100 protein-coding genes and 3 tRNA genes (2 of these 103 cut by a window edge) are annotated in these 114415 nt (G+C 64.9%); 57 read left to right on the plus strand and 46 right to left on the minus strand.

What is annotated here, in order from left to right; translation table 11 throughout:
- From bcsA to N6H05_RS16370, 4 genes are all read right to left on the minus strand, one after another.
- On the minus strand, positions 1–3931 hold the 5' portion of the coding sequence (bcsA, locus tag N6H05_RS16355; RefSeq protein WP_284110585.1) for a UDP-forming cellulose synthase catalytic subunit. The gene continues 446 nt to the left of window position 1, outside the view; the window shows 3931 of its 4377 coding nt (coding positions 1–3931); the start codon lies at positions 3929–3931; the stop codon falls past the left edge of the window.
- Positions 3928–4647, minus strand: a complete 720-nt coding sequence (locus N6H05_RS16360) for a ParA family protein (protein WP_284110587.1) — start codon at positions 4645–4647, stop codon at positions 3928–3930. The genes bcsA and N6H05_RS16360 overlap by 4 nt, the downstream gene beginning before the upstream one ends.
- On the minus strand, positions 4647–4997 hold the full coding sequence (locus N6H05_RS16365; protein ID WP_284110588.1) for a PIN domain-containing protein: 351 nt from the start codon (positions 4995–4997) through the stop codon (positions 4647–4649). Before N6H05_RS16365 ends, N6H05_RS16360 begins: the two co-directional genes overlap by 1 nt.
- 192 nt (positions 4998–5189) lie before the next feature.
- Positions 5190–6362, minus strand: a complete 1173-nt coding sequence (locus N6H05_RS16370; RefSeq protein ID WP_284110590.1) for an FAS1-like dehydratase domain-containing protein — start codon at positions 6360–6362, stop codon at positions 5190–5192.
- A gap of 295 nt (positions 6363–6657) precedes the next feature.
- Between N6H05_RS16370 and N6H05_RS16375 the strand changes: the two genes are divergently transcribed.
- Positions 6658–8238 (plus strand): ABC-F family ATP-binding cassette domain-containing protein, encoded by a 1581-nt coding sequence (locus tag N6H05_RS16375; RefSeq protein WP_284110592.1) that lies wholly within the window; start codon positions 6658–6660, stop codon positions 8236–8238.
- Here N6H05_RS16375 and nagE read toward each other — a convergent pair.
- The 4 genes from nagE to N6H05_RS16395 all read right to left on the minus strand — a co-directional run bounded on the left by nagE (position 8235) and on the right by N6H05_RS16395 (position 17439).
- Positions 8235–9911, minus strand: a complete 1677-nt coding sequence (gene nagE / locus N6H05_RS16380; RefSeq protein ID WP_284110594.1) for an N-acetylglucosamine-specific PTS transporter subunit IIBC — start codon at positions 9909–9911, stop codon at positions 8235–8237. The two genes, N6H05_RS16375 and nagE, sit on opposite strands and share 4 nt — an antisense overlap.
- Positions 9908–12376 carry a phosphoenolpyruvate--protein phosphotransferase gene (gene ptsP / locus N6H05_RS16385; protein ID WP_284110596.1) on the minus strand — a complete coding sequence of 823 codons (2469 nt, stop codon included), beginning with the start codon at positions 12374–12376 and terminating at the stop codon, positions 9908–9910. The genes nagE and ptsP overlap by 4 nt, the downstream gene beginning before the upstream one ends.
- Positions 12373–14649, minus strand: a complete 2277-nt coding sequence (locus N6H05_RS16390) for a beta-N-acetylhexosaminidase (protein ID WP_284110598.1) — start codon at positions 14647–14649, stop codon at positions 12373–12375. Before N6H05_RS16390 ends, ptsP begins: the two co-directional genes overlap by 4 nt.
- 129 nt (positions 14650–14778) lie before the next feature.
- Positions 14779–17439 (minus strand): TonB-dependent receptor, encoded by a 2661-nt coding sequence (locus N6H05_RS16395; RefSeq protein WP_284110600.1) that lies wholly within the window; start codon positions 17437–17439, stop codon positions 14779–14781.
- A gap of 200 nt (positions 17440–17639) precedes the next feature.
- Here N6H05_RS16395 and N6H05_RS16400 point away from each other — a divergent pair, with 200 nt between their 5' ends.
- Genes N6H05_RS16400 through nagA form a run of 3 tightly spaced genes read left to right on the plus strand, consistent with a single transcriptional unit; the run spans position 17640 to position 20568 of the window.
- Positions 17640–18383: a GntR family transcriptional regulator gene (locus N6H05_RS16400; protein ID WP_010339098.1), complete on the plus strand. Its 744-nt coding sequence runs from the start codon at positions 17640–17642 to the stop codon at positions 18381–18383.
- Positions 18384–18391: 8 nt separating this feature from the next.
- Positions 18392–19435, plus strand: coding sequence for an SIS domain-containing protein (locus tag N6H05_RS16405; RefSeq protein WP_284110603.1), 1044 nt, complete (start codon positions 18392–18394; stop codon positions 19433–19435).
- The gene (nagA, locus tag N6H05_RS16410) at positions 19435–20568 is read left to right on the plus strand and encodes an N-acetylglucosamine-6-phosphate deacetylase (protein ID WP_284110605.1); all 1134 of its coding nucleotides are present in this window, start codon (positions 19435–19437) and stop codon (positions 20566–20568) included. Before N6H05_RS16405 ends, nagA begins: the two co-directional genes overlap by 1 nt.
- Here the strand turns inward: nagA and N6H05_RS16415 are convergent.
- On the minus strand, positions 20562–21065 hold the full coding sequence (locus N6H05_RS16415; RefSeq protein WP_284110606.1) for a nuclear transport factor 2 family protein: 504 nt from the start codon (positions 21063–21065) through the stop codon (positions 20562–20564). The two genes, nagA and N6H05_RS16415, sit on opposite strands and share 7 nt — an antisense overlap.
- Entirely contained in the window at positions 21062–21871 is an 810-nt protein-coding gene (locus tag N6H05_RS16420; RefSeq protein ID WP_284110608.1) for an SDR family NAD(P)-dependent oxidoreductase, read from the minus strand. Before N6H05_RS16420 ends, N6H05_RS16415 begins: the two co-directional genes overlap by 4 nt.
- Before the next feature lie 189 nt (positions 21872–22060).
- Between N6H05_RS16420 and N6H05_RS16425 the strand changes: the two genes are divergently transcribed.
- Positions 22061–22375 (plus strand): hypothetical protein, encoded by a 315-nt coding sequence (locus N6H05_RS16425; protein ID WP_284110610.1) that lies wholly within the window; start codon positions 22061–22063, stop codon positions 22373–22375.
- Positions 22376–22413: 38 nt separating this feature from the next.
- Here the strand turns inward: N6H05_RS16425 and N6H05_RS16430 are convergent, their stop codons facing one another.
- Genes N6H05_RS16430 through N6H05_RS16440 form a run of 3 tightly spaced genes read right to left on the minus strand, consistent with a single transcriptional unit; the run spans position 22414 to position 24479 of the window.
- Entirely contained in the window at positions 22414–23004 is a 591-nt protein-coding gene (locus tag N6H05_RS16430; RefSeq protein WP_284110612.1) for a TetR/AcrR family transcriptional regulator, read from the minus strand.
- A gap of 12 nt (positions 23005–23016) precedes the next feature.
- Positions 23017–23265 (minus strand): hypothetical protein, encoded by a 249-nt coding sequence (locus N6H05_RS16435; protein ID WP_004212448.1) that lies wholly within the window; start codon positions 23263–23265, stop codon positions 23017–23019.
- 41 nt (positions 23266–23306) lie between these two features.
- Entirely contained in the window at positions 23307–24479 is a 1173-nt protein-coding gene (locus N6H05_RS16440; RefSeq protein ID WP_284110614.1) for an FAS1-like dehydratase domain-containing protein, read from the minus strand.
- A 148-nt stretch (positions 24480–24627) separates the two neighbouring features.
- Between N6H05_RS16440 and N6H05_RS16445 the strand changes: the two genes are divergently transcribed.
- The 4 genes from N6H05_RS16445 to N6H05_RS16460 all read left to right on the plus strand — a co-directional run bounded on the left by N6H05_RS16445 (position 24628) and on the right by N6H05_RS16460 (position 27689).
- On the plus strand, positions 24628–25197 hold the full coding sequence (locus N6H05_RS16445; RefSeq protein ID WP_284110616.1) for a TetR/AcrR family transcriptional regulator: 570 nt from the start codon (positions 24628–24630) through the stop codon (positions 25195–25197).
- 108 nt (positions 25198–25305) lie between these two features.
- Positions 25306–26061, plus strand: coding sequence for an SDR family oxidoreductase (locus N6H05_RS16450; protein ID WP_284110617.1), 756 nt, complete (start codon positions 25306–25308; stop codon positions 26059–26061).
- Positions 26058–26831: an SDR family NAD(P)-dependent oxidoreductase gene (locus N6H05_RS16455; protein WP_284110618.1), complete on the plus strand. Its 774-nt coding sequence runs from the start codon at positions 26058–26060 to the stop codon at positions 26829–26831. The genes N6H05_RS16450 and N6H05_RS16455 overlap by 4 nt, the downstream gene beginning before the upstream one ends.
- Positions 26832–26849: 18 nt before the next feature.
- Positions 26850–27689 carry a TauD/TfdA dioxygenase family protein gene (locus tag N6H05_RS16460; protein ID WP_284110620.1) on the plus strand — a complete coding sequence of 280 codons (840 nt, stop codon included), beginning with the start codon at positions 26850–26852 and terminating at the stop codon, positions 27687–27689.
- A gap of 4 nt (positions 27690–27693) precedes the next feature.
- On the opposite strand, the gene N6H05_RS16465 is transcribed toward N6H05_RS16460, so the two are convergent.
- From N6H05_RS16465 to N6H05_RS16475, 3 genes are all read right to left on the minus strand, one after another.
- Positions 27694–28689: an AraC family transcriptional regulator gene (locus N6H05_RS16465; protein ID WP_284110622.1), complete on the minus strand. Its 996-nt coding sequence runs from the start codon at positions 28687–28689 to the stop codon at positions 27694–27696.
- A gap of 85 nt (positions 28690–28774) precedes the next feature.
- Positions 28775–29743, minus strand: a complete 969-nt coding sequence (locus N6H05_RS16470) for a magnesium and cobalt transport protein CorA (RefSeq protein WP_284110624.1) — start codon at positions 29741–29743, stop codon at positions 28775–28777.
- A gap of 63 nt (positions 29744–29806) precedes the next feature.
- Positions 29807–32248 carry a hypothetical protein gene (locus N6H05_RS16475; protein WP_284110625.1) on the minus strand — a complete coding sequence of 814 codons (2442 nt, stop codon included), beginning with the start codon at positions 32246–32248 and terminating at the stop codon, positions 29807–29809.
- Positions 32249–32408: 160 nt separating this feature from the next.
- Here N6H05_RS16475 and N6H05_RS16480 point away from each other — a divergent pair, with 160 nt between their 5' ends.
- A complete protein-coding gene (locus tag N6H05_RS16480) occupies positions 32409–32786 on the plus strand; it encodes a winged helix-turn-helix domain-containing protein (RefSeq protein ID WP_284110626.1) in 378 nt (125 codons plus the stop codon).
- Here the strand turns inward: N6H05_RS16480 and N6H05_RS16485 are convergent.
- Together N6H05_RS16485 and N6H05_RS16490 are read right to left on the minus strand one after the other, a co-directional pair.
- Positions 32781–33767 carry a cytochrome-c peroxidase gene (locus tag N6H05_RS16485; RefSeq protein WP_284110628.1) on the minus strand — a complete coding sequence of 329 codons (987 nt, stop codon included), beginning with the start codon at positions 33765–33767 and terminating at the stop codon, positions 32781–32783. The genes N6H05_RS16480 and N6H05_RS16485 overlap by 6 nt on opposite strands.
- Positions 33764–34291 carry a hypothetical protein gene (locus N6H05_RS16490; protein ID WP_284110630.1) on the minus strand — a complete coding sequence of 176 codons (528 nt, stop codon included), beginning with the start codon at positions 34289–34291 and terminating at the stop codon, positions 33764–33766. The genes N6H05_RS16485 and N6H05_RS16490 overlap by 4 nt, the downstream gene beginning before the upstream one ends.
- A gap of 75 nt (positions 34292–34366) precedes the next feature.
- On the opposite strand from N6H05_RS16490, the gene N6H05_RS16495 reads away from it, so the two are divergent.
- The 18 genes from N6H05_RS16495 (at position 34367) to N6H05_RS16580 (ending at position 54234) form a co-directional block, all read left to right on the plus strand.
- Complete coding sequence (locus tag N6H05_RS16495; RefSeq protein WP_284110632.1) at positions 34367–36514, plus strand: TonB-dependent receptor plug domain-containing protein; 2148 nt, start codon at positions 34367–34369, stop codon at positions 36512–36514.
- A 92-nt stretch (positions 36515–36606) separates the two neighbouring features.
- Positions 36607–36843 (plus strand): hypothetical protein, encoded by a 237-nt coding sequence (locus N6H05_RS16500; protein WP_284110634.1) that lies wholly within the window; start codon positions 36607–36609, stop codon positions 36841–36843.
- Positions 36844–37129: 286 nt separating this feature from the next.
- On the plus strand, positions 37130–38521 hold the full coding sequence (locus tag N6H05_RS16505; protein WP_284110635.1) for a sugar transferase: 1392 nt from the start codon (positions 37130–37132) through the stop codon (positions 38519–38521).
- Positions 38522–38688: 167 nt separating this feature from the next.
- Positions 38689–38898, plus strand: a complete 210-nt coding sequence (locus N6H05_RS16510; RefSeq protein WP_284110636.1) for a hypothetical protein — start codon at positions 38689–38691, stop codon at positions 38896–38898.
- Between the two features lie 261 nt (positions 38899–39159).
- Positions 39160–40317, plus strand: a complete 1158-nt coding sequence (locus N6H05_RS16515; protein WP_284110638.1) for a hypothetical protein — start codon at positions 39160–39162, stop codon at positions 40315–40317.
- Between the two features lie 19 nt (positions 40318–40336).
- Positions 40337–41146: a polysaccharide biosynthesis/export family protein gene (locus N6H05_RS16520; protein ID WP_284110639.1), complete on the plus strand. Its 810-nt coding sequence runs from the start codon at positions 40337–40339 to the stop codon at positions 41144–41146.
- A 5-nt stretch (positions 41147–41151) separates the two neighbouring features.
- Complete coding sequence (locus N6H05_RS16525) at positions 41152–42564, plus strand: AAA family ATPase (RefSeq protein WP_284114252.1); 1413 nt, start codon at positions 41152–41154, stop codon at positions 42562–42564.
- Positions 42561–43916, plus strand: coding sequence for a GNVR domain-containing protein (locus N6H05_RS16530; protein ID WP_284110640.1), 1356 nt, complete (start codon positions 42561–42563; stop codon positions 43914–43916). Before N6H05_RS16525 ends, N6H05_RS16530 begins: the two co-directional genes overlap by 4 nt.
- Positions 43913–44818: a P-loop NTPase family protein gene (locus N6H05_RS16535; RefSeq protein ID WP_284110641.1), complete on the plus strand. Its 906-nt coding sequence runs from the start codon at positions 43913–43915 to the stop codon at positions 44816–44818. Before N6H05_RS16530 ends, N6H05_RS16535 begins: the two co-directional genes overlap by 4 nt.
- Positions 44815–45621, plus strand: a complete 807-nt coding sequence (locus N6H05_RS16540; RefSeq protein ID WP_284110642.1) for a WecB/TagA/CpsF family glycosyltransferase — start codon at positions 44815–44817, stop codon at positions 45619–45621. Before N6H05_RS16535 ends, N6H05_RS16540 begins: the two co-directional genes overlap by 4 nt.
- Complete coding sequence (locus N6H05_RS16545; RefSeq protein ID WP_284110643.1) at positions 45614–46888, plus strand: polysaccharide biosynthesis protein; 1275 nt, start codon at positions 45614–45616, stop codon at positions 46886–46888. Before N6H05_RS16540 ends, N6H05_RS16545 begins: the two co-directional genes overlap by 8 nt.
- 3 nt (positions 46889–46891) lie before the next feature.
- On the plus strand, positions 46892–48274 hold the full coding sequence (locus tag N6H05_RS16550; protein WP_284110645.1) for an O-antigen ligase family protein: 1383 nt from the start codon (positions 46892–46894) through the stop codon (positions 48272–48274).
- Entirely contained in the window at positions 48267–49196 is a 930-nt protein-coding gene (locus tag N6H05_RS16555; protein ID WP_284110646.1) for a glycosyltransferase family 2 protein, read from the plus strand. Before N6H05_RS16550 ends, N6H05_RS16555 begins: the two co-directional genes overlap by 8 nt.
- Entirely contained in the window at positions 49193–50134 is a 942-nt protein-coding gene (locus N6H05_RS16560; RefSeq protein ID WP_284110647.1) for a glycosyltransferase family 2 protein, read from the plus strand. Before N6H05_RS16555 ends, N6H05_RS16560 begins: the two co-directional genes overlap by 4 nt.
- Complete coding sequence (locus N6H05_RS16565) at positions 50134–51099, plus strand: glycosyltransferase family 2 protein (protein WP_004212417.1); 966 nt, start codon at positions 50134–50136, stop codon at positions 51097–51099. The genes N6H05_RS16560 and N6H05_RS16565 overlap by 1 nt, the downstream gene beginning before the upstream one ends.
- Positions 51096–52217 (plus strand): endo-1,4-beta-xylanase, encoded by a 1122-nt coding sequence (locus tag N6H05_RS16570; protein WP_284110649.1) that lies wholly within the window; start codon positions 51096–51098, stop codon positions 52215–52217. The genes N6H05_RS16565 and N6H05_RS16570 overlap by 4 nt, the downstream gene beginning before the upstream one ends.
- On the plus strand, positions 52214–53299 hold the full coding sequence (locus N6H05_RS16575; RefSeq protein WP_284110651.1) for an acyltransferase family protein: 1086 nt from the start codon (positions 52214–52216) through the stop codon (positions 53297–53299). Before N6H05_RS16570 ends, N6H05_RS16575 begins: the two co-directional genes overlap by 4 nt.
- Positions 53299–54234 carry a glycosyltransferase family 2 protein gene (locus N6H05_RS16580; RefSeq protein ID WP_284110652.1) on the plus strand — a complete coding sequence of 312 codons (936 nt, stop codon included), beginning with the start codon at positions 53299–53301 and terminating at the stop codon, positions 54232–54234. Before N6H05_RS16575 ends, N6H05_RS16580 begins: the two co-directional genes overlap by 1 nt.
- On the opposite strand, the gene N6H05_RS16585 is transcribed toward N6H05_RS16580, so the two are convergent.
- The 4 genes from N6H05_RS16585 to epsC all read right to left on the minus strand — a co-directional run bounded on the left by N6H05_RS16585 (position 54219) and on the right by epsC (position 58448).
- The gene (locus tag N6H05_RS16585) at positions 54219–55586 is read right to left on the minus strand and encodes a family 16 glycosylhydrolase (RefSeq protein WP_502958938.1); all 1368 of its coding nucleotides are present in this window, start codon (positions 55584–55586) and stop codon (positions 54219–54221) included. The two genes, N6H05_RS16580 and N6H05_RS16585, sit on opposite strands and share 16 nt — an antisense overlap.
- A 138-nt stretch (positions 55587–55724) precedes the next feature.
- Entirely contained in the window at positions 55725–57068 is a 1344-nt protein-coding gene (locus N6H05_RS16590; protein WP_284110653.1) for a UDP-glucose dehydrogenase family protein, read from the minus strand.
- Between the two features lie 316 nt (positions 57069–57384).
- A complete protein-coding gene (locus tag N6H05_RS16595; RefSeq protein ID WP_284110655.1) occupies positions 57385–57732 on the minus strand; it encodes a DUF2794 domain-containing protein in 348 nt (115 codons plus the stop codon).
- Positions 57732–58448 (minus strand): serine O-acetyltransferase EpsC, encoded by a 717-nt coding sequence (epsC, locus tag N6H05_RS16600; RefSeq protein ID WP_010339066.1) that lies wholly within the window; start codon positions 58446–58448, stop codon positions 57732–57734. The genes N6H05_RS16595 and epsC overlap by 1 nt, the downstream gene beginning before the upstream one ends.
- Before the next feature lie 187 nt (positions 58449–58635).
- On the opposite strand from epsC, the gene N6H05_RS16605 reads away from it, so the two are divergent.
- Together N6H05_RS16605 and N6H05_RS16610 are read left to right on the plus strand one after the other, a co-directional pair.
- Positions 58636–59409, plus strand: a complete 774-nt coding sequence (locus tag N6H05_RS16605; protein ID WP_004212403.1) for a sulfite exporter TauE/SafE family protein — start codon at positions 58636–58638, stop codon at positions 59407–59409.
- A gap of 39 nt (positions 59410–59448) precedes the next feature.
- Positions 59449–60378 carry a hydrogen peroxide-inducible genes activator gene (locus N6H05_RS16610; protein WP_004212401.1) on the plus strand — a complete coding sequence of 310 codons (930 nt, stop codon included), beginning with the start codon at positions 59449–59451 and terminating at the stop codon, positions 60376–60378.
- A gap of 4 nt (positions 60379–60382) precedes the next feature.
- Here N6H05_RS16610 and N6H05_RS16615 read toward each other — a convergent pair whose 3' ends face one another.
- The 3 genes from N6H05_RS16615 to pgsA are packed head-to-tail and all read right to left on the minus strand — an operon-like array spanning position 60383 to position 61652.
- The gene (locus N6H05_RS16615) at positions 60383–60826 is read right to left on the minus strand and encodes a molybdenum cofactor biosynthesis protein MoaE (protein ID WP_284110657.1); all 444 of its coding nucleotides are present in this window, start codon (positions 60824–60826) and stop codon (positions 60383–60385) included.
- Positions 60823–61083, minus strand: a complete 261-nt coding sequence (moaD, locus tag N6H05_RS16620) for a molybdopterin converting factor subunit 1 (RefSeq protein ID WP_284110658.1) — start codon at positions 61081–61083, stop codon at positions 60823–60825. The genes N6H05_RS16615 and moaD overlap by 4 nt, the downstream gene beginning before the upstream one ends.
- 5 nt (positions 61084–61088) lie before the next feature.
- A complete protein-coding gene (gene pgsA, locus N6H05_RS16625; protein WP_004212395.1) occupies positions 61089–61652 on the minus strand; it encodes a CDP-diacylglycerol--glycerol-3-phosphate 3-phosphatidyltransferase in 564 nt (187 codons plus the stop codon).
- Positions 61653–61783: 131 nt separating this feature from the next.
- Between pgsA and N6H05_RS16630 the strand changes: the two genes are divergently transcribed.
- Entirely contained in the window at positions 61784–63103 is a 1320-nt protein-coding gene (locus tag N6H05_RS16630) for an MFS transporter (RefSeq protein ID WP_284110659.1), read from the plus strand.
- Here the strand turns inward: N6H05_RS16630 and N6H05_RS16635 are convergent.
- The gene (locus N6H05_RS16635; RefSeq protein WP_004212393.1) at positions 63100–63309 is read right to left on the minus strand and encodes a hypothetical protein; all 210 of its coding nucleotides are present in this window, start codon (positions 63307–63309) and stop codon (positions 63100–63102) included. The two genes, N6H05_RS16630 and N6H05_RS16635, sit on opposite strands and share 4 nt — an antisense overlap.
- A 107-nt stretch (positions 63310–63416) precedes the next feature.
- Here N6H05_RS16635 and N6H05_RS16640 point away from each other — a divergent pair, with 107 nt between their 5' ends.
- Both N6H05_RS16640 and N6H05_RS16645 read left to right on the plus strand, forming a co-directional pair.
- A complete protein-coding gene (locus N6H05_RS16640; RefSeq protein WP_284110660.1) occupies positions 63417–65492 on the plus strand; it encodes a transglycosylase domain-containing protein in 2076 nt (691 codons plus the stop codon).
- A 170-nt stretch (positions 65493–65662) separates the two neighbouring features.
- Complete coding sequence (locus N6H05_RS16645; protein ID WP_284110661.1) at positions 65663–67381, plus strand: ATP-binding protein; 1719 nt, start codon at positions 65663–65665, stop codon at positions 67379–67381.
- On the opposite strand, the gene N6H05_RS16650 is transcribed toward N6H05_RS16645, so the two are convergent.
- The 3 genes from N6H05_RS16650 to N6H05_RS16660 all read right to left on the minus strand — a co-directional run bounded on the left by N6H05_RS16650 (position 67378) and on the right by N6H05_RS16660 (position 70089).
- A complete protein-coding gene (locus N6H05_RS16650; protein WP_284110662.1) occupies positions 67378–68550 on the minus strand; it encodes a BaiN/RdsA family NAD(P)/FAD-dependent oxidoreductase in 1173 nt (390 codons plus the stop codon). The genes N6H05_RS16645 and N6H05_RS16650 overlap by 4 nt on opposite strands.
- The gene (locus N6H05_RS16655; RefSeq protein ID WP_284114254.1) at positions 68550–69005 is read right to left on the minus strand and encodes a YaiI/YqxD family protein; all 456 of its coding nucleotides are present in this window, start codon (positions 69003–69005) and stop codon (positions 68550–68552) included. Before N6H05_RS16655 ends, N6H05_RS16650 begins: the two co-directional genes overlap by 1 nt.
- 97 nt (positions 69006–69102) lie before the next feature.
- Positions 69103–70089: an aldo/keto reductase gene (locus tag N6H05_RS16660; protein ID WP_284110663.1), complete on the minus strand. Its 987-nt coding sequence runs from the start codon at positions 70087–70089 to the stop codon at positions 69103–69105.
- 99 nt (positions 70090–70188) lie between these two features.
- Here N6H05_RS16660 and N6H05_RS16665 point away from each other — a divergent pair, with 99 nt between their 5' ends.
- The 11 genes from N6H05_RS16665 (at position 70189) to N6H05_RS16715 (ending at position 80124) form a co-directional block, all read left to right on the plus strand.
- Positions 70189–71085 carry a LysR family transcriptional regulator gene (locus N6H05_RS16665; RefSeq protein WP_004212385.1) on the plus strand — a complete coding sequence of 299 codons (897 nt, stop codon included), beginning with the start codon at positions 70189–70191 and terminating at the stop codon, positions 71083–71085.
- A gap of 51 nt (positions 71086–71136) precedes the next feature.
- Complete coding sequence (locus N6H05_RS16670) at positions 71137–71559, plus strand: iron-sulfur cluster assembly scaffold protein (protein WP_284110665.1); 423 nt, start codon at positions 71137–71139, stop codon at positions 71557–71559.
- Positions 71559–73361: a cation:proton antiporter domain-containing protein gene (locus tag N6H05_RS16675; protein ID WP_284110666.1), complete on the plus strand. Its 1803-nt coding sequence runs from the start codon at positions 71559–71561 to the stop codon at positions 73359–73361. The genes N6H05_RS16670 and N6H05_RS16675 overlap by 1 nt, the downstream gene beginning before the upstream one ends.
- On the plus strand, positions 73358–73687 hold the full coding sequence (locus N6H05_RS16680; protein ID WP_284110668.1) for a DUF423 domain-containing protein: 330 nt from the start codon (positions 73358–73360) through the stop codon (positions 73685–73687). Before N6H05_RS16675 ends, N6H05_RS16680 begins: the two co-directional genes overlap by 4 nt.
- Before the next feature lie 44 nt (positions 73688–73731).
- Complete coding sequence (locus N6H05_RS16685) at positions 73732–74199, plus strand: Fur family transcriptional regulator (protein WP_284110670.1); 468 nt, start codon at positions 73732–73734, stop codon at positions 74197–74199.
- Between the two features lie 10 nt (positions 74200–74209).
- A complete protein-coding gene (pnuC, locus tag N6H05_RS16690; RefSeq protein WP_284110671.1) occupies positions 74210–74779 on the plus strand; it encodes a nicotinamide riboside transporter PnuC in 570 nt (189 codons plus the stop codon).
- Positions 74776–75798 (plus strand): AAA family ATPase, encoded by a 1023-nt coding sequence (locus N6H05_RS16695; RefSeq protein ID WP_284110672.1) that lies wholly within the window; start codon positions 74776–74778, stop codon positions 75796–75798. Before pnuC ends, N6H05_RS16695 begins: the two co-directional genes overlap by 4 nt.
- 10 nt (positions 75799–75808) lie before the next feature.
- Positions 75809–77728, plus strand: coding sequence for a 1-deoxy-D-xylulose-5-phosphate synthase (gene dxs / locus N6H05_RS16700; protein WP_284110673.1), 1920 nt, complete (start codon positions 75809–75811; stop codon positions 77726–77728).
- 72 nt (positions 77729–77800) lie between these two features.
- Complete coding sequence (locus N6H05_RS16705) at positions 77801–79288, plus strand: DUF4403 family protein (protein WP_284110674.1); 1488 nt, start codon at positions 77801–77803, stop codon at positions 79286–79288.
- 64 nt (positions 79289–79352) lie between these two features.
- Positions 79353–79808, plus strand: coding sequence for an SRPBCC family protein (locus N6H05_RS16710; RefSeq protein ID WP_284110675.1), 456 nt, complete (start codon positions 79353–79355; stop codon positions 79806–79808).
- Positions 79795–80124 (plus strand): ArsR/SmtB family transcription factor, encoded by a 330-nt coding sequence (locus N6H05_RS16715; RefSeq protein ID WP_284110676.1) that lies wholly within the window; start codon positions 79795–79797, stop codon positions 80122–80124. Before N6H05_RS16710 ends, N6H05_RS16715 begins: the two co-directional genes overlap by 14 nt.
- Position 80125: 1 nt before the next feature.
- Here the strand turns inward: N6H05_RS16715 and N6H05_RS16720 are convergent, their stop codons facing one another.
- From N6H05_RS16720 to gpmA, 8 genes are all read right to left on the minus strand, one after another.
- Positions 80126–80560: a DUF3035 domain-containing protein gene (locus N6H05_RS16720; RefSeq protein WP_284110677.1), complete on the minus strand. Its 435-nt coding sequence runs from the start codon at positions 80558–80560 to the stop codon at positions 80126–80128.
- Positions 80560–81072: a signal peptidase II gene (lspA, locus tag N6H05_RS16725; RefSeq protein WP_284110678.1), complete on the minus strand. Its 513-nt coding sequence runs from the start codon at positions 81070–81072 to the stop codon at positions 80560–80562. The genes N6H05_RS16720 and lspA overlap by 1 nt, the downstream gene beginning before the upstream one ends.
- Entirely contained in the window at positions 81069–83984 is a 2916-nt protein-coding gene (gene ileS, locus N6H05_RS16730) for an isoleucine--tRNA ligase (RefSeq protein WP_284110680.1), read from the minus strand. The genes lspA and ileS overlap by 4 nt, the downstream gene beginning before the upstream one ends.
- A gap of 151 nt (positions 83985–84135) precedes the next feature.
- A complete protein-coding gene (locus N6H05_RS16735) occupies positions 84136–85062 on the minus strand; it encodes a bifunctional riboflavin kinase/FAD synthetase (RefSeq protein ID WP_284110681.1) in 927 nt (308 codons plus the stop codon).
- 137 nt (positions 85063–85199) lie between these two features.
- Entirely contained in the window at positions 85200–85691 is a 492-nt protein-coding gene (locus N6H05_RS16740) for a dihydrofolate reductase (protein WP_284110683.1), read from the minus strand.
- Positions 85692–85815: 124 nt separating this feature from the next.
- A complete protein-coding gene (locus N6H05_RS16745) occupies positions 85816–86886 on the minus strand; it encodes a 5-(carboxyamino)imidazole ribonucleotide synthase (protein ID WP_284110684.1) in 1071 nt (356 codons plus the stop codon).
- Between the two features lie 8 nt (positions 86887–86894).
- A complete protein-coding gene (gene purE, locus N6H05_RS16750) occupies positions 86895–87383 on the minus strand; it encodes a 5-(carboxyamino)imidazole ribonucleotide mutase (RefSeq protein WP_026108770.1) in 489 nt (162 codons plus the stop codon).
- Between the two features lie 201 nt (positions 87384–87584).
- The gene (gene gpmA, locus N6H05_RS16755; RefSeq protein WP_004212364.1) at positions 87585–88271 is read right to left on the minus strand and encodes a 2,3-diphosphoglycerate-dependent phosphoglycerate mutase; all 687 of its coding nucleotides are present in this window, start codon (positions 88269–88271) and stop codon (positions 87585–87587) included.
- A 154-nt stretch (positions 88272–88425) separates the two neighbouring features.
- Between gpmA and sppA the strand changes: the two genes are divergently transcribed.
- Positions 88426–90309 carry a signal peptide peptidase SppA gene (sppA, locus tag N6H05_RS16760; protein ID WP_284110685.1) on the plus strand — a complete coding sequence of 628 codons (1884 nt, stop codon included), beginning with the start codon at positions 88426–88428 and terminating at the stop codon, positions 90307–90309.
- Positions 90310–90319: 10 nt separating this feature from the next.
- Here sppA and mutL read toward each other — a convergent pair whose 3' ends face one another.
- Positions 90320–92134 (minus strand): DNA mismatch repair endonuclease MutL, encoded by a 1815-nt coding sequence (mutL, locus tag N6H05_RS16765; protein WP_284110687.1) that lies wholly within the window; start codon positions 92132–92134, stop codon positions 90320–90322.
- Positions 92135–92268: 134 nt separating this feature from the next.
- On the opposite strand from mutL, the gene N6H05_RS16770 reads away from it, so the two are divergent.
- The 8 genes from N6H05_RS16770 (at position 92269) to N6H05_RS16805 (ending at position 100952) form a co-directional block, all read left to right on the plus strand.
- On the plus strand, positions 92269–93315 hold the full coding sequence (locus tag N6H05_RS16770; RefSeq protein WP_004212359.1) for a rod shape-determining protein: 1047 nt from the start codon (positions 92269–92271) through the stop codon (positions 93313–93315).
- A 17-nt stretch (positions 93316–93332) separates the two neighbouring features.
- On the plus strand, positions 93333–94253 hold the full coding sequence (mreC, locus tag N6H05_RS16775) for a rod shape-determining protein MreC (protein ID WP_004212358.1): 921 nt from the start codon (positions 93333–93335) through the stop codon (positions 94251–94253).
- Positions 94250–94777 carry a rod shape-determining protein MreD gene (mreD, locus tag N6H05_RS16780; RefSeq protein WP_017499256.1) on the plus strand — a complete coding sequence of 176 codons (528 nt, stop codon included), beginning with the start codon at positions 94250–94252 and terminating at the stop codon, positions 94775–94777. Before mreC ends, mreD begins: the two co-directional genes overlap by 4 nt.
- A complete protein-coding gene (gene mrdA / locus N6H05_RS16785; protein ID WP_284110690.1) occupies positions 94774–96873 on the plus strand; it encodes a penicillin-binding protein 2 in 2100 nt (699 codons plus the stop codon). The genes mreD and mrdA overlap by 4 nt, the downstream gene beginning before the upstream one ends.
- Positions 96873–97985 carry a rod shape-determining protein RodA gene (gene rodA, locus N6H05_RS16790; RefSeq protein WP_017499258.1) on the plus strand — a complete coding sequence of 371 codons (1113 nt, stop codon included), beginning with the start codon at positions 96873–96875 and terminating at the stop codon, positions 97983–97985. Before mrdA ends, rodA begins: the two co-directional genes overlap by 1 nt.
- Positions 97986–98106: 121 nt before the next feature.
- Positions 98107–98182 (plus strand) — tRNA-Lys (locus tag N6H05_RS16795).
- A gap of 333 nt (positions 98183–98515) precedes the next feature.
- The gene (locus N6H05_RS16800) at positions 98516–99829 is read left to right on the plus strand and encodes an XRE family transcriptional regulator (RefSeq protein ID WP_284110691.1); all 1314 of its coding nucleotides are present in this window, start codon (positions 98516–98518) and stop codon (positions 99827–99829) included.
- Positions 99830–99854: 25 nt separating this feature from the next.
- A complete protein-coding gene (locus N6H05_RS16805; protein WP_284110692.1) occupies positions 99855–100952 on the plus strand; it encodes a beta family protein in 1098 nt (365 codons plus the stop codon).
- A 350-nt stretch (positions 100953–101302) separates the two neighbouring features.
- On the opposite strand, the gene N6H05_RS16810 is transcribed toward N6H05_RS16805, so the two are convergent.
- The gene (locus N6H05_RS16810; RefSeq protein ID WP_284110694.1) at positions 101303–101704 is read right to left on the minus strand and encodes a hypothetical protein; all 402 of its coding nucleotides are present in this window, start codon (positions 101702–101704) and stop codon (positions 101303–101305) included.
- A gap of 98 nt (positions 101705–101802) precedes the next feature.
- On the opposite strand from N6H05_RS16810, the gene N6H05_RS16815 reads away from it, so the two are divergent.
- On the plus strand, positions 101803–102030 hold the full coding sequence (locus tag N6H05_RS16815) for a helix-turn-helix domain-containing protein (RefSeq protein ID WP_284110695.1): 228 nt from the start codon (positions 101803–101805) through the stop codon (positions 102028–102030).
- Positions 102031–102132: 102 nt separating this feature from the next.
- Here the strand turns inward: N6H05_RS16815 and N6H05_RS16820 are convergent.
- The 4 genes from N6H05_RS16820 to N6H05_RS16835 all read right to left on the minus strand — a co-directional run bounded on the left by N6H05_RS16820 (position 102133) and on the right by N6H05_RS16835 (position 107181).
- A tRNA-Lys gene (locus N6H05_RS16820) sits at positions 102133–102208 on the minus strand.
- Positions 102209–102252: 44 nt separating this feature from the next.
- A tRNA-Lys gene (locus N6H05_RS16825) sits at positions 102253–102328 on the minus strand.
- A 57-nt stretch (positions 102329–102385) separates the two neighbouring features.
- The gene (locus N6H05_RS16830; protein WP_284110697.1) at positions 102386–103732 is read right to left on the minus strand and encodes a tyrosine-type recombinase/integrase; all 1347 of its coding nucleotides are present in this window, start codon (positions 103730–103732) and stop codon (positions 102386–102388) included.
- Between the two features lie 443 nt (positions 103733–104175).
- Complete coding sequence (locus N6H05_RS16835) at positions 104176–107181, minus strand: TonB-dependent receptor domain-containing protein (RefSeq protein WP_284110699.1); 3006 nt, start codon at positions 107179–107181, stop codon at positions 104176–104178.
- 364 nt (positions 107182–107545) lie between these two features.
- On the opposite strand from N6H05_RS16835, the gene N6H05_RS16840 reads away from it, so the two are divergent.
- Positions 107546–108931 carry an MFS transporter gene (locus tag N6H05_RS16840; RefSeq protein ID WP_284110700.1) on the plus strand — a complete coding sequence of 462 codons (1386 nt, stop codon included), beginning with the start codon at positions 107546–107548 and terminating at the stop codon, positions 108929–108931.
- Between the two features lie 26 nt (positions 108932–108957).
- Complete coding sequence (locus N6H05_RS16845; RefSeq protein WP_284110701.1) at positions 108958–110433, plus strand: aldehyde dehydrogenase family protein; 1476 nt, start codon at positions 108958–108960, stop codon at positions 110431–110433.
- 24 nt (positions 110434–110457) lie between these two features.
- On the opposite strand, the gene N6H05_RS16850 is transcribed toward N6H05_RS16845, so the two are convergent.
- The 3 genes from N6H05_RS16850 to N6H05_RS16860 are packed head-to-tail and all read right to left on the minus strand — an operon-like array spanning position 110458 to position 113290.
- Positions 110458–111864 carry a M20/M25/M40 family metallo-hydrolase gene (locus N6H05_RS16850; RefSeq protein WP_284110703.1) on the minus strand — a complete coding sequence of 469 codons (1407 nt, stop codon included), beginning with the start codon at positions 111862–111864 and terminating at the stop codon, positions 110458–110460.
- On the minus strand, positions 111861–112052 hold the full coding sequence (locus N6H05_RS16855) for a ferredoxin (RefSeq protein WP_004212347.1): 192 nt from the start codon (positions 112050–112052) through the stop codon (positions 111861–111863). The genes N6H05_RS16850 and N6H05_RS16855 overlap by 4 nt, the downstream gene beginning before the upstream one ends.
- Positions 112049–113290, minus strand: a complete 1242-nt coding sequence (locus tag N6H05_RS16860) for a cytochrome P450 (protein WP_284110705.1) — start codon at positions 113288–113290, stop codon at positions 112049–112051. The genes N6H05_RS16855 and N6H05_RS16860 overlap by 4 nt, the downstream gene beginning before the upstream one ends.
- A gap of 371 nt (positions 113291–113661) precedes the next feature.
- On the opposite strand from N6H05_RS16860, the gene N6H05_RS16865 reads away from it, so the two are divergent.
- Positions 113662–114415, plus strand: partial view of an acyl-CoA dehydrogenase family protein gene (locus N6H05_RS16865; protein ID WP_284110706.1) — the 5' portion only. The gene runs 428 nt beyond the window's last position; only the first 754 of its 1182 coding nucleotides appear in the window; it begins with the start codon at positions 113662–113664; its stop codon lies off the right edge, out of view.

Below are 114415 nucleotides of genomic sequence, written 5' to 3' on the forward strand. Positions count from 1 at the left end.
CCGGGCTCATCTCCGTCACTTGCAGTCGGCCATTTTCGTAGCGGACCGGAGCGCTGGCAAAGAGCTGTTCGGAGCCGGCCACACTGCTACCGCCAATGACGATGATATCGCGCCCCTGCAGCCGCTCGCCATCGACAGCGTTGGCGACGACGACCCCGGTGACCGGCGCACCGGTGGAATCGCCCATCCGGCCCATCAGCACCAGGAAGGCCTCGACTGCGCCGGCCGAAGGCTGACCGCCCATCAGCACCGTGGTCTCCGACAGGTCGGGACGAATGGTGAAGGGATAGCCCGCGCCGGCAAAGGTGGCGAGATCGGGCATGTGCAACGCATGATAGGCACGGCTGAGGTCGATGCTGCTGGTCGGACGCACGCTCACCCGGACATTGTCGGGCAGCGTCCCTTCGCACTTCTTCTTGTCGGCAATGATCAGATTATAGTCGAAAATCAGCTCATTCTGGCCGAACAGATTGTAGCGCGGCAGCACGATCGAAGCGTTGGAATCGTTGGACGAAGCACCCTGGGCACCGAACAGGCTGTCCCACCATCCGGCGCCGGCCAGCGGCAGGCTGCGCAGATACTGGTTGTTGATCGAGACATCGAGGCGCGAGGCACGACGATCGAGCCATTTGGCCGCTGGATAGCGGTAGCGCAGGTCCAGCCGACCGCCCTGGCGCGGCCAGAAGAAGAGATCGGGCGCGACCCGGAAGCGCGCCGACAGCGGTCCGGGCGGCAGGCCCATGCCCTGCAGCGCATTGGCATCCATGATCTCGCCCAGCTGGACCGGGCGATCGGTGCGCAACCAGCGCGGCGCGGCGTAGCGCGCATAGGTCGGGATGCGAACGCCATCGAAATTCATCCGCGCGCCGCTCAGTACGCCGCGACCGCTGGCAATCGCGGCAGCGGCGAGTTTCAGCTCGCTAGCGTTGCGGCCCATGACGACCAGCAATTCGCCGAACGCATCGCGCGGATTGCGAATGACCGTGGCGCTCGGCCCGGTGATCGACAGGTTGAGCCCGGCGATCGGACGGTCCGGCGTCGCGAAAAGGATTGCGTTGCCGGTCGGTATCTGGTTGTAGACCGGTTTGAACGAAAAACCACGATAGCTGGCCTGCGCACCCAGCCACGAAGCCAGGCTGGCGGCAGCCTCCAGTTCGCCTGCGCGCGGCGCGCCGGCAAAGACGAACGGCAGGCGCAGCGGCAGATTGTCGTGCCGGTCGAAGAACGGTCCCGGCAAACGGCCAAGGTCCGGTGCCATCGGCAGGGTCTGGACCGTCAGGTCGAACCAGGACCGCACATTGCTGATATTGGCCCAGAGCGAACTGTGGAACGGATCCTCGCAATCGCGCGCATAATGGCCGACCAGGCGCAGGTTCAGCTGGTTGTCACCCGGCAGGAACAGCGCCGGATTGACCGGAATGGTGATGTTCTGACCGCCGGACTCCGCCGGGGTCAGGCGAATGGTACGCACCACTTCGCCATTCAGCAGCACGACCAGCTGGCTGAGATCGCCGAGCATGGCCGGCGACCAGGCGAAGTTCAGCGTCAGGCTGCTGTCGGTCACCACCTCGTTGCGGCGCATGCCGAAGGGAATGCCGATTTCGCCGCGCGTGCCGGCCAGGCGGATCGGCATCTTGACCTGCAGGTCGCGGAAGCTGAGCCGCTGCTTCTGCACGCCCGCTGCGGTAGCGGGTGCCAGCGTGGCCGCAGGCGCCTGCACCGCCTGCGCAAAGGCGTGACCGCTGCCTGCGAGCACCAGCGTCCCGATCGCGGCCAAGCCCAGCAATGCAGCCGCAGCCTGCTTGGCGGCTTTCGCCGCGGCGGCTAGGCGAACGGCCTTCTTCTGCTTGCGGCGCTCCGTGCGGTTGAGGCGGAACAGGCGCTTGAGGGTCATATAGTCGACCACGATGATATCCCAGAGAGAGTGCAGGGCCGAAACCGGCTTGCGGGGGGCAGCGGGCTGCCAGGCATCGGCACGGCCCATCACCGCGCGGACGAGGTGGCGCGAAGAGATCATGTCCAGTTCCTGGAAGCGCAGATTGACCTCGCCCCGATCGAACCGGACCATTTCGACCGGGATCGTCAGCTTCTCGTCACCCATCGGCAGCGACATATGGGCGACACGCCGGTCGCGCAGCGGGAAGTCGGGCGGCACGGCGATCGCGGCACCGCCCATCGAAATGTCGATCGTCGTCGCGTCGATCACATAGCCATCGGCCATGTAGAGGGTGACCGGCAATTCGGTGACGATGCGGATATACTCGCGCGCCTGCCGCGTCTCGCGCGCGACCGAAACGGCGGCGATCAGGATGATCAGGCTGAACACGGCCCAGACAACGTTCAGCACCAGCGTATCGGTCTGGATGTTGAACAGATGCGGGAAGAAGACCCGCTTCACGATCGCCAGCCCGATGCCGAAGATGATGAGGCCGATGCAGATCAGGTGCGGGCGCACCGTCGACAGGTCGAAATAGGTCCGGTCGAGCAGGCTGCCCTTGTCCGTCACGTTGAACTTGCCCTTGCGCGGCTGGAAGAAGGTCATGACCGTCGGGCGCGCGAGGTGGAAGGCCAGGATCGTCTCGTAGATTTCGCCCCAGAAAGGCCGGCGATCCCCGCCCTGCGTATTGGCCGACGAGGTCATCGAACAGACCAGATGAGGCAGCGCATAGGCAAAGATCAGCGAGGCCGAGGCATGGATGATGTTCTGGCCGAAGATCAGATAGGCAAGCGGGCTGGTCAGGAAGACGATGCGCGGCAGCGGAAACTGGAAATGCAGCATCGCATTCAGGTAGCAAAGCCGCTGCTGCCAATTGAGGCCGCGCCCGAACAGCGGATTGTCGATCCGCAAGATCTGCGTCATGCCGCGCGCCCAGCGGATGCGCTGGCCGATATGCAGCACCAGCCGCTCGGTCGCGAGACCCGCGGACAGGCGCGCGCCGATATAGGCGGTATTCCAGCCCATGCGCTGCAACTTCAACGCGGTATGGGCGTCCTCGGTCACCGTCTCGCCGGCAAAGCCGTTGGTCTGGGCCAGCGCATCGCGGCGGATGACCGCGCAGGAACCACAGAAGAAGGTCGCGTTCCACAGGTCGTTGCCGGACTGGACCGCACCGTAAAACAGGTCGCCCTCGCCCGGCAGGTCACGCACCGTGCCCAGATTGCGCTGCGCGGGGTCAGGCGAATAAAAATGATGCGGCGTCTGCATGAGCGCCAGCTTGGGATCCTGCTGGAACCAGCCGACGGTCATCTGCAGGAAGGCGCGGGTCGGCACATGGTCGCAGTCGAAGATGGCGATCAGTTCGCCATTGGTCTTCTTCATCGCGGCATTGAGGTTGCCGGCCTTGGCATGAAGATTGTCGCCGCGGGTCAGATAGCCGCAGCCGGCCTGGCGCGCGAACGCCTGAAATTCCGGCCGACGGCCGTCATCCAGGATGAAGACGCGGAAGCGATCGGCCGGATAGTCCATGTCCATCGCCGCGAACACGGTGTTGCGGACGATTTCCAGGCTTTCATTATAGGTCGGGACATAGACGTCGACGCTGGGCCACTGGTCGGGCTCCCCCTCGATCTCGACCACTTCGCGGTCGAGCGGCCAACCCGTCTGCAGGAAGCCCAGCACCAGGATCAGCCAGGCATAGACTTCCGCCAGATACAGGCCCGACCCCAGCAGAAACTCTGCCAGGGTGCCGAACTCCAGCGTCTCGGTGGTGCGCCAGAACATGTAGCGGGTCGATACGATCATCGACAGGATCGCGAGCACCAGCAGTGCGCGGCGGCTGCGCATGCGCCCCAATATGGTCGCGCCCACGATGGTGATGCCGGCAAAGATCCACTGCGCTTCCAGATCGAGCGGCACGGTGATCGCCAGCAGGGCGAACAGCCCGGCCAGCACCAGCAGTCCGTTGCTCAGGATCGCCTGCCGGGCCTTCACGAAGCAGCCTCCTCACTCGCCTCGACCAGGCCGGCCGCCTGCTCCACGGTCGTCACCAGCTTGCGCAGGTCGTTGAGCGCGACGCTGGCCGGCGCGAAGCGGGCCAGCGGCTCGAACATCGCGCTGGCCTCGTTCACCGCCTCGTCGCGGCGGATTGTGCCGAGCAGCTTGCTGCCGAACAGTTCGCGCAGGAAGATATGGGTGTGGCGCGACAGGCGATGGGTGTCGTCCAGATGGTTGAGCACGAACCCGGTCTTGGCAAGATCGATCGTCGCGGTGCCCGGTTCGACCTTGGGCAGGGCCGCGAGCGATCCGGGGCGCGGATGCAGGGGACAGACATGCAGAACGGCATGCGGCAGCAACATGTCCTTGGTCTCGCGATCCCCCGCCGCCACATCGGCAATGAAGATTTTCTTGCCGGCGAACGGCGAATGATCCGGCTTGCCCAGCAAATCCTGGAAGGTCGCGTCACGACGCAGGCCATAGGCGGAAAAGAGCGCGACGCCGGACACGGCAATCTGCTCCGCGCTACCATCGTTCAAATCGGGCAGGCCCTGGGCCGGCGTCAGGCCGAAATAGAGTTTGAGCGCCTCTTGATAGGTGAAGTCGAGCGCGCTGACATCATGCCCGCGCTGCGCCAGATGGATCGCCAGTTGCGCCGCGATGAAGCTGGTGCCGACGCCGCCCTTGGGCGAATGACAGAGGATCAGCGGCATCAATAGTCTCGCTTGTTGGGATCGTTCGACAGATGGCCGAGGAAATCGCGCAGGTTGCCACGCGGCGCCGTCGGCGGTGGCGGCGCGTCCTGATAGGCGTCGAACATGCTGGTCACATTGGCGCGGTGTGCCGGCGCAGGCTGTTCCGGCTCGGCGCGGCGGACCGCCAGCACGGCTTCGGCCTCGCGCGCTTCCAGTTTGGACAGCGGGCGTCCAACCACGCGCGGGTCGGTCAGCAGGGCCTCGAAAATCGGCCACAACTCCATGTCCGCGAAACTGTCTGCGAACTCGCGATAGCGAAAATCCCGGCGCCCCAGCCGGGCCAGAAGGCTTTCTGCGTCGGAGCGCATGGCCCTGTTCTCCCTGATATCCAAGGAAAACCTAGAGTAAAATGGTTAACAAAATCTTTAGAAATTCGAAGAAGTTGCGCCATTGCGGGCACTGCGTGCGACGCACCGTTCGTCGCACGCAGGAAAATCCCCTTTTTGCTTCAACATCTTGGCGCCGCGAGCAGCAAAAACGCGCCGCGGCCATTGCCGCGCTTATTTGCGCGGCAATGCAACTTCCGCTTTGGCGGTCGCCAGGGTCGTGCCCAGTTGGTTGACCATGCGGCAGTCGATCTGCACCACCTCGCGTCCGTCATCGTCGACGAACTTGTCGACCACCGTGCCGGTCATGATCGTGATGTCGCCGGTGAAGGCCGGCCCGCGATAAGAGGCGACCGAATGGGTCACCATGCCCCATTCGCCGGCCCAGCCCGCCAGATAATCGACGATCCAGGCACCCATCGACGCGCCATAGCCATAGGCCCGCGGCATGCCGATGAAACGGGCCCAGCGCGGGAAGAGATGGCCGCGCGACGGCCCGAAATAGGCACCGTCGGTCAGTTCCGGATTGATCCGCTCCATCACGGGGTCATTCTCATGTCCCGCCATTTCCTTGACGAAGCCCAGCGCCTCCATGTCGAGATCGGTGCGCCGGTGCGTGCCGCCCCAGATGGTGAAGAGATAGGCGCGCCATTCGGTGGTGAAGCTGGCAATGCTGTGCGGACCGATGACACGTTCGGGCAGCGCGGCGCCGATCTGGATATCGTCCCAATAGCGTTTGCCATGACCCAGTTCGTGCAGCATCTGCACCCAGTCGAACTTGCGATCCTGGATCCGTGCCAGTTCCTCGTCGCTCCACACCGGATCTTCGGTGCCCTCGACCACATCGGTCGTCTTCTCGCGCCCCGCCTCGGCCAGATAGCGGATCGAGGTCGAACGCTGCTTGGCGATCAGTTCGCCATTCTGGTTGTAATAATTATTGTCGCCGCGCTGGAAACAGGTCGGCCCGGCGAACTTGGTATCCTTGACCGTATAGTCGAACGGAATGCGCTCATTATGGACCAGGTCGCCGCCCTGGATACGCGGACCATAGAACCACCATTCGTCGCCGCCGAACAGCAGGTGCGAATTGGGGATGGAACCGACGCAGGCCGGCCCGGCGCCATGGCCATCATCCATCGTCACGGCAAAGCTCTGCGGCGCGACCAGCCGCCCCCAGCGCCCCTCGGCGGCATAATCGGCATCATAATGGAGCAGGTTGGGATAATGCATCGCCTGCGCCCAGCGGCGGATGTCATTATTGTGGATCGGCTCGCGCATCCGCGCGGGCTGCATCGGCTTGCCGAGATATTGGTCGATGTCCGAACAGTCGAAGACGGCAGTGCTCATGGTTCCCCTCCGAGGAAATCTTTGTTCTGCCCTGCCATGGCGGAGCAGCGCCCGCCGGCACAAGTCCAGGACCGCCGACAGCATGCGCACCGACAGACGGGAACATCCCGCCAGGCCGCAGAAAAGCGCGGTTTTTCGCCCTTTATCGCGATGCCGATGTTTGCCCCGCATCGCCCAGCGCTTGAACAGGGCGGTGATCGCAGCTAGATTGATGCCTCAATTCACAAGAAAAGAGACCGTGCCGTGGATTTCAACCTGACCGCAATGCCGATCCGCACCGCTGCCAGGGAAATTCATGTTCATGCCCGCCATAATTTGTTCCAATCTCGGCTGGACCACGCCTGACGGCCAGTCCGTCCTTTCCGGCCTAGACCTTCGTTTCCAGAGCGAACGCACCGCCCTTGTCGGCCGAAACGGCGTCGGCAAGACGACAGTGCTGCGCCTGATCGCCGGTGACCTTGCTCCCACGACCGGCAGTGTCACCATAGAGGGCCGGATCGCCCGCCTGCGCCAGGCCGTGCAGTTCGGCGCGGATGAGCGGATCGCCGATCTGTGGGGCGCCGCCGATGCCATCGCCCTGCTGCGCCTTGCCGAAAGCGGCGACGCCACGGCCGAACAACTGGCCGATGCCGACTGGACGCTGGAAAGCCGGATCGACGCCGCCCTGGAGCGGGTCGGGCTCGATGCCGGTCCGGATACCCGGCTTTGCACTTTGTCGGGCGGCCAGCGTACCCGCGCGGCGCTTGCCGGCGCGATCCTGGAAGCCCCCGATTTCCTGCTGCTGGACGAACCAACCAACAATCTCGACCGGACCGGGCGCGCGGCCGTCGCCGAACTGGTCGATGGCTGGCGCGCCGGGCTGATCCTCGTCAGCCATGATCGCGAACTGCTGGAGCGGGTCGACGCGATCGTCGAACTCACCGGCCTCGGCGCGCAACGCTATGGCGGCAACTGGTCGCATTATCGCGAGCGCAAGGTGATCGAACTCTCCGCCGCCGCCCATGACCTCGACATCGCCGAGCGGCAGGTGAAGCAGGCCGCGCGCAAGGCCCAGGTCGCGACCGAGCGCCAGCAGCGCCGCGACGCAGCCGGCGCCCGCAAGGGCGCGCGCGGCGACATGCCCCGCATCCTGATAGGCGCACGCAAGAACCAGGCGGAAGCCTCCTCCGCCGCCGGTCGCCATGTCGCGGAACGGATGCGCGCCGAGGCGGAGGACCAGGCGCAGGCCGCACGCGGCCGGGTCGAGATATTGGAGCCGATCCGCATCACCCTGCCCTCGACCGGCTTGGCGCCGGATCGGATCGTCCTGCGCCTCACCGATGTCAGCGTCGGCCATGATCCCGCCACGCCCTTGCTGGCGCATGTCGACCTACTGGTCGAAGGGCCGGAACGGATCGCGATCACCGGACCCAATGGATCGGGCAAGACCAGCCTGCTCGCGACCATGGCCGGCATATTGCCGACGCTCGCCGGGCGGATCGATCGGCCAGTACGCCACGCCGTGCTCGACCAGACCGCCGCACTGCTCGATGCCGCGCTGTCGATCGCGGACAATCTCGCGCGCCTGCATCCCGAACTGGACGAGAATGGCCGTCGCGCCCTTCTCGCTCATTTCCGCTTCCGAGGCGACGCCGCGCTACAACGCGCCGGGAGCCTCAGCGGCGGGCAGATGCTGCGCGCGGGTCTGGCCTGCGTGCTGGGCAGCGCGCCACCGCCGCTGCTGATCCTCGACGAGCCGACCAACCATCTCGACCTCGAAGCGATCGAGGCGGTGGAGGCGGGACTGCGCGGCTATGACGGCGCCCTGCTGGTCGTCAGCCATGACGAGCGTTTTCTCGACGCGATCGGCATCAGCCGACGAATTGCGCTGGGTTAGGCAGCCCGTAGCGCATCCGCCAGTGGCTCTACCTGATCGCCCAGGATCAGGTGCAGCCAGCCATCGGCCGATGCCGGCAGCACCCAGGCCTTGACCCCAGCGCCCTGCAACGCGGTCGAATCCACGGCAGCAGGCCGATCGACGCGCACCAGCAGGCGCGTGCCACGCGGCTCGACCGCGCGGACGCCGGCGCCCTTGAGCAGCGCGACCAGATCGGACGTGCCCGCGACCGGCGCCGGATCATGCCCGGCCAGCGCGCTGCGGATCTCCGCTGCGACCTGATCGGCGATCGGCCCCAGCACGACCTGGAAACCGCCATCGCGCAGGCGGACGATGCCGCGTGCGCCCAATGCCCGCAGCCGCGCCTCGTCCGCGATTGCGCTGTCGCCCAGCACCAACCGCAGCCGGGTAGTGCAGGCATCGACCGAGCGGACATTGGCCTTCCCGCCCAGCGCCGCGACCATCGCCGGCCCGCGCGCACCGGCCACGCTTGGCACCTCGGCCGCAGCGGCGGATTCATCCTCGCGCCCCGGCGTCTTCAGGTTGAAGCGACGGATGCACCAGCTGAAGGTGGCATAATAGACAGCGAAATAGACAAGCCCGACCGGGATCAGCATCAGCGGCTTGGTCGCAAGGCCATAATTCATCAGATAGTCGAACAGGCCGGCGGAAAAGCCGAAGCCCAGCTTCACGCCCAGCGCGTCCATGACGACCATCGACAGGCCGGTCAGCACCGCATGGACGACATAGAGGATCGGGGCCAGAAAGATGAAGCTGAACTCGATCGGCTCGGTCACGCCGGTGAGGAAGGAGGTGAGCGCGAGGCTGAGCAGCAGGCCGCCGACCCGCTTGCGCCGATCGGGCAAGGCGGTGCGATACATCGCAAGGCAGGCGGCTGGCAGGCCGAACATCATCACCGGGAAGAAGCCCGACATAAAACCGCCGGCGGTCGGATCGCCCGCGAAGAAGCGCTTGATATCACCGGTCGCGCCATGGAAGTCACCGAGCAGGAACCAGGCGACATTGTTGATGATATGGTGCAGCCCGGTAATCAGCAGCAGCCGGTTAAGCAGGCCATAGACGAACAGGCCAAGCGGCCCGGCAGCCACCACCCATTGGCTGAGGCGATCGATCCCCGCTTCGATCCAGGGGAAGCCCAGGCCGAACATCAGCGCGCCGAACAGGCCGGCAAGCCCCGCGACGATCGGCACGAAGCGGCGCCCGGCAAAGAAAGCCAGATAATCGGGCAGCTTGATGTCGGAAAAGCGGTTGTAGAGCAGCCCGGCAACGATGCCTGAGAGGATGCCGGCGGGCACCGAGACCTTGGCGATTTCCTTGGCGCGCCAGGCGGCCTGCGCCGCCTCCGCCACGTCGGGCGGCAGGACCAGCAGCACCTTTGCCCCCTCGGTCGTCACCAGATAGGCGATCACGCCGGCGAGGCTCGCCGCGCCATGATTTTCGCGCGCCAGGCCCACGGCGACACCGGCGGCGAAGAGCAGGCCAAGATTGGAAAAGATCGCGTCGCCCGCCGCCGCGATGAAGGGAATGGCGAGCATGTCGGGCTGCCCAAGGCGCAGCAGCAGCGCGGCGATCGGCAGCACCGCGATCGGCAGCATCAGCGCGCGGCCAAGCGGCTGCAGCCGGGCCAGCAGGGTGGCGGGACGGAAGCTCATGCCAGGACTCCTTGGGCCATGTCGCGCACGGCAGCGGCGCTTTCGGCGGCGCAGGCGCGCTCCGCCAAGTCGATGCAGCGCCCCATGTCGAGCGTGCGCACCACTGCCTTCAGCCGGGCGATCGCGGCCGGGGTGGCGGACAATTCGGTAATGCCGAGGCCGATCAGGATCGGCGCAGCGAGCGGGTCGGAGGCGAGGCCGCCACAGACGCCGGCCCAGCGGCCATGGCGCTGCGCGCCGCGCCCGACTTCACGGATCAGGCGCAGCACGGCAGGGTGCAGCGCATCGATCCGGTGCGACACCGCCGCATTGCCGCGATCGACGGCCAGCGTATATTGGGTCAGGTCATTGGTGCCGATCGACAGGAAATCGGCCTCGGCCGCCAGCATGTCGGCCAGCATCGCCGCCGCCGGCGTCTCGATCATCACGCCCAGCGGCACCGGCACGTCGATGCCCAGCGCTGCCTTCTCCGCGTCCAGCATCTCCCTGACCGCGCGATAGTCGGACAGGTCCACGATCATCGGCAGCATGATGCGGCACTGGTCCGCCGGCACGGCGCGCAGGATCGCGCGCAACTGCATCTGCATCAGGTCCGGCCGGGCGAGGCTGAGGCGCACCCCGCGCAGGCCCAGCGCCGGATTTTCCTCAGCCGCCATCGGCAGATAGGGCACCGGCTTGTCGCCGCCGATGTCGAGCGTCCGCACGATCAGCGGTCGATCGCCCAATGTCGTTGCGATACCGGAATAAATCTCTCTTTGCTCGGCCTCGTCCGGCGCATCCTCCCGTTCCAGGAACAGGAATTCGGTGCGCAGCAGGCCGCAGCCCTCGGCCCCGGCCGCCACGGCGGCGGCGGCATCGGCCTGCGATCCCAGATTGGCGAAAATCTCGATCCGGGCGCCGTCGGCCATGCGGCAATCGGCATGGGCCTGTGCCCGGTCGCGGCTGCGCCGTTCGCTTGCGGCGGCGATCCGTTCGCTGACCTCCGACAATGTGTTCACGCCCGGATCGGCGTCCAGTCGCGCGCCGTCCGCGTCCAGGATGACCGTGCGCCCGTCGGCGATGGCCAGCACATCCCGGCCGGCGGCGACCAGCATCGGGATGCCGGCCGACGCCGCGAGGATCACGACATGGGAAGTGGGACCGCCGGCCGCCGTGCAGATTCCGGCCAGACGGTCCCTATCGAGCGCCAGGAACTGCGAGGGGAGCAGATCCTCGGCGATCAATATGCTTTGAGGGGGTAGCACCGGCACCGCGCTGGACTCTGTGCCGAGCAGCGCGGCGATCAACTGCCGCTCGATGTCGATCAGGTCGGCGACACGCTCCATCAGCAGCGGATCGCCGGTCGCGCGGATTGCCTCGGCCGCCTGCGCGGTCGCGTGGCGCCAGGCAAAGGCCGCGCTGCGCCCGGCATCGATCTGGTGCCCGGCCGCCTCGGCCAGTTCCGGGTCGGCCAGCAGCGCGCGATGCGCCGCCGCAATTTCGGCCGCCATACCATGGCCGGCCGACAATTCGGCATCGACCGCCGCCATCGCGCGGGCGAGCGCGGCATGTTCGGCCGCCCCGCCCTGCCCGTCGCGCGGCACATCGACATCGGCGACACGCAGCTGCACCACCTGGCCGATCGCCAGGCCGGGCGCGGCCGTCACCGGCCCATGCTGCGGCACGACCGGCGCCGGCGCGGGATGATCGGCCTTCGCCTCCTCGCCCAGCCCGGCCTCGATCAGCGCCACCAGCGCCTCGACCGCCGCGCGGGCATCGCTGCCCGCGCCCCGGACGATAATCTCATCGCCGCAGCGCACGCCCAGACCAAGCAGTGCGACGGTGCTGCGCGCATTGACACTCTTGCCGTCCCGCACGATCGACACCGGCGCGACGAAGGTCCGCAGCAACGCCGCGACCCGCGCCGCCGGGCGGGCGTGAATGCCATGGGGCGCATCGACGTGCACGACCCGTTCATGGCTGTCACCTTCGCTGTCACCCTTGGCCGCCACCGGCGCCAGCGCCGTGATCCGCGCGACGCCATCCTGCCAGCCGACCAGCCGGTCGAGCGGCTCCAGCGACAGGGCATAGCCCTCGCCCGCCAGCACCACCGGCGTGATCAGCGCCTTGGCCCCTTCGGCCACGGCATCGAGATCGAAGCCGATCAGCAGGTCTCCGGCCGCCACGGAATCGCCCGGCTTCACCTGCGGTGTAAAGCCCTTGCCGCCCAGCGTCACCGTCTCCAGCCCGACATGGATCAGCAGTTCGGCACCATTGGCGAGGCGCAGCGAGACCGAATGGCCGGTCGGCGCCACCGTCAGCACGGTCGCGTCGGCGGGTGCGCGGACTTCGCCTTCGATCGGGTCGATGGCAAAGCCCTCACCCATCATCCCCTCGGCAAAAACCGGATCGGGCACGCTTTCGATCGGCGCCAGCCAGCCCGCCAAGGGCGCGCGCAGCGTCACGCTGGCCATCATCCCGCTCATGGGATCAGTTCCACCTGCTTGATCGCCCATAGGGGCTCAACATCCTTCGCCGTATAGGTGATGCACAATGTTTCCTTGCCGCTGCGCGGCGCGATCGGCGCGACCAGGCGGGTCACTTCCGGATTGCCGACCGCGGGCGCCAGCGGCAGCACGGCGATGCGCTCGCCCTCGCAACTGCCGGCCCGCACTTCCACCTCGCCCGCCGGAGTCGCCGGGGCGCGGAAATGGATGGCCGCGCGATCCTTGCCGATCTGGAAATTGAAGGGCAGCTGGCCGACCTCGATCGCAATCCTGGACGCGCCGCCAACCGGGGCGTCGGCATAGAGCCAGCAGGGCTGCAGGATATCTGTCAGGAAATGCGCCCGCTCGCCCTGCGCCGGGGCATCATCCTCCAATGACAGCACGACCTTGTTGGCGCAGCTTGCCAGTTGCTCATCGGTGCGGCGGCGCAGGAAGGACGCGTCGAGGCCGATGTCGATCGCGCCCGGCATCATCCCGCCGCGCCAGGCAGTACCGGCCCGCAGACTGGTGCCGACGGGCAGGCTGAGACCGTCCTTGTAGACCGGCGCGCGCGGCGTCACCGCGCTGCCGTCCAGCGTATAATGGATCGGGAAGCCAGACTGGCTTTCCAACGTCACCCGCGTCGTCTTGTCGCCCGGCACATAATCCGTCTTCGCCATGACCGTCAGCGCGCTGATCGCGGGCTTGAGCCCCAGCGTCCCCATCCGCGCCATCTGCGGCACCAGCCGGTCCATGAAGCCGGCAAAATCATGGCTCGCGACCGGCGACCAGCCGATTTCGGCCACGGCGCAGCCGCGCGGGAATTGCTGCCATTGGGCGCGCTCCTCGGTGCGGACATGCTCGGTGAAGAGATTGCCCTGCAGCCCCAATATATGCTGCTGCTCTGCGGCGCTCAGCCCTTCTGGCTCGGGATTGAAATCATAGACGCTGCGCAGGTCGGACAGATGGCCACGCCCCGGCGGTTCCAGCGGCCCGAAGCCCTGGCGATTGTCGAAATAGAGGATCGGCGCCGGGCTCAATATCGCGTCATGGCCCGACTTGGCGGCGGTCACCGCCCCCTCGATCCCGCGCCAGGAGGTGATGGTGGCATGGGGCGAGGCGCCGCCTTCCAATATCTCGTCCCAGCCGATCGGCTTGCGGCCATGTTTCGTCAGGAAATCGTCGATGCGGTGCATGAACCAGCCCTGCATCGCATCCTCGCTGCTGATGCCCAGCGCCTTCATCTTCGCCTGCATCGCTGGCGAGGATTTCCACTGGTCCTTCACCGCCTCGTCGCCGCCGATATGGATATAGGGCGACGGGAACAGCGCCATCACATCGGTCAGCACGTCCTCCAGAAAGGCGAAGGTCGCATCATCGGCATTGTAGAGCCAAGGGAAGACGCCCCAGTCGGACTCCGTACCCGGCGGGATCGCCACACCCATGCCAAGCTTAGGATAGGCGCGGATCACCGCCAGCGCATGGCCCGGCATCTCGATCTCCGGTACGATGATGATCCCGCGCGCGGCGGCATATGCGACGATCTCGCGGATTTCGGCCTGGGTGTAGAAGCCGCCGACCTTGGGCAGCGGCGGCGCGCCGGGCGCCCCGGCGGGCACACGCCAGGCGGAAATTTCCGTGAGGCGCGGATATTTGGGGATTTCGATGCGCCAGCCCTGATCATCGACCAGATGCCAGTGCAGCCGGTTGAGCTTGTTCACCGCCATCCAGTCGATCAGCTGGCGGACATAGGCCGGCGACTGGAAATGGCGGGCGCTGTCGAGCATCAGCCCGCGCCACTGAAAGCGCGGCGCGTCGGCAATCTGCATCGCCGCGACCGACACCGGGCCGGCGGCCTGATCCTGCGTCATCGCCTGCCACAGCGTCACCGCGCCATAGAGCAGCCCCGCATCGTCGCCCGCAGCGATCTCAGCGCCCTTGCCGGTCACGTCGAGGGTGTAGGATTCCGCCGCGCCGGTCTTTGCCCGGCGAAAGGATATGGCATTGTTGGCGTCACCACCCGTCTCGATCCGGGGACGAAAGCCCCGGCTGCGCGCGACCAGATCGGCGAGCCGCTCGGCTGCGTTGCGGGCGGCGGCATCGCCGGCCGGAATATGGATCGGCGTGGTCGAACTGATAAGGAAAATGCCCTGCCCCTCGCGCATCTGCGCAGGTACCGGCAACAGGCGGGGCAGTTCGGCGATGGCCGGGGCGGTGGCGATGCCTGACAGCATCAGCGACGCAAGCAGCGTCAGGCGGCGGGCACGGATCACGAAACAGGCTCCCGAAATAGCGTACCCCTGCCGCGCCGCGCGGACGCGACAAGGGACGTGCGGCGGGCGGACGCTGTTGCGTTCCGTCCCGCCGTCTTCAAGTCATGCGCCTTCTGACAGGCGAGGCAATCAATAGTTGAAGTTCACCGTCGCCAGGAACTTGCGGCCCGAGCGATAGACGCCGCGCGGCAGTGCCGTGGTGTTGGCATAGGCATAATATTCCGCGTCGGTCAGGTTCATGCCCGACAGGGTAATGCCGATCTGCGGCGTGACATTATAGGTCGCCGACACGTCCAGATTGTCGGAGTCCCGCACGAACATATTGTCGCCACGGTCGATGCCGGTGAAATATTTCGACCGCCAGGTATAGGTGGCGCGCAGCGCGACCGGGCCGCTTTCGAAGAAGGGGCTGACACTGGCCTGATGCTTGGAATTATAGGGCAGCGCCTGGCCGCCTTCACCCGAACCGTCGGAATAGGTGTAGTTGGCCAATATGCCGAAGCCATAGGGCAGGTTCTGCTGATAGGCGACGGCAAAGCCCTTCACCTCGGCCGAACCGGCATTGTAGGGACGGCTGATCTGATAGGTCGTCACCCGGCCCTGCGACTGGTTGAAATAGCTCTCGGGCGCCGTCTTCTGCAGGATATAGTTGCTGATATCCTTGTAGAAGACTTCCGCCGACAGGATCGATCCCTGCTTGAAATACCATTCGACCGAGGCGTTGAGATTGCCCGACGTATAGGGCTTCAAGTTCGGGTTGCCGCCACCGCCGGTCAGCACCGTGTCCGACAGCCAGAAATAATTGGTCATGTCCGCATAGTTGGGACGCGACATCACCTTGGCGGCCGAGAAGCGCAGGATCAGATCCTGCTGCGCGGTCCACGCAATATTGGCGCTGGGCAGCCAATTGTCATAACTGCGCTTGGTCGTCTGCCAGGTCCAGTCGGCCTGGCTGTTGCAGGGCGCGCCCGGATTGCAGACATAACCGGCGCTGTCGGTCTTGGTGTTCACATAGCGCACGCCGAAATTGCCGCGCAGCGTGCCGGTGTCGAAATTGGCCTGGGCATAGACCGCGTTGATATCTTCCTGGATGTTCCAGTTGCCGGCGGTAAATTCGGCCGCCGCGAAGATCGACGGTGTCGGCAGCGTCTTGCCTTCCAGATAGTCGACCATCGATGGCCCGCTGATGATGAAGCGGTCGGTCATCTGGTCGTTCACGCCGCTGAAGCCGCGCAGATAATTGCCCGCCACCGTCTTGGGATCGAACTGCGCCGCCGCGACGCCCAGGCCATTGAGCGCGATGCCCGCATATTGCTGGCCGGTCTCGTGATGGCGATATTTATAGCCGATCTGGATGCGCTTCAACGCACCGTCGAAATCGAAGCCGAGATCGGCCTGGCCGTAACGCTCCTTGTCGCTGGTCGGCTTGGTGACGGTGTTGCCGCTCCAGCCCGGATCGGTCACGAAGGCATTGGGGTTGCCCTGAACGTCGGTGGTATAGATGAGCGAACCCGGCGACTTGGGCGCGCCGCCAATATTCACGGTATAATCCGCCCAGTTCAGGAATTCGAGGAAGACCTGACGCTTGGTGCCGCCGTCCGCGTCGGACAGGCCGCCTTCGACCGTCAGATCCCAGGTGCCACCGTCCCAGCGCGCCTTGCCGCGATAGGTGTCGGACTTCATCTCCGCCTCGCGATACTGGACGTCCAGCACCGACAGCGCATTCTTGAAGGTCGCGCTGGTGACAATGCCGTTATTGACCTCCAGACCGGTCAGCGCGCCCAGGCTGTTCCAGGTATTGCCCTGGAAGGCATACATGGACTGGTTGAGGTTGTTGTAGGTCGCGTCGATCTTGAGCCAGCTCGCTTCCAGCGTCAGCTCATCGACCGGCTTCCACTGGGCGGTGGCCGAATAGGTCAGGCGCTCGCGGCCCTGTTCGAAATAGGATGTGCCAAAGGCATTGGGGCTGATCGCATCCAGATTGTTGCTGAGCGTGGTGGCGCATTCACCGACGCAGCCATTGTCGCGCGAGTCCACCGGATTGTCGGCATTGCCGCCGGCCCACTGATCGGCCTTCATCGTGCCATAGGTTTCGACGCCGTCGCGGCGCAGCCGGTCCTTGGCGCGCTGGAACGAGGCGAGGATGCCGAACGTGCCTTCCTCATTATGCCAGCTGACCAGCGCCGCCCCCTGGATATCGCCCTTCTTCGAGCGATCATTATAGAGATAGCCAAGCTGGCCCGCCATGGTGAAGGGCTTCAGCTCCAGCGGCTTGCGGGTCACGACATTGACGGTGCCGCCGATCGAGCCTTCGTCGATGCGCGGTTCGGGCGACTTGTAGACGTCGACCCGGCCGACCAGCTGCGGCGCAAGCAGCGCATAGTTGAAGGTGCGGCCCGGCGAGTCGAGGATGAACCAGTCGGCCGACGCCACGGTCTGGCCGTCCAGCAGGGTGCGGTTAAGCGCCGGATCGGTGCCCAGGATCGACACTTTTTCGCCCTGGCCGAACTGGCGGTCGACGGTGACGCCGGGCACCAGCGTCAGCGCTTCGGCGACATTGGTATTGGGGAATTTGCCGACATCTTCGGCGGAAATGCTGTCGACGATCGCGTCGGCGTTCCGCTTGACGTCGATCGCCTTGGCGAGCGAGGCACGATAGCCGGTGACGACGATATCGCTGGCATTTGCATCGGCGTCCGGCGCGGAAGCATCGCTTCCCTGCGCATGCGCGGCACCGGAAAACAGCGCGATGGCGCTGGCGGTACCGACCAGAAAAGTCCGAATCCCCATATCTCACCCCTTATTTATATTTGATGCATGGCACCAATTGGGCGGACCAACTGCATACCAATAAGCAGACCATCCGCCGAAGTCATATCGCCGTCAAGAGGGATATTTTCAAAATTGTGACGGCGTTTGAAATTTTTCACTGGCATATGGTATTTAATTGGTCTTAGTGTGCAAACAACACAGATGCTGGTGGAGACGAGATGCCGCTGCTTGCCGAACAGATTGGACCGCTCGACGCGCTGGGCGGTGGCCCGCTCTATCGCCGGCTCGAAGACGCCCTGCGCGAAGCGCTGCGCACCCAGCGACTGAAACCCAATGAAGCGCTGCCGCCCGAACGCGACCTGGCATCGGAACTCTCGGTGTCCCGCATCACCCTGCGCAAGGCGCTGGATTCCCTGGTCGAGGAAGGGCTGCTGGTGCGCAAGCAGGGCGCCGGCACCTTCGTCGCCAACCGGGTCGAGAAGCAGTTCGCCAAGCTCTCCTCCTTTTCCGAGGACATGGCAGCACGCGGCCGCACCGTGCGCAGCGAGTGGCTGGGCCGCAGCGTCGGCGCGGTCACGCCCGACGACGCGCTGACGCTGGGCCTCAGCCCCGGTGCCGCCGTCTACCGCTTCAACCGCATCCGCTATGCCGACGATGTCGCGATGGCACTCGAATATTCGACCATTCCCGGCTTCGGCCTCGACGGTGTCGATGTCGTCGGCGCCTCGCTCTATGCCGCCCTGGAAGCCGCCGGCAACCGTCCAGTCCGCGCCCTCCAGCGCCTGCGCGCCGTGCTGTTCAACGCCGAACAGGCCAAGCTGCTGGGGATCGAGGCAGGGGCGCCCGGCCTCTATATCGAACGGCGCGGCTTTCTGGACGATGGCCGCGTCATCGAAGCGACGCAAAGCTGGTACAGGGGCGATGCCTATGACTTTGTTGCCGAACTCGACATGCGCGCCTGACCGAAAAGATGCCTGACACGATGCTCAACCCGCAAGATACCCTGATGTTCGCCGAGGCCGCAGAGGCTGGCGCCGTCATCGCCCGCCAGTTCGCCGCCAACGCCGAAACGGTCAAGGCGCTGGCCGCCAGCCTGCGTACAAATCCGCCGCGCGGCATCGTCACCTGTGCCCGCGGCAGTTCCGATCATGCGGCGACCTTCGCCAAATATCTGTTCGAAACCCGCCTGGGCCTGCTGACCACGTCGGCCGCGCCCTCGATCGCCTCAGTCTATGGCACGGCTCCTGCCCTCGCCGACATGCTGGCCATCGCCATCTCGCAGTCGGGCAAGAGCCCCGACATCCTGGCCACGGTCGATGCCGCCAAAAGCGCAGGCGCAAGGACCGTCGCCATGGTCAATGTCGCCGACTCGCCGCTCGCCGGCCAGGTCGATACGCTGCTGTCGCTCCACGCCGGCCCGGAACGCAGTGTCGCTGCTACCAAATCCTATATCGCCTCAATCGCCAGCCTGCTGAGCCTTGCCGCCCATTGGAGCGAAGATGCGGAATTGCTGGCGGCGCTGGAGACTGCCCCTGCCCTGCTCGCCCAAGCCTGGGCCTGCGACTGGGCGCCGCTCGTCGAACAACTCGCAACCGCGCGTGGCCTCTACGTCATCGGCCGCGGCATCGGCTTCGGCATCGCGCAGGAAGCCGCGCTCAAGTTCAAGGAAACCAGTGGCCTCCACGCCGAAGCATTCAGCGCGGCCGAGGTCAAGCATGGCCCGATGGCGCTGGTCGGCCCCGATTTCCCGCTGCTGGTGTTTCGCCAGGCGGACGAGACCGCCGAAAGCGTCGATGAACTGGTGCGCGAGGTTGTCGCGCGCGGCGGCCAGGTGCTGATCGCCGGCGAGCCGGTCGATGGCGCCATTCATCTGCCGGTGCCCGCCGCCCATCCGGCGATCGAGCCGATGCTGCAGGTCCAGGCCTTCTACCGCGCGGTCAATGCGCTGTCGGTCCGGCGCGGCTTCAACCCGGACCAGCCCCCGCACCTTGCCAAGGTGACGGAGACCCTCTGATGCGTCACGCTCTGGTCAATGGGTCGATCCTGATCGACGGCCACTTCCATGCCGGCAAGGCGCTGCTGATCGAGGGCGATCGCGTTGCCGCTATCCTGCCCGACGCCGATATCCCGGCCGATGTCGCACGGCGCGACCTGGGCGGCGACCGGCTGGTGCCCGGCTTCATCGATACGCAGGTCAATGGCGGCGGCGGCGTGCTGTTCAATGATGCCCCGACGGTCGAAGGCATCGCCGCGATCGGCGCCGCCCATCGTCGTTTCGGCACCACCGGCTTCCTGCCGACGCTGATCAGCGACGATCTGGCCGTCATCCGCCAGGCGGTCGCCGCCGTCGACGCCGCGATCGAGGCCGGCGTGCCGGGCGTGCTCGGCATCCATATCGAAGGCCCCTATCTCAATATCGAGCGCAAGGGCATTCATGACGGCGACAAGATTCGCCCGCTCGATGCCGAGGGGCTGGAAGTGCTGTCTTCGCTCAAGCGCGGCCGCACCCTGGTCACGCTGGCGCCCGAGCGGACCTCGCCCGACATGGTGCGCCAGCTTGTGGAGCGCGGCGTGATCGTCGCGGCGGGCCACAGCAATGGCCGCTATGAGGATATGATCGGCGCGGTCGAGGCCGGCCTGTCCGGCGTCACCCATCTCTACAACGCCATGTCGCCGCTGGGATCGCGCAAGCCCGGCATCGTTGGCGCCGCGCTGGAGCAGGATAGCGTGACCTGCGGCATCATCGTCGATGGCCATCATGTCAGCGCCACCGCGCTCAAGATCGCCCTGCGCTGCAAGCCATGCGACAAGCTGATGCTGGTCACCGACGCCATGCCTTCGGTCGGCTCCGACGCGGACGAGTTCATGCTCCAGGGGCGCCATATCCTGGTCCGCGACGGCGCCTGCACCGATGATGCCGGCACGCTCGCCGGCTCCAATCTCGACATGATCACCGCCGTCCACAACAGCGTCGCCATGCTGGACGTCCCGATCGAGCGCGCCATCGCCATGGCGTCCGCCGCGCCGGCCGCCTTCCTGGGCCTCACCGCCGAAACCGGCCGCATCGCGCCGGGCCTGCGTGCCGACCTGCTGCAACTGGATGCCCAGGGCGCCGTCGTGCGTAGCTGGATCGGCGGCACTTACTGAAGCAGATTTCCCAGGACAGCATAAGAAGGATCGTCCCGGTCCCGCCGCCCCATGCCACCTGCGCTGAGCGGCTGGACCGGACGTATCTCGTCAAACTCGCGTAGCGCGATGCGATGATCCATCGCCCAGCGCCCGTCCCGCCAGGACCAGCGATCGACATAGCGGGTCCAGACCGACATCTGCATCTGCCCATCAGGTCGCTGCATCCGCAATGTCGCGATGCAATAGGTCTCGCTGCCGGCCCGGTCGCCATCGAGCGCGATCACCATGTTCGTCATCTGATGGCAATGGGCCAGCAGTCCGCTATGATCGGCGCAGATACGGTCGATCAAGCCACGCCCGCTCCCCTGATAATAATCGCCATAATCGGCCGTGCCATCGGCATGCCACAGTGCATGTCCGAGCGGCCCATCGAGCCGATCGACGGCACGGGCATAGAGATGCAGCGCATCGGCAATGGCCCGCCGATCCGCCGCCAGATCACGCGATGCGCTCATGCGCCAGCGCCCTGCAGGTCGCGCATGGCCTGCGCGATCGCCAGGATGCGGTCACGCCGGGCCGCAGCCGATTGCGGCGCATAGCCCTGCTCCTCATCCGCCAGCCCCCAATGATGGACCGGCCCATGCGGCAACCGCTCCAGCCCGACCCGCGCGACATCATCGGGCAGGGCCAGATCGGCCGGCAGCGCCGCACCGCGACTGGCCAGGAACCGCCGCAGTTCGGGCGTATCGGTGCGCCCCAGGATCAGGTTCAGCACATCCACGCCATGGGGCTGCAATTCGGCCCACAGTGCCTCGCCCAGGCACAGGTCGAACGCCTTGCTGCCGGCATAGACGCCAAGGCCCGGCGCGCCGCCATAGCAGGCCCCGGATCCGACCAGGATGATGCCGCCCCTCCTCCGTGCCCGCATCGCCCGGCCCAGATGGTGACACAGGCGCATCAGGGTCATGACATTGCGGCCCACCAATGCCGTCCAGCTGTCAATATCGCTGTCAAGGAAATGGGTGCCATGCGGATCGGCGCCGGCATTGGCGATGAACAGCCCGATCTTGCGGTCTCCGCACAGTGCGGCGATCCGATCGGCGGCATCGGCATCCGCCAGGTCCACGCTCGCCCACAGGCATTCCGTATCGTAGCGGGCAGATAATTCCGCCGCCAGGCCAGCCAGTGGGGCTTCGCGCCGCGCGAGCAATATCAGCTTATATCCCTGCGCCGCCAGTCGCTCGGCAAAGGCGCGCCCCGTCCCCTCCGATGCGCCCGCGATCAGCGCCCAGGGGCCATAAGGCAGTAGCAACCCGGTCATCGGCTTTCCTTCCCATCAAGGACGCCAATCCAACAAACCGATCCCTTCGGCACAAGGGCGCGCGCGCTGCATCGCCGGGGCGTTGCGATGGTCCGCCCGGTTTCGCAGGCCTCATCCTCCGTCTATGATATAGTCCGTCTCACGGCCGCCGGGCTTCGGGACATGTCCTGTTGTCTTGAGAGGATGCCGATGAAAACTGTCCTGATCGCCGCCAGCCTGTTGTTCACTGCCGCCACGCCGCACATCGCCATGGCGCAGGCCCCTGCCGCAGCGCCCGCCCCGGCCTATAGCGTCGAGACCACCGACATCGGCACATTGCTCGACAATCCCGCGACCAAGGCAGTCCTCGACAAGAATCTGCCCGGTTTCACCGCCAATCCGCAGATCGACATGGCGCGTTCGATGACGCTGAAGGGCGTGCAGCAATATGCGGCCGACACGCTGACCGACGCCGCGCTGGCCAAAGTGCAGGCCGATCTCAACAAGATCCCGGTGAAGAAATAAGGGTAAGGCCGGCGCGCATAGTCGCGCCGTCTGACCGGCTAGGCGGCGTGTCCGTCGGCATCCTTGCCGGTGGCATGGCGCATCAGCGCCTCCACCATGGCCAGCGCCTCGTCATGGCCCAGTGTCACGCCCAGGCTCTGTTCCATCACGATCGAGCGGGCTATGCCTGCCGTCAGCACCGAAAGCCCCACTGGCGACAGCCCCGCGCCATCGGCCGCGCCGATCGCACGCGTCTGGATATCGCGCAATTCCTCGACAAAGGCGGCGATTTCCTGGCGGATCGCCTTGCGATGGTTGGACAGCGCCATGAACTCCAGCACGATCGCGCTGCCGTCCGGATCGGAATTGAGCCGCCATAGCGCGCGCAGCGGATCGGGGGTGTCCAGCCGGTTCGCCAGCTCTTCCTTGAACCGGGCCGACAGACTGCGGAACAACTCCAGCAGCAGGTCATCGGTCGTCGCAAAATGATAATGGACCAGCGCCGGAGTCACGCCAACGATCTTCGCCACGCGCCGGGTCGTGACGGCGGCATAGCCCTCCTCGACCATGAGCCTCTCGGTCGCGGCCAAAAGGGCGCCGCGCGCCGAAGCCCGTTCCTTCCTGCCGGCGCTGGTGATGCCTTTTCCCATCGCCCCTGCGGCCTATTCGTCCAGCATGTCCATCACGTCGCGCGCGGCATTGCGGTCGGCTTCATCCTCGAACGCGACATCCAGATCGGGCGCCGCACCCAGCATGTAGAGCAATGTCCACAGGGCGAAGCGCCGGGGACGGTCCGTCTCCAGCCCGAAAGCCACCTGCATCCGCTCGATCCCGGCCGCCATGCCCTCGGGCGGCACGCTGGCAAGGTCGTCGGTGCCGAAATAATGGCGAAACTGATCGTCCAGGTCCATCGCCGCGCTATCCCACAGCGCGGCGCGCTTGACCAGATGGATCAGGCCGGTCGCTTGGGCAGTTCGATCTCCGCCTTGGCCGTGGCCAGCACCGCTCCAGACTGATTGGTCATGCGGCAATCGACCTGCACCATGTGCCGGCTGTCCTCGTCCACGAATTTGTCGAGGATGGTGCCGGTGGTGATGGTGATGTCGCCGGTCAGCGCCGGGCTGCGATAATTGCAGGCGGAATGGCGTATCATCCCCCACTCCCCCGCCCAACCGGCGAAATAATCGGTGATCCACGCCCCCATGGAGGCGCCATAGCCATAGCCGCGCGGCATGCCGATGAAGCGGGCCCAGCGCGGGAAGAGATGGCCGCGCGACGGCCCGACATAGGCGCCATCGGTAAATTCCGGGTTGATCGCCTCCATCACCGGGTCATTCTCATGCCCCGCCATTTCCTTGACGAAGCCCAGCGCCTCCATGTCGAGGTCGGTGCGCCGGTGCGTGCCGCCCCATTGGGTGAAGATATAGGATCGCCATTCGGTCGCGAAGGACACGATCGAATGCGGGCCGACCACCCGTTCGGGCAGCGCCGCGCCGACCGTCGCATCATCCCACCAACGCCGGTCATGGCCCAGATCATGGAGCATCTGGACCCACTGCATCTTGCGCGCTTCCAGTTCCTCCAGCTGGTCGTCGGTCCAGACCGGATCGTCAAAACCCTCGGTCGGGACATTGTCCTTGCCCGCTTCCTGGCTGTAGCGGATCGAGGTGGAACGCTGCTTGGCGATCAGGTCACCCTGCTGGTTATAATAGAAATTGTCGCCGCGCTGGAAACAGGTTGGCCCCGCAAATTTCGTGTCCTTGACCGTATAGTCGAACGGAATGCGTTCATTGAGGATACGGTCGCCCGCCACCATGCGCGGGCCATAGAACCACCATTCGTCGCCGCCAAACAGCATGTGCGAATTGGGCACCCGGCCAATGCAGGACGGCGCGGAGCCATGGGCGCAGTCCATCGTCACGGCAAAGCTCTGCGGCGCGACCATGCCGCCCCAGCGGCTCTGCGCGGCATAGCCCGCATCATAATGGAGCCGGTTGGGATAATGCATCGCCTGCACCCAGCGGCGGATATCGCCATTGTTGATCGGCTCGACCATCCGCGCGGGCTGGATCGGCTTGCCCAGATAATTGTCGATATCCGAACAATCGAGTGTCGGCGTGGTCATGGATCATCTCTCCGCAAGGGGCCTGTTTGGCAGCAAGGCTAGCGCCGCCCCGGCACGGCGCCTTGACCAAAATGGACAGCAGGCCGGCCATTGCCGCGCCTCGCAAAATTGCCCAGAAGCGAAGGCGGAGAAGGACGGAAAGGACGATATGGCTACCGCTCGCAGACTTGGCGCCGAAGGATCGCAGAACCGCGCCCGCTTCATCGACGCGGCCGAAGCGATCCTGGCGCACGTCGGCGAACATGGCATTTCCGCGCGGCAGGTGGCGCAGCAGGCGGGCCTGAAGACCCAGCTTCTCTATTATTATTTCCGCACCATGGACGATCTGCTCCGCGCCGTGGTGCAGCGGATCAACGAGCGGCGCATGACCCGCTTCGCCGAGGCCCTTGCCGCGCCCAGCCCGCTGCGCGCCATGTGGGAGATGATGCGCGATCCCTCGACCGCTGCCCTTGCCGCAGAACTCAGCGCCATCGCCCATCATCGCGAGGCGGTGCGGGCCGAGATCGTCACCGCCGCCCAGGCGTTCCGCGCGCATCAGGCGCAGGCCGTCGCGGCGCTGCTCCCCGCCGATCAGGCCGCCAATGCCAGCGGCCTGATGATGATCGCCGCCTCGCTCGCCCGCATGCTGGTCAGCGAAACGGCGCTTGGCCTGACCGAAGGCCATGACCAGGCCTTGGCCATGATCGAAGCTATGATGGACCAACTCGAAGCCAAATGATCGCCCCGGCGCTATTGCCGATCCTGCCATCGCACCACCCCGCCTACCCCTGCTAATGACCTGTTCAGCATCGCGGTCCGGCACAGGCCAGCGGGGCAAGGAGAGGTCATGGTAGCACTGGAAAACAAGGTCGCGCTGGTCACCGGCGCATCCTCGGGCATTGGCGAGGCGGCGGCGCTCGCGCTCGCGCTTGAGGGTGTCAACATCGCTGTCAACGGACGGCGCCGCGATCGGCTCGATGCGCTGGTCGCCCGGATCGAGGCAGCAGGCGGCACTGCGCTCGCCTTGCCCGGCGACGTCTCTGTCGAGGCGGATGCGGCCGCCGCCGTCGCCGATACGGTGGCGCGGTTCGGCCGGCTCGACATCCTCGTCAACTCCGCCGGCGTCAACGAGGCGGGCGGGATCGAAAGCCTGACCAGCACCCAGTGGCAGCGGGTGATCGACATCAACCTGATGGGTACCATCCATGCCTGCCGCGCCGCCTTCCCGGTGATGAAGGCGCAGGGCAGCGGCGACATCGTCAACATCTCCTCGACCGCCGGGCGTCGCTCGGGCTGGCGCTTCGCCGCCTATTCGACCAGCAAGTTCGGCCTGACCGGCTTCACCGAAAGCCTGCGACAGGAAGGCGGCCAGGCCGGTATCCGCGTCTCGATCATCGAACCAGGCGCCACCGCGACCGAGATCGCCAGTTCCATTTCCGACCCGCAATGGCGCGACATGATCCAGCAGCACACCCACAAGGACGGGGCAATGGCGCCGGACGACATCGTCGCCGGCATCCTGCTCGCGGTCAGCCTGCCGCGCCGCGCCAATGTGAGCAGAATCCTGATCCAGCCGACCATCGACACGGAGCCGATGCCATGAGGCTGGCGGGCAAGAGCGCGGTCATCACCGGCGCGGGATCGGGCATGGGCAAGGCGATGGCCGAACGCTTCGCGCAGGAAGACGCGCGGGTGCTCTGCGCCGACATCAGCGGTGCGCAGGATGAAGTCGCTGCCGCCATCGGCAACGGCGCCATCGGCCTGCATGTCGACGTGGCCGAGGAAGCGGACATCCAGGCGATGATCGCCGCCGCCTGCGAAGCCTTTGGCCGGGTCGACATACTCGTCAACAACGCCGGCTTTGGCGGCGGCATCATGCCGCTGCACGAACAGAGCAGCGAGAATTGGGACCGGGTCCATGCCGTCAATTTGAAGGGCGTGTTCCTGGGCATGAAATATGGCGTGATTGCCATGCTGGAAAGCGGCGGCGGCGCGATCGTCAATATCGGCTCGGCCACCGGCATGGTCGGATGGAAGGGGCATGGCGTCTATGCCGCCGCCAAGGGCGGAGTCAGCCAGATGACCAAATGCGCCGCGCTCGATTATGCCGCGCACCACATCCGCGTGAACGCAGTGCTGCCCGGATCGATCTGGACCGGGCTGGTGCCAATGGCCAAGGATCATCCCGAACCGCCGCCCGGCATCTTCCGCGTGCCCGGCATCCCGATGGACCGGTGGGGTCTGGCCAGCGAAATCGCCAATGCTGCCCTGTTCCTCGCCAGTGACGAGGCATCCTACATTACCGGCACCTTGCTGCCGGTCGATGGCGGTTATTGCGTCGGTTTTTCCGGCATGGCCGCCGAACAGGGTTGAGATCGAAGGAGCAGGATCATGAACGTCATTCACAAGAGCCGCATCACCTTCCGCCCGGTCAAGCCGCTGATCGGCGCGATGGTGGAGGCCGATCGGGAGGCGCTGTTCGATCCCGAGGTGGTCGCCCAGTGCCGCGACATGCTGGAGGAGCGGACCGTGCTGGTCATGCCGCAGGTCCATTTCACCAATGAGGAGCAGTTGGCCTTCACCGACCTGCTTGGCGGGCGGCTCAACCTCACCAGCGAGGCGACGACCAACAAGGACGAGGACGTCTATCAGGTGACGCTCGATCGCAAGATCAATCGCGCGCCCGAATATGTGCTGGGTACCTTCTTCTGGCACATGGATGGCATGCCGATGGAAATGCCGCCGCCACTCGCCACCCTGCTGTCAGCCCGGCGCCTGGCGCCCAGGGGCGGCCAGACCGAATTCGCCAACACCTTCGCCGCCTATGAACAGATGCCCGAAGCACAGCGCGCCGAGATCGAGGATCTGCGCATCATCCACAGCGTAGCCGCCAGCCTGCGCTCGATCGCCGACGCCATCCCCGAAGCGGAAAAGGGCAAGCTCGCGATCGGCGTCGAGAAGGAACGGCCGCTGGTCCAGACCCACAAGAATGGCCGCAAGAGCCTGATCGTCGGGTCGACCGCCGACCGGATCGTCGGCATGGAACTGGCCTATGGCCGCGCTTATATCGCCCGGCTCAACGAATGGGCGACCCAGCCCGATTTCGTCTATCAACACCAGTGGCAGGCGGGCGATTTCGTTATCTGGAGCAACACCGGCGCGCTGCACCGGGTGGTGCCCTATGCCCGCGATTCCGGGCGCATGATGCACCGGACCTCGATTGCGGGCTGAAGGTTCAGGCGGGCGCGTGCAACCGCGCCCGCAACCGCGTCGGCGACGCGCCGAACCAGTGGTTGCAACTGCGCGTCATCACCGATTGTTCTGAAAAACCGAGCTTCTCCGACACATGGGCAAAATCCATGTCGGTCTGCTCCAGATAGTAGCGCAATATGTCGCGCCGCACCTCATCCTTGATCTTCTGGAAGCTCGTTCCCTCCGTCGCCAACCGGCGGTGCAGCGTGCGCGGATGCAGCCCCAGTTCGGCCGCGACCCGGTCATTCGAGCAATGGGCGGTCCACAGCCATTGCATGACGATGCCGCGCACCTGCGCATGCAGCGGCGGGTGGCGATGGGGAAATTCGCGTTCGATATGGGCGGTGACCGCGGCGAAGACCGCAGCGTCCCGGTCGATCACCGGGCTTGCCATGTCGCGCTCGGAAAAGCTGATCCCGTCCTCATTCTGGCCGAAATGCACCGGGCATCCGAAATAGCGGCGATAGATGCGCGCCGGCGAGATTGGCTGATGGCGGAAATGCACCCGCCGCGCCCGTGCCCGCCCGCCGGTCAGTTCCATCGCGAAGAGATGGCCGACCAGCAAAATATGCTCCATCGCCTGCGCCCGGTTGGGCACGCCGTCGAGCAGGATGTCATGCCCGACGAAGACATGGCGGACCGAGGGAAAGCGGCGGAGCCAGACCGACGCCGCCAGGCTGTGCGCATAATTATGGCTGCACACATAATCGATCGCCGCACCGAAGGTCGGCGCGTTGCGCATCGCGTCGCCCAGCGGCCCGAACAGGTCTGCCCCGCGCTGCCGCATGGCAAGGCGCATGCCGAAGTCCGGACAGGCGAGCCGATGCGCAGCATCCTCGATCAGCGCGATGGTCTGGCGATAGCTGGGCGACGCATCGCCGCTGTCCGGAGCCTCCCCGCCCAGTTCCGCCACCAGTTCCGGCAGGAACCGCAGCATATGCGCATTGGTCGCCTCGAACGCGTCGCGCCGCTCATCCATCGCCGGATCTCCCATTCGGACAGGCTGGCACCGCTTGTCCGAATGGGTCAAGCGGCGGCCACCCCATTTCGGCGGGGCGATGCGGTCAGAGCCAGTTGAGCTTGCGGAACCGCCGATAGAGGATCGAACAGATCAGCATGATCACCGCCAACACGACGAAATAGCCGTAGCGGGTCTTGAGCTCAGGCATATGCTCGAAATTCATGCCGTAGATGCCGGCGATCGCGGTCGGCACCGCGAGGATCGCGGCCCAGGCGGCAAGCTGGCGGGTGATCGTGCCGGTGCGCTGCTGTTCCAGCAGATTGCTGAACTCGAAGACGGAATTGAGCACCTCGCGCAGATCGTCGACCATCGTCTGCACCCGCCGCACATGATCGCGCACGTCGCTGAAATAAGGCCGGGTTTCCGGATCGATACAGGGCAGGTCGATCTTGACGAACTTGGTCGCGACCTCCTGCATCGGCCCCAATATGCGCTGGAAGCGGATCAACTGGCGCCGCAGGTTGAAGATGCGGGTGATCTCGTCGCGGCCGAGGAAATTGTCGACCGTATGCTGCTCCATCGTCAGCACCTCTTCCTCGATCCCCTCGACGATTGGCAGATAGCCGTCGACGATGAAGTCTAGGATGGCGTGCAGCACATAGTCGACGCCATGGGCCAGCCGATCCGGCACCGCCTCCAGCGCGTGACGCAGCTCGATATGCCCACGCGCCGAACCATGGCGGACACTGATGATATGGCTGTGGCCGACGAAGATGGCGGTCTCGCCATAGGCAATCGCCTGCGCCTCGACATGGGCCGTCCGTGCCACGACGAACAGTTGCTCGCCATAGATGTCGACCTTGGGCAGCTGGTCCGCCTTGATCGCATCTTCCACCGCCAGCGGGTGGAGATTGTAATTTTGCTGCAGCGTCCGCATTTCCTCGGCCGTCGGGCTGGCAACGCCGATCCAGACGAACTCCGACTTGTCTTCGGCGCAGTCGATGCGCTCCGTAATCGACACTTCGCGCACGCGCTGGCCGTTGCGATAGAGATAGGCGGCAATGACGGTCATTCGGGCCTCGAAATCATGCTATTCTGCCAGCTTAGCGCGGTCAGCCTTGATCGGGAATGGCGATCAGACGGCAGGCGATGGCGCCTGCACCACCAGCATCGCCCCTTCTGCGTCGCGCAGGCGGACATAGAGCTTCCCGTCGGCGGGCACCGGGACGGTCAGGCTCGATCCGGTAAAGCCCTGCACAACGGGGACGGACTGGTGAAAGACGGGATTGCTGGCAACAGCATCGATCAGAAACAGGTCTCGGCCCCTAATGGTGCAGCCTTGGTCCTTCTGATCCTTCGACGCGCAATCGATCGCCTCGATCCGGGGCAGACGCGCGAGCGGTATCAGCGGTTGCCAATCTCCCTGTTCGCGCGCCCGCACTATGCGGAATTGCAGCGGCCCGAAGGCGGGGCCAAGCGCCGTCGGATCGAGTGTCGCCACCATCACCTGCGGGCCTTGCAATTGCAGGCCGGAACCGGCCGCCAGCCTGACGCTGGCCCCGCCATCCTGCGTCGCGACCTCGATCGCATCGGCCATGGCCAATTTGGTGCCATCCTGCGCCTGCACCGAAAAGACGAGACGACCGTTATTGGGCAGCACATCCGATCCGCCCAGCGTCATCGGCAAACTCGTGGCCACAGCCGGCGTGATGCTCTTGCTGAGCAGGGTCACGCGCGGACGCGCGGGGACGATGGCGACCGGCACCGATACGGTGCGGCCATCCTCCAATTGCACGCGGGCGCTGCCGCCCTTGGCTGGTAAAGTCCCATCGCCCGCGGCCGTCAGACGCAGCCGATCGATCGAACCGTCGCGGGTCAGGCCATCGGGTTTCCAGCTACGCCCGTCAAGGTCGACGCTCGCCACCTGATCGAGCCGCTGGCCCGTCAGTTCACCCCAGGCATCGCCCTGATGCACGGTCAGCCCGTCGATCTTGCTTGCCTGGGCATAGGCGCGCAGCGCCACGGAGAAAGGCTTGGCCACGCCCTGATATTTGACATCGATGGTGATAGGTCCAGCGCGCCGATCGGCAAGCGGCAGCGTCAGGTCCAGCGCATCGCGGCCCTGCACCTTCCAGCCGATCGCCTGGGGCGCTGCATTGCCCTGACGCAGAGTGACACTTTCGAGGCAAGCCGGCGCACCACCCGTCAGCGTCAGCCCATTGTCGCGACCGACCACCAGGGTCGGCGCCTCCCCCTTCACCTGCCAGGCCGCATCATCGGGCCGCTGCAGGACGTAATCAGGGCCTTCAAATCGGTCGAACCCCCATTGACCATAGACATGGGCCTCGATCGATCCCTTGAAGTCGGCCGGCCAGGGTCCATCGGTGCGGATCACATAGCCGCCCCGGTCGGCCCGCGCTTCCAACGGATATTCGATCGTCTGGCCCGACGCCGCCTTCAACTGCACCGTCATGCCGCGCGCATAGCTGGTCGAATAGATGAGCGGCGCGCCCTCGACGGGCAGCACCGTGCCAGGCAATGCCGCGCAGATCGGACCCTGTGCTCCGCTGCGCAGGCGCGGGGGGCTGTCCGCCTCGATCGAGGGCATGCCGACCACCATGACCGACTTTGGCTTGGCAAAGGACGGCGCCTTGTTCAGCATCAGCCCGATATTGTCGTCGCGGCGCAGGCTAACGGTCGGCAGATATTCGAAGCTGGGGCTGCTGAAGGCCCCGAACATCCGGGCCAGATCGCGCACCACGCCGATATAGGGGCTGTAATAGCCATAGCCCGCCTCCCGCGTGGCGGCGAGTTGCAGCGCCAGATCGGTCGGTGTGCCGATCAATGTCTCGGCAATGGAGCTGCTATGAACATCGGCCAGGACCAGTTGGTCCTTATTCTCCAGCAGGCAGGCCGCCTGAAGCTCGATCACCTTGGACAGGCAATCCTCGTTCAGCTTCATCGACAGGCTTCGGGCCAGCGCCGGTGCGACGCTACGCAGAAATTCGGGATGGGTATTTTCCTGCGTCCGGATCGCCGTCATGAAGGCGTCGAGCCGCGAGCGATCGAGCGACGCCTGGTTGAGTTCCTGCGTCGCGCGCACGAACTCGCCCGGCTTGCCACGCACCGCGTCACTGACCGTCCCCTCGCCACCACCGGTATCGGGCACCAGGAACAGCACCATCTGTCGCGCGCCGTCCGGCACGGTCAGGGCAAGGCGGCGGTCCTTGTCCTTCTTCTTCCAGGTTTCGGCGCTGTCGATCCAGTCCTTGGGCGGCGGATTGGTCGCGCCGCGCAGAAAGGCCGACATCAGCACGAAATTGGCGCCCTGTTCCTTGGGCAGGTTCGGCTCGATCAGCAATTTGTCGCCGGCCCGCAGGCTGGGCACCTGGCTGATCGGCAAGCTGGTCGTGCCTCGGGTCACGCTGACCCTGATGTCCGGCCCGGCCAGCTCGAACGGCGCAGGCTCGGCTGCAAGGCCCGGCGTCAGCAATGCAGCCCCCAGCGCCGTTCCGATCATCAGGCCGATCGGCTTGCGCAGACGCGCGATCTGGATCGGGGCGGAAGGCTGGGGCATGTCTCTCTATCCGGCTATCTATGTTTTTCAGCGACCTGTGCGGCTGTCCCACAGGAATTCGGCAATTCCAAGGCGGTAGTAAATGCGCGCCATGCCACCCCCTCGATGAACCTGCGACAACGGGCTAAGAGGAACAAATCGCACGCAATCAGGCAGGGCCATGCAGACCGGAACGCTCAAGCTCAAGATCCAGATCCTTTGCGGGGAGGAGATCGCCATGGGACCGGGCAAGGCCGATCTGCTCGATGCGATCGCACTGCACGGCTCCATATCGGCGGCCGGGCGGGCGCTGGGCATGAGCTATCGGCGCAGCTGGCTGTTGGTCGATACCATGAACCGCTGCTGGAACGACCGGCTGGTCGAGACGGTCGCTGGCGGCGGCCGTGATCGTGGCGCGCGGGTGACGGAAGCAGGGCAGGCCGTGCTGGCCGCCTATCGCGCGCTGGAAGAGGCCGCGCTCACCGCGACCGGAGGACGGGCGCAGGGCCAGCTTGACGCCCTGCTACGGCCGATCCCCCTGCCCGCTACTCTTTCATAATTTCTTGCCGCAGGCTTCGTCCGGCATGGCGAAGCGTGGATCGGTAAGGAAAGTCCGATCGGTCAGGCTGTCGAGGAAAGCCCTGATCGCGATCCGTTCGGCGTCAGTCAGTTTCTGACCATGGCGCCGTATCGCCGCATCCAGCGTTTGCGCGGACCCATCATGCCACCAGGGGCCTGTCACTGCGACGTTGCGGAGCGGTGGCGTGCGAAAACGACCAGCATCACTGGTCAGCCCAGTCTTTTCCGCCAGGCCCGGATCGGCGGCCGTCGCCGGTTCCAGCCGATGATAGGCACCGTCACTGAGATCCCTCCCCGCATGGCAGGATGCACAGCCCTTGTCCGCGAACAGTCGCATACCCTGCAAGGCCGATGGCGACAGCGCATCGGCCTGCCCCCGTCGATCGCGATCATAAGGGCTATCGCGCGAAATCAGTGTGCGTTCGAACGCCGCCAGCGCCGCCGACACCGTCGCGATGTCGATCCGGCCGCGACGGTCCGGGAAGGCGCGCGCAAACATCCGGCGATAGCAGGCATCGGCACCCAGCCGACGCGGAAGTTCCGCCTCCAGCCCCTTCATCCCCATTTCGATGGGATGCTCGCCAAGCAGCGGCACCGCGACCTGCGCCTCCAGGCTGGTGATCGCCGGATCGGCCATGGTGAGGCGCGGCAACCAGGCGACATTGGCCAGGCCCGGCACATTGCGCAGGCCCGGATCGCCATGCACGCCGGGCCGCGTGCGGTTGCCGTCGGCAAAGCCGCGATGCTGCTCATGGCATCCGGCACAGCTCAACGTGCCATTGGCCGACAGGTCGGCGTCATAGAAAAGGCGGCGGCCAAGCTCGACCTTCGCCGCGCTCATTGCGTTGCCGACCGGGACTGGGGGCGGTGCTTCGCCCAGGGGCAAGCTCCAATGCCACGGCCGCCCTGCCCCGATCAGCAGCAGCGTCGCGAGCAATAGCGGCCAGCGCGCTGGCTTCACGGCAGGCGGGTCACCAGCACCATCATCTGCGGATCGCCATTGGCCGCAAGTTGCAGGATATAGTCGCCCGGTTCCAGGCTGTAATCGACCATCTTGCGGATGCCGGTGCAATCGGGGCCATGGCCATGCGCGGTCGAGGTCGCGGCGATGCCGTCCTTGACCACATCGACCCAGGCGCCACTGCTCAGCGCCACCCGCCAGGTGCCGGGCTGATCGACGGTGAAACGAACGATGCCACCGAAGCTGACACTGCCGCCCGGCTTGGCCGGGCGAAGCGGATAGCTGATCCTGGGTGTCGGCAGCAGGGTCAGCGCCACGGCCTGCCCGGCTTTCAGCTTGACCTTGCCGGCTCCTTTGGCATCCGCCGCCGCCTTCATCGGCTGCGGCGCGCGCCACGATGCCATCTCCGCCGGCGGATCGGCCGGGGCAGCGCAGGCCGACATGCCCGACATTTGCGCGAAGGCCGATGCCGGCACCAAAGCCGCGTACAGGGCCGGAAACAGCAGGAACAGAGGCTGACGCACGGGCTTCCCTCCCGAAGGCAAAACTATATACGGCGGGATATAGCGAGTCGAACGACCAAGAATAGGGGGATTTTCATGCGACCGACCATGATGCGCATTTTGCTGGCCAGCGCCTGCTGCTGGACCGCGACGGCAGCTGCTCAGGTCGCGCCGGATGCTGCCGGCGACAGCGATCGCTTCTCGCTCGGCCAGATCATCGTCACCGCCCCCCGCACCAGCGGGATCGAGATTGACGGCAGCACCCTGTCCTCCGATGCCATCTACAGCTTCAACCGCACATCGCTCGACGATGCAGTCAACCTCATGCCCGGCGTGTCCGCCGGTAACAGCGGCGGCACCCGCAACGAGCGACTGGTCTTCGTGCGTGGCTTCGACCGGTTCCAGGTGCCGCTCTCGATCGATGGCATCCGTGTCTATCTGCCCGCCGACAACCGGCTCGATTATGGCCGCTTCCTGACCACCGACATTGCCGAGGTCCAGGTGGCCAAGGGCTATGCCTCCGTGCTCGACGGCCCCGGTGCCATGGGTGGCGCGATCAATCTGGTGACGAGCAAGCCAACGAAGGCGCTCGACATCGACCTACGCGGACAGGTCAGCTTCGACAATGACATGGACTATGCCAGCTATACCACGTCAGCCAAGGTCGGCACCCGGCACGACCTCTGGTATGCGCAGGCCAGCTATGCCCGCAGCTTTACCGATCATTGGGATCTGCCCAATGGTTTCACGCCGCGCGTGCCGACGCTGGAAGATGGCGGCGCGCGCGACTTTTCACGGGCGGAAGACTGGCGGGTCAATGCCAAGATCGGTTTCACCCCCAACGCCACCGACGAATATGCGCTGAGCTATACCCATCAGGAAGGATCGAAGGGCGCGCCGCTCCACATCAGCGATACGGTCACCACGGCCCGTTTCTGGGACTGGCCGTCCTGGGACATCACCAGCGTCTATTTCCTGTCGACCACGGCGCTGGGCGACCGCGCGACGCTGAAGACCCGCGCCTATTATAACCAGTTCGATTCGATGCTCCGCTCCTTCAACGACCGGTCACAGACCACGCAGAGCCGGCCCTACGCCTTTGACAGCCCCTATGAAGACAAGGCCTGGGGCGGATCGGCCCAGCTGGATTTCACCGCGACCGATGCGGACACGCTGCGCCTCGCCTTCCATTATCGCCATGACGAGCATGTCGAGTTCCAGACCAGCTTTTCGACCGCCGGCGTCGCCACCACTGAACCCAAGCAGACCCAGAGCGAGGCCACCTATTCCATCGCGCTGGAAAATGAGCTGGCGCTGAGCCCGACGCTCCGCTTCACCCTGGGTGGCAGCTATGACTGGCGCAACCTGGAGCGGGCCGAGGAATATGGTGCCCGACTCGGTACGTCGGGCACGCCATCGGTCATCTATAATTACCCGCGCCGCGACGCCGACACCTGGAACGCGCAGGGCCGGTTCGACTGGCAGGCCAGCGATGCGCTGTCGCTCCACGCCAGCCTGTCATCGCGTGCCCGCTTCCCGACCATCTTTGAACGGTTCAGCCAGCGCTTCAACACCGCCATCCCCAACCCGGACCTGAAGGCCGAACGGGCGACCAATGCGGAGATCGGCGGTAGCTGGAGCCAGGGCTCCATCCGGCTGGAAGGCGCGCTCTTCTACAGTTGGGTGGGGGACGCCATCTTCAGCGTGCCGACGCCGGCCTATCCCTGCACCGCATCGACCACGCCGCCCGCAGTGCTCACGCCAGGCTGCGCCCTCGCCAACCTCAGCCAGAGCCGCAATGTCGGCAAGGGCGAATATTATGGCATCGAACTGTCGGCGTCGGCGACGCTGCTGCCGGGGCTGGACGCGGGCATCAACTATACCGGCATCAAGCGCGATCTGACCGATCCGTCCAACGCGCGCTTCCGCCCCACCGGCGTTCCCACGCACAAGGGCTTTGCCTATCTCGACTGGGCACCGGTCGAAAGGTTGCACATCGTTCCGAGCGTCGACCTGGCGTCGAACCGCTGGACCCTGTTCACCGCAACCCCGGCGTCGCAGCCAGCCCGCTACTACCGCACCGGCGCTTACGTGAATGCCAGCCTGCGCGTCGATCTGGCGCTGACAGATCAGATCGACCTCAGCATCGGTGGGCGCAACCTGTTCGATGATTACTATACGCTGACGGACGGTTTTCCCGAACCGGGACGTACTGTCTATGCCTCGGCCCGTTTCCGCTATTGATCCGAACGCGGCTGGGCAGGGATATATGGTTTATCTTTGCCCGGCCGCAGGCTAATCTGTGATGCGGTCGCACATTCTGTATCGCGTCGAGGATGATGATGGTCGACCTGTTTCCGCCACCACAGGATCGCAATGTCGGATCGGACAGCGTCCGGCCGACGCCTCGCGACGATCCCGCTCCGCAACATGGCAAGGATGTGGATGGCCCTAAAATCTGGCCTTTCCCCCATCATCTAGCCGAAGTCGGCGTGCAATTTCTGTCACGCTGGGCCGGCCCCATGGCCCTCGTCGGCGCGCTGCTTCTGATCGGCTGGTGGCTGTTTCGCTGAGCGATTTGATTCGACGTCGTTTCCATCAGGCCGGCAAGGCCTCTCACCGCGTCTGGTCGATTTTCCCTGCGACAGAACGAAGGGGCGGCAGGACGAAAATTGTGCGTTTAACGGATCGTCGGAAATGTGCGTCCGAATATCCCTCCCCCAATTGTAACAACCGAGCAACTATGTCCTGCTGCTACGCAACATAAATCAAAGGCAGCGGATGTCCTGGGGAAAGATCGCCACCGTTTGACGACGGGCGGGCGGACCAAGACGTCACGACGCATTTAAAGGGTTGCCGATGTCCAAAATAGATCTGGCGATTGCAGGAACCCCCAGTCGCCAGCCCACTACAGCCGCTTTCCAGCGGAATGCGCGCCTGTGGCTGAGCCTGGTTCTGCTGCTTGCAGACATGATGGCCCTCGCCGCAGGGTTCGTCATCGGCCTGCGCGTGGCGGGCATTCCGATCCTGTCGATGGAGGTCTGGCAACCGCTCGCCGGCGGGATATTGGTCTATGGCACCATCGCCTTTCACAATCAGGCCTATAACCCGCGTTGCCTGACCAGCATGACGGCGTCATGCCGCAGTGCAGTAATGGCGTTCGCCGGAACCCTGCTGATCTTCCTGCTGGTCGTCTTCTCGCTGAAGGTCACCGACAATTTCTCGCGCCTGGGCATCAGCACCGGCCTGTTCTTCAGCGGCGCGCTGATCGTGATGCAGCGGGTGCTGGTCGTCCGCGCCGTTCGTCGCCATTTCGCCGAAGGCCTGTTCGCCCAGTTGCTGATCATCGACGACGGCCTGATCCCCGACGATGTCAACGGCATGACGATTGTGGACGCACCGACGCTCGGCCTGCGCGCCGATCTGGACGATCCCTATATGCTGCATCGCCTGGGCATGCTGCTGCGCGATTTCGATCGGGTGGTCATTTCCTGCCCGCTGGAACGCAAGGCCGACTGGGCGCAGATGCTCAAGGGTGGCAATATCCTGGGCGAGATCATCGTGCCGGAACTCGACCCGATGGCGCCACTCGCGGTGCAGAGCCATCGCGGCGTGTCGACGCTGGTGGTCGCCCGCGGCCCGCTCAACCTTGCCAACCGCGCCAAGAAGCGGCTGCTCGACATCATCCTGACCGTGCCGGTGCTGATCGCGCTGGCACCGCTGATGATTGCGGTCGCCGTCGCCATCCGGCTGGACTCGCCGGGCCCGGTCTTCTTCCGCCAGGAACGGATCGGCCGGGGCAACCGCCTGTTCCATATCCTCAAGTTCCGCAGCATGCGGGTGGAACAGTGCGACACCGCCGGGGCCACCTCGACCCAGCGCGACGATAACCGCATCACTCGCGTCGGCCGCTTCATCCGCAGCACCAGCATCGACGAGCTGCCGCAGCTTATTAACGTGCTGTTGGGCGAAATGAGCCTGGTCGGCCCGCGCCCCCATGCCCTGGGCTCTACCGCCGAGGACCAGCTGTTCTGGCAGGTCGACCGCCAATATTGGCATCGCCATGCACTCAAGCCCGGCATCACCGGCCTAGCCCAGATCCGCGGTTTCCGCGGCGCGACCGAAACCCGGCGCGACATTCTGAACCGGGTTGAAGCCGATCTGGAATATTTGCACGGCTGGAGCCTGATGCGCGACATCGGCATCTTGGTCGGCACCGCTCGCGTGCTGGTTCACCGCAACGCCTATTAATCCCGCCCTTGGTGGAGCCCCAATGTTTACAGGGGCTTTGATCCGGATTGAGGATTTTGCGCATCAGAAGCCGGCTTTTGCGATGAGCGGAGCCGGCTTTCATGCCGATGTAAACTATTTGTGAACCCTAAAATCCTATATTAACGGCCGTTCATAAAGTTCCCAGGATGACGGTCGTGGCAGATGAAATGGCGGCGGTTGCCGCAACGAAAACCTCCTTTTCCGATGCGGGCATCGCCGTCCGCGACCTCCCCGAAAACGGCCATGCGCTGTCGATTGCCGACCGCGCAGAAGGACCAATTCAGTTTGTTTCGCGCTGGGCGGGTATCCTCGCTTTTTGCGCTGCAATCGGCGCGATCGCTTATTTGATCTTCTGATCGGGGCCAGTTTCCTTGCTCTCAGATTAACAGCCGGGATCGGCTGTTAACCGCTCCTTTCGCCGATGAAACGAGCCGTTGTTTTGGCGCGACAAGCCGCGTCCGGACCCGTGTGCATTACGTAAAAATACGATTAGCATGCCCCTTGTTGCTGCAATGCAATAAGGATTCATGCGTTTGGATAATGCCCATAACCCGTGTTTGCGGGCGCGCGCCTGTGCGCCCGCAGCAAATGATTTTGCATGGCCGCATGCGGCCGCCATGGCCGCTCTGGGCGGCGCAATGCTGTTCGCCACCCTGCCCTCCACGGCACAGGCCCAGGATGATGACAAGCGCATAGATACGCTCGGCCTGCACCTGACGGCCGGGCTCGATTTTCTCTATGACGACAATGTCTATCGCGTCGACGACCGGGTCGAAGACCCCACCGGCGACCTGATCGTCACACCCTCGATCGAGGCGACCTATGCCCATCCGATCGGGCGGCACGACATCCAGATCCGGGCCAAGGCCGGCTATGACCAGTTCGTGTCGGAGACCCAGCGCAGCAAGCTGCGACTCGATGCGGAGGCCAGGGCGACGATTCGATTCGGCGCCACCTGCGGCATCACGCCACGCGCCAGCTATCGCCAGCAGCGGGCCGATTATGGCGACATCAACGCCGCGACCGAAAATCTCCAGCGCTTCTCGACGCTGGGGGCCGACCTGTCGTGCGAACGGCCAGGCTTATTCCCGGTCGCCGGCTACCAGCACGACACGACGCGCAATGCCGATGATTTCGACTATGCCGACCAGGACAGCGACAGCTTCAAGGTCGGGCTTGGATATAACAAGCCCAGCTTCGGCACGCTCACCACCTATTATGAGCGCACGGTCAGCGACCGGCGCACGCTGGGGATCAAGAACCGCATCAACGCCTATGGCCTGCATTTCCAGCGGTCGGTAACGCCGATCACCCAGATCGATGCCGATCTGCAATGGCTGGATGTCAGCAGCGATTCCGCCGCCGTCGGCAATTATAATGGCATGGGCTGGGATGTGCGGCTGTCGACCAGCATCATCCCGCGCGTGAAACTGACCGCCTCCACCGCCCGCGACATCATGAATGACAGCCTGATCGCCAGCGGCTTCGCGATCCGGTCCAGCTATCGGATCGAGGGGGAGTTCGCGATCAGCGAGCTGACCTCGGCCGGCCTCTATGCCGACTGGCAGAGGCGCAAGTTCCGGCAGGATGCGGCGCTGCGCCCCTTCTCGATCGAAGCGGACCGCAATCGCCAGTTCGGCGCAACCCTCAAGCGCAAGCTGACCGATCGCTTCGACCTCAGCCTCGACGCTCAGCATTACCGCCGTCGTACCGATACCGATGTCTCCAACTATAGCGGCACGCAGGTGACGCTCTCAGCCCTGCTGCGCTTTTGACCCGAAGGGAGCCTGACCCATGAGAATAGCGACACGCTTCCATATCCTTGCCGCCCTCCCCCTGCTGGCGGTGCCGACCGCATTGTCGGCGCAAACCCCGACGGCCCAGGCGCCTGCCGGTGCCGCTGCGGCTGCACCCGCCGGCTACCTGCTCGGTCCGGACGATCAGTTGAAGATTTCGATCTTCGGCCAGCCCGACCTGTCGACCGAAACCCGGATCAAGGCCGACGGCACGGTGCTGCTCGCGCTGGTCGGGCCGGTGGATGCGAAAGGCAAGACCACGTCCCAGCTCGCGTCCGACATCGCCGCCAGCTATGCCGGTGGCGGCTATCTGACCAAACCCTCTGTCAGCGTCGAGGTGAGCGACTATGTCAGCCGCTCGGTCACGGTGCTGGGCAATGTGCCCCAGGCCGGCAATTATCCGCTCGACCGCAACTATACCGTGGCGTCGATGCTGGCCAAGGCTGGCGGCGCGACCACGGCCGGCGCCAATGCCGTCATCCTGACCCCGGCCGATGGCAGCGGCGCGGTACGCATCTCGCTCACCGACATGAGCGCGGGCGCCGGACGACCGCTCCAGGCCGGCGACATCCTGTTCGTGCCGCCGGCCGAGAAGGTCTATGTCTATGGCCAGGTCCAGCAACCCGGCGCCTTCTCCTATGTCGCGGGCCAGACCTTCCGCCAGGCACTTGCCCTGGCCGGTGGTCCAACCCTCGCCGGTTCGACCCGCAGCATCAAGGTGAAGCGCGGCGGACAGGAGGTTCAGGCCAAGCTGGATGATCCGGTAAAGCCCGAAGACGTCCTCATCATCCGGGAGAAGCTGTTTTGACCGCGATGGAACATGATTTCGGCGCCCGCTCGACGGGCACGCTCGACTGGCTCTGGTCCCTGCCGCGCCGACTGGCCGGCGGCTCACCCCCCTCCGCCCGTGTCATCCCCGATCAGGCTCCGTTGTTGCTGGACGAACCGGGCGCACCGAGCTTCCACCGGACGGCCGAACCCGAACCCGCGCCCGACGACACCCCCCGACCGCTTTCGATGGGCGCAATGGCAACGCCGCTCAAGCCCATCAGCCTGCGCCGGGATTCGATCTACAGCGCGTTCAACACCGCCATGCCGGTGACCGACCGCCATGGCCTGGCCGGCCGCAACAATGAGCTGGAAAAGCTGGTCGAGGCGATCGTGGTCCAGCGCAAGCATGCGATCATCTTCGGCACGCGCGGATCGGGCAAGACCTCGCTTGCGCGCGTCTTTGGCGATCTGGCGGACGAGGCGGGCTGCGTTGCTCTCTATGGGTCGGCGAGCGGCGAGGCTAATTTCGACTCGCTGTTCCGTCCCTTCCTCACCGAACTGCCGATGAGCGGCGCGGGCCAAGAACGGGCCCGCAAGCTCGCCACCGGTCCGCTGGACGTGAATGGCCTCGCCACCCTGCTGGTCGAGGAGGTGCGCCAGCGCTCCATCCTGATCCTCGACGAGTATGACCGGGTCCGCTCCGACACCGCCAAGCAGGATGTCGCAACGCTGCTCAAGCTGCTGACCGATATTCATTCGCCGGTGCAGGTCGTGCTGGTCGGCATCGCCGGGGACGTCGACGGCCTGATCGCCGCCCATCCCTCGCTCCGCCGCCACATCGCTCCCCAGCGGGTCAGCCCGATCGCCCGCCCCGAGCTGGAGTTGCTGCTGGCAAGCTGCGGTGAGAAGGCCGGACTGTCGATCACGCCCGAAGCCGTGGAGGCGCTGGCCGGCGCAGCGATGGGATCACCCTATCACGCGCGGCTGTTCGGCATGCAGGCGGCGCTTGTTACCGAGGCCGGCGGCCGCGAGCAGGTGACCGCCAGCGATGTCGAACAGGGGCTGGCCAGTGCGCTGGACGACTGGGCGGAAATGAGCAGCGCCAGCCATGGCCTGTTCACCCGCGCCCTGCGCGACAGCGCATCGGGGCGCCGGATGATCGCGCTGGCCGGCATCGTCGCATCGCAGATGTCGGCGATTTCGCTGGAGCGACTGCTGCGCGTCGGCAGCGACATATTGGGCGAATATCCGGGCATGGAGGCCGATGCCAGCGATGCGCTGGCCCGGTTGGAGCCTGCCCTCACGCCGACGCCGGGCGGCGAATTGTGGATGTTTGAAGATACGCTGGCGCCGCAATTCCTGCTGCTCATGGCCAAGCAGCCCGCGCCGCGCACGGTCGCGCCGACACCGGCCGAGGAAATGCGCGCCATGCTCCGAGGAGTGGACGGACTATGACGATGACCCCCCTGGATCTTGCCGCCGCCGTCAAGGCGCGCTGGCGGGTCGCCGCGATGATCGGCGGCACCCTGTTCCTGCTGATCGCGGTCGCGGCCTTCATGCAATCGCGCCAATATATGGCGACGACCTCGCTAATGCTGGATCTGTCGCAGACCGATCCGACCGACACGACCCAGAATCAGGGCCGGGTCGAGGTGGACTCGATCCTGGGCACCCAGACCGACATCATCCGCAGCGCCAAGGTGATCAATGCGGTCGCCAAGGAAGCGGGCTTCATCGACGCGCTACCCGCGGACATGCCGGCCGATGCCCGCCTGCAACAGGCCGCCGCGCGCGTGCGTGCCGGGCTGCTGGTGACCACCGGCCGCCAGAGCAACGTGCTGCAGATCCAGTATCTCGATCCCGATCCGCAGGTCGCCGCCCGCGTCGCCAACCTTGCCGCGCAGATCTACATGCGCGAGCAGGTGGAACTGCGCGCCTCGCCGGCGCGCACCTCGGCCAAATGGTTCAACGAACAGACCGCCGACGTGCGCCGCCGCTATGAGGATGCGCAGAAGCGCCTGTCCGACTTCCAGCGCGCCCATGACATCATCGGCATCAACCGCATGGATCTTGAGGCCGAGAAGCTGAAGAACATGTCCTATCAGCTGACCCAGGCCCAGGCCGAAGCCGCCGCCGCGCGCGGCAAGGCCGGCGCCGGTTCGGTGTCCGACATCGAAGGGTCGCTGATCGTCCAGAATTTGCAGGAACAGGTCGCTGCCCAGTCGGCCAAGGTGCAGGAACTGGGCAAGACGCTCGGCCCCAACCACCCGACCATGGCGGCCGCTTCGGCGCAATTGTCCGAACTCCAGGCCAAGCTTGGCGCCGCACGCGCCAGCCAGGCCGGTGCGGTCAGCGCCAACAGCGTCGCCGCCAGCCGCCGCGAGGGCGATCTCAAGTCGAACATGGCCTCGCAGGAAGACCGCATGATCCGCATGTCCGACGTGCAGGATCAGCTGATGGTCATGCAGCGCGATGTCGATGCGGCCCGCCAGACCTATGACACGGTGCGCCAGCGCTTCAACGAAGCGGCGCTCAAGAGCCAGATCTCGCAGCCCAATGCCAGCCTGCTCGACGAGGCCACCGTGCCGCTGCTGCCCGCCAAGCCCAACCTGCTGCTCTGGCTGGTGGGCGGTATCGCTCTTGGCCTGGTCGGCGGCATTGCGGCGGTCGTCCTGATCGAAATCGCCCAGCCCCGCGTCCGCTCCGCCGCCGGCGTGGCCCGTGCGACCGAGGTCGAAGTCATCACCGAATTGCTGCCTGCCCCCGCACGGGGCGGCTGGCTCCCCAAGCGACAGGAGGCCGCATGAGACTGCGTTCCACGGCTAGTGCCCATCCCCATCTGACCGCCGGCGCCACGACCGGCCTCAAGCCCCGCGCCCGCGATACCAAGGATTTCGCACAGCTCGCGGTCGAACATGGCTTTCTCGCCGAAACCGACATCGGCCGGATCGAAGCCCATGGCCATGCCGCAGGCCAGCCCTTCCAACAGGCTGCAATCGACCTTGGCCTGCTGGATCCCGAAACGGCGGGCGTCATACTCGCCATGCAGGGTGGCTTCCCGCTGCTGGCGGCCGGCGACCAGCGGGTCGATCCACTGGTGGTCAGTGCCTTCGACCCGGCGGACGCCTATGCCGCCAAGGTCCGCACCATCCGCGCCAAGATGCGCGCGGCGGCCAAGGACAGCGACGGCGCGGCCCTGCGCCTTGCCATCCTGTCGATCGATGCGGGTGACGAGGCCGCGATCCTTGCCGCCAATCTCGCCGTCGTGATGGCGCAGATGGACGGGCAGACGATGCTGGTCGATGTCGATATCGACCGTCCCTCGCTCGATCGGCTGTTCCGCGTCGCCAACAAGGCGGGCCTGGCCGAACAATTGCTGGGCAGTGCCGCGCTGCTGCCCGCCGCGCGCACGGCGGTCGATGGCCTGTGGCTGATGACAGCCGGCCGGGCCTCGGGCAGCGCATCCAGCCTGGTGACCAAGGGGCCGCTGGCGGACACCGCCGCCGGCTGGGGCCTGCATGACACATCGATGCTCTTCTACCTCGCCCAGCGGCGCGGCGAGCAGACACCATTCGGCTCCATCCTCGCCGGCTTTGATGCCGTCACCATCGTCGCCCGGCGTGGCGAGACCGCGATCGCCGACATGCGCCGCGTGATCGACGATCTGGACCGTCACGGCGTCGCAATCGCAGGGAGCGTGATCGCATGAGCCTGGAGCAGGCCATTCCCCGCCAACCGCTGCAACAGCCCGTGTCCACGCCGGAGGAGATTGCCCTGGTCGGCGGCATTCCGGTGTCGACCCTGTCGCTCGACGCGCTGATCGACCGGATGCTGGGCGAGGCCCCGCTGCGCCGCGCGCTCGACCAGCGCCCGCTGCTGATCTTCGACTGCAATGGTCAGGGCCTGTCGATGAATGCCACGGACAAGGACTTTCGCGACAATCTGGCCCAGGCGGACCTGATCCATGCCGATGGCCAGATCGTCGTCGCCGCGTCGCGCTGGGTCGGCCAGCCGCCGATTGCTGACAGATCCAGCACCACCGACATGTTCATCGACAGCCTGGTGCCCGCAGCCAAGGCGGGGGTCAGCTACTATCTGCTCGGCGGCGAGGAAAAGGTGAACGCCGCCTGCGCCGATCGGATCGTCGAAATGGCACCGGGCCTCACCGTCGCGGGACGCCGAAACGGCTTCTGGAAGTCGGAGGAAGAGGATGCGGTGATCGACGCGATCAACGCGGCCGCACCCGATGTCCTCTGGGTCGGCACCGGCAAGCCGCGAGAGCAGGCCTTTTGCGTGCGCAATCGCGATCGGATCAAGGCCGGCTGGATCGTCACCTGCGGCGGCCTGTTCAACTATATCACCGGCGACTATCCGCGCGCGCCGATGTGGATGCAGCGCAATGGCCTGGAATGGCTGCACCGCATGGGCACCCGGCCCAAGGAACTGGCCTGGCGCTATATCACCACCAATCCCCATGCCCTGTGGCTGATCTGGAAGCACCGCCATGGCTGAGGCGCAGGCGGCTTCCGGCCGTACCCAGCGCCTGGGCACCATCTTCGGCCGCTTCGGCCTCGCCAGCTTCTCCTCGGCGATCGTCTCGGTCAGCCATCTGCTGGTCCAGCTCTTCTCTATCCACCATCTCGCGACCACCGGCATCGGCGTGCTCGCCTTCCTGCTGGTCATCATCCAGTTCGGCTACAGCCTATCCAACGCGCTGGTGTCGACGCCCTATACGATCGCCGTCAATCAGGGCGAGGATGTCGATCGCGCGGCGCATCGCTTCTTCTTCCCGGTCAACCTGCTGCTGTCACTCAGCCAGGGGCTGATCTGCGCCGCGATAGCCTGGACCTCCGCCTCGCCGCAGGCCGCCCTGGTCTTCGGCCTCGCCGGCACATTGTCGCTGATCCGCTGGTTCGGCCGTTCCAACGCCTATGCCCATCATGCGCCGATGCAGGCCGCGCGGTCCGACATCGCCTATGCCGCGACCATCCTCATTGGCCTGCTAATCGCGATGCGCACCGGCGCGGACCTGACCGGCATCGGCACGATGCTGGTCGCCGCCAGCCTCGCTGGCCTGCTGCCCTTCGGCAGTCCCTATCTGCGCCGCCATGTCGCCATGTCGCCGCTGGCCGCCCTGCGCGCCTATCGCCCGGTGTGGAAGGAACAGTCGGCCTGGACACTGGTCGGCGTACTGTCGACCGAGGCGACGTCGAACGCCCACAGCTATGCCGTGACCCTGCTCGCGGGACCGACCGCCTTCGCGCCGATCGCCGTCGGCATGCTGTTCTTCCGCCCGGTCAATGTCTGCATCACCGCCCTCACCCAGCTGGAACGCCCGCGCATGACCCGTGCCGTCGCGCGCGGCGATCATCAGGCGGCGATCCAGTCGGAACGCATCTTCATGGGCGCCCTTGTCTTCCTGTGGCTCGGCACCTGCTTCGTCGCGGCCGGCGCGCTTTATTTCTTCCCTAGCCTGATCCTCAAGCCCACGCTTGACCATCAACTGGTGATCACTGCCGTGGCGCTCTGCGCGCTGCTCTCGCTGGTCCAGTGCGTGCAGACGCCGATGAGCGTCATGACCCAGGCCCGCAAGGCGTTCCGTCCGCTCGCCGCCCAGAGCCTGCGCAGCTGTGGCGTCGGCATTGCCGCCGTCACGCTGCTCACCCTGCTGGTCGCGCCCGTCTTCTCGATCGCCGGCGTCGTGCTGTCTCAGCTCGTCATGATGCTCGGCATATGGCAGCTCGACCGCAACTGGCGCCGCAACCAGGCGGAGGGCTGAACGATGGCAAGCACGCCCTGGCATCGTGACGTCCCGACCCCAGCCCTGACCCGGCCGGGCGTCGCCGCCATCAAGAAGACCGAAAGCGCCCGGCTGATCCTGGTCGCCCAGATCTTCTATTTCATCTTCCTGATGCTGGTCTTCATCGGCCAGCAGCCCTTCGCCTCGCGCACCCAGGACGAACTGGTCGCCATGGCGCAGGAAAATAACGGCTCAGACCTGTTCAAGCAGGCGCTGTTCATCGGCTTTGCCCTGCTGCTGACGGGCGTCCAGCTGATCCGCCGCTATCCCCCGCGCTATCGCTTCACGCTCTGGCCACTGGCGCTCATGCTGGGCTGGTTCTTCCTCACCTGTAGTTGGGGCGTCGATCCGTTCGTGTCCTTCAAGCGGGCGATGCAGCAGCTGATCGTGATCTACATCACCTTCAGCGCGCTCAGCCTGATCGGCCCCGAAAGACTGCTCCAGGCACTGCGCTATGCCCTCATCCTGTCCCTCATCATCTGCTGGGTCTCGCTGCCCTTGACCTCGGCGGCGGTCCATCCGCCGACCGAGAGCGACAAGGCACTGATCGGCGCCTGGCGCGGCTTCTTCTTCCACAAGAATATTGCCGGCGCGGTCATGGCGCTCACCTTCATGGTCGCGGCCAATGCCTGGGTCGATACTAAGAAATGGTATTATGCCCTCTTCTCGGTGATGGCCTTCGTCTTCGTGATCGGCACCAAGAGCAAGACCTCGCTCGCCTTGTCCTTCGCCATCCTGGGCGTCTGCGCCGTCTATCGGGCACTGAGCGATTCCACTCAGAAACGCGCGATCCTTCTCATCATGGTCGCGCTCGGCATGGTCGGAGTGCTGTGGCTCTATGTCGCCTTCCAGCCGGTGGTGGAGCGGATCTTCGCCGACCCCACCTCCTTCACCGGCCGCGTGTCCATCTGGGAAGTCGACCTCGCCTATCTTAAGGACCACCCCTTCCTCGGCGCGGGTTTCGGCGGCTTCTGGCAGGTCGGCGATCGCAGCCCCTCGCTCGATTATCTCAACCAGGCGTTCCAGACGCTGACCGCCCATTCGCATAATGGCTATCTGGAAATTCTGGTGACGACCGGGCCGCTGGGCCTCGTCATGCTGCTGCTTACCTTCCTGGCGCTGCCCGCCATCTGGTTCCTGACCGGAGCGACGCCGCAGAACCGGTCGATCATGGTGCCCTGCTTCGCGATCTGGGTCTTCGTCCTCTACCAAAATCTGCTCGAAACCTCGTTCTTCGACAAGGATCGGCAGGTCTGGGTGATCTTCCTGGCGGCCATCGCTGCCGCCCACGCCACCTACAAGGCGCGTCCGCTGCCGCAGTGGCGCCGCCGCTTTCTCGCCCGCCCGGAGGCTTCCCATGGCTAATGTCGTCATCTGCATCGCGACCTGCAATCGCCCTCAGGGGCTGCGTCGCACGCTTGCCTCGCTCGCCGCGCTCGAAACCCGCCACCGGATCAATGTGCTGGTCGCCGACAATGACGCCAGGGAGCAGCACGGGCTGGCCGTGGTGGAGGCCCTGGCGACATCGGGCTATCGCTGGCCGATCGAGGCGCTGCTGGTGCGGGAACGGGGCATCCCCCTGGTCCGCAATGCGCTGGTCGAGGCTGCTCTCGCCCGGCCTGGCGTCACCCATGTGGCGATGATGGACGATGACGAGGCGGCATGCCCTGGCTGGATCGACGCGCTGGTGACGGCGGCCGATCGCTGGGACGCCGATGTCGTGGGCGGCGCGGTGCTGCGCGAGATGGACAGCCCGCTGCCCGCCTGGGCCTCGCGCCATCCACTGCTCCAGCCCAAGCGACGCGACAAGTCCGGCCCGGTATCGCTGGTCGACAGCACCGCCAATGTGCTGATGTCCGCCAACGCATTGCGCCGCATCGGCGCCCGCCCGTTCGACGAGCGCATGGCGCTGACCGGCGGGTCGGACAAGCAGCTCTTCACCCGGATGCAGCGCGCAGGCTTCCGCTTCGCCTGGTCGGAAGAAGCGCTGGTCACCGAACTCATCCCGGCCAGTCGCGTCACCGCCAAATGGCTGCTGATGCGCGGTTATCGCGTCGGCATGACCGACATGATCGTCGCCCGCACCCATGGCGGCGCCCTTCGTGCGGCGCTGAGCGAAAGCCCCCGCATCGCGGTCGGCGTCCTGGTCGGCGCGGTCGGCCCCCTCACCACATTGGACCGCGGCAAGCGGGTGGAGCGCCTCGGCAAGCTCTATCGCGCTGCGGGGAAGATCGCCGGCCTCACCGGCATCCATTATGAAGAATATCGAAAGGTCCATGGCGCATGACCAGCATCCCCTTTTTCTCCGTCGTCATCCCGCTCTACAACCGCGCCGACGTGGTCGCCGACACGATCCGGTCGGTACTGGCGCAGGACTGGACCGATTTCGAGATCGTCGTCGTCGATGATGGCTCGCATGACAATCCCGGCCCGGTAATCGAGGCGATCGGCGACCCGCGCCTGCGTTACATCCGCCAGGACAATGCCGGCGGCGGCGCGGCGCGCAATCGGGGCATTCTCGCCGCAGAGGGGCGCTACATCGCCTTCCTCGATTCCGACGATCTGTTCCTGCCCGGCAAGCTGTCGACCATGGCGGAAGCATTGGCTGGCGACGGCGGCCGCACGGTTCTTTATTCGCGGATGAAAGTTGATCGAGGCGTCGATCGCTACTGGATCCGCCCCGACCGCGGCATTCGGGAAGATGAGGATGTCGGCGAATATCTCTTCTGCGCCAATCAGTTCATGCAGACCTCGACGATGGTCGTGCCGACCCGGATGGCCCAGCAGGTGCTGTTCGACCCCGCGCTCAAGAAGGGGCAGGATCTCGACTTCTGCGTCCGGCTTCAGGGCGCCGGCGCGCGCTTCCGGATGATCGAACGCCCACTCACCATCTGGCTCGACGCGACCGAGGTCGGCCGCACCTCCTATGTGCGCGGCTATGAAACCTCGCTCGACTGGCTCGACCGCTGCGGCCATATGCTGACCAACCGGGCGCGGCGTGGCTATCGCGCCACGGTGCTTGCCTATCATATGGCGCCGATCCGCCCGGTCGCTGCGATCCGTGACCTCGCCATCGGCCTGACCGCGGGCGGCGTTCCGCCACGGGTGATCGCGCGCCAGCTGCTGCGCTCCTACATGCCCAAGTCGCTCTATCGCTCGCTCGTCAACGGCTTCGTCCTGCGCTTCGGCAAGGCCGACGCCCTCAGTAGCGGCGCCCGTTCGTGATGGCGGCCTGGCAACCTCCGTCCGCGCTGCAGGAACAGGCGGCCTCGCCGCTCTTTTCCGTGGTCATCCCGACCTATCAGCGCCGCGACAAGGTGGTCGACGCGGTGCTGTCCGCGCTCGACCAGACGATTGCGCTGATCGAGGTGATCGTCGTGATCGACGGATCGACCGACGACACCGAACAGGTGCTGGCCGGGATCGCAGATCCGCGCCTGCGCGTCATCGTCCAGCCCAATCGCGGTGCATCGGCGGCGCGCAACACCGGGATCGCGCAGGCGCGCGGGCGCTATATCGCCTTCCTTGACTGCGACGACCGTTTCCTGCCCCATCATCTCGCCGACCTGCTGCCCCTGCTCCAACAGGACGAGAATGTGGTCGCCTATGGCCAGGTGCTGGTCGATCGCGGCCAGGGCCGCAATTTCCTGAAGCCCCCGCGCGCGATCGCGACCGGCGAGACGATCGACCGCTATCTCATGTGCGATCGGGGTTTCATCCAGACCAGCAGCTTGGCGCTCAGTCGCGGCCTCGCCAACAAGGTCCGCTATCGCGAGGATGTGAAGTTCGGCGACGATACCGACTTTGCCGTGCGTCTGGCGCTGGCCGGCGGCCAGTTCCAGATGACCGCGCGGCCCGGCACGATCTGGGCCGATCGCGATGCCGAACATCGGCTGTCGGCGGTGCGCGGCAGTGTTGGCAGCCTCATCTGGCTGCGCGACCTGCGCCCCCATATCTCGGCCCGCGCCTTTTCCGCCTATATGGGCTGGCATGCGGCCAAGAGCATCTGGCCGACCAGTCGGTTTCAGGCGATGCGCTATTATGTCGGCGCCGTGCTGCGCGGCGCCTTCGGCCCGCGGCTGGCCGCGACCGTGCTGATGCAGATCATCCTGCCCGACCCGGTCTATCGCCGGATTTCCGACCGATGGATCGACATGGCCCAGATGGTGGGCGGGAGGCCGCGCCTGTGAAGCGTCGCGAATTTCTGGCCGGTGGCATGGCGCTGGCGGCGACGCTGCCCGCTGGCGTGGCGGCCGCCGCCATGCCGGCCGGCCTCGCCACCCATGCCCGTGCCAAGGGCCGCTATTTCGGCGCGGCGGTCAAGTCGCGCCAGTTGCGAGAGGATGCCGGCTTCACCCAGGCGGTGGCGCAGGAATGCAATATCCTGGTGCAGGAATATGAACTGAAGCGCGGCACGACCGAGCCCAAGCCGGGCCAATATGATTTCAGCGGCGCCGACCAGATCATCGATTTCGCTCAGAAGCATGACATGCGCGCGCGCGGCCATGCCCTGGTCTGGTATGCCGCCCAGCCCAAATGGCTGGAACCCGCACTGCAGGCCGCCAGCGATCGCGGCCGCCAGAAACTGATGACCAGCTATATCACCACGGCCATGCCCCGCTATGCCGGCCGCATCCAGGAATGGGATGTAGTGAACGAGGCGCTGGAGCCCAATGACGGCCGCGCCGACGGGATGCGCGCCGACAGCATGTGGATGCAGGCGCTGGGCGAACATTATATCGATATCGCCTTCCACACCGCGCGCGAGACCGATCCCAGGGCGACCCTGTTCCTGACCGATTATGGCATCGAACATGACTCGCCCCGCTGCGAACGGCGCCGGACCGCGATGCTGAAGCTGCTCGACCGGCTGAAGGCGCGTGACGTCCCGATCGACGCGATCGGCATCCAGGGCCATCTCAAACCCTATAAGGAAGGGTTCAACGAGCGCCGCTTCGCCGATTTCCTCGATCAGCTGCGCGGCTATGGCCTGAAGCTGGAGATTACCGAGTTCGACATTGCCGACATTGGCGGCCCGCCCAACCCGGCCAAGCGTGACAGCGAAGTTGCCAGTGTCGGCCGGGCCTTCATCGATGTCGCGCTGGACAATCCGGCGATGCAGGCCGTGCTCTGCTGGGGCCTGTCGGACCGCTATTCCTGGTTGTCCAACTACAAGGATTATAAATGGCCCGACGGCCAGTTGTCGCGCGGATTGCCGCTCGACGGTTCCCTGCGCCGCAAGCCGCTGTGGGACGCCATCGCCGCCGCTTTCGACGACGCGCCGCCGGCCGGGAGACATGCCGCATGAGAATTTCCTCGCTCACGGGCCTGCGCGGCATCGCCGCCGTTTCGGTCCTGCTCTACCATATTCCCCATGCGCCGGCCTTTCAGGCCTTCGCGATCCCGCTTTTCTCGCGCGCCTATCTGGCGGTCGATCTTTTCTTCATTCTCAGCGGCTTCGTCATTTCCTACGGCTATTATGACCGGCTGATGCACAATCTGGGACGGTCCAGTTACATGGACTTCCTGATCAATCGCACCGCCCGCGTCTGGCCGCTGCACCTGATCGTGACGCTGGTGTTCATGGCCCGTATCCTGGTCAATGTGTCGGGGACGCAGGCGATCCCGCTCGACCTGCCCAATATCCTGACCAACCTGCTGATGATCCAGAGCTGGGGGTGGGGCACCCAGCCGATCGCCGGCAACAGCTGGTCGGTCAGTACGGAGGTTGCCGCCTATCTCCTTTATCCGCTGATCGCGATCATGGCCTTTTCCCGCTGGGCCTGGGCGCAACTGGCGCTGTGCGTCGCCATTTTGGTGCTGGTCGCCAGCTCCGGCCGCGGCGCCAGTGGCCCCTTGGATGTCAACGATTATGACACAGTGCTGACGCTGCTGCGCTGCCTTGCCGGCTTTGCGCTGGGCGTCCTGACCTATCGCATCCGCGACATGGCGCTGACCCGCAGCCTGCTCGATGGCCCCGGTCGATTTGCCGCCATATGTGTCATCATCGCTGTCGTCCTGATGCTGCCCCGAGCCGCCGACGTGCTGGTCGTATGCCTGATGCCCGCGCTGGTCCTCACCTGCTATTATGACGGCGCCGCCGCCCGCGCGGTGATGGCCAATCCGGTCAGTTATCATCTGGGCCTGATCAGCTACTCCATCTACCTCTGGCATCCGCTGATGCGCGACATCATGGCCCGCGTCATGGGCATCGCCCATCGTAACGGCTTTGTCGGCCATGACTGGGTCTTCATCGCCGCCATGCTGATGGCCACCTGGCTGCTCTGCTGGGCTAGCTATCGCCTGATCGAGGTGCCGGGCCACAAGATCATCAAATGGCTGCAACGCGGAGGACGCGCCCGCCCGGCTCCGGTCAAGGTCGCTGCCTGATGCCCCTCGCCCCGACCATCTGGATCGCGATCCCTACCTTCCGCCGGCCGGGGCAGTTGCGCCACCTGCTCGAAAGCCTCGCCGCCGTCGTTCCGCATGACGATGTCCAACTGCTGGTCGCCGACAACGACCCCGTCGGGCAGGAAGGCGCGCTGGTTGCGCACGAGATGCAGGATGACCCCGATTATCCGCTGCCCATCCGTGTCCTGCATGTGCCGGAGCCGGGCCTTTGCTCGGTCCGCAACGCAATCGTCGCCACCGCACTGGCGGCTCCGGCATTGCAGTATCTGGCGATGATCGATGATGATGAATGGCCGCAGCCCGGCTGGCTCGACGCGCTGCTGGCCTGTCGCGACATGTGCGGCGCCGATGTGATCGGTGGCCCGGTCGATGCCCATTTCCTGCGGCCGCCGCCGCGCTGGGCGCGCGAGGCGCTGGTGTTCCGTGCCGAGGACCGACCTTCGGGCGCCACCGATATGCTATGGGCCAGCAACAATCTGCTGCTCAGCCGCGCGGCGCTGGAGCGGCTGCCCGCCCCCTGGTTCGATCCGCATTTCAACCGCAGCGGCGGCGAGGATCTGGATTATCTGACGCGCCTGCGCGATGCCGGCATCGGTTTCGGCTGGGCCGCAGATGCGCGCGTCAGCGAATGGGTGCCGCCCGAACGGGTCCGGCTCGGCTGGATACTGTCCCGCATGTGGCGGATCGGCTTTACCGAGACGCTGACCCGCCGAAAGCATCGGCCCGGCGTCGTCGGCACTCTCACCCTGTTCGGCCGGACGCTGGCGGTGTTCGCGATGCGCACCGCCGGCCTCCTCGCCCTGTTGCTGCCCGGCGCGCGACGGGTCGACATCGCCGGGCAGTGGATCAAATGCTGGGGCCGCCTCTATGCCCTGACGGGCCGTGGCAGCCGAACCTATTATGGCGCGGAATAGACCTTGAAGCTGCGGATGGTCATGTCGCCGCTGCCATCGTCATAGGCCCCCGTCGTCTTCACCGCGACATTCATCAGCGGATAGAAGCGGAAGCCCTTGAACGGGTTGACCGACTGATAGGTTTCCTTGCCGTCGACGAACCAGGTGATGTAGTCACGCTGGATATCGACCGCGAACTTGTGGAAGTCCTGCGAATAGCCCGACAGGCCATAGGCCTGCTCAGTCTGGATGACGATGCCGCGCTGGTCATAGCGGGTGCTGTTGGCACCGACATGGATCGTCTGGCCGACATGACGGTCGAAATCCCAGTAGCTCTGATAGCCAAAGCCTTCATAGACATCGATTTCCGGCGGCCAGCCGCTGGTCGAGATCAGCCAGAAAGCGGGCCAGGAACCGCGCCGATTGGGCATCTTGGCTTCCCACTCATATTGGCCATAGCCGATCTGCGAGGCGAGGAAGTTGCGGCCGTCCAGGATCGACGCACCATAATTATAGGTCACGCCCTCATAGCTGATCGGCGTCTTGAGCACCTGGCTGTGCAGCACCAGGCCCTTGTTGCTCCAATAGACCGGCCCTTCGATCCCCGGATAGGTGGTGGTGTCGACATAGAGGCCGGTCTCGCCATTGCCGGTCTGCGCCCGGCCATGCGACAGGGTCGTGGCCCAGCGGTCCCAGCCGCCGTCGACCGACCGCTTGTGCGTGTCCTTGAGCAGTTCGAACTGCAGCGTGCCCGAGGCCGCGAAGGTCCGCGCTTCGCGGAAGGTGCCGGTCGCCTTCTCGGTAGCCGCGACATAGGCCTTGGCCGTGACGGTTGCCGTCGACTGCCCCTGCAATGCGCCCCAGGGCGCCTCACGCAGCTTCACGCTGAACTGCTGGCCTTCGGTTGCGCTGATGACCGGCACTTCCACCGTCTGTTCCAGCGGATCGCCCGGCCGGAAGATGACGACGGTGTCGACCGTCTTGTAATTGGTGCCGGACGTCGCCTTGAGCGTGCCGGTGCCGTTCACCGTGGTGATCCGCGCGATCACCGTGTTGGGCGTCGCCCGATCGAGATAGACCGGGACATAGGCGGTGCTGCTGCCCGGCGTGTAGGTGGCGTTGCCGATCCAGAGCGTCGCCTTGCCCGGCAATACCGTGCCATTGGCGAAGTCGAAGTCGGCAAAGCTGTTGCTGCTGCTGGTCGTCGCCGTGCTGGTCGTCGTCGCACTGCTCGCACTGCTGCTGGAGATGGTGACCGTGCCGCTATCGGCCGTGCTGGTCGATGAGTTGCTGGTCGTACTGGTTCCGCCCGACAGGATCGTGGCGGCGCCTGCCGCGAAGACAGACGTGATGATCGCTCCGGCTCCGATCATGGAGCCGGCTGATTTGCTGCGCATAATGCAACCCCCGTTTTGGTGTCCCTAAAGGGTCCGCTACGAGAGTTAACAATTGCTTCCGGGCAAGCTCGCCTCGTCGCAAATCAGCCGTTTTTGCGACGAGGCGAGGAACTTTTACTCCGCAGCCGCAACCAGTATTTCAGGCTCCGGCGCCATGCCACGGCCAACGCTGTCATAGATAAATCCAGCCGCTTCAGCGACTTTTGGCCGATAGATGTTGCGCAGGTCGACCAGGCCGTTGCCAGCCATCACGCCGCGCAGGCGTGACAGGTCGAGCGCGCGCAGCGCATCCCATTCGGTGACCAGCACGACGGCCGAGGCTCCCTGCGCCGCGGCATAGGGATCGTGGAAGAAGTCGACATTCTGCAGCAGCGGCTGGGCGGCCTCGATCCCTTCCGGGTCGAAGGCGCGGATCTGCGCGCCACCATCCTGCAGTGCCTGGATGATCGACAGCGACGGCGCATCGCGCATATCGTCGGTATTGGGCTTGAAGGTCAGGCCCAGCACCGCGACCGTCTTGCCCCGCACCGATCCGTTGCACACGCCGATCACCTTGCGCGCCATGGCCCGCTTGCGGCTCTCGTTGATCGCGACGGTGGTTTCGATCAAGCGAATGGGCGCGCCTGCATCCTCGGCCGTCTTGACCAGCGCCAGCGTGTCCTTGGGGAAGCAGGAGCCACCATAGCCAGGGCCGGCATGAAGGAATTTTGAACCGATCCGGTTATCGAGACCAATACCGCGCGCTACCTGCTGCACGTCCGCACCGACCCGTTCGCACAGTTCGGCCATCTCGTTGATATAGGTGATCTTCATCGCCAGGAAAGCGTTGGCGGCATATTTGATCAGTTCGCTGGTGCGCCGACCGGTGAACAGCAGCGGCGCCTGGTTGAGATAGAGCGGGCGATAAACCTCTTCCATCACCGGGCGTGCGCGTTCGTCCTCGATGCCGACGACGATGCGATCCGGGCGCTTGAAATCCTCGATCGCGGCACCTTCGCGCAGAAACTCGGGATTGGAGGCGACCGCGAACTGGGCATCGGGATTGGTTTCCCGAATGATCCGCTCGACCTCGTCGCCGGTGCCGACCGGCACGGTCGACTTCGTGACCACAACGGTGAATCCCTTGAGCGCCCCGGCAATCTCGCGCGCGGCATCGTAGACATAGCTGAGGTCGGCATGGCCATCACCCCGACGCGCCGGCGTACCGACCGCAATGAAGACGACATCGGCGTCCGCCACGGACGTTGCCAGATCTGTGGTGAAGCTCAACCGGCCGGCCTTCACGTTGCGCGCGATCAGATCGGCCAGACCAGGTTCGTAGATCGGCACACCACCAGCACATAATTTGGCGATCTTGCGTTCATCCTTGTCCACACAGATGATTTCGTGCCCGAAATCCGCGAGGCAGGCGCCCGATACCAGACCAACATAACCAGATCCGGTCATCACGATCCGCATGACAATACTCCTTGTCCAATAAGCATAGCCGTTCGGCAATCCGTCCAGGAGCGGGTCTTCCATCTGCACGAGGCACGACAAAGCGCTCCGGAAAAGCCGGATGCACATATTTCTCGCCCTGACAAAAATCGAAGCCCCAGCCGCCCGGCCAATTACCGTGTCAGTGGAACCAGCCACCTGTTGACGCGATGCAGCATAAGCCGGGTCATGAAGTTGTTGCAACGCAACTGGGCGCTGCGTCAGCACATGTGGACGTAGGCCGAATGGAAAATGCGCCGAACTGTCGGACCCTAGCCCCCTTAACCGGGTAAACGGATCAATCTTCGACGATGCGCATCAATTTGCGTTCAACCGGCGCCAAGATGCCCTGCAATTCCTGTCCGCGCTTGAGCACATGGCCCGTTTCGCCCACCAGCGCCCACATGCCCTGGCGGTTACGCAACGCCGGCCGCTTCTCGATCCGATATTCAGGACGCTCGGCAGAACGCCGGAAAGCAGAGAAAATTGCGGCCTCACGTCCCAGGTCCATGGCATAGTCGCGCCAGTGTCCGGCGGCGACCATGCGGCCATAGAGATCCATGATCCGCTGCAATTCCAGGCGATCGAACCCGACCTGCCCCTGTTGCTGGCCGTTGGGTGCTGGGAACGGCGTCACATTGGACATCAGGCCCGGCCACGCTCCTTGAACAGGGCGACGTCATCGGCAGGCAGTTCAGGCACCTGCTTCTGCGCCAGCAACTCGGCCAGCCGCTTCTGCAACTGCTCCACTTCGCACTGCAGCAATTCCAGCTTCTGCTTTTCGGGATCGAAGCAATCAGAGCAGGGCGTACCATAAGGCAAGAAGTCACGCTGATAGGCGGTGACATCGACCAGCATCGCGCGCGCGGGAATGCCGACCATGGTCGCGGCCTCCGCCACATCCTTGGTCACGACCGCATTGGCGCCAACACGGGCGCGGGCGCCCACGCGAACCGGCCCCAGCACCTGCGCGCCCGATCCCACGATCACGCCATTTTCCAGCGTCGGGTGGCGCTTGCCAGCGATGCCGTTGGCGGGGTCAGTCCCGCCCAGCGTCACATTCTGATAAAGGGTGACGTCATCACCAATCTCCGCCGTCTCGCCGATCACGGTGAAACCATGGTCGATGAAGAAGCGCTTGCCGATCTTCGCTCCCGGATGAATGTCATTGCCGGTCAGGAAGCGCGACAGATGATTGACCGCCCGCGCCAGGAAATAGAGCCGCGCCCGATAGAGACGATGCGCCACGCGATGGAAGGCCAGCGACCAGATACCGGGATAAAGCAGGATTTCCGCCCGCGATCGCGGTGCCGGGTCGCGCGACTTGACCGAATCCAGATAGGCGATGAGATTACGCAGCATCGAAACGTCCCTGAACGGACCCGCCCTGCTGGCGCGCCCCTTTACCCTGTTGCCAGCAACATAGAGATTAAGCGGCAATTTTTCCAGAGCGCGCCCTAATTCGCCTTCCCGGCCCAAAACAGAAACTTGCTTGGCGCCTCAAGATATACCAATCATTGAGGTAGACAATTAGAACGAAGGTGCTTGGATGATCGACACATTTATCGCCCATTTTGGCGAAATACTGCCCTTCATCCTGATCGGCTTCGGCGCGCAGATTATCGATGGCGCCCTCGGCATGGCCTATGGCGTGATTTCCAGCACCCTGTTGCTGGCCATGGGCGTGCCGCCCAGCCGCGCGTCCGCCAGCGTCCATGCCGCCGAAACCTTCACCACCGGTGTGTCCGCGATCAGCCATATCCTGCACCGCAATGTCGACTGGGGCCTGTTCGCCCGGCTCGTCATTCCCGGCGTGATCGGCGGCGTGGCCGGCGCCTATCTGCTGTCCAATATCGACGGCGCGATCATCAAGCCCTTCGTCCAATTCTATCTGGCAGCGATCGGCATCTACCTGATCTGGCGCGGCTTCCATTTCCCCCCGCACAGCAAGAGCCCCAAATGGGTTGCACCGCTGGGTCTGGTCGGCGGCTTCATGGACGCATCGGGCGGCGGCGGCTGGGGCCCGGTCGTGACATCCAACCTGCTGATCCAGGGATCGAGCCCGCGCCACACCATCGGCACGGTCAACAGCGTCGAATTCATCCTAACCCTGTCGATCAGCCTGACTTTCCTGTTCCATCTGGGCTGGGAAAGCTTCACCACCTACACGATCGGCCTGTTGATCGGCGGCGTCGTGGCAGCCCCCTTCGGCGCCATGCTGGCCCGCCATGTCGCGCCAAAAGTGCTGTTCGTGGCCGTCGGCATCATCCTGACCCTGACGTCGGCCTTCGGCATCGCCAAATATCTTGGTTATATCGGATAATTCGCTTATATTCGGATTTCTAATTCAGGAATCCGATAAATGTCGAACTACATGCCCACGCTCAAGCAGCTGCAATATCTGGTTGCGCTGAAGGAACATGGCCATTTCGGCAAGGCGGCCGACAGCTGCTATGTGACCCAGTCGACCCTGTCGGCCGGCATCCGCGAACTGGAGTCCCTGATCGGCGTCACGCTGGTCGAGCGGACCCGGCGCGTCGTGCGCTTCACGGCGCTGGGCGATCGCATCGTCGAAAAGGCGCACCGCGTCCTGCGCGAGGCGGAGGAGCTTGCCGCGATCGCCGAGGCGTCAGGCAAGCCGCTGACCGGCGAATTGCGGATGAGCGTCATCCCGACGATCGCGCCCTTCCTGCTACCCCGTCTGCTTCCCCGCCTGCGCGCCGACCGGCCGGAACTCAAACTCTATCTGCGCGAGGAAACGACCCAGGCGGCGATCGATTCGCTGCGCCATGGCAATGTCGACTGCGTGCTGATGGCGCTCCCCTATCCCACTGGCGAACTGGACAGCGAGATATTGTTCCAGGATCCGCTCTATGTCGCCTTCCCGCGCGACGATCCGACCAATCCGCCGGACTGGATTAAGCCGGACATGATCGACGAGAACAAGCTGCTGCTGCTGGAGGACGGGCATTGTCTGAAGGACCATGCGCTCGCCGCCTGCAATCGCCCCGACCTGCGCGCCAGCGCGACGATGATGGGCACCTCGCTCCACACGCTTATCCAGATGGTCGACAATGGCCTGGGCGTCACCATGCTGCCGGAAATGGCGCTGGCCGGCGGCATATTGGAACATACCAATATCACCGCGCGCCCGCTGCAGTCCGATCATGCCTGGCGCGATATTGCCCTGGTCTGGCGCAAGAACAGCCCCCGCGAAAAGGAATTCCATCTGCTCGCCGAGATATTGCGCGACGCAGCGGACCATCCCGCGATCCGCGCCAACGCCGCCTGATCGATCAGCGATCCCAGCCCTGCGCCTTGGCCTCATCCTCGGCGCGGGGCGCGACCCAGGCGCCTGCGCCATCGGCATAATGCGCCTTTTTCCAGAAGGGCGCGCGCGATTTCAGCCAGTCGATCAGGAAGGCACAGCTATCTAGCGCCGCCGCGCGATGCCGTGATGCCGTGCCGACGAACACGATCCGCTCGCCCGGCAGCAACCGACCATGGCGATGGATGATCGACAGCCCCAGCAGCGGCCAGCGCGCCATCGCCTCATCCGCGATCCGTTCGGCCTGGCGCTGCGTCATCGCCGGATAATGTTCCAGTTCCAGCGCCACCAGCCCCTCTTCGCCGCGGACCATACCGGTGAAACTGGCCACCCCGCCGCCGCCCAGCGCTTCGAGCGCGGCAAGCTCGGCCGAAATATCGAAATCATCCGCCTGGATGGCGACCCGTTTCATCCACCCGTAACCGGCGGAAACAGTGCCAGTTCCCGCGCCGTGCCGATTGCCTGATCGAAACCGACAAATTGCTGGTCCAGCGCCGCACGCAACCGATCGGGATCGGCCAGCGCCTCGGCATAGCCCCCACCCTGTGCCGCCAGTCGCGCCACCAGTTCCGCTATGGTCTCATCCGGCGAAGCCAGTTCGACCCGCTCCTCATCGCGACCAATGGCTTCGCGCACCCAGGCAAAATAGACGAGGGTCACAGCGGTCATCAGGATCAGTCCATATGCTTGATGCCGACGCGCAGATAATCCCAGCCGGTAATCAGCGTCAGGATGGCCGCGGCCCACAGGGTCAGGATGCCAACGCTCTGCACGAAGGGGAATTGCGGCACGGCGCCGGCCAGGATCAGGGCGCCCAGCGCGATCAACTGGAACGTCGTCTTCCATTTGGCCAGGCGCGACACCGGGACCGACACCTGAAGGCCGGCCAGAAATTCCCGCAGCCCTGACACGGCGATCTCGCGCAGCAGGATGATCATCGCGGCTGCGATATGGATGCCGGCGATGTCGCGCGTTGCAGCAAGCATCAGGATGACCGCGCCGACCATGATCTTGTCCGCGATCGGATCCAAGAACACGCCCAGCTTCGACACGGCGCCCTGCGCACGGGCCAGGTAGCCGTCGAAATAGTCGGTGATGCCCATCAGGCAGTAGAGACCGAAGGCCAGGCCATAGCCCGTGGTCCAGCGCGCGCCCATCTCGCCGGGCCACAACAGGGCCACCAGCAAGGGCACGGTGATGATGCGCGAAAGCGTCAGCAAATTGGGCAGCGTCAGCATCAGGGCGACCTGCCACAGTCCCGCATCGGGCACAAGCGAAGGCAGCAAGAAGTGAACAGGAAATTGGACACGCCCGCCTGCAGCGGCTAGACCGCCCCCCGGTCGTCCACAGCGAAAAGCCAAACGCACTCATGCAAGCCTCACTCAGGCTCCTCAAAAAGCGCCGTTTTCTGCCGCTTTTCATCACCCAGCTTCTCGGCGCCTTCAACGATAACCTGTTCAAGAACGCCATGGTGCTGTTCGTGGTGTATCAGGTCTATAATGACGAGCGGTCCGAAACCTGGTTCAGTGCGCTGGCTACCGGCATCTTCATCATCCCCTTCTTCCTACTGTCCGCCCTGTCGGGCCAATTGGCCGACCAGCGTGACAAGGCCGTCATCATCCGCTGGGTGAAGGCCGCCGAAATCGTCATCATGACGGTCGGCGCGACCGGCCTGGCGCTGATCTGGAGCGGCATCGCCGTCCATATCCTGGCGATCCCGTTGCTGCTCGTAGCCCTGTTCGCCATGGGCATCCACTCCACCTTCTTCGGCCCGATCAAATATGCGATCCTGCCCCAACATCTGCATGATGACGAGGTGCTGGGCGGCACCGGCCTGGTGGAAGCGGGCACCTATATCGCGATTCTGGCCGGCACCATCCTCGCCGGCATCATTCCGATCGAGGCCGCGGCCATCGGCGTGGTGGTGACCGCCTTCATCGGCTATTTTGCCAGCCGGGCCGTGCCCCCTGCCCCGTCGCTGCTCGCCAAGCAGCCAATCGACTTCCACGTCATCCGATCCTCGGTCGCGCTGGTGCGGGGCACGATGCACATTCCGCGCCTCTATCTGGCGATCATGTCGATCAGCTTCTTCTGGGCCGTGGGATCGGTGCTGTTCATCCAGTTCCCGCCGCTGGTGAAGAATGTCCTGACCGCCGACAAGTCGGTCGCCAGCCTGTTCCTGGCGATCTTCTCGATCGGCATCGCGATCGGATCGATCGCGATCAACCGGCTGCTCGCCGGCCATGTCTCGGCCAAATATGCGCCCGCGTCGGTGATCGGCATGGGCTGCTGCATCATCGCCTTCCATGTGGTGTGCGACCTGTGGACGCCGGCACCCGGCGGCCAGATGCTGCCGCTCGTCGGCTTCCTCGCCCATCCGATGGCGATCCCGCTGTCGCTCTGCCTGCTCGGCGTGGCGACCTTTGGCGGCATGTTCGTGGTGCCGCTCTACGCCTTCCTCACGACCACGGTCGAGAAGTGCGAAGCGGCGCGCACCGTGGCGGCCAACAATATCGTCAATTCCGGCGCCATGGTGGTCGGATCGCTGATCGCGATCGGCCTGACCCTGGCCGGCCTGGAGGTGGTCTATCAGTTGTTGCTGGTGGCGGCGATGTGCCTGCCCTGCGCCTGGCTGGCCTGGCGGCTGCACAAGGCCTGTGATGGCCCGGCCTGCAGCGGCGAGCTTTAGAAGATGAAGCTGTAGAACGCCGTGAAGAAGGCCGAGAAGCTCAGCACGAACAGCTTCCAGTCATTATCGTCGGAGACGGCCACATCGCGGCGGCGACGCGCCTGCGAAGACGCATCGTCCGTCAGCTGGAAGATGTGACGGGGCAGCCGCTGCCGAAAGGGGTGCCGGGCGGCTTCGTTGGTGAGGACGAGGACTCGGTTTCTCATAAGGATTGGTTAACGCGATATTTACCATTAGTTCCATGGCAAATTTCGTAAAATCCGGGATGTCCCGTCGCGGGACAGACTTGACCGTATCAATAACATAATACAGCATGGCCGTGCCGATGACCGAAATGCCCAACCCCGCCCCTACCGGCACGCCTGCCCCGGCTGCTGACGAAGCGCGCCCGTTCGGCGCCGGTCCGCCCAGCGCCTTTGCCCCGCCCACCCCGTGGAAGCGGCGGCTGCAGATTGTCGGCTGGATCGTGGCGGCGGGGCTGGCCCTGCTGATGCTGATCATCGCCTGGCTGGCAGTAACGGCGCCCATGTCGCGCTCGCTGCAGCCCATTGCCCCGCCCAGCATCAGCCTGATGTCGGCCGACGGGCATCTGGTCGCGCGGCGCGGCGCCATCATCGACAAGCCGGTGGAGGTGGCCAAGCTGCCCGCCCATGTGCCCCAGGCCTTCATGGCGATCGAGGATCGTCGCTTCTATGACCATTGGGGTGTCGATCCGCGCGGCATCGCCCGCGCCATGTGGCACAATATCTGGTCCGATGGATCGTCGCAGGGCGGCAGCACCATCACCCAGCAGCTGGCCAAGGGCGTATTCCTGTCGAGCGACCGGACCATGGGTCGCAAGGCGCGCGAAGCGCTGATCGCCTTCTGGCTGGAGGCTTGGCTGACCAAGGACCAGATTCTCGAACGCTACCTCTCGAACGTCTATTTCGGCGACAATGTCTATGGCCTGCGCGCCGCCTCGCTCCATTATTTCGATCGCCAGCCCGAACGGCTGACCATTTCCCAAGCCGCGATGCTGGCCGGCCTGCTGAAGGCGCCCTCGCGCCTCGCGCCGACCAGCAACCTGAAGGGTGCGCGTGCCCGCGCCGCGCTGGTGACACAGGCGATGGTCGAGGCCGGCTATATCAGCAAGGCCCAGCGCGATCAGCTCGCTCCGGCCCGCCTTGATGTGCGCGAGGCGCCGGATGCCACCAGCGGCACCTATTTTGCCGACTGGGTGCTGCCCGAAGCCCGCGACCGGGCCGGCGCCGTCTATGGCGCGCAGGAGGTGAAGACGACGCTCGACTGGCGTATCCAGCGCCTCGCCGAAGCAGCGATCCGGCGCGCGCCGCTGGGCGGGGCACAGGTGGCGCTGGTGGCGATGAAGCCCGACGGCAGCGTCGTCGCCATGATCGGCGGCAAGAATTACGAGAAGAGCAGCTTCAACCGCGCCGTGCAGGCCAAGCGCCAGCCCGGCTCCACCTTCAAGCTGTTCGTCTATCTCGCCGCCTTCCGCGCCGGCATGACACCCGACGACATGATCGAGGATACGCCGATCACCACCGGCACCTATCGCCCAGCCAATCATGGCGGCAAATATCGCGGGCGCATCACTTTGCGCCAGGCCTTTGCCGCGTCGAGCAATGTGGCGGCGGTGCGCCTGACCCAGAAGGTCGGCGTCGACAATGTCATCAAGGTTGCCCGCGACCTGGGCGTTACCGCGCCGCTGACCGAGGATCTCAGCCTCGCGCTCGGCACATCGGAAATCCCGCTGGTGGAACTGGCCGAGGCTTACGCTTCGGTGGCGGCCGGCGCCTATCCGGTGCTCGCCCATGGCCTGCCTCCCGAGGAGCAGGGCTGGTTCGACCGGCTGATGAAGCGTCAGCGTCATTTCAGCGACGACCAGCTCGAAATGATCCGCGACCTCCTGTCGTCCGCCGCCAATCGCGGCACCGGCAGCGCGGCGGCGCTGCGCACCAGCACCTTCGGCAAGACCGGCACGACCCAGGATAGTCGCGACGCGATTTTCGTCGGCTATGCCGGCGGCCTGGTGACGGCGGTATGGATTGGCAATGACGACAACGCCCCGCTGCCCGGTGGCGCGGCCGGCGGCGGTGTGCCAGCACGTATTTGGCGCAATTTCATGGCCGGCGCGATCAACGAGCCGGTCGAGAAGGTGCCCGAGGAAGAGCAGGATCCCGACCTGGTCAACGCCATCGCCAATGTCAGCGTCGAAACCGGCATCGGCAATGTCGGCGTCGGCATGGATCAGGGCGGAATGACCGTCACCATCGACGGCAACCAGCTTCGCATTCCGTCAGACCAGCCCTTGCCGCTGCCGCCACAGGGCGTGCCCCCACCGCGGATCGCACCGACCCAGCCACCGGAAAATGAACCACAGCAGCCATAGCGGTCATGTCTGTTACCAGATTTTCACGGCATTGTTCCCGCCGAATGATGCCGTGAAATTGCGTATATTGTGTAATCACACTTATCCTTAACCCACTGACAAATATCCATTTCCCCTGCCATTCCGATCAATGATATAGTGTGATTCCCTTCCACTTCAGAGGTCACACGATGAATGGAGCATATGGCCGGGAAGACCATTCCACGCAGAGGGCGCTGGCGGCACGCTGGACCATAGCGGCCGAGGCCATGGAGGCCCTGGCCGGCGCACGGTCCCTGGATGCGGTGGTCGCCGTCCTGCGCGCCTTCGCCCGCCGCGCGGTGGGGGCGGACGGTATCGCGGTCGTGCTGCGCGATGGCGACAAATGCCATTATATTGCCGAGGACGCCAAGGCGCCTTTATGGGCCGGGCAACGTTTCCCGGCCGAAACCTGCGTGTCCGGCTGGGCGATGCTGAACCAGGAGACGGCGGTCATCGCCGACATATTCGATGACGTTCGGGTGCCGGTGGACGCCTATAGCCAGACCTTCGTCCGCAGCATGATCATGGTGCCGATCGGGCGGGTCGACCCGATCGCCGCCGTGGGTGCCTATTGGTCCGAGCCGGCCATGCCGACCGACAACGAGATTTCGCTGCTCGAAGCGCTGGCACGGGCGGCGTCCACCGCACTCGAAAATGGCCGGCTCTTCGGCGCGCTCGAATCCCTGAACGATCATCTGGACCAACGCGTGCGCGAGCGCACGAGCGAGTTGGAAAGCGCGCAGGACAAGCTGCGGCAAATCCAGAAGATGGATGTACTGGGCCAGTTGACCGGGCATGTCGCGCACGACTTCAACAATCTGCTGACCCCGATCATCGGCGGGCTGGACCAGATCATCGCTGGCGGCCGATCCCCCGAGGCGATAGCCCGTACCGCCAATATCGCGATGCAGGCGGCGGAAACCGCGCAGACTCTGGTCAAGCGGCTGCTGGCCTTCGGCCGTCGCCAACCGTTGCAACCCACATCGGTCAATCTTTCCGAGACGCTGGAGAATATGCAGACCTTGCTGGTCAGCACGGTCGGCCCGCAGATCATTCTCCATGTAGACGCCGCGCAGGATGTGCCGCCGGTGCGCGCCGACCGACATCAGCTGGAACTGGCCATCCTCAACCTGGTGGTGAACGCGCGCGATGCCATGCCGAACGGCGGGCAGGTCATCATTTCGGCAGAACGGTGCAAGAGCCGCCTTCCCGTGCCGCTGATCCCCGGCCAATTCGTCTGCCTGCGCATCACCGACACCGGCATCGGTATGACCCCGGCGGTCAAGGCGTCCGCAACCGAGCCCTTCTTCACGACCAAGCCGGTCGGCCATGGCACCGGCCTTGGCCTGTCGATGGCGCATGGTCTGGCCGGCCAGTTGGGCGGGGCACTCGAAATCGTCAGCGAAGTGGGCCAGGGCACGGAAATCCAGCTCTGGCTGCCGATCGAGAAGCAGAAGCCGGTGGCCGTAGTGGCGGATGGCAATGGCGGCGAGATCGTAGCAACGCGGGGCAAGGTGCTGCTGATCGACGACAATGCCCTGGTCCGCCACGGCACGCGGGAGATGCTGACCGACCTTGGCTATGAGGTGGTCGACATCGACAATGCCGAACTGGGGCTCAGCATGATCGCCGCCGATTTCCGGCCCGACATCGTCGTCACCGACCATATCATGCCCGGCATGACCGGCGCCGAACTGGCGCTGCGGCTGCGCGTCGACCATCCCGAGATCGCGTTACTCATCATATCGGGCTATGAAGGCGTCGACCTGATCGCGCCGGATATTCCGCGGCTTTCCAAGCCCTTCCGCCGCCAGCATCTCCAGGCCAGCATCGCAGCCGCGCAGGCGCAAACCGTGGGGCGTGCCTAAAGCGCCTGGCCGGCCGCCCAGCCGCTGGCCCAGGCCCATTGGAAATTATAGCCGCCCAGCCAGCCAGTAACGTCGACTGCCTCGCCAATGGCATAAAGCCCCGGCACCTTGGCGGCTTCCATCGTCCGCGACGACAGGCCGGCGGTGGCGATGCCGCCGACCGTGACCTCTGCCTTGGCATAGCCTTCGGTGCCGGAGGGGATGAAGGACCAGCCCGCCAGCCGCTCGCCAATCTGGCGCAGGGTCTTGTCGGGCAGATTGCCAAGGTCGCCCTGCGCACCAATCCGTTCGAGCAGGGCATCGGCCATCCGCTCGGGGAAGCGCTCGACCAGCACGCGTCGCAAGCCCGTGCGAGGGCGATTGCGTTTCTCGTCGAGCAACCAGTCCGTGCCAAGATCAGGCAGGAAATTGACGTGGATCGGCGTACGATGCTCCCAATAGGAGGAAATCTGCAACATCGCCGGGCCGGAGAGGCCACGATGGGTGAAGAGCGCCGCCTCACGGAACCGGGTCTTGTTCCAGCGCACCTCCACCTCGGCCGAGACACCCGACAGCGACTGGAACAGCGCGTCGTCCGGCCCCAGGGTGAAGGGCACGAGCGCCGGCCGGGGCTGCACCACCTTGAGATCGAACTGGCGCGCGACCTCATAGGCAAAGCCGGTCGCGCCCAATTTCGGGATGGAGGGACCACCGGTCGCCAGCACCAGCGATGGCGCGGACACGATGCAATCCCCCAGCCTGACGCGGAACAGGCCATCGCCATGGGCGATATCCGTCACCGGCTGGCCCAGCGCCATGGTCACGCCGCCGGCTGCGCACTCCTCCGCCAGCATGGCGACGATCTGCTTCGCCGATCCGTCGCAGAAGAGCTGCCCCAGCGTCTTTTCATGCCAGGCGATGCCATAGCGGCCGATCAGGGTGAGGAAATCCTGCGGCGTATAGCGGCCCAGCGCCGACTTGGCGAAATGGGGATTGGCCGACAGATAGCGATCGGCGGCGGTATGAATATTGGTGAAATTGCAGCGCCCACCGCCCGAGATCAGGATCTTCTTGCCCGGCGCATCGGCATGATCGGCCAGCAGCACCCTGCGGCCGCGCTGGCCGGCAGTCGCGGCGCACATCATCCCGGCGGCGCCTGCGCCCAGGATTATCGCGTCATAGTCGCTCATCACCGCCCCCGCTTCATCCGCACGATCGCCTCGTCCAGCGCGGACAGGAAGCGGGATCGATCGGCCTTGGAGAAAGGCGGTGGGCCGCCGACCGGATCGCCGACCGCGCCGGCGCGCAGGTCCGCCATGATCGCCCGCACCGCGATGGCGCTGCCGATCGAGGCGCTGGTAAAGGGCTTGCCATTGGGCGCGATCACCCCGGCCCCGGCCTTAAGGCAACGGTCGGCGAGCAGGATGTCGGCGGTGATGCACAGCGTATCGGCACCGGCGCGTTCGGCGATCCAGTCGTCGGCGGCGTCGAATCCGTCGCTCACCACCACGCGGTCGATCAGGTCATGCGCCGGAATGCGGATCGGGCTGTTGCTGACGATGGTGACCGGCACGCCATGGCGAAAGGCAACCTTGTAGATTTCCTCCTTCACCGGGCAGGCGTCGGCATCGACCAATATGTGCATCGCCGCGCTGTCCTTTCGTTCCGGCCGTTCGCGGCGGCGATAGGCGGACAGGGACGAACGTGCAATGGGCCGGGGAAACACCCCGGCCCATCCGTAGTTAGCGCCCGACGATTTCGAGCAGATGCGGCGGGTAGCGCTCGCCCTCCACCGGGATCGTATCGGCCGCCTCCCGAATGCGGGTCAGGTCCGCATCAGTCAGTTCGACCTTGGCTGCGCCCAGATTTTCCTCCAGCCGGTGGAGCTTGGTCGTGCCGGGGATCGGCACGATCCACGGCTTCTGCGCCAGCAGCCAGGCGATCGCGATCTGTGCCGGGGTCGCGTCCTTCTCGGCCGCGATGCCCTTGAGCAGATCGACCAGCGCCAGGTTCTTCTCCCGCGCCTCGGCAGCAAAACGCGGCAGGCTGTTGCGGAAGTCGCCTTCGGCCAGCGCCGTATCCTTACCGATCGCACCGGTCAGGAACCCCTTGCCGAGCGGGCTGTAGGGCACGAAGCCGATACCCAGTTCCGCGCAGGTTTCGAGGATGCCGTTGGTTTCCGGGCCGCGGGTCCAGAGCGAATATTCATTCTGGAGCGCAGCGACCGGCTGAACCGCATGGGCGCGGCGAACGGTCGCGGCCGACGGCTCGGACAGGCCGAAATGCCTGACCTTGCCCTCGGCGATCAGGTCCTTGACGGCCCCCGCCACATGCTCGATCGGCACGGCCGGATCGACGCGATGCTGGTAGAAAAGATCGATCACCTCTACACCCAGCCGCTTGAGCGAGGCGTCCGCCACCGCGCGGATATTGTCCGGCCGGCTGTTGAGCGCGCCAAGGCCTGCGCCGATGTCGAAGCCGAACTTGGTGGCGATCACCACCTGGTCGCGCACCGGCGCCAGCGCGGCGCCGACCATTTCCTCGTTGGTATAGGGGCCATAGACCTCCGCCGTGTCGAAGAAGGTGACACCGAAGTCGACAGCTGCACGGATCAATCTGATCCCTTCATCCTGGCTGACGGCGGTGCCATAGCCGAAGTTGAGGCCCATGCAGCCCAGGCCAATGGCCGAGACCTCCAGCCCGCTCTTGCCCAAAAGTCGCTTTTCCATAGCGGTCACTCCGATTTGATGTCCGAACGGAAGATAGGTTGTCGCCAAGCGGCAGATTAGATCATAAAAGCGGTAAGACTTTATATCCGGAGTTCATGAATGCGGCGCGAAGAGCTGGTCGACCTCAACGCCTTCCTGATGGTCGCCGACACCGGCAATTTCACCCGAGCGGCCGCGCTGCTCGGCACGTCGCAGTCCGCGCTCAGCCATACCATCAGGCGGCTGGAAACGCGCCTGGGCGTGCGCCTGCTCACCCGCACCACCCGCAGCGTCTCCCTGACCGAGGCCGGCGATCGCCTGTCCGCCACGCTACGCCCGGCACTCGACAGCATCGCGACCGAACTCGCCTCGCTCGGCGACCTGCGCGAACGGCCGGCCGGCACCATCCGCATCACCGCCGCCGAACATGCCAGCAACACGGTCGTCTGGCCAGCATTGCAACGGCTGTTGCCACGCTATCCCGACATCCATGTCGAATTGAGCATCGATTCCGGCTTTGTCGACATCGTCAAGGAACGCTTCGATGCCGGCGTGCGGCTGGGCGAAGCGATCGCCAAGGATATGGTCGCCGTGCGCATCGGCCCGGACCTGCGCATGATCGTGGTCGGCGCGCCCGCCTATTTCGCCAGCCGCCCGGTGCCGCGCACGCCGCAGGATCTGGCCGCGCATGACTGCATCAATCTCCGCCTGCGCAGCGCCGGCGGCCTCTATGCTTGGGAGCTGGAAAAGGATGGCCATGAAATCCGGGTGCGGGTGGAGGGGCAACTGGCCTTCAACAGTATAGAGATGATCCGCCGCGCCGCCCTTGCCGGCTTCGGCCTCGCCTTCGTGATGGAGGATCAGGTGCGTGCAGATATCGACGAAGGCAGGCTGATCCCGGTGCTGGAGGACTGGTGCCCGCCCTTTGCCGGCTATCATCTTTATTATCCCAGCCGCCGCCAGCCCGCCGCCGCGTTCAGCATATTGGTCGACGCGCTGCGCTATCGCGGTCCCTAGGCCATTTTGCCGCCTTCTCCCGCGGCGATAACTGTCCTACATGGAGGGACAATGAGCGCATCCCTCTACAATAACGACATTCTTCGCCTCGCCGCGAGCATCCCGCACCACCAGCGGCTGGCCGATCCGCAGGCCAGCGTTGAGAAGCGGTCACCGACCTGCGGCTCGCGCATCACCGCCGACGTCCGCATGGCCGACGGCAGGCTCGCCGAAATCGGCCTGGATGTGAAGGCCTGCGCCCTGGGCCAGGCCTCCGCCGCGCTGATGGCGGCGCAGGCGATCGGCCTCACTGCTGACGAACTGGCAGAGGCGCGCGACAAGCTGGCCGCCTATCTGTCGGGCGAGAGCGAGGATCTGGATTTCTGGCCCGGCCTTGCGGTGCTGGCGCCGGCCCGCGGCTATCCCGCGCGCCACCCCTCGATCCGTCTGGGCTTCGAGGCGATCGCCGAAGCCGCGCGGATGGCGGACGCCTGATGCCGGTCGCCGAAACCGCCAGGTCGGCCACCGACGTTCTCCTGTCCGAAGGCGTGATCCTGCTGGGCGTCGCCGTGGCCTTCGTCCTGCTGTTCCGCCGCTTCGGCCTGGGTGCGGTGCTGGGCTATCTGGTCGCCGGCGCGCTGGTCGGCCCGCAAGGGCTGGGCCTGGTCGGCGGCGCGGAATCGAAGCTTGCGATTGCAGAAATCGGCATCGTCCTGCTGCTCTTCCTCGTCGGCCTCGAACTCCATCCCGCCCGCCTTTGGCGACTGAAGCGCGACATCTTCGCGCTCGGCCTGGCACAGGTGGTGCTATGCGGCCTCGCCCTCATCGCCATCATCTTCTATTCGACCGGCTTCACCTGGGGCGCGGCGATCGCGCTCGGCCTGCCGCTCGCCCTGTCCTCGACCGCGCAGGTGCTGCCCAGCCTCAAATCCAGCGGCCGCATCAACTCGCCCTTTGGCGAGAAGGTCTTCTCGATCCTGCTGTTCCAGGATCTCTCGATCGTCCCGCTGATCACCATCGTCGCGGCTCTTTCCCGCAATCCGGCCGATGCCGGCGGCCCGCCCGGATGGGTGATGGCCGGCTATACCGTTGCCGCGATCGCCGGGCTGGTGCTGGCCGGCCGCTTCATCCTGCGGCCATTGCTCAACCTGGTCGGGCGTCAGGGCGAACGCGAATTGTTCGTCGCGGTAGGGCTCTTCACCGTGCTGGCCGCCGCGTCGGTGATGCACAGCCTGCACCTCTCGACCGCGCTGGGCGCCTTCGTCGCCGGCGTGATGCTGGCCGACTCCCCCTATCGCCACGAGATCGAATCCGATGTCGAACCGTTCCGTTCGATCCTGCTCGGCCTCTTCTTCCTGGCCGTCGGCATGGTTCTGGACCTGCGCGCCGTCGCCGCCAATCCGCTGTTCGTCATCGGCATGGCGCCGATGCTCGTCGCGACCAAGGCCGCGATCATCACCCTGCTCGCCCGGCTGTTCGGCATGGCCTGGCAACAGGCATTGAGCGCCGGCCTGCTCCTGTCCCAAGGCGGTGAATTCGGCTTCGTCCTCTTTGCCCAGGCGCAGAATGCCTATCTGATCGCGCCGCAGGCGGCGAGCCTATTCAGCGCGATCGTCACCTTCTCGATGGCGACCACCCCCTTCCTGATGCTGTTTGCCCGCCGCTTCGAATTCGCCCAGCCCAAGGATCGTGACGACCTGCCCGGACCGGAGGATGCGCCGCGCGGCAGCGCCATCATCGTGGGCTATGGCCGGTTCGGCCAGACCGTGGCGCAGATGCTGATGGGCCATGGCTTCGGCGTCGTGCTGATCGACAAGAAGCCCGCCCAGATCGAGGTGTCGAGCCGTTTCGACATGAAGGTCTATTATGGCGACGGCACCCGCATCGACCTGCTCCACCGCGCCGGCGCCGACGAAGCCCGCCTGATCGCCTTCTGCATCGACGATCCGTCGCTCGATGCCCGCGCGCTCCAGCCGATTGCCGAGGCCTTCCCGCAGGCCGCCCTGATGGCCCGCGTGTTCGACCGCCGTCAGCTTCTGGCGATGCAGGATCTCGATCTGGCCGGGGTGGTCCGCGAAGTATTCGAATCGGCGGTCTGCATGGGCGTCCAGGCGATGCAGACGCTGGGCGTGCCGCCCGAAGAGGTCGAGGAAGTCGAGCGCCAATATCGCGAAAATGACAGCCAGCGCCTCGCCCTGCAGATCGAGCATGGCAATCTGCTGGCGGCCAAGGATCTGATGTACCGCCCCGGTCGGGGCATGCGCCTGCGCGCGCGCGGAGATGGAGAAGAAGCATGATCGCCATTCTGGCCGCCCTGTCGGCAGCGCTTGCCATTGCTGCCGATGCCTTTGGCGCCCATGGCGCCGCCAGCCCGCAGGCAGCGGAGTGGCTGCGCACCGGCGGCCTCTATCAGCTGATCCATGCCGTCGCCGTCCTGACGATCATGGGCATTACGCGCGGCGGCGCCCTGTTGCTGCTGATCGGCGCGGCGATCTTTGCCGTCAGCCTCTATGCCATGGCGCTGGGCTGCCCGCGCTGGCTCGGCGCGGTGACGCCGATCGGCGGCGCGATGATGATCGGCGGCTGGCTCTGGGCGGCTTTTGCCTATTGGCAGCGTGGCTGAGCCAGCCACTTGCCGCCGCAGTTGGACACGCCTAGATAATCGCCATGGCAGATCATTCGCACCATCATCATCTCGAACCCACCGGCAAGAAGCTGGCCGACGCGGCGCAGGCTACGCTGGAGGCGAAGGATGAGCAGTGGACGCCAATGCGCGCCGCCATCTTCGACGCGCTGGCAGCCGAGGAAAAGCCGGCATCGGCCTATGATATCGCCGACACCGTGTCCAAGGCGCGCGGCAAGCGGGTCGCGCCCAACAGCGTCTACCGCATCCTCGACCTGTTCGTGGCGAACAATATCGCGATGCGGGTGGAAAGCGCGAACGCCTATATCGCCAACGCCCATCCCGGTTGCCATCATGACTGCATCTTCCTGGTCTGCGACAGTTGCGGCCAGGTGACGCATATCGACAATGATCCCATTACCGGATCGCTGCGGTCGGTGGCGGAAAAGGCCGGCTTCGCGCCGGTGCGTCCGGTGATCGAGGTGCGCGGCACCTGCAGCGCCTGCCACTGACGGGCGGTTCATGACCATCATCGAATGGGTCGCAGCGGCGCTCGGCCTGATCAATGTCGTGCTGGTGGCGCGCCGTTCGCTGTGGAACTATCCGTTCGGCATCGCCATGGTCGCGCTCTATTTCTTCGTCTTCTTCGAGGCGAAGCTCTACAGCGACGCGCTCCTGCAAATCTTCTTCCTGATCATCAATGCCTATGGCTGGTGGAACTGGGTGCATAGCGAGAAGGTCGCCGACGGCGGCATAGCGGTCGCGCGGCTTAGCGTTCCTGCCCGCCTTGCCTGGATCGCGGGCACTGCACTCGCCAGCCTGGCCTGGGGCATGGGCATGGCCCATTACACCGATGCCGCCGCGCCCTTCGCCGACGCCATGATCGCCGGCATGAGCGTCGCCGCACAGATATTGCAGTCGCAGCGCAAGGTCGAAAGCTGGGTGCTGTGGGTGGCGGTCGATGCGCTCGCCACCGGCCTATTCTGGAGCCGTGGCCTGATCGCGACGGCGATCCTCTACGCCATCTTCTTCTTCATCGCGTTATGGGGCCTGATCGCCTGGCACCGCACGATGGATCAGGCGCCGGCATGACCCGCGGCTTCCTGCTCGGCAAGTTCATGCCGCCTCATGCCGGCCATCAGATGTTGATCGACAGCGCGCGGGCGATGGTGGACGATCTCACCATCCTGGTCTGCTGGCTGCCGGACGATCCGATCCCCGGCCCGCTGCGGCTGCAATGGATGCGCGAACTGGCGCCGGGATGCCGGGTCATCGGCCATGATGCCGTCGTGCCGCAGGCTCCTGAAGACTCCGCCGATTTCTGGCCGATCTGGCGGGCCATCGTGGCGCAGGCCCATCCCGAGCCGATCGACCTGCTGTTCGCGGGCGAAGCCTATGGGCTGCGGCTGGCACAGGAAGTGGGCGGCCGCTTCGTGCCGCTGGGTGCCCGCATATTGGGCGCGGACCGGGACGGACTGGGCGGCCTGTCCGCCAGCGCCGTGCGTGCCGATCCCTGGAGCCATTGGCGCTGGATCGCGCCGCCGGTCCGCGCCCATTTCACCCGCACGATCGTGCTTCATGGTGTCGAAAGCACCGGCAAGTCGGTGCTGGCCGAACGCCTCGCCCGGCATTTCGACACGATCTGTGTGCCCGAATATGGCCGCGCCCAGGCCGAAGTTCACAGCGTCGATATGGACGAGGCCGACCTGCTGCTGATCGGCGCGGCCCAGTCCGCGACGATCGCCGCCGGCCAGCGGCTGGCGAACCGTCGCCTGTTCGCCGACACCGACGCGCTGATGACGGCGGCCTGGGCTGAGATGATGATCGGCCATGTGCCCGACGCGCTGCTCGCCCATCCCAAGGCAGACCTCTATCTGCTGCTGGAACCCGATGTCGCCTGGATCGACGATGGCACGCGCATCTATGGCGACGATCCGGTGCGGGCGCGATTTGCCGATATCAGCCGGAACGTGCTGATCGACAACGGCGTTAACTGGGCTTCGGTCGGCGGGGATTGGGACAGCCGTTTCACCCGCGCCGTTTCCCTGATTGAAGATTTGGCGCCCCCCTGCATGACGTCAGGGTTCGACTTGGCGCAGGAAAGCGAGTAGGCAGTTCCCCATGTCCAATCCGTCCACGCCGTTGCTCGACACCGTCAAGATACCCGCCGACCTGCGCAAGCTGCAGCCCGACCAGCTCCGCCAGCTGGCCGATGAACTGCGCGCCGAAACCATCGCCGCCGTCGGCGTGACCGGCGGCCATCTGGGGTCGGGCCTGGGTGTCGTGGAACTGACCACCGCCATCCATTATGTGTTCGACACGCCCAACGACAAGCTGGTCTGGGACGTTGGCCATCAATGCTATCCGCACAAGATATTGACCGGCCGGCGCGACCGCATCCGCACCCTTCGCCAGGGCGGCGGCCTCAGCGGCTTCACCAAGCGCGCCGAGAGCGAATATGACCCGTTCGGCGCAGCGCACAGTTCGACCTCAATCAGCGCGGCGCTCGGCTTTGCCGTCGCCAACAAGATGCAGGACAAGCCCGGCAAGGGCATCGCCGTGATCGGCGATGGCGCCATGTCGGCCGGCATGGCCTATGAGGCGATGAACAATGCGCGCGAGGCGGGCAACCGTCTGGTCGTCATCCTCAACGACAATGACATGTCGATCGCCCCGCCGGTCGGTGGCTTGTCCGCCTATCTCGCCCGACTGGTGTCGAGCCGCGAGTTTCTGGGCCTGCGCGACATGGCGAAGAAGCTGGCGCGCAAGCTGCCCCGCCCACTGCACAAGGCAGCCAAGAAGACCGACGAATTCGCGCGCGGCATGGCGACCGGCGGCACCCTGTTCGAGGAACTGGGCTTCTATTATGTCGGCCCGATCGACGGCCATAATCTCGAGCATCTGATCCCGGTGCTGGAAAATGTCCGTGATGCGGCCGAAGGGCCGTGCCTGATCCATGTCGTGACCCAGAAGGGCAAGGGCTATGGCCCGGCCGAGGCAGCCGCCGACAAATATCATGGCGTGCAGAAGTTCGACGTCATCACCGGCACCCAGGCGAAGGCCCCTCCGGGTCCGCCCAGCTACACCAATGTCTTTGCCCAGGCGCTGATCGCCGAGGCAGAGCGCGATCCGCGCGTCTGCGCGATCACCGCCGCCATGCCGTCGGGCACGGGCCTCGACAAGTTCGAGCTGGCCTTCCCCGACCGCATTTTCGACGTCGGCATCGCCGAACAGCATGCGGTGACTTTCGCTGCCGGCCTCGCGGCCCAGGGGATGCGCCCCTTCTGCGCCATCTATTCGACCTTCCTGCAACGCGCCTATGACCAGGTGGTGCATGATGTCGCGATCCAGAACCTGCCGGTGCGTTTTGCCATCGACCGCGCCGGCCTGGTCGGCGCCGACGGATCGACCCATGCCGGCAGCTTCGACGTCACCTATCTCGCCAGCCTGCCCAATTTCGTGGTGATGGCCGCCGCCGACGAGGCGGAACTGACGCACATGGTCCACACCTGCGCCGTGCATGACAGCGGGCCGATCGCGGTGCGCTATCCCCGCGGCAATGGCACGGGTGTCGCCATGCCGCAGGTTCCCGAAGCGCTGGAGATCGGCAAGGGCCGCGTCGTGCGCGAAGGGCGCCAGGTCGCGATCCTGTCGCTCGGCACCCGACTGGAGGAAGCGATGAAGGCGGCCGACACGCTGGAGGCCAAGGGCCTCTCGGCCTCAGTCGTCGACCTGCGCTTCGCCAAGCCGCTGGACGAGGCGCTGATCCGCCGGATGCTGACCACCCATGAGGTGGCGGTGACGATCGAGGAAGGGTCGATCGGCGGCCTTGGCGCCCATGTCCTCACCCTGGCGAGCGACCTTGGCCTCACCGACCATGGTCTCAAGATCCGCACCATGCGCCTGCCCGACATCTTCCAGGACCAGGACAAGCCCGAACAGCAATATGCCGATGCGCGGCTGGATGCCGATGCGATCGTCGACACGGTGCTGACGGCGCTGCGCCACAACAGTGCCGGGGTGGAGGAAGCGCGGGCCTGAAGGTCCGCGCTGGACCTCCTCCCCCAACTGCCCTAGCCTGCCTTCCGCTGGACCATGTCCGGGAGAAGGCGGTTGGGCAGAGCATTGCCGGGTCGACATCATCGCTGGCTGCTGCTCCTGCCGCTGCTCGCCGCCTGTTCGCAGAAACAGGCGGTAGAACCGCCGCCGCACGCCAATGATCCCGTGCCGGCGACCAGCGCATCTTCGATCATCAGTGTCCCGGTGGAAATCGACCGCGCCCTGATTGCCCGGGCGATCGAGCGGGCCATGCCGCGACAGCTCTGGCGGATCGATCGGCCGGGCACACGCTGCGTCCAGCCCAGGCGGGTCAAATTGCTCGGCAAGCAGATCAAGGTGACGCCACCGATCGACTGCCACATCATCGGCGAAGTCACGCGCGGGCCGATCCGCCTACGCGGCAATGGGCGCGATCTGATCGCCGACATCCCGATCCATGCGCAGGTCAGCGCGCGTGACATTGCCGGGCTGCTGAAGGGCGAAACCGCAACCGGCAACGCCATGGCCCATGCCCGCATCCAGCTCTCGCTCGATACCCAATGGCGCCCCCATGGCACGCTCAAACTCAGCTATGACTGGACCCAGACGCCCGGCATCGACTTTCTGGGCCAGCGCATCACCTTCGCGGACAAGGTGGATCGCAAGATCGCGCCCGTCGTCCGCGACCTCGAACGGCAATTGCCACGGGAACTCGCCAAGGTCGACCTGCGCAGCAAGATCGAGCGGCTGTGGCGTTCGGCCTTCACCACCCTGTCGCTCAATGATCATGATCCGCCGGTATGGATGCGCGTCACGCCGCAACGCTTCCTGTTCGATGGCTATAGCAATAGCGGCGCGCATCTGCGCTTCCGGCTGGGGATCGAGGCGCTGACCGAAACCGTGGTCGGCGACCGGCCGGTCGATCCTCAGCCGACCGGACTGCCACCGCCCGCCCGCGCGCCGATCGATGACGCGCTGCATTTCTTCCTGCCGGTGCGGGCTGATTATGCGCAGCTGGAGCCGGTCATCCTGCGCGCCCTGCACAAGCGCGCCGCGCGCCCGTTCGAGCTGCCAAAGCTCGGCCCGATCATCGCGCGCTTCGACAAACTGACCGCCTATGGCACGAAGGGCAACCGCATCGCAGTGGGCGTCACGCTCGCGGCACGTCCGGCGGACAGCAAGCTGGGCGATACCCATGGCACCGTCTGGCTCACCGCCCGCCCGGTCAACCAGCCCAATTCGGCGCTGGTCCATTTCGAGGATTTGCAGGTCACCGGCGACAGCGACGGCATTGGCGGCGACATCCTGATCGCGCTGGCCGGCAGCCCGGCCTTTTCCGCCGCCATCGCCGACGCGCTCAGCCAGAATTTCACCCATGACCTGGAGGAGTTGAAGGGCAAGATCCGGCGCGCCATCGGCGACCGCAAAACCCCGCATTTCCGTATCCGCACTAATTTGGACAGCACGGAGATCGGCCAGATCAGTGCTCATGGCCAGGGTCTGTACCTGCCGGTGCGGGCAACCGGACGGGCCGAGATCCGCTACGCCGGCGGGCCATTGTAAAGCAACCATATAGTTGCATATCTCTGCCATGAGGCGCATATAGGCAATCAGGAGGTTGCCTATCATGACCGACAGCATCATCAAGACGATCGACATCGCCGCGCCGGTAGAGCGGGTATGGGACGCCCTGACCGACCATGCGCAATTCGGCACCTGGTTCCGGGTCGCGCTCGACCAGCCCTTCGCCATCGGCCAGCCCTCGACCGGGCACATGACCTACCCCGGCTATGAGGCGTATCGCTGGGAAGCACGGGTCGTGGCAATCGAGCCGATGACCCGTTTTGTCTATGAATGGCCTGCGACCGGCGGCGACAAGGCATTGATGGAAAGCGGCGTGCCGGTGCCCGAATGGACGCGGGTGGAGTTCGTGCTGGCGCCGATCGACGGCGGCACGCGCCTGACCGTCACCGAAAGCGGGTTCGACGCTGTGCCCGAACCGCGCCGTACCAATGTCATGCGCGACAATGACGGCGGCTGGGCGGAACAGGTGAAGAATATCCGCGACCATGTCACCGGCTGAGATTTTCGCCGCGCTGGGCGATCCCACGCGCCTCAGCCTTATCGCGCGGCTGGGCGACGGCAATGGGCGCTCGATCGTGCAACTGGGCGAAGGCCTGCCGATCAGCCGTCAGGCGGTGGCCAAGCATCTGGAGGTGCTGCACGGCGCCGGACTGGTGCGCAGACACAGGCAGGGGCGGGAAGTGCATTTCGCGCTGCGCCGCGAGGCGGTTGCGACGGCGCAGGACTGGCTCGGCCGGGTGGGCGCGCAATGGGATGGCACGCTCGCCCGGCTCAAGGCCTTTGCGGAAGGGGACGATCCGCCCCCTTCCCCATAGCTTATTGCTGCGGCGGGGTCGTCTGCGTGCCGGTGGCGGCGCGGGCGTCCTGGCCGTCGCCTTCGGGCGCAGCGATGATGTCGCGGGTGGTGGCGCCCTTGTCGACCACTTCGGTGCCCGGATCACCCGCCTGCGAGCGGATGCCGGCGGCGGCCGTGCCACGGCCGGCCGAATTCAGCGCCGCGCTTTCCGCTGCGCTGCGCGGGGCCGGACCGCCGAACAGCGCTTCCTGCGCGGCGCGGCTCGAATCAACCGTGGCAGCAGCCGGGGTGCCCGGCGCGGGCGGGACCAGCGCGAAATCGGGCGGTACGACCAGCGGCGCCTGGCGCGTCACCGCGAACTCGTCGGGACGGCCACGATTAAGCAGGCCGTTACCACCGCCGCCGCACGCCGACAGGGTTGCAACGAGGCCGGCGGCGAGGATCAGTTTACGCATTACTTCAAGGTCTCCGTCTTTGCGCCCTTCTCGCGCAGCAGCAGCGCCCGCGCAAGCAGGATCAGCACGCCGAACGTGATGGCCGCGTCGGCCAGGTTGAAAATCAGGAAGGGCCGCCATTCGCCGAAATGCAGATCGGCATAGTCGACGACATAGCCCAGCCGCATCCGGTCGACGATATTGCCGATCGCGCCGCCCAGCACCAGGCCGAGCGCCGCGACGTCAGACCGCGCCTTTTCGCGCCACATCCACACGCCCACGAAGCCGGCAATCAACATGGTCATGCCGACCAGCATCCACCGCATCGTGTCGTTGTCGGCATGGAAGAAGCCCATCGATACGCCGCGATTTTCCAGCCAGCGCAGGCGGAAGAAGGGCAGTATCTCGATCCCCGCATCCGCCCGGCTCTGCAGCGCGAGCGGATAGGTGACGGTATATTTGACCAGCTGGTCGAGCGCGAGGGTGACGATCGCGACCGTCAGCCCCAGCGGGCGATGGTTGACGGCGCTCATGCCTTGAGCACCTCGTCACAGCGGTGGCACAGCGTGCCGTCTTCCTCGACTTCCGGCAGCAGGCGCCAGCAGCGGCCGCACTTGTGCCACTCGCTGGGCTTGACGATGATGCCGTCGCCCACGCCCATCTCGATCCGCGCGACGATGGCGATTTCGGCGAAGTTCACACCGTCGCTCGGCAGCATTTCGCCCATGGTGACATCGGCCTCCAGGCTGGAGCGGATCACCTTTTCGCGACGGAAGGGTTCGATCGCCTCGTTGACCTGCTCGCGCTGGTCGCGCAGCTCCGCCCACTTGTCGTTCAGATGGCTGTCGATCCAGCGATGGTCGACCTCCGGCCATTCCAGGAAATGAACGCTATCCTCGTCACTTGGGAAGCGGCTCTGCCATACTTCCTCAGCGGTGAAGGGGATGATCGGCGCGACATAGCGGACCAGCGCATGGAACAGCGTATCGAGCAAGGTGCGATAGGCGCGGCGCTTGGGGTCCGACTTCGCATCGCAATAGAGGCAATCCTTGCGGATATCGAAGAAGAAGGCCGACAGATCGCTGTTCGCGAAGTCGAAGATGGCGCGGGTGTAGCGGCTGAATTCCAGCCAGTTTTCACTCTTCGCCGCCTTGTCGACCACCGCGCGCAGTTCCGCGTCGAGCTGGGCCAGCCGGTGGAGCATATAGCGCTCCAACTCCGGCATCTCGGCATAGGACACCGCCTCGCTCTCATCATAGTCGGACAGGGCGCCGAGCATGTAGCGGAAGGTGTTGCGCAGCTTGCGATAGGCGTCGGACGAACCGGCCAGCACTTCCTTGCCGATGCGGACGTCATCGAAATAATCGGTGCTGGCGACCCAGACGCGCAGGATGTCGGCACCGCTTTCGGCCATGATCTTGAGCGGATCGACGACATTGCCAAGGCTCTTGGACATTTTCTTGCCCGACCCGTCGAGCGCGAAGCCATGGGTCAGCACCGCCTTGTAGGGGGCCTGGCCGCGGGTGCCGCAGCTTTCCAGCAGCGAGGACTGGAACCAGCCGCGATGCTGGTCGGAGCCTTCGATATAGAGGTCGGCGCGCGTGCCCTCGCCATAGCGGCCCTCGACCACGAAGCTGTGGGTCGAGCCGCTGTCGAACCAGACGTCGAGAATGTCGTTCACGACCTCATAGTCATTGAGGTCATAATCGGGGCCGAGCAGCGCCTGATGATCGGCACCGAACCAGGCGTCGGCACCGGCGCCCTTGAACGCGTCGATGATGCGGGCATTGACTGCCGGATCAACAAGATAGTCGCCAGTCTTGCGATGAACATAGAGCGCGATCGGCACGCCCCAGGCGCGCTGGCGGCTGATCACCCAGTCGGGGCGGCCTTCCACCATCGAACGGATGCGGTTGGTCGAGCGCTCGGGCACCCAGCGCGTATGCTCGATCGCGTCGAGCGCGATTTCGCGCAGGGTCGGGCCGTTGCCGGTGACGATCGGGGTCGGCATCACGCCACCATCGACATCGGCCACCACGCCTTCCTGCGGCTTGTCCATCGGGATGAACCATTGCGGGGTGCAGCGGAAGATGATCTTCGCCTTGGAGCGCCAGCTATGCGGATAGCTGTGCTTGAAGTCGTCCGACGCGGCGAGCAGCGCACCCGCTTCGCGCAGGTCGGTGCAGATCGGGCCGTCCTTGCCGACGAATTTGGGGTTGATGACCGAGCCCTGCCCGCCCAGCCACAGCCAGTCGGCGCGGTATTTGCCATCGCCCTCGACCGCGAAGAGGGGGTTCAGGCCGTTCGCCTTGCACAGCGCGAAATCGTCCTCGCCATGGTCGGGCGCCATATGGACGAGGCCGGTACCCGCATCGGTCGTGACGAAATCGCCCGCGAGGAACGGACGCGGCTTGGCGAAGAAACCGCCAAGCGCGTGCATCGGGTGACGCGCGACGGCGCCGGCAAGGTCGGAACCTTTGCCAGTCCAAAGCGTCTCCCAACGCGAAATGCCAAATCGCGCCAATACGGAGTTGATCAATTCACGGCCAATCAGCAATTTCTTGCCGAAAACGTTCCCGCCCCAGTCGCCCGGTTCAGCAGCCATCGTCAAGGAACCGGCAGCATCGACACCGGCGGGATTCCCACCGAGAGCTTCAATCAAAACATACTCGACCTCCGGCCCATAGGCCAAAGCCTGGTTCACCGGGATCGTCCAGGGCGTCGTGGTCCAGATCACCGCATGCGCGCCGACCAGTTCCGGAGCATTGGGCGCTTCCACAATCTCGAACGCCACGTCGATCTGGGTCGATACGACATCCTCATATTCCACTTCCGCCTCGGCCAGCGCGGTCTTTTCGACCGGCGACCACATGACGGGCTTGGCGCCGCGATAGAGCTGGCCGCTTTCCGCGAATTTCAGCAATTCGCCCACGATCGTCGCTTCGGCGTCGAACTTCATGGTCAGATAGGGATCGGCCCAGTCGCCCATCACGCCCAGGCGCTTGAACTGCTCCTTCTGCACATCGACCCATTTGTCGGCATAGGCGCGGCATTGGGCGCGGAACTCGGACGCGGGCACCTCGTCCTTGTTCATCTTCTTCTTGCGATATTCCTCCTCGATCTTCCATTCGATCGGAAGACCGTGGCAGTCCCAGCCGGGCACATAGGGCGCATCCTTGCCGAGCAAGGACTGGCTGCGGACGATGATGTCCTTCAAGACCTTGTTCATCGCATGGCCCATATGGATGTCGCCATTGGCGTAGGGCGGGCCATCATGCAGGATGAAGCGTTCGCGGCCGGCGCGCTTCTCGCGCAGCTTGCCATAAAGGTCCATCGCCGCCCAGCGCGCGGCAATCGCCGGTTCCTTCTGCGCGAGGCCGGCCTTCATCGGAAAGTCGGTGACGGGAAGGAAGACGGTGCTTTTGTAATCGGGCTGGTCGGTCATCGAATGTCCGTGCAAGTTTATGAATCCGTTCGCCCTGAGCGAAGTCGAAGGGCCGGCCCGAGGGAAGCGAGGGCTCCAACCGGGCCTCGGCTCCGCTCGGCCGCGTGTCTCGACTTCGCTCGACACGAACGGGAAAAGTGGAAGCGTCGCCCTACGCGAGGTAAGGCGTTCCCGCAAGGATTTGCCGTGCGTCGTCGCAGTCGCGTGCGATCTGCGCGATCAGCGGGTCGAGGCCGTCATATTTCGCCTCCGGCCGGAGATAGTGGATCAACTGCACCTCGATGCTCTGGTCGTAGAGGCTTTCGGCGAAATCGAAGAAATGCGGTTCGAGCAGCAGCTTGGGCGGATCGAAGGTCGGGCGGATGCCGAGATTGGCGGCGCCGTCCAGCACCCGGCCATCGGCCAGCAGCCCGCGCACCGCATAGATGCCGAAGGCCGGGCGCAGATAGGGGCCAAGATCGATATTGGCGGTCGGGAAGCCGATGGTGCGGCCCAGCTTGTCACCATGCTGGACCATGCCCTGGATCGTGAAGGGGCGCGTCAGCAGGCGGGTGGCGGTGGCGCAATCACCGGCCTGCAATGCGGCGCGGATGCGGCTGGAGCTGATCACTCCCTCCGCGTCCATGACCGGTGCGACCGCTTCGGCCGGCAGGCCCAGTTCGCCGAAGCTGGCGATCGTGCCGCTGCGGCCCTTGCCGAAAGTAAAATCCTCGCCGGTAACGACGGCGGCGACGCCCAGTTGCTCCACCAGCAGGCGGACATAGCCGGCCGGATCGAGCGCGGCGAGTTCGCGGGTGAAGTCGAACACCAGCATCGCGTCGGCGCCGGCGGCGGCGAACAGCGCCTGGCGCTGGTCCAGCGTGGTCAGGCGGAAGGGCGCCGTATCGGGCTGGAACAGGCGCATGGGATGCGGATCGAAGGTGGCGACGATCGCCGGCCGCCCCTCCGCCCGCGCACGCGCGATCGCGCGGCCGACCACCGCCTGATGGCCGGCATGAAAGCCGTCGAAATTGCCAAGCGCCATGACGCCGCCGCGCAGATGCGCAGGGATCGGGGCATTGCTGGTAAGCCGCTCCATGGCCGGGGCTATAGGGTGACACACAGGGCGTGGCAATTGGCGATCACGTCCACACATCCCTGTCGTCATTGCGAGCGTAGCGAAGCAATCCACCGGCGCACATGGATTGCTTCGCTACGCTCGCAACGACGGAAGATTTACGGGCGACGGCCGAACGTCACGAAGCTGTAGGCCGGGCGCCCGTCCAGCGCGGGATGATCCGCGCGGGCTGTCTCTCGCCAGTCCGCCGGATCGGGATAGGCGATATGGGTGTCACCTTCGGCATCGACATGCACCTCGGTCAGTTCGATCCGGTCCGCATGATCGAGGAACAGGCGATAGATTTCCGCGCCGCCGATCACCATCAGCACCGGCGCGTCGGCCAGCGCGATCGCGACGTCGACATCATGGGCGACCTCCGCCCCCTCGCCCGTCCAGTCGCGATCGCGGGTCAGCACGATGTGACGACGGCCGGGCAGCAGGCCGGGCAGGCTGTCGAACGTCTTGCGCCCCATCAGCATCGGATGGCCGGCGGTCAGCGCCTTGAAATGTTTGAGGTCAGCCGGCAGCCGCCAGGGCAGGTCGCCATCCCGGCCGATCACGCCATTGTCGGCACGGGCCAGGATCAGGACGATGTCGGGTCGGCTCATCCGTCAACACTCCCGTCATTCCCGCGAAGGCGGGAATCCACCTCACAAGCTTGCGAATGAACATCGCTCAGGAGATGGATCCCCGCCTTCGCGGGGATGACGGCGAAAAGAAAGCAAGCGGCCTTCACAGGCTGAGCCGCGTCACATGCCCCATCTTGCGGCCCGGACGCGCCTCATGCTTGCCATAGAGGTGGAGATGATTTTCCGGGTCGGACAGGATCGCCAGCCATTCCGCCGCATCGTCGCCGATCAGGTTGCGCATCTCGACCTGCCGGGCGGCCAGGCCGGTGTCGCCGAGCGGCAGGCCACAGATCGCGCGGACATGGTTCTCGAACTGGCTGGTGAGCGCCCCCTCGGTCGTCCAGTGGCCACTATTATGGACGCGCGGCGCCATTTCGTTGAACACCGGGCCGTCGGCGCTGGCGAAAAATTCCAGCGTCAGCACGCCGACATAGTCGAGCGCGTCAGCGACCTGCTTGGCGAGCGCGCGGGCGGCAGGCAACTGCCCCTCGATCAGCGATCCGGCCGGCACGGTCGAAGTGGCGAGGATGCCGTCGACATGGACGTTGGCGGCCGAATCCCAGAAGCGCACCGCGCCGTCGGCACCACGCACCAGGATCACCGAATATTCCTGATCGAAGGTCACGAAGCCTTCGAGGATCGCGGGCTGGCGCTGAATCGCATTCCAGGCGCCGACCGCGTCGCCCGGCTCGTTGATCCGGGCCTGCCCCTTGCCGTCATAGCCCATGCGGTTGGTCTTGAGGATGGCGCGGCTGCCGATCGTCTCGATCGCGGTTTCCAGGTCGTCCAGGCTGTCGACCGGCGCGAACGGCGCGGTCAGGCCGCCCAGATCGGCGACGAAGCGCTTTTCGGCCAGACGATCCTGCGCGATGCGCAGCGCCCCGGCGCCGGGGCGGACCAGCCCATGGCTTGCGAGCACCTCGACCGCCGACGGATCGATATTCTCGAACTCATAGGTGACGACGTCCACGCCCTCGGCAAAGGCGGCGAGCGCGGTGGCATCCTCATAGGCGCCCTGGGTCCAGCTGGGCGAGACATCGGCGGCGGGACCGCTGTCCTCTGGCGCGTAGATATGGGTGCGATAGCCAAGCTGGGCCGCGGCCATGGCGATCATCCGGCCAAGCTGGCCGCCGCCAAGGATGCCGATGGTGGCGCCGGGGGCAATGGTCGTCATGATCGGGATCAGTCCTCGACGGTTTCGGCGACGGCGTCGGTCTGGCGTGCGCGCCAGGCGTCCAGCCGCTCAGCCAGCGCATCGTCATGCGTCGCCAGGATCGACGCAGCGAGCAGGCCGGCGTTGATCGCGCCGGGCTTGCCGATGGCCAGCGTGCCGACCGGGATGCCGCCGGGCATCTGGACGATGGAGAGCAGCGAATCCATGCCCTTCAATGCCTTGGACTCCACCGGAACGCCCAGCACCGGCAGGCGGGTCATCGATGCGGCCATGCCGGGCAGATGGGCGGCACCACCGGCGCCGGCGATGATGACCTTGAGGCCGCGGCCAGCAGCGCTGGTGGCATAATCATAGAGGCGTTGCGGGGTGCGATGGGCGGACACGACCTTGCACTCATGGGCGACGCCCAGCGCTTCCAGCGTCTCGGCGGCATGACGCATCGTCTCCCAGTCGGAGCGCGAGCCCATGATGATGCCGACTTCCACTGCCCCGCTCATAATTTGCTTCCCCTGATGGGGCGGCCCACCGGCCTGCCCGGAAAGCAAAGCCCCTTAGCGGCCGGGCCGCCAAGGGGCAATTGTTATGGACATTAAAATTCCGTTGGGGCTGAGCGAAGTCGAAGCCCGGCACTGAACGAAGTGAAGTGGCTTCACCAAGCTCAGCCAGTCCTTCGACTTCGCTCAGGACGAACGGCGCCCTTAGCGTTCCGACAGATAATAGCGATCGGTCGCGGTCAGATCGTCGGCCAATTCATAGACGATCGGCTGGCCGGTCGGGATTTCCAGTTCGGTGATCTCGTCATCGGGGATGTTCGACAGATGCTTGACCAGCGCGCGCAGCGAATTGCCATGGGCGGAGATCAGCACCCGCTTGCCGGCGCGCAGTTCCGGGGCGATGCGGCCTTCCCAATAGGGCAGCACGCGGGCGATCGTGTCCTTCAGGCTCTCGGTCGAAGGGATGGCGATGCCGTCATAGCGACGGTCCTTCGACAGGTCGAACTCGCTGCCCGCTTCCAGCACCGGCGGCGGGATGTCGAAGCTGCGGCGCCAGATCTTGACCTGATCGTCGCCATGCTTGGCCGCGGTCTCGGCCTTGTTGAGGCCGGTGAGGCCGCCATAATGACGCTCGTTCAGGCGCCAGTCCTTCTCGACCGGCAGCCACAGCCGGGTCATTTCCTCCAGCGCCAGATTGAGCGTCTTGATCGCGCGGGTCTGGAGCGAGGTGAAGCACTGGTCGAAATCCAGCCCCTTTTCCTTCATCAGCCGGCCGGCGGCGCGCGCCTCTTCCGCGCCTTTTTCCGTTACGTCGACATCCCACCAGCCGGTGAAGCGGTTTTCCAGGTTCCAGGTCGACTGACCATGGCGGATGAGGACGAGCGTGGGCATCGGGCGTGTCTCCTGCACGATTGGGGCGAAAGATGCGCCTGCCATAGCGGGCAAAATTATAGGCGCAAGCTTGTCGCGGGTCAGGACAAGCCCACATTGCAGTCAAACCGGCGATGCGATAGCTCGGGACGACCAACGGAAAAGGAACGGCGATTTGGCATTTGTGAAGGGCGCGTGGCGCATCCTGGTCGCGATCAAGGACGGACTGGTGCTCCTGTTCCTCCTGCTCTTCTTCGGGCTGCTCTATGCCGCCCTGTCCTTCTCGCCCAAGCCGGCCAAGCCGATCGGCAGCGGCGCGCTGCTGCTGGACCTTGACGGCAGCATCGTCGAGCAGCCAGCCGAGGTCAGCGCCACCGCCATCCTGTCGGGCTCGGGCGATCAGGCGAAGGAATATCGCCTGTCCGACATATTGACCGCGCTCGACGCCGCCCGCACCGATGACAAGGTGAAGGCGGTCGTGCTGGACCTCGACGATTTCACCGGCGGCGGCCAGGTCGCGATCGCCCGCGTCGGCAAGGCGCTGGACGCGGTGCGCGCCGCCAAGAAGCCGGTCTTCGCCTTTGCCACCCTCTATAGCGACGACAGTTACCAGCTCGCCGCCCATGCCAGCGAAGCCTGGGTCGACCCGATGGGCGGCGTCGCCATCGCCGGGCGCGGCGGCTCCGGCCTCTATTATAAGGGGCTGATCGACAAGCTGGGCGTCAACACCCATGTCTATCGCGTCGGCACCTACAAGAGCTTCGTCGAACCCTATATCCGCGCCGACCAGTCGCCCGCCGCCAAGCAGGCCAATCAGGAACTGGCCGGCGCGCTGTGGCAGAACTGGCAGGACGACGTGACCAAGGCGCGGCCCAAGGCGAAGGTCGCGGCCTATGCCGCCGATCCCGCCGCCGCCGCCAGCGCTGCCGGCGGCGACATGGCCAAGGCTGCGCTGACCGCCGGGCTGGTCGACCATCTGGGCGATCAGGACGCCTTCGAAGAGCGCGTCGCTAAGGTCGCGGGCGATCCGTCGGACAAGGACGAGACCGATTATGCCGCGATCGACTATGCCGCCTATGTGAAGACCAGGAAGCCCGCCAATGACGGGCAGATCGGCGTCCTCACCGTGGCCGGCGACATTGTCGATGGCGAGGCTGGTCCCGGCACGGCGGCGGGCGACACGATTTCCGACCTGTTGCTCAAGGCGCTGGACGAGAAGGACTTGAAGGCGCTGGTCGTGCGCGTCGATTCGCCGGGCGGATCGGTGCAGGCGTCGGAGAAGATCCGCCGCGCCATCATGGAGGCCAAGTCCGGCGGCCTGCCGATCGTCGTGTCGATGGGCAATGTCGCGGCAAGCGGCGGCTATTGGGTCTCGACCCCGGCCGACATCGTCTTTGCCGAACCCGACACCATCACCGGGTCGATCGGCGTGTTCGGCATCATCCCGAGCTTCGAGGGCACGCTGGCCAAGATGGGCATCACCACCGACGGCGTGCGCACCACGCCTTTGTCCGGCCAGCCCGATATCGCCGGCGGCACCACGCCGCAATTCGACCAGATCATGCAGATGGGGGTCGAGGATATCTATCGCCGCTTCGTCGGCCTGGTTGCGCAGGCCCGGCACAAGACGCCGGCGCAGATCGACACCATCGCCCAGGGCCGCGTCTGGGACGGCGGCACCGCCCGCCAGATCGGCCTGGTCGACCGGTTCGGCGACCTCAACGACGCGATTGCCGAAGCCGCGCGCCGCGCCAAGATCGATCCGGCCAAGGCCAAGCCCTACTGGATCGAGAAGCAGCCGGACAAGTTCGCCGAGTTCATCCAGTCGATCGCCGACCGCGAGAAGGATGATGCCGGCGCGCCGCGCGACCTGATCGGCCGCGAGGCGAAACTGCAGCAGCGCTGGGCGCTGCAGGCGGTAGCTGATGTGCGCGGACTGGTCAGCGGCGCGGGCGTGCGCGCCGACTGCCTGGAATGCCGCGGCTATGGCGCGCCCAGGCCCGCAAGCCAGGCGGATGCGCGCGGATGGCTGGCGTTACTGGGGACGGCCTGGCACTGACGCCAGGCCGTCACTTTCGCCCGAACAGCTTCTCGATATCGCCATGGCCGAGCTTCACCCAGGTGGGCCGGCCATGGTTGCATTGGCCTGAGCGCGGAGTAACTTCCATTTCACGCAGCAGCGCGTTCATTTCCGCCACGCTGAGGATGCGGCCGGCGCGGACCGAACCGTGGCAAGCCATGGTCGCGGCGACCAGATCGAGCCGTTCCTTGAGCGACAGCGCGCTGTCATAGGCGGCAAGATCATCGGCCAGGTCGGAGACCAGCCCCTGCACATCGCCCTGCCCCAGCATCGCCGGGGTGGCGCGCACCAGCATGGCGGAGGGGCCGAAGCGCTCCAGTTCCAGGCCGAATTCCTTGAGTTCGGCGACCCGCGCCTCCAGCCGGTCGCAGGCCGGCTCGTCCAGTTCGACCACCTCGGGCAGCAACAGCGCCTGCGATGCCACGCCCTGCCCCTCCATCGCCCGGCGCATCCGTTCCAGCGTCAGCCGCTCATGCGCGGCATGCTGGTCGACGATGACCAGCCCATCCTCCGCCTCGGCGACGATATAGGTGCGCGCGACCTGACCACGCGCGACGCCCAGCGGGAAGCTGTGCCCTTCCGGTGCCGGCGCGGCGGCGGGTTCGGCGCGCGCCTGGGGCGGCGGGGTCAGGAAATTCGGCCGCCAATCCCCGACACCCTGATAGCCGGCGGGCGAGGATGGTGCGAACTGGCTGTAGCTGGGCGGCGCATAGGGCGTGGCCGCTGCCTCGAAGATCGGCATGGCGCCGATCGGCGTGGGCGACAGCGGTTCGGGCCGCCAGGCGTTGAGCGCGGCGGGATCGGCATGCTGGACGGCGCGAAAGCCCTCCGCATCGAGCGCGCGGCGCAGGCCCGAGACGATCATGCCGCGAATCAGCGCCGGGTCGCGGAAACGCACCTCGGTCTTGGCGGGGTGGACATTGACGTCCACTTCCAGCGGCGGGACGTCGAGGAACAAGGCAACCACCGGATGGCGATCGCGCGCCAGCATGTCGGCATAGGCACCGCGCAGCGCGCCGATCAGCAGTCGGTCGCGGACCGGGCGGCCATTGACGAACAGATATTGATGATCGCCAACGCCGCGATTGTAGGTCGGCAGCGAGGCAACGCCGGAAAGTTGCACCCCGTCCCGCTCCAGGCTGACGATCACATGATTGTCGGCAAGCTGCCGGTCGGTGAGCGCGGCGACCCGCTCCTCCCGCGCCTCGCCCGCCTGCACGCCCAGCACGCGGCGGCCATCATGCTCGACCGAGAAGGCGACCGACGGATGGGCCATGGCCAGGCGACGCATCACGTCGAGGCAGGCGGCATATTCCGACTTGGCCGAGCGCAGGAATTTGCGCCGCGCGGGCACCCGAGCAAACAACTGGTCGACGGTGACGCGGGTACCAGGCGGCAGTGCGGCCGGCCCTTCGGCCACCAGCACGCCATTGTCGACGGTGCGGTTCCAGCCATCGGCGCCGCGTGGTCGGCTGTCGATCGACAGGCGCGCGACCGACGCGATCGAGGGCAGCGCCTCGCCCCGGAAACCGAGCGTCGCGACATTCTCGATCGCATCGTCGGGCATCTTGGAGGTGGCGTGGCGCTCCAGCGCCAGGGCCATGTCCTGCGAATCCATGCCGCAGCCGTCATCGCTGACCTCGATCCGGTCGAGCCCGCCGCTCGACAGGCGCACGGCGATGCGCGTCGCGCCGGCATCCAGCGCGTTTTCGACGATTTCCTTGAGCGCGCTGGCGGGTCTTTCGACCACTTCGCCTGCGGCAATGCGATTGACCAGATGTTCGGGCAGACGGCGTATTGACATTGATTAGTGACTAGCCCAAGCGAGCGCTTTCCGCGAGCCGCGACCCCAAAAATATTCCAGCATAGATTTGGGCGGAACGGAGCGCGGACACGAACACTGCCGTCCCGGCGCAACCGGGCGAAACAGGATGAAGCATGTCGATCTTCTCGCGCCTCTTCAAATTTTCCTCCCAGGACATGGCCATCGACCTGGGTACTGCCAACACCGTGGTCTATGTCCGTGGCCGCGGCATCGTCCTCAATGAACCTTCCGTGGTCGCGGTCGAGACGCTGAACGGCGTCAAGCGCGTCAAGGCGGTCGGCGACGATGCCAAGCTGATGATGGGCAAGACCCCGGATTCGATCGAGGCGATCCGCCCGCTGCGCGACGGCGTCATCGCCGACATCGACGTGGCCGAGCAGATGATCAAGCACTTCATCAACAAGGTGCACGGCGGCAAGCACAGCCCCTGGCGCGCGCCCGAGATCGTGATCTGCGTGCCGTCGGGTTCGACCAGCGTCGAACGCCGCGCCATCCGCGACGCCGCCAGCAATGCCGGCGCCAGCCAGGTGTTTCTGATCGAGGAACCGATGGCCGCCGCGATCGGTGCCGACATGCCGGTGACCGAACCGATCGGTTCAATGGTCGTCGACATTGGCGGTGGCACCACCGAAGTCGCCGTGCTGTCGCTGCGCGGCTTGGCCTACACCACCTCGGTCCGCGTCGGCGGCGACAAGATGGACGAGGCGATCGTCAGCTTCGTGCGTCGCCACCATAATCTGCTGATCGGTGAAGCCACCGCCGAGCGCATCAAGAAGCAGTTCGGCGTTGCCCAGCCGCCCGAGGACGGCGTCGGCGAGACGATCCACATCAAGGGTCGCGACCTCGTCAACGGCGTGCCCAAGGAAATCAGCATCAACCAGGGCCAGATCGCCGACGCACTGGCCGAGCCGATCAGCACGATCGTCGAAGGCGTGCGCATCGCGCTCGAAAACACCGCGCCCGAACTGGCGGCCGACATTGTCGATCAGGGCATCGTCCTGACCGGCGGCGGCGCGCTGCTGAAGGGGCTGGACGATGAATTGCGCGACGAGACCGGCCTGCCGGTCACCATCGCGGAAGATCCGCTGACCTGCGTCGCGATCGGCACCGGCCGCGCGATGGAGGATCCGATCTTCCGGGGCGTGTTGCAGACTGCCTGATCCGGGGGACATAGACGATGGCGCGGCCACCCAGCCGACGCCCCGGTCATAACCGGAAGGCGCAATATAGCCTCTTCGCCAGCTATGTGGTGGCAATGGCCGGGGCAGCGATCGCGCTGCTGCTGATCGTTGTTGCCATTTTCGATCCGACCGGCTTTGCCGCGATCCGGACAGGGACGGCGGAAATCACCCGCCCCCTGTCCACCGGCATGAAGCGGACGGTGAGCGGCGTCAGCTCGATCGACGAGGTTCTGGCCGCCTATTGGCGCGCCGGTTCCCAGAATGTCGGCCTGCGCCGTCAGGTCGAGGCCGATCGCAACCGGATCATCGAGGCAAAGGGCATCGCGCAGGAAAATGCGCGGCTCAAGAAGCTGCTGAAGCTGGTCGATGTCGACAGCAGCGCACTGCTGTCGGCGCGCCTGATCAGTTCGTCCGCCAGCAGCGCGCGTCGCTTCGCCCGGCTCAACGCCGGCAGCTGGCAGGGCGTACGTCCGGGCATGCCGGTCCGCGCGGCCGAGGGGCTGATCGGCCGCGTCCATACCACCACGCCCAACACCGCCGAAGTGCTGCTGCTGACCGACACGAGCAATATCGTGCCGGTGCGCCGCGCCAACGACAATGTCCCGGCCATTTCCACCGGCGGCGGCGACGGATCGCTGGAGATCCGCGCGCTGGCGGCCGGTCGCAATCCGTTCAAGCCGGGTGACCTGCTGGTGACATCGGGCATTGGCGGCATCTTCCAGCCCAATATCCCGGTCGCCGTGGTCGTCCGCGTCCAGGGCGAGATCGCCTATGGCGTGCCGCTCGCCAACCCGACCAAGGTCGATGCCGTGGTGGTGGAGCGCGCCTTCGAGCAGATCGTGACCCGCCCCGATCCGGGCGTGGCCGCGACCAGCGACCCCAATGGCCTAGCCGCCGGGAACGCCGCGACGCCATGATCGATCGCAATCTGCCGCCGGTTCCCCGCCTGGGCCGCCATCCGTCGCGCTGGCGCCTGGCGGGAACGCCGGTGGTGACCGTGATGCTGGGGTCGATGCTGACGATCCTGCCCGTCATCGCCCAGTCGCCGGCGATGCCGCCCTTCGGCCTGCTAGTCCTGCTGGCCTGGCGGTTGCTGCGCCCGGAATTGTGGCGCGCCTGGGTCGGCCTGCCGCTTGGCCTGTTCGACGACATGATGAGCGGCCAGCCGATCGGTTCGGCCATGTTCCTGTGGACCGTGATGCTGATCGGCATCGACGCGATCGAGCATCGGCTCGTCTGGCGCAGCTATCGGCAGGACTGGTTAATTGCGACCATGGCGATTATCTTCTGCCTGGCCGGCGGCGTCTTCTTCGCGCGAATTACCGGCGGAGGTCCTGTGAAACTGTTGCTGGTCGCGCCCCAAATGCTCTGGACGATATTGCTCTTTCCCTTCGTCGTCCGGCAATGCGCCCGGATCGACCGCTGGCGTGTGATGGCATGAAATTCCCGACGCCCAAGCGCAAGATCGTCACCGAAGCCACCCAGAGTTTCACCTTCAGCCGCCGGGCCATGGTGGTCGGCGGGCTGCAGGGCGCGATCGGCGCGCTGCTGGTCGGCCGCATGGGCTGGATCAGCATTGCCGAGAACGAGAAATATCAGCTCCTGTCGGAAAGCAATCGCGTCAATCTGACGCTGATCCCGCCCCGTCGCGGCTGGATCGTCGATCGCAACGGCCGGCCGCTGGCCAATAACCGCACCGATTTCCGCGTCGACCTGATCCCGCAGCGGATCGTCGATGCCGAGGCGACGGTGGGCCATCTGGCGCAACTCCTCTCGCTCCAGCCCGACGATGTCGATCGGATCAGGGAAGAACTGGACAAGTCGGCCGGCTTCCGCCCGGTCCAGGTCGCCGACAAGCTGACCTATGACCAGTTCGCCGCCGTCTCCGTCCGCCTGACCGACCTGCCCGGCGTCGCGCCGAGCCAGGGCTTTTCGCGCCATTATCCCGCCGGGGCCACGGTCGGCCATCTGCTCGGCTATGTCGGAGCTGCCACGGCGGAGGACTATAAGAAGCGCAAGGATCCGCTGCTCATCACGCCGGGCTTCAAGGTCGGCAAGGACGGGCTGGAGCGCGCCTATGACGAGCATCTGACCGGCAAGCCCGGCGCCAAGCGGGTGGAAGTCACCGCGCGCGGCAAGATCGTGCGCGAACTGACCACCCGGCCCGACACGCCCGGCAATCCGATCAAGCTGACGATCGACGCGGGCCTGCAGGAATATGCCGGCCGACGCCTCGCCACCCAGAGCGGCGCGGTGGTCGTGATCGACTGCCATAATGGCGACGTGCTGGCCTGCGCATCGATGCCCAGCTTCGATCCCAACAGCTTTTCCGACGGCATCAGCCATCTGGAATGGGAAATGCTGTCGAAGGACGACCATGTCCCGCTGCGCAACAAGGTGCTGCAAGGCCTGTATCCGCCCGGATCGACGGTCAAGCCGATGGTGGCGCTGGCGCTGCTGGAGGCGGGCGTATCGCCGGCCGAGACGGTCAATTGCGGCGGCGCGATCCGCGTCGGCAACACATTGTTCCACTGCCACAAGAAGCGCGGCCATGGCCCGCTCAACATGCGCGGCGCGATCGCCCAGAGCTGCGACATCTATTTCTACCAGATGGCCCAGCGGATCGGCATGGACCGCATCGCCAGCATGGCCCGCCGCGTCGGCATGGGCCAGCGTTTCGACCTGCCCTTCCCCAGCCAGAGCTATGGCACGGTCCCGGACCCGGCGTGGAAGCTCAAGAAATACAACCAGAAATGGCAGGTGTACGACACCGTCAACGCGACCATCGGCCAGGGTTATATGCTGATCAATCCGCTGCAGATGGCGGTGATGGCGGCGCGGCTGGCGACCGGACGACAGTTGATGCCCAATTTCCTGCATGGCGCCGCGCGCCCCGAACCGGCGCTGGTGGGCGTGCCGGAAGAACATCTGGTGACGATCCGCGACGCGATGAGCGCGGTGGTCAATGGCGGCGGCACCGGCGGCGCGGCACGGATGAGCATCCCCAATGTGCTGATCGCCGGCAAGACCGGCACCGCGCAGGTCCGTCGCATCACCATGGCGGAGCGCGCGGGCGGCGTGCGCGGCAATGCCGGCCTGCCCTTCAAGCTGCGCGACCATGCCCTGTTCCAGGGCTTCGCGCCGTTCGACAATCCCCGTTATGCCATCGCCTGCATCATCGAACATGGCGGCCACACCATCCGCAACGAAGATGCGCCGATGATCGCCAGCGACACCATGTCCTATCTGTTCGATCCGCAGAAGGCGATGGAAAAGCTGGTCACGCTGGAAAAGGGCTGGGGCGGCACCCCGGCCGAACGCCAGGCCCGGCAGATGGCCGCCTTCCGCCTGGCCAAGGCGATTGAGAAGGGACAGGCGCCGCCGCCGGCCGCCGCCGCCAATGGCAGCGAGGCCGCCAATGCGACCGCGCCGACCGCCAGCCCGCCAGCCGCCAGCACGCCACCACCGGCCCCGTCATCGGCTGAGCCCGATGATGGCGACGACCTGCCCGCGCCCCCAGGCCCTGGAAACCCGTAATGAGCATCATACCCCAGTCCGTCACCGAATTTCCCTGGCGCGTGCTGGGCCTGCTTGCCGCGATCGCCCTGTTCGGGACGCTGGTGCTCTACAGCGCCGCGGGCGGCAGCATCACCCCCTGGGCCATCAACCAGGGGGTGCGCTTCGTCATCTTCGCCGTCATGGCGCTGGTGCTCAGCCGCATACCGCTGGAACTGTTCGCCCGCTTTGCCTTCCCCGCCTATGGCGCGGTGCTGGTTTCGCTGGTGCTGGTGGAACTGATCGGCGGCGTTGCCGGCGGTAGTCAGCGCTGGATCAACCTGGGCTTCATGCAGTTGCAGCCGTCGGAATTCATGAAGCCAATCATCGTGCTGGCGGTCGCCCGCTTCTATGCGATGCTGCCAGTGGGGGAAATCCGCCGCTGGAACGCCATCTGGCCCGCGCTGGTGCTGATCGGCGTTCCCTGGGCGCTGGTGCTGGTACAGCCGGATTTGGGCACTGCGACGATGATCCTGGCGGGCGGCATCACCGTCATGTTCCTGGCCGGCCTGCCGCTGCGCCTGTTCATCGGCTCCGGCCTCACTGTCGCCGCGATCATCCCGATCGCCTTCAGCTTCCTGCATGACTATCAGAAGAAGCGCGTCCTGATCTTCATGGACCCGGAAAGCGATCCGCTGGGCGCGGGCTATCATATCAGCCAGTCGAAGATCGCTATCGGCTCCGGCGGCATCTGGGGCAAGGGCTTCCTCCAGGGCACGCAGAGCCATCTCCAATATCTGCCCGAAGGTCATACCGACTTCGTCTTCGCCACCATGGCGGAGGAATGGGGCATGGCCGGCGGCGTGTTCCTGATCGGCGCCTTCATGCTGCTGTTCCGCTGGGGCATCCGCGTGTCGCTGCGCACGCCCGACAAGTTCGCGCGTCTGGTCGCAGCCGGCCTCACCACCACCATCTTCTTCTACATGGCGATCAACCTGATGATGGTCATGGGCCTTGCGCCGGTGGTCGGCATCCCCCTGCCCTTCATGTCCTATGGCGGTTCGTCGATGCTGACCGTCATGCTGTGCGTGGGCATCATCATGTCGATCGACCGCTCGACCAAGCGCACCACGCGCATCGGCAACTGGGCCTGAGCGAACCTCTCGCGAAAAAATTGTGCGATAACGCAATTTACTGTTTGCAGAATCAAATGTGCCTGCTAACAGCCCGCCCACACCGAAGCGATCAGCCACCAAGACTGATCGGCAACGGAATGGACGCATAGCTCAGTTGGTAGAGCAGCTGACTCTTAATCAGCGGGTCCTTGGTTCGAGCCCAAGTGCGTCCACCATTTTATCCTTGAATATCAAGGATTTATAGCCCCGCCCTCACCGGCGGGGCTTTTCATTTATGGCCTCCAACCTACTTTCTGACCTACTTTTGCGTTCAGGCCCCTTCGCAAACCTTATCAATGTTCCCGGCAACCGTGGACATATCCGTGCAAACCGAAAAACGAAAAGCGATCCCGACTGCGCCGACGCGGAAGTCGCTTTACCCGGCCAGCAGCAGGACTCTGAGAATGCCTAGGGTTAAGTTGTTTTTACACGAAGGCTCACTGCAACAGTGACATCTAAAGGCGGCCAGCCCCGTTGACACATCATATTTGATGTATAGATTGCTTTCGATGGCAACCGCTTCCCTTATCACAAATGAACGGCAGGAGCGGGAGGTCAGTGCGCTAATCGACCAGATTAGTCAGGCCCTGTCATCCGACCAAGTGCTAAAGCAAATCGTCGATGGCCTACCGCCAGAAGTCTTGAACGGCGTTCGGCGATCTCTGGTCACTGAACAGCAGGAACTAATCGAGAGCCTAGAAGCCTATCGCACTGCGCAAGGCGGCGATGTGACTGGACTCAAAGCGCGTGCCGGCAATGACCTAGGAGCATTGCTTGTGGCCGCGAGAGTAGCCAAGGGCTGGAAGCAGAAGGAATTGGCTCGCCGCCTTTTTCTCCCTGAGCAACAGGTTCAACGATATGAGGCGGAGCGTTACCGCAGCATCAGTCTATCCGGCCTCCAGCGCGTAGCGCGCACGCTTGGTATCAGACTCACAGCCCACATCGACCAGCCCCTGCAAGAGCCGTGGCTTCCATCTTACGAGATGTCGTCGAGCGAGCTTCAAAAGGTGTTGAAGCACGCACGCGAAAACGGTTGGCTCGACAAAGCCGACCAATCTGACGACAATGGAATTAGCCAGCTTCGCCGCACCGTCGCGGAGCATGTCGGCGAATATGGAACCCCTTCGTTGCTGCGGACTGGGTTGAACGTCCATGATCTATCCAAGGACTGGTTCCTGCTGGCGTGGAAGGCACAAGTCACGCGGAGCGCCCTCCGGCTAATTCAGCGAAAGAAGCCGAAATACCGTCCGCTCAATATGTCGTGGCTTAGTGCGTTGGTTAAGCTGAGCGCGCTCGACGATGGCCCTCTGCGGGCGAAGGAGATGCTTGCCGAACAAGGCATCTTACTGGTCATCGAGCCGCAGATCGCCGGAATGCGTGTCGATGGTGCTGCATTTCTGATTGATGAGCATCCAGTGATCGGCCTAACCCTCCGGCTCGATACCGTGGACAATTTTTGGTTCACGCTGATGCACGAGATGGGGCATGTTATTTTGCACTATCGAACCGGATTGGCGTCCGGGTTCTTCGATGACTTTGAACATCTCGAAATCGATGAGATGGAAGAGGAAGCGAACCGCTTTGCCCAAAACATGCTTATTCCCGATGCGGTTTGGAGTAAATCGCCAGCACGCATTGCCAAGACTGCGGAGCCAGTCGAACGCTTGGCGAAACAGTTGGAGATAGCGCCTGCGATTATATTCGGTCGCTTGCGTATGGAGAGGCAAAACTACAAGATATTCTCTGACAAAATTGGGCGGGGCCGTGTTCGAAAGCAGCTCCTCAGCAAAACAGTCGAGGTGAATAATGAACGCGTCATATAGGCCGGTCTATTGCAGCGCTCTTCGGATGAAGGCTGGAGAGTTGGAAGGGGTCCGCCAGCTTGCGCCGGACGTTGCAGATAGCGTTCTGCCGCGCTTTATTGTCCCTCCTAAAAAGGAGCGGAACGACGCAGAGCCACTTCTGATCGAGATGGTCGAGATGCCAGACATCAGCGTGGCACTCGCAGCGCATTGGCGAGACCGCCCCGCGCTCATCGACGCCACCTACATCCTGGACGAATATGGCCGGGATCGTCTGGCGGCATGGTTGCCGAATATGTTTCAGCGCGCATGGGCGGCTGGCGTGATTGCGGTCCCTATCGCTCAGCTCTCAGACTTAGGCAGCGCAGAAATTCAGGCTTTCCGAGCATCCATCCCCGGACAGTCACCGCTCAAATTCGCTGTCTGTGTTTCATCAGACGAGTTGGTTGGGGCGGAGTTGCGCACAACCCTCTTGAATATCCTGTTATCGTTGGGGCTAAATCCAGCTGATTGTGCAGTGGTAGCTGACTTTGCCAGTGCCGAACTCTCGGACCCGATGATAGCCGCCCCGATCATCAGCGGTGCGCTTGAAACCTTGCAGGAGATCGGCGCGTGGCGGCACATCATCTTTCAGGGCACGCATTATCCCGAAGTGAATCCGGCTAAGGACGGCACTGTCGAAATTTGGCCGCGCAACGAATGGCTGGCGTGGCGCGAAGCGGTGCGGTTTGATCCTACGACGGCCGATTATATGATTTTCGGTGACTATGCCGCCGATTGCGCAAAGATGGCCTTCGGAGGTGGGGGTGCCCCGGCCATTCGCCATATCCGTTACACGACGCCCGGCGCGTGGCGTGTCCAGCGCGCGGTTAAGGCGGGCAAGGACGGGCAACGGATGCACGGAGTTTATAAGGCGATCGTCGATAGCGGCGATTTTGCCGGCGAGGGCTTTTCGAGCGCCGATACCTTCATCGCAAACGGAGCAAAGAATCCGACAGCAGGCCCCGGCAACTCGACCACATGGCGGCAGCTAAACACGACGCATCACATCACGCAGGTTGTCAGCGACATTGCGAAGGTGCGGGGAATCTCCATCAAAAAGGCTCCAGCATCGGAGGAAACCCAACTCGGCCTGTTGGTCTAAAAATGCAACCCGGCATGATTTAACACTGCCGCCAGCGCCGCGTTGCAATTAGCGATAGTGCCTCCTTACGCGGTCATCAGGGCCACATGTGTTTTTAGCTATGCAGTGATTTCTGGCCAAGACACATTTGGAGCCAGCGCGACGATGCCGTCGACAAATGCCGAAGTCTGACCCGTCGCGGACTGGAGGATATGCGAGCGAGCGAAACCGGCCCGAAGTTCCACAAGGTCAGGCTCAGCAGGCCTCGCGGAAAATCGTGGCGCGGCTACGCACCGCGAGTTCACAAGGTAATCAGCAAACGCTCATTGGGCGTGGCAGCTTCGGCGCGATCTCGCTCACCGGAACTGCCCTCATCCGAAGATCCCGCAAGTTGCAGTAACTTTCCGGGAAGCCTCGGGGCCATCGCTCATGAAGAATACATCGGCGTCGATGACGGCGAACCACTGATCTCCGGTCATCCCTCCAAGCCCATTGCGGGCATTTACAAAGCCGCAAACGGCCTCGCTTCCATCCATATGAACCACCTTGACACCGGTGAACGCAGCGCTGTCCGGTTCACGCAGCCTCACCTTCACCAATGTCTCTGCGACGCGGATTGCCGGTTTATCGGCATCAAGCCGCGCCTGCTTGGCAACAACTTCCTTCCCCTCCGGTGTTGCATCATAGAGGAGTTTCAAACCCATAGTCCCGATGCCAAGCACAAGTGCAAAAACCGCGATCCCTTTCAGTGCATTCTTGGTCCGGTTGCTCATCAATATCTCCTTCTGAGCAGGCGGAGATACATGGAGGCGGTTAAAAATGGGTATGATCGTCCGTGGACTGAAAGTCCTCTTCCATGTGCTTTCGCGCAGTGGCCCAGAACGAACTCAAGGAACTTGGCAGGCGCATCAGGCAGCGCCGTAAAAGCCTTGGCTGGAGTCAAGAACAGTTCGCGCTGGAAGCGGAGATCGACCGATCCTACGTCGGCGGTGTCGAGCGTGGTCAACGCAACCTGACGTTCACGGTGCTTTGTCGGCTGTGTGCCGCGTTGGGGTGTGATGTGGCGGCGCTTACTGGAAATTTGCCCACAGAGAGCTAACAAGCGCCAATTGCCGAGGGATTGTAGTTAGCCAGCACTTCTTAGGTAAAAAAGGTGATGGATAGCTGGCGTGGTCGGAATAGAATCCTGTGGCAGCTGTATTGGTGGATCGTCTTGGGCTCGAACCAAGGACCGGACGATTAAGAGTCGTCTGCTCTACCAACTGAGCTAACGATCCACACATCGTGAACTTTCAAAAAGTTCAGCAATTTATGCCCCCGGTGGTGGATCGTCTTGGGCTCGAACCAAGGACCAGACGATTAAGAGTCGTCTGCTCTACCAACTGAGCTAACGATCCATCCTACCGGGGAGACGCGCTGATAGCGGCGTGACTTACGATTCGCAACCAACGATTTCATGTTTTTTTGCCCCCTGTCGCGATCGCTTCCGCGCGATCTTTCTGAATGGCTGCGTGAGCGGCAAGCCTGATCGGATCAAGGTGCTCTGCCCAGATGCGGAGCGCCGCCTTCTTCTCGGCGAAATAGTCGTGGCAATCGTAATTGCCACGCACGCCACCGATAATGTGGTTGATCACCCGCTCGACCGTATCGGACAGAATAAGGGGGCGATCGTGCCCGTCCCGCAGCCCTCGCATCCCCGTCGCCAGTGTCCGGCGCAAGTCATGGACGGTGAACCTCTCCATCTTCTTGCGCTCCTTGATCGCGTACTTTTGGCACGCGTCGTTCAGTGCATTCATGGGCTTGGTGAAGGTAGTAAGCTCCTTCGACGTATCCTTGCCCTTTTCCACCACCTCACCTTGTCGCCAAGAATAAGGAGCAGGCCACACATATTTGTAGTCACCGGTGAGACACTTGCGCTTCCGCAGAATCGCTGTGACCGTGTCCGGCATCCACAAGAGCAGGTCTAACCCGTTCTTGATGCGGTCACCGCTGATCATGATTGTGTTGTCCTCGAAGCGCACCTCCTTCCACGTCAACCCAGCCGCTTCGCTCCGGCGGAGGCCCGTGTAGAGGATCACGGTCAGCATCTCGGCGAAGGTGTCGCGAGCCAAATAGGTTCCTTTGAAGAACATGCCGATCTCGTAATTCGTCAAATAGCGGCGGCGCTTGTTCTCGTCAGCGAGGCATACCAGATCGATTGCCGGGTTCGCTTTCAGGCCGGTCACTCCTCGGCCGCGAGTCACACCCCACTTCCACCACCGGGCGATCAGCGCCTTGAGCCGGTTCGATGCCGGCCCCTTCCCTTCCGAGAACTTCTTCTGCACGATCGCTGCCAGATCGTCATAGGTGATGGTGTCAATCTGACGCTCACCAAGCGTCGGCTTGATCTCTCGGTTGTAGGTGGTCCGCTTCTCCTTGGCGGTCTTTCGGGTCTCCCCTTCTTGCGCCATATACTGGTCAAACATCCAGTCGCAGGTGAAGGCGGCGCGAGGATCGATTGCTGGCTCGGACGGCTCCTCGTTGGGTATGATGAAGCTCATCTCCCTCCCCTCGATCTTCGCGGTGTTGATCTCAGTCGCGCGCTCGCGGGCAGTGGCAAGGTCCATGCCACCAGTGACCAACCATTGGCCAAGCGTGATCGTCTTCGTTTCGCCATTTAGCTTACCGTGCCACGACCATATTTTGCGGCCTGTAGGGTGGACGGTGAGGAGGAGATTGGCCACAACGGAGTCGGTGAAACGCTGTTTCTTATCGGCCGGTTTGACCCCCTTTATGAAGACAGCGGTGAGTTGCTTTTTCACGCTGGTAGCGCTCCTTGATGACGCAGATTTCCACCTCGCTTCTAAGCCACCGTAGATCGCGCCACAAGGACACTGCCTCACTCCTGCCTCACTTTTCCACGTTACGGAGCGTTATACTGGGTTACAGCATGAGACAGAAAAATGGAGAAAAGTCCCATTTGCCCTCAGATTTTATGTAACATTTTGATCCATGCGGTTTCAGGCTGTAACGACATCTTGTCGCTCTTAATCAGCGGGTCCTTGGTTCGAGCCCAAGTGCGTCCACCACCCCCTCCCATCACCAGAGGCGATAGCCAACCGCAGATCCCACATTGGGCGCTTTTAGCGGCTGTTAGCGCCAGCGCCTCCAGGTCGGCGCGCCTACCGCCCCGACACGAAAAAAGCCGCTGAAAACCGGATGATCCGGCCTCCAGCGGCTGTTCCGAATGACTCTTCTTCGGTTATCAGAATTTGAAGCGGACACCCGCCGTGAAGGCGCGGCCGATAAAGTCGTAGACCGCGATATTGGTGGGCAGGTTCACGCCCGGCACGGTGCCCGGAATGATCGGCGGCTGCTTGTCGAACAGGTTGTTGACGTTGGCGAACAGCTCGAAATTGCCATTCCCCTGGGGCACGGTGAAGCGCATGGCCAGGTCGGTATACCAGACCGCCTTCACCTTATCGTCGACAAACTGGATCGGCACCGGCCCACCGGGAATATCCAGCCGCATCTTGTGAATATATTGCTCCGACAGGGTGATGCCGAACGGCCCGTTGCTATAGTCCACCGACAGGTTGCCGCGCCAGCGCGGGAAGCCGGTCGGATTGCTGCCGACCACGCTGACGCCCGCATAATGGGCGATCGGCGCGCCCGCATATTGCTGGGCATCGAACTTGTCGAGATAGTTCATGTAGAGGCGCAGGCTGAGCGCCCCGTCGCCCATCGCCGTGCGATAGCTGGCGTCGAAATCGATGCCGGCGGTCTTCAGGAAGGCGATGTTGGCCGGCACGATATGCACCAGTGAGGGCAGGCTGGTCGGCGTCGCCCGATCGATCAACCCGCATTCGGCCACGCCCGATCCGCCCGCATTATAGCAGTTGGTGATGATCTGCTGTGACGAAAGCGTGTCGATCAGGCCGGTAACCTTGATCTTGTAATAGTCGACCGACAGCGAGAAGCCGGGGAAGAAGGACGGCGTCAGCACGCCACCGATCGTCAGCGTCTTGGCCTTTTCCGGCTTCAGATTGGCGTTGCCGCTGGTGACGGTGTTGACGTTCTGGTTGAGGCCGCTGCCATAGCTGCCATCGGCGGTCTGCAGATCATTGACGATGCCGATGCCGCTCTGCGCGCCCGAATAGAGTTCGAACAGGTTGGGCGCACGAATGTCGCGCGACAGGGTGGCACGCAGCAGCAGGTCGTCGACCGGCTTCCAGGTTGCGCCGACCTTCCAGGTTTCGACCGTGCCCGACGTCGAATAGTCGGTGATGCGGCCCGCGCCGTTGATGCTGAGTTCCCGGAAGAAGGGCTTGTCCTTCAGGATTGGCACCGCCAGTTCGGCATAGGCTTCCTTGACGTTCAGGCTGCCACGCGCCGTACCGACATTGGTAAGCCAGTAGAAGTTCGTGGTGGCCGGCACGCCGCGCAGGCCGGCGAAATAGGCGCTGCGCTCGGCCGCCGTGTCGAGCAGCGACGGATCGGCATTGCTGGTAAGGTTCAGTTTCTGCTTGCGATATTCCGCGCCGACCGCGAAGTCGACCGGCCCCGCCGGCAGATCGAACAGGCTGCCATTCAGGTTCACGGCAAAGCTGTCCTGGCGGATGCTGGCCCGGTAACGCGACGTTCCGGTGGCATAGGCATAGCCTTCGGGCGTCGACTTGGACGGATCGCCATGCAGCACGTCGATCGGCTTGCAGCCCGCATATTGGCTGGCATAGGTCGGATCGAGCAGCACGCGGCAGGTGATCTGGCCGGTGCTGGGGTCCACCACCGCATCGGCGGCGGCATAGAGCTTCTTGCTGTCATAGAGGCCGGAATTGGCCAGGGTATGCTTGGAGTCGCCATGCGAGTAAGTGGCGCTCCAGTCCAGTCCGCCCAGCTTTCCGGTGAAGCCCGCATTGACCATCCAGTAATCGGTGCGTTCCTTGGCGATGGCGGTCGGCTGGCCGGCATCATATTGGCCGACCGTGTAGCTATCCGTCGCGGACGTCAGCGCCGAATTCAGCGCAGACGACAGATAGGGATTGCCCTTGTAGATGGTGACGCCCTGCGACGAGGGGACCAGCGCATTCACCTGGGTCGAATATTCCAGGTCCGAGCGTGACCAGCTGCCCTGGACGAAGGCGTTGATGTCGTCGGTCAGGTCATAGCTCAGGCGCCCAAAGGCCTGATAGGTTGTCAGCGGGATGACCGCCGCGCCGGTGGTCGGGATCTGGTAACCGTCGCCCCCCGACTGGAAGCCGGTGGTGCCGACCGCCGTGCCGGTGTTGAACGGGCGCGTCGTGCCGTCATTGTTGATGACCTGCCCGACATAGGGATTGCCCGCCACGCTGGAGGCGGTGATGCGGCCATTGGGCGCCAGCGCCGAAATCAGGATGTTCGACCCGATCGTATAGGGGTTGCGCGCGCCGCCGGGCGCACAGACCGACGCCGGCTCGCTCGCCAGCTTGGTACAGCCCACGACGCTGCCGACATAGCTATAGCCCTTGGTCGCATAGTCGCGATCGCTGCGCAGCATGCCTTCATTGTTGGAATATTCGCCGCTCAGCAGGATATGCCCGCGCCCGCCGGCAAAATCCTGGCCCACTGCCAGGCCCAGACGCTGGTTGGCGTTGTCGCCCTCGTCGGAAATGCCCGCCTGGGCGACGCCCTTGATGCCGGTGAATTTCTTGTCGAGCACGAAGTTGACGACACCCGCGACCGCGTCAGAGCCCCATTGGGCCGAGGCGCCGCCGGTCACCACGTCGACCCGCTGCATCAGCAACTGCGGCAGCACATTGGTGTCGATCGTGCCGATATATTCGGTCGGCGACACGCGCATGCCGTCGAACAGGATCAGCGTGCGCAGCGGCCCCTTGGGATTGGCGCTGGGCGTGCCCAGGCCGCGCAGATTGAGCACATTGCCGTGGATCGGCGCATTCGAGAAATTCGATGCCGACTTGGACGGGCTGAGCGAATTGGAGAATTGCGGCAGCTTGTTGAGCGCGTCCGGAATGCTCGACGGCGTCGTGCGCGACAATTCTTCGGTGGTCGCGACCGTCACCGGCGTCGGCGCGGTATAGCCATCGCGGACGATGCGCGAGCCGGTCACGACGATGTCGGATGTGCTAACCGGAGCGCTCGAACTCTGTTCGGCAGCCTGCTCAGGCGCCGGTGCGGGCGGCGCCGCATCCTGCGCCAGCGCGCTGCCCGTCATGGCGACGATGCTAGCGCCGATCGCCAGCGACGACGCAAAAATCTTGTGCTTGGACATTGGTCATTCCTCTCCCTGGACGCAATGTGTCGGCTCGTTGGCCCACACCTATCATTATTATCCCGGTGTGCATTTTTATTTCTATCGCTCCAGCAGTGGATGTCAACTAATTTTGCACCAGTGGTAAATGTTTGATCGAAAAGAAGTTGCGCCCTTGCCGCAACGGAAATCGGGCCTTCTTATAAGGGGCATGGGATAAAGCCGCGAAAAGCGGCGCATCATATATTGACCTATGGTGCAAAAATGTGCGTTATGCCGGCAACAGATCGTGCCGATCCGTGGACCAGGCACGGCGATCAGCATGGAGAAGGTCGGTGTCGAGCCTGTGCAACAGAGAATCGGTGATAATCAGGGCGTTCCGTCGATGAGCGAACCTGCCTTGTCCCTGTCCGCTTCGCCGTCATCCTCCGCGCCGATCGACAGCCCCGCGCCACTGCCCCCTGCCCCGGCCTCCGCCGACTATCCCAGTCCCTTCATGGGCTGGCTGACGGTCGCGATCCTGTTCCTGCTCTATATCCTGTCGCTGACCGACCGGAACATCATGGCGCTGATGGTCGGCCCGATCAAACAGGATCTGGGTCTCTCCGACCTCCAGATCAGTCTGCTCCAGGGACCGGCCTTCGCCGTCCTCTTCTGCCTGTGCGCCATCCCGCTCGGCATGGCGCTCGATCGCTTCAGCCGCCGCATCGTCCTCTACCTGTCGGTCACGGTCTGGAGCATCGCCGCGGCCTCCTGCGGCCTCGCCGGCAGCTTCATCGGCCTTGCCATGGCGCGGGCCGGGGTGGGCGCGGGCGAGTCGGGCTTTGGCACCGGCAGCTATTCGGTCGTCGGCGACAGCTTCCCGCCGCACCGCGTCTCGCTCGCCATGTCGGTCTTCATCATGGGCGGCGTCATGGGTGCGGGCATCGTCTTCCTGCTGGGCGGCCCGATCGTCGGCGCGGCGATGAAGGCCGGCCCCGCCACATGGCCGCTGTTCGGCACGCTCCAGCCCTGGCAACAGGTGTTCATCATGACCGGCGCGCCCGGCATCCTGCTCGCCTTCCTCGTCTTCCTGTTCCGCGAACCGCCCCGGCGCAAGGCCGCCAGCAGCAGCGGAGCCGGCTATGGCGAAGCCTGGGCCTATATCCGCCGGCACAAGCCGCTCTACACCGCCGCTTTCGTCGGCTTCGGGCTCGCCTATGCCGCCACCATCGGCTTCCAGCTCTGGACCCCGGTCTATCTCGCCCGCATCCATGGCTGGCAGCCGGCGCAGATCGGCCCGGTGATCGGCATCGCCCAGATCGCCGCCGCCGCGCTGATCCCGGTCCATGGCTGGACCGTCGACCGCCTCTATCGCCGGGGTCGCAAGGACGCGCATCTCTTCTGGTGCCTGATGACCGTGCTGGCCGCCGCCCCCTTCGGCATCGCCGCCTTCCTGGTCGCCAGCCCCTGGGCGACGGTCGTCTGCTACTGGTGCTTCATGGCGCTGATCCTCTCGACCGCCAGCATGGGACCGGCCACCGTGCAGGTCGTCACCCCCGCCTATCTGCGTGGTCGCGTCTCGGCGCTCTATGTGCTGGCATCCGGCCTCATCGCCATGGCGGGCGGCCCGGCCTTCATTGGCCTCGTCACCGACAAATTGTGGGGCGACGAGATGAAGGTGGGCCTCTCGCTCATCACCAGCGTCTTCTGCGTGCTGCTGCCCGCCGCCCTTCTCTTCGCCCTCGGCCGCGCCTCGATGCGCCGCGCCCATGAAGGCGATCCGGTCTGACCGGCTGTTTCCGAAAGGACATAAAGATGATCGAAACCCGCCGCCCCGCCTTCATCGACGGCAAGCCCAAGCAGTTGCTGATCGACGGCCAGCATGTCGATGCCCTGTCGGGCAAGCGTTTCCAGAGCTTCAGCGCCTCCACCGGCGAACTGGTCGCCGAACTCGCGCTGGCCGGCGCCGAGGATGTCGACCGCGCCGTGCGCGCCGCCCGTGCCGCCTTTGAAGGGCCATGGAGCCGCTTCAAGCCCGCCGAGCGCCAGGCGGTGCTGCTGCGTCTCGCCGATCTGGTTGATGCCGAGTTCCAGGATCTCGCCCTGCTCGACGTGATCGAGATGGGCCGGCCGATCACCGCCGCCATGGGGCTGCGCGGCATGTTGCAGCGATCGCTGCGCCATTTCGCCGGCGCCGCCACCGCCATCCATGGCGAGACTTTGTCCAACAGCTTCCCGGTCGATCTCCTATCCTACACGTTGAAGGAACCGGTCGGCGTCGTCGGCGCGATCATCCCCTGGAACGGCCCGCTGTTCAGCGCCGCGTGGAAGATCGCCCCGGTGCTCGCCACCGGCTGCACCATCGTGCTGAAGCCGGCGGAGGATGCCTCGCTCAGCCCACTGCGCTTCGCCGAACTCTGCCTGGAGGCCGGGGTGCCCCCTGGCGTCGTCAATGTCGTCACCGGCGCGGGCGAGACCGGTGCTGCCCTTTCCGCCCATCCCGACGTCGACAAGATCGCCTTCACCGGCTCGTGCGAGACCGGCCAGCGGATCATCGCCGCATCGGCCGGGTCGGTGAAGAAGGTGACGATGGAACTGGGCGGCAAGTCGCCCAACATCATCTTTGCCGATGCAGATCTCGACGCCGCCACCCCGGCCGCCGCCATGGGCGTGTTCAACAATTCGGGCCAGGTCTGCGCCGCCGGCACCCGGCTGTTCGTCGAACGGCCAGTCTATGAGGAAATGGTGCAGCGCATCGCCGCCTTCGCCGCCAATCTCAAGATCGGTCCCAGCCTCGATCCCGAGACCGTGATCGGCCCGCTGGTGTCGGCCAAGCAGTTCGCCCGCGTCTCCTCCTATCTTGACCTCGGCCCGCAGGAGGGCGCCCGGCTCGTCACCGGCGGCCATCGTGTCACCGGCGGCGCGCTCGACAAGGGCCATTGGGTCGCCCCGACCATCTTCGCCGATGTGACCGACGAGATGCGGATCGCGCGTGAGGAAATTTTCGGTCCGGTCTCCTGCATCCTGCCCTTCGACAGCCTGGACGAGGTGATCGGCCGCGCCAACGCGACCCGCTTCGGCCTCGCCGGTGGCGTGTGGACCCGCGACATCAGCAAGGCCATGACCGCGGTCAAGCGCATCCGCGCCGGCTCCATCTGGGTGAACCATTATTTCGCCATGGACCCGTCGGTCCCGTTCGGCGGCTACAAGATGAGCGGCTATGGCCGGGAGGGCGGCGCCGAACATATCGACGCCTATCTCCAGACCAAGGGCGTGTGGATCCGCACCTGAGGACGGTAAAAATCGAGGGGCCGGTCAGCGCCCCTCGGCATAGGCGCGGATCAGCGCATAGAGATAGTCGCGTCCATCATAGACGCTCTTCACCCGGATGCGCTCGTCCACGCCATGGGCGCCATTGCCGTCGGGATCGAGGAAGATGCCCGGCACGCCATAGGTCGGGATGCCTGCCGCGCTCAGATAGCGGCCATCGGTGCCGGCGGTCAGCAGATTGGGCACCACCGGAATGCCGGGGAAATGCCGCTGCGCCAGCTTTTCGGCCGGCCCCATAATCTGCGGATCGAGCGGCGGCGGCACGGCCGGCGCACCCTTGTCGCCCTTACGCGTCAGGGCGATCCCGGACGACAGCGCCGCGCGCAGCCGCGCCTCGACATCCTCCACCTTGTCGCCGGGAAACAGGCGGCACTGGATCGTCGCCTTCGCCCGCTGCGGCAGGGCATTTTCGGCATGGCCCGCCTCCACCTGCGTCGCGACACAGGTGGTGCGCAGCATCGCATTATAGGTGACGTCACCCGTTACCGTCGCGATCGTCGCGGCATCGTCCTGCCCCTGCCCCAGCCGTTCCATCGCCTGCCCCATCGCGCCGCCGACGATCGGTCCCATGCGGGTAAAATAGCCGCGATTGGTCGGATTGAGCTGGATCGGGAATGACAGCCGCCGCACCGCCTCCAACGCATCGGCCAGGTCATAGATCGCATTGTCGGGACGCGGCCGGCTGCTATGGCCACCGCTGTTGCGCGCCTCGATCGTGAAGCTCTGCGCATATTTCTCGCCCACCGCCAGATAGAGGGCAATCGGCCGGCCATCCTTGTCGCTGATGCCATAGCCGCCCTCGTTCAGCGCAAAGCCGGCCTGCACCGCATCGCGCCGGTTGCGCAGCAGCCAGTCGACGCCGTTCACCGCCTCGCCACTTTCCTCGCCGCAGGTCAGCGCCACCTTGATCGTGCGCCGGGGACGAAAGCCGGCCGCCTGCATCCGGATCAGGCTGTCGATCCAAATCGCCGACAACGCCTTGTCGTCGATCACCCCGCGCCCGATGAAATAGCCATTCTCCTCGGTCAGGCGGAACGGATCGCGCGGCCAATCCTCGCGCCGGGCGGCGACCACATCGATATGATCGACCAGCAGCATCGGCGCGGCGCGCGGATCGCTCCCCTCGATCCGGGCGATCAGGCCGCCATCCTTGTCATGCCCCTGCGGCACGAAAACCTCGGCGCGGTCCGGCCCGAACCCAGCCTTGCGCAGCCGATCGAGCATCCGGCCCGCCGCCACGGTGCAACTGCCCGTCGGCGCGCTGGTGTCGGTCTCCACCAGTTCGCGATAGATATCGCGAAAGGCGATCTGGTCGGGGCGCAGCTCCGCCGCCATCGCCGGGCCGGATGCCAGCGCGACAAGGCCGCCAAGGGCCAGCAGGGATTGCTTCATTTCTGGATGTCGAGCGCGCGTTCCGGGCAGGATTTGGCGCCCATCCAGGCCAGCCTTTCCTGCTCTTCCGGCACGTCGATGTCGCCGGGCATGATATAGCCCTCGTCATCCAGTTCGAAGATGTCGGGCGCCATCGCCCAGCAGCGGGCATGGCCCTGGCATTTCTCGCGATGCACGATGATCTTCATGCTGCATCCTCCTGCGACCAGTCGAGGATGAGGTTTTCGATCCCGAATACGTGGCCGCCATAGGTGACCGGCGCGGTGCCGGACTTGATGCGGAAGGTCGGGATGCTTTTCAGCCATTCCTCCAGCCCCACCACGATCTCGCGCCGCGCCAGATGCGACCCCAAGCAGCGATGCGGGCCATAGGCAAAGGCGGTGTGGCGATTATCCTCGCGGGCGAGGTCGATGCGCGCGGGATCGGCAAATTCCAGCGGATCGCGGTTGGCGATCATCGTCGCGCAGGACACATAATCGCCCTTGCGGATCGGTGCGCCCTCGAAATCCACGTCCTTCGTCGCGACCCGGATCATCTGCACCGTCGGATAGGCGCGCAGCAATTCCTCCGCCGCCAGCACGATCCGCTTGGGATCGTCGCGCAGCCATTGCTGGTCCGCCTGATGCCGTGCCAGATAGTTGAGGTCAAAGCCGATCGCGGCCGCCACCGTGTCCAGCCCGGCGATGAACAGCAGCACGCCCGTGCCCCTGATCTCCATGTCGGTCAGCGGCCGGTCGTCGATCCGCGACTGCACCAGGAAGGACATGAAATCATCGACCGGCTGCCGACGCCGATCGGCCGACAACTCGTCGATGAAGGCAACGATGGTGCGCGCCGCCGCCGGCCGTTTCACATTGTCGCCATGCAGCAGGTCATTGGCCCAGCCGACAAATTCGTCGAGCCGATCGTCCGACAGGCCCAGGAAGCGCAGGAAGATATTGACCGCGAAGGGGAAGGCGAAATCGGTCATCACGTCGCAACTGGTGCCGGACGCGGCGATCCGGTCGATCAGCACGCTCGCCCTTTCGCGCACCGCCGTCTCCAGTGCCATCACCCGCTTGGGCGACAGCAGCGGGTTGAGCAGCGAACGGAACTTGCCATGTTCGGGCGGGTCCAGCTCCAGCGGGATCATCGGCCAGCTTTCGCCCAGCGCCGAGGCAAAGATGCTGCGGTGGCTGGAGAAGGTTTCGGGATCCTGCAACACCCGCCGCTGGTCCTGCGCGCGGGTGATGACCCATGTGCCCTTGCCGTCGCGGGTATTGACCGGCGAATAGAAGATGCGCGGCCCATCATGCACCACCGCGCTCGCCGCCTGCGGATCGCCATTGGGGGTCGGCTCCAGCCCCGGCGAGTTGAACAGGCTGAAATTGCCGATCATGTCGGGCGGCACATGCGCCGGGATCGGACGGGCGGCCATGGTTTCCATACTACGCTCTCCTGCAGCGGTAGCCAGTTCTCGCGCCATGACGGACCGGCCTTATCAATTTTGCATTATGGTATAGTTTATGGGCACGCCGCCGGCTGTCAATCCGACAATCGTCGTTACGATATTTTCCCGCGCACAGCGCACGGGCGCCGCCGCATTTCCACGCTTTTCCGCCACATTGCGCAAAATTCGCGATTTCCGCTGCGGATGAAAATTATCCTTGAGTGCAAAATATATCTAGCCACCTGTGCAATATTGACCTAAGGAATCGGACATGGATCGCAAGCGGCCATCCGAAAGCCGCGAGCAGCCCGACGGGTAACACCCCGAACGGCACGCTCGCCTTTCGAGCAGAACAGGGATGTGAGTGGATGGCGGAAATGGAGCCCATCGATAGAGAAGAATTCCGGCAGGAGGCGCGCGCCTGGCTGAAGGCGAATTTTCCGCCGGCGCTGACCAATGTGCCCGGCCTCCTATTCCAGGGCGACGCCCATGCTGCTGCCGCCAATGCCGACTATCAGCTCTGGCGCCAGCGGATGACCGACAAGGGCTGGGGCGTGCCGACCTGGGCGCCGCGCTATGGCGGCGCCGGCCTCACCGAAGCGCATGGCAAGATCATCGGCGAGGAACTGGCCGCGATCTGCGGTTTCAACCCGATCCGCAGCTATGGCACGATGATGCTTGGCCCCACGCTGCTGGAATATGGCGACGAAGCGCAGAAGCTGGAACATCTGCCCTTTATCGCCAGCCATGAGCGGCGCTGGTGCCAGGGCTTTTCCGAACCCGGCGCAGGATCGGACCTGGCCGCGCTCCAGACCAAATGCATCGACATGGGCGATCACTGGCTGGTCAGCGGGCAGAAGATCTGGACATCGGGCGCCGACCAGGCCGACTGGTGCTTCGTCCTCGTCCGCACCGATACAGAGCGCAAGCAGGGCGGCATCAGCTTCCTGCTGGTCGACATGCAATCCGAAGGGATCGAGGCGCGACCGATCGTCCTGATCAGCGGATCGACCCATTTTTGCGAGGTCTTCTTCAACGATGTGAAGGTGCCCAAGGGCAATCTGGTGGGCGAGGTCAACCAGGGCTGGACCATCGCCAAGCGGCTGCTGCAGTTCGAACGCA

It is taken from the genome of Sphingobium sp. WTD-1 (assembly GCF_030128825.1).
Lineage (GTDB): Bacteria > Pseudomonadota > Alphaproteobacteria > Sphingomonadales > Sphingomonadaceae > Sphingobium.

Bases quoted from the DNA above. Each gene is read 5' to 3' on its own strand.
- dxs (WP_284110673.1), top strand. From the start codon at position 75,809: ATGTCCAATCCGTCCACGCCGTTGCTCGACACCGTCAAGATACCCGCC.
- N6H05_RS16420 (WP_284110608.1), bottom strand. From the start codon at position 21,871: ATGACCGGGTTGCTACTGCCTTATGGCCCCTGGGCGCTGATCGCGGGC.
- gpmA (WP_004212364.1), bottom strand. From the start codon at position 88,271: ATGCCCACGCTCGTCCTCATCCGCCATGGTCAGTCGACCTGGAACCTG.
- N6H05_RS16375 (WP_284110592.1), top strand. From the start codon at position 6,658: ATGTTCATGCCCGCCATAATTTGTTCCAATCTCGGCTGGACCACGCCT.
- N6H05_RS16460 (WP_284110620.1), top strand. From the start codon at position 26,850: ATGAACGTCATTCACAAGAGCCGCATCACCTTCCGCCCGGTCAAGCCG.
- N6H05_RS16635 (WP_004212393.1), bottom strand. From the start codon at position 63,309: ATGAGAAACCGAGTCCTCGTCCTCACCAACGAAGCCGCCCGGCACCCC.
- N6H05_RS16855 (WP_004212347.1), bottom strand. From the start codon at position 112,052: ATGAAGATCATCGTGCATCGCGAGAAATGCCAGGGCCATGCCCGCTGC.
- N6H05_RS16660 (WP_284110663.1), bottom strand. From the start codon at position 70,089: ATGGAAAAGCGACTTTTGGGCAAGAGCGGGCTGGAGGTCTCGGCCATT.
- N6H05_RS16695 (WP_284110672.1), top strand. From the start codon at position 74,776: ATGACCCGCGGCTTCCTGCTCGGCAAGTTCATGCCGCCTCATGCCGGC.
- N6H05_RS16565 (WP_004212417.1), top strand. From the start codon at position 50,134: ATGGCGGCCTGGCAACCTCCGTCCGCGCTGCAGGAACAGGCGGCCTCG.
- N6H05_RS16475 (WP_284110625.1), bottom strand. From the start codon at position 32,248: ATGCCCCAGCCTTCCGCCCCGATCCAGATCGCGCGTCTGCGCAAGCCG.
- N6H05_RS16575 (WP_284110651.1), top strand. From the start codon at position 52,214: ATGAGAATTTCCTCGCTCACGGGCCTGCGCGGCATCGCCGCCGTTTCG.
- ileS (WP_284110680.1), bottom strand. From the start codon at position 83,984: ATGACCGACCAGCCCGATTACAAAAGCACCGTCTTCCTTCCCGTCACC.
- N6H05_RS16515 (WP_284110638.1), top strand. From the start codon at position 39,160: ATGGCCGCTCTGGGCGGCGCAATGCTGTTCGCCACCCTGCCCTCCACG.
- N6H05_RS16835 (WP_284110699.1), bottom strand. From the start codon at position 107,181: ATGTCCAAGCACAAGATTTTTGCGTCGTCGCTGGCGATCGGCGCTAGC.
- N6H05_RS16510 (WP_284110636.1), top strand. From the start codon at position 38,689: ATGACGGTCGTGGCAGATGAAATGGCGGCGGTTGCCGCAACGAAAACC.
- N6H05_RS16710 (WP_284110675.1), top strand. From the start codon at position 79,353: ATGACCGACAGCATCATCAAGACGATCGACATCGCCGCGCCGGTAGAG.
- mreC (WP_004212358.1), top strand. From the start codon at position 93,333: ATGGCGCGGCCACCCAGCCGACGCCCCGGTCATAACCGGAAGGCGCAA.
- N6H05_RS16500 (WP_284110634.1), top strand. From the start codon at position 36,607: ATGATGATGGTCGACCTGTTTCCGCCACCACAGGATCGCAATGTCGGA.
- N6H05_RS16645 (WP_284110661.1), top strand. From the start codon at position 65,663: ATGAATGGAGCATATGGCCGGGAAGACCATTCCACGCAGAGGGCGCTG.
- N6H05_RS16430 (WP_284110612.1), bottom strand. From the start codon at position 23,004: ATGGGAAAAGGCATCACCAGCGCCGGCAGGAAGGAACGGGCTTCGGCG.
- N6H05_RS16615 (WP_284110657.1), bottom strand. From the start codon at position 60,826: ATGAAACGGGTCGCCATCCAGGCGGATGATTTCGATATTTCGGCCGAG.
- N6H05_RS16800 (WP_284110691.1), top strand. From the start codon at position 98,516: ATGGCAACCGCTTCCCTTATCACAAATGAACGGCAGGAGCGGGAGGTC.
- N6H05_RS16535 (WP_284110641.1), top strand. From the start codon at position 43,913: ATGAGACTGCGTTCCACGGCTAGTGCCCATCCCCATCTGACCGCCGGC.
- pgsA (WP_004212395.1), bottom strand. From the start codon at position 61,652: ATGCTGACGCTGCCCAATTTGCTGACGCTTTCGCGCATCATCACCGTG.
- N6H05_RS16470 (WP_284110624.1), bottom strand. From the start codon at position 29,743: ATGACCGTCATTGCCGCCTATCTCTATCGCAACGGCCAGCGCGTGCGC.
- N6H05_RS16425 (WP_284110610.1), top strand. From the start codon at position 22,061: ATGAAAACTGTCCTGATCGCCGCCAGCCTGTTGTTCACTGCCGCCACG.
- N6H05_RS16405 (WP_284110603.1), top strand. From the start codon at position 18,392: ATGCCTGACACGATGCTCAACCCGCAAGATACCCTGATGTTCGCCGAG.
- nagE (WP_284110594.1), bottom strand. From the start codon at position 9,911: ATGAGCTTCCGTCCCGCCACCCTGCTGGCCCGGCTGCAGCCGCTTGGC.
- N6H05_RS16505 (WP_284110635.1), top strand. From the start codon at position 37,130: ATGTCCAAAATAGATCTGGCGATTGCAGGAACCCCCAGTCGCCAGCCC.
- mreD (WP_017499256.1), top strand. From the start codon at position 94,250: ATGATCGATCGCAATCTGCCGCCGGTTCCCCGCCTGGGCCGCCATCCG.
- N6H05_RS16540 (WP_284110642.1), top strand. From the start codon at position 44,815: ATGAGCCTGGAGCAGGCCATTCCCCGCCAACCGCTGCAACAGCCCGTG.
- N6H05_RS16740 (WP_284110683.1), bottom strand. From the start codon at position 85,691: ATGAGCCGACCCGACATCGTCCTGATCCTGGCCCGTGCCGACAATGGC.
- N6H05_RS16545 (WP_284110643.1), top strand. From the start codon at position 45,614: ATGGCTGAGGCGCAGGCGGCTTCCGGCCGTACCCAGCGCCTGGGCACC.
- N6H05_RS16450 (WP_284110617.1), top strand. From the start codon at position 25,306: ATGGTAGCACTGGAAAACAAGGTCGCGCTGGTCACCGGCGCATCCTCG.
- moaD (WP_284110658.1), bottom strand. From the start codon at position 61,083: ATGACCGCTGTGACCCTCGTCTATTTTGCCTGGGTGCGCGAAGCCATT.
- N6H05_RS16520 (WP_284110639.1), top strand. From the start codon at position 40,337: ATGAGAATAGCGACACGCTTCCATATCCTTGCCGCCCTCCCCCTGCTG.
- N6H05_RS16465 (WP_284110622.1), bottom strand. From the start codon at position 28,689: ATGGATGAGCGGCGCGACGCGTTCGAGGCGACCAATGCGCATATGCTG.
- N6H05_RS16395 (WP_284110600.1), bottom strand. From the start codon at position 17,439: ATGGGGATTCGGACTTTTCTGGTCGGTACCGCCAGCGCCATCGCGCTG.
- N6H05_RS16685 (WP_284110670.1), top strand. From the start codon at position 73,732: ATGGCAGATCATTCGCACCATCATCATCTCGAACCCACCGGCAAGAAG.
- N6H05_RS16665 (WP_004212385.1), top strand. From the start codon at position 70,189: ATGCGGCGCGAAGAGCTGGTCGACCTCAACGCCTTCCTGATGGTCGCC.
- N6H05_RS16860 (WP_284110705.1), bottom strand. From the start codon at position 113,290: ATGGAAACCATGGCCGCCCGTCCGATCCCGGCGCATGTGCCGCCCGAC.
- ptsP (WP_284110596.1), bottom strand. From the start codon at position 12,376: ATGAGCGGGATGATGGCCAGCGTGACGCTGCGCGCGCCCTTGGCGGGC.
- N6H05_RS16745 (WP_284110684.1), bottom strand. From the start codon at position 86,886: ATGACGACCATTGCCCCCGGCGCCACCATCGGCATCCTTGGCGGCGGC.
- N6H05_RS16555 (WP_284110646.1), top strand. From the start codon at position 48,267: ATGGCTAATGTCGTCATCTGCATCGCGACCTGCAATCGCCCTCAGGGG.
- N6H05_RS16360 (WP_284110587.1), bottom strand. From the start codon at position 4,647: ATGCCGCTGATCCTCTGTCATTCGCCCAAGGGCGGCGTCGGCACCAGC.
- N6H05_RS16720 (WP_284110677.1), bottom strand. From the start codon at position 80,560: ATGCGTAAACTGATCCTCGCCGCCGGCCTCGTTGCAACCCTGTCGGCG.
- N6H05_RS16670 (WP_284110665.1), top strand. From the start codon at position 71,137: ATGAGCGCATCCCTCTACAATAACGACATTCTTCGCCTCGCCGCGAGC.
- N6H05_RS16640 (WP_284110660.1), top strand. From the start codon at position 63,417: ATGGCCGTGCCGATGACCGAAATGCCCAACCCCGCCCCTACCGGCACG.
- N6H05_RS16400 (WP_010339098.1), top strand. From the start codon at position 17,640: ATGCCGCTGCTTGCCGAACAGATTGGACCGCTCGACGCGCTGGGCGGT.
- N6H05_RS16680 (WP_284110668.1), top strand. From the start codon at position 73,358: ATGATCGCCATTCTGGCCGCCCTGTCGGCAGCGCTTGCCATTGCTGCC.
- purE (WP_026108770.1), bottom strand. From the start codon at position 87,383: ATGAGCGGGGCAGTGGAAGTCGGCATCATCATGGGCTCGCGCTCCGAC.
- N6H05_RS16845 (WP_284110701.1), top strand. From the start codon at position 108,958: ATGATCGAAACCCGCCGCCCCGCCTTCATCGACGGCAAGCCCAAGCAG.
- pnuC (WP_284110671.1), top strand. From the start codon at position 74,210: ATGACCATCATCGAATGGGTCGCAGCGGCGCTCGGCCTGATCAATGTC.
- N6H05_RS16580 (WP_284110652.1), top strand. From the start codon at position 53,299: ATGCCCCTCGCCCCGACCATCTGGATCGCGATCCCTACCTTCCGCCGG.
- epsC (WP_010339066.1), bottom strand. From the start codon at position 58,448: ATGCTGCGTAATCTCATCGCCTATCTGGATTCGGTCAAGTCGCGCGAC.
- N6H05_RS16630 (WP_284110659.1), top strand. From the start codon at position 61,784: ATGCAAGCCTCACTCAGGCTCCTCAAAAAGCGCCGTTTTCTGCCGCTT.
- N6H05_RS16455 (WP_284110618.1), top strand. From the start codon at position 26,058: ATGAGGCTGGCGGGCAAGAGCGCGGTCATCACCGGCGCGGGATCGGGC.
- N6H05_RS16605 (WP_004212403.1), top strand. From the start codon at position 58,636: ATGATCGACACATTTATCGCCCATTTTGGCGAAATACTGCCCTTCATC.
- N6H05_RS16840 (WP_284110700.1), top strand. From the start codon at position 107,546: ATGAGCGAACCTGCCTTGTCCCTGTCCGCTTCGCCGTCATCCTCCGCG.
- N6H05_RS16550 (WP_284110645.1), top strand. From the start codon at position 46,892: ATGGCAAGCACGCCCTGGCATCGTGACGTCCCGACCCCAGCCCTGACC.
- nagA (WP_284110605.1), top strand. From the start codon at position 19,435: ATGCGTCACGCTCTGGTCAATGGGTCGATCCTGATCGACGGCCACTTC.
- N6H05_RS16370 (WP_284110590.1), bottom strand. From the start codon at position 6,362: ATGAGCACTGCCGTCTTCGACTGTTCGGACATCGACCAATATCTCGGC.
- N6H05_RS16810 (WP_284110694.1), bottom strand. From the start codon at position 101,704: ATGAGCAACCGGACCAAGAATGCACTGAAAGGGATCGCGGTTTTTGCA.
- N6H05_RS16480 (WP_284110626.1), top strand. From the start codon at position 32,409: ATGCAGACCGGAACGCTCAAGCTCAAGATCCAGATCCTTTGCGGGGAG.
- N6H05_RS16495 (WP_284110632.1), top strand. From the start codon at position 34,367: ATGCGACCGACCATGATGCGCATTTTGCTGGCCAGCGCCTGCTGCTGG.
- N6H05_RS16415 (WP_284110606.1), bottom strand. From the start codon at position 21,065: ATGAGCGCATCGCGTGATCTGGCGGCGGATCGGCGGGCCATTGCCGAT.
- N6H05_RS16590 (WP_284110653.1), bottom strand. From the start codon at position 57,068: ATGCGGATCGTGATGACCGGATCTGGTTATGTTGGTCTGGTATCGGGC.
- N6H05_RS16650 (WP_284110662.1), bottom strand. From the start codon at position 68,550: ATGAGCGACTATGACGCGATAATCCTGGGCGCAGGCGCCGCCGGGATG.
- N6H05_RS16715 (WP_284110676.1), top strand. From the start codon at position 79,795: ATGTCACCGGCTGAGATTTTCGCCGCGCTGGGCGATCCCACGCGCCTC.
- N6H05_RS16445 (WP_284110616.1), top strand. From the start codon at position 24,628: ATGGCTACCGCTCGCAGACTTGGCGCCGAAGGATCGCAGAACCGCGCC.
- N6H05_RS16560 (WP_284110647.1), top strand. From the start codon at position 49,193: ATGACCAGCATCCCCTTTTTCTCCGTCGTCATCCCGCTCTACAACCGC.
- N6H05_RS16675 (WP_284110666.1), top strand. From the start codon at position 71,559: ATGCCGGTCGCCGAAACCGCCAGGTCGGCCACCGACGTTCTCCTGTCC.
- rodA (WP_017499258.1), top strand. From the start codon at position 96,873: ATGAGCATCATACCCCAGTCCGTCACCGAATTTCCCTGGCGCGTGCTG.
- N6H05_RS16440 (WP_284110614.1), bottom strand. From the start codon at position 24,479: ATGACCACGCCGACACTCGATTGTTCGGATATCGACAATTATCTGGGC.
- N6H05_RS16435 (WP_004212448.1), bottom strand. From the start codon at position 23,265: ATGGACCTGGACGATCAGTTTCGCCATTATTTCGGCACCGACGACCTT.
- mutL (WP_284110687.1), bottom strand. From the start codon at position 92,134: ATGTCAATACGCCGTCTGCCCGAACATCTGGTCAATCGCATTGCCGCA.
- N6H05_RS16365 (WP_284110588.1), bottom strand. From the start codon at position 4,997: ATGCGCTCCGACGCAGAAAGCCTTCTGGCCCGGCTGGGGCGCCGGGAT.
- N6H05_RS16610 (WP_004212401.1), top strand. From the start codon at position 59,449: ATGTCGAACTACATGCCCACGCTCAAGCAGCTGCAATATCTGGTTGCG.
- N6H05_RS16805 (WP_284110692.1), top strand. From the start codon at position 99,855: ATGAAGGCTGGAGAGTTGGAAGGGGTCCGCCAGCTTGCGCCGGACGTT.
- mrdA (WP_284110690.1), top strand. From the start codon at position 94,774: ATGAAATTCCCGACGCCCAAGCGCAAGATCGTCACCGAAGCCACCCAG.
- N6H05_RS16655 (WP_284114254.1), bottom strand. From the start codon at position 69,005: ATGCACATATTGGTCGATGCCGACGCCTGCCCGGTGAAGGAGGAAATC.
- N6H05_RS16530 (WP_284110640.1), top strand. From the start codon at position 42,561: ATGACGATGACCCCCCTGGATCTTGCCGCCGCCGTCAAGGCGCGCTGG.
- N6H05_RS16770 (WP_004212359.1), top strand. From the start codon at position 92,269: ATGTCGATCTTCTCGCGCCTCTTCAAATTTTCCTCCCAGGACATGGCC.
- N6H05_RS16585 (WP_502958938.1), bottom strand. From the start codon at position 55,586: ATGATCGGAGCCGGAGCGATCATCACGTCTGTCTTCGCGGCAGGCGCC.
- N6H05_RS16735 (WP_284110681.1), bottom strand. From the start codon at position 85,062: ATGGAGCGGCTTACCAGCAATGCCCCGATCCCTGCGCATCTGCGCGGC.
- N6H05_RS16595 (WP_284110655.1), bottom strand. From the start codon at position 57,732: ATGTCCAATGTGACGCCGTTCCCAGCACCCAACGGCCAGCAACAGGGG.
- N6H05_RS16850 (WP_284110703.1), bottom strand. From the start codon at position 111,864: ATGAAGCAATCCCTGCTGGCCCTTGGCGGCCTTGTCGCGCTGGCATCC.
- N6H05_RS16525 (WP_284114252.1), top strand. From the start codon at position 41,152: ATGGAACATGATTTCGGCGCCCGCTCGACGGGCACGCTCGACTGGCTC.
- lspA (WP_284110678.1), bottom strand. From the start codon at position 81,072: ATGAGCGCCGTCAACCATCGCCCGCTGGGGCTGACGGTCGCGATCGTC.